General features: G+C 71.1%; 93 protein-coding genes, 1 pseudogene and 1 riboswitch (1 of these 95 running past the window's edge). Of the genes and pseudogenes, 50 read left to right on the top strand and 44 right to left on the bottom strand.

Annotated features, from left to right (window positions below):
• The 4 genes in view from ACIP6U_RS35160 to ACIP6U_RS35145 are tightly spaced (at most 10 nt apart) and all read right to left on the bottom strand, a layout consistent with a single transcriptional unit that may run on beyond the window.
• Positions 1-190, bottom strand: the 5' end (the start) of a protein-coding gene (locus tag ACIP6U_RS35160) for an FAD-dependent oxidoreductase (RefSeq protein WP_401726357.1). The gene continues 1,226 nt to the left of window position 1, outside the view; only the first 190 of its 1,416 coding nucleotides appear in the window; its start codon is at positions 188-190; the stop codon falls past the left edge of the window.
• Entirely contained in the window at positions 187-1,362 is a 1,176-nt protein-coding gene (locus ACIP6U_RS35155) for an MAB_1171c family putative transporter (RefSeq protein ID WP_401726355.1), read from the bottom strand. The genes ACIP6U_RS35160 and ACIP6U_RS35155 overlap by 4 nt, the downstream gene beginning before the upstream one ends.
• Before the next feature lie 10 nt (positions 1,363-1,372).
• The gene (locus ACIP6U_RS35150; protein ID WP_401726353.1) at positions 1,373-1,936 is read right to left on the bottom strand and encodes a toxin-antitoxin system, toxin component; all 564 of its coding nucleotides are present in this window, start codon (positions 1,934-1,936) and stop codon (positions 1,373-1,375) included.
• On the bottom strand, positions 1,933-2,562 hold the full coding sequence (locus ACIP6U_RS35145; protein WP_401726351.1) for a hypothetical protein: 630 nt from the start codon (positions 2,560-2,562) through the stop codon (positions 1,933-1,935). The genes ACIP6U_RS35150 and ACIP6U_RS35145 overlap by 4 nt, the downstream gene beginning before the upstream one ends.
• Positions 2,563-4,136: 1,574 nt before the next feature.
• Here ACIP6U_RS35145 and ACIP6U_RS35140 point away from each other — a divergent pair.
• Positions 4,137-4,463: a helix-turn-helix domain-containing protein gene (locus ACIP6U_RS35140; protein WP_401726349.1), complete on the top strand. Its 327-nt coding sequence runs from the start codon at positions 4,137-4,139 to the stop codon at positions 4,461-4,463.
• 108 nt (positions 4,464-4,571) lie between these two features.
• On the opposite strand, the gene ACIP6U_RS35135 is transcribed toward ACIP6U_RS35140, so the two are convergent.
• Together ACIP6U_RS35135 and eno are read right to left on the bottom strand one after the other, a co-directional pair.
• Positions 4,572-5,399 (bottom strand): alpha/beta fold hydrolase, encoded by an 828-nt coding sequence (locus ACIP6U_RS35135; protein ID WP_401726745.1) that lies wholly within the window; start codon positions 5,397-5,399, stop codon positions 4,572-4,574.
• A 90-nt stretch (positions 5,400-5,489) separates the two neighbouring features.
• Positions 5,490-6,779, bottom strand: coding sequence for a phosphopyruvate hydratase (gene eno, locus ACIP6U_RS35130; protein ID WP_401726347.1), 1,290 nt, complete (start codon positions 6,777-6,779; stop codon positions 5,490-5,492).
• 100 nt (positions 6,780-6,879) lie between these two features.
• Here eno and ACIP6U_RS35125 point away from each other — a divergent pair, with 100 nt between their 5' ends.
• Both ACIP6U_RS35125 and cynS read left to right on the top strand, forming a co-directional pair.
• Positions 6,880-7,764: a winged helix-turn-helix transcriptional regulator gene (locus ACIP6U_RS35125; protein ID WP_401726345.1), complete on the top strand. Its 885-nt coding sequence runs from the start codon at positions 6,880-6,882 to the stop codon at positions 7,762-7,764.
• Positions 7,765-8,033: 269 nt separating this feature from the next.
• A complete protein-coding gene (gene cynS / locus ACIP6U_RS35120) occupies positions 8,034-8,477 on the top strand; it encodes a cyanase (RefSeq protein ID WP_401726343.1) in 444 nt (147 codons plus the stop codon).
• A 33-nt stretch (positions 8,478-8,510) separates the two neighbouring features.
• Here cynS and ACIP6U_RS35115 read toward each other — a convergent pair whose 3' ends face one another.
• A complete protein-coding gene (locus tag ACIP6U_RS35115; RefSeq protein ID WP_401726341.1) occupies positions 8,511-9,437 on the bottom strand; it encodes a GNAT family N-acetyltransferase in 927 nt (308 codons plus the stop codon).
• Between the two features lie 120 nt (positions 9,438-9,557).
• Between ACIP6U_RS35115 and ACIP6U_RS35110 the strand changes: the two genes are divergently transcribed.
• Both ACIP6U_RS35110 and ACIP6U_RS35105 read left to right on the top strand, forming a co-directional pair.
• Complete coding sequence (locus ACIP6U_RS35110) at positions 9,558-10,568, top strand: ArsR/SmtB family transcription factor (RefSeq protein WP_401726339.1); 1,011 nt, start codon at positions 9,558-9,560, stop codon at positions 10,566-10,568.
• A gap of 98 nt (positions 10,569-10,666) precedes the next feature.
• Positions 10,667-11,071 (top strand): hypothetical protein, encoded by a 405-nt coding sequence (locus ACIP6U_RS35105; RefSeq protein ID WP_401726337.1) that lies wholly within the window; start codon positions 10,667-10,669, stop codon positions 11,069-11,071.
• A 33-nt stretch (positions 11,072-11,104) separates the two neighbouring features.
• On the opposite strand, the gene ACIP6U_RS35100 is transcribed toward ACIP6U_RS35105, so the two are convergent.
• The gene (locus tag ACIP6U_RS35100) at positions 11,105-11,575 is read right to left on the bottom strand and encodes a carboxymuconolactone decarboxylase family protein (RefSeq protein WP_401726744.1); all 471 of its coding nucleotides are present in this window, start codon (positions 11,573-11,575) and stop codon (positions 11,105-11,107) included.
• Positions 11,576-11,650: 75 nt separating this feature from the next.
• Positions 11,651-12,262, bottom strand: coding sequence for a TetR family transcriptional regulator (locus ACIP6U_RS35095; RefSeq protein ID WP_401726335.1), 612 nt, complete (start codon positions 12,260-12,262; stop codon positions 11,651-11,653).
• Between the two features lie 105 nt (positions 12,263-12,367).
• Between ACIP6U_RS35095 and ACIP6U_RS35090 the strand changes: the two genes are divergently transcribed.
• From ACIP6U_RS35090 to ACIP6U_RS35080, 3 genes are all read left to right on the top strand, one after another.
• Complete coding sequence (locus ACIP6U_RS35090) at positions 12,368-13,054, top strand: class II aldolase/adducin family protein (RefSeq protein ID WP_401726333.1); 687 nt, start codon at positions 12,368-12,370, stop codon at positions 13,052-13,054.
• Positions 13,051-13,977 carry a carbohydrate kinase family protein gene (locus ACIP6U_RS35085; protein WP_401726331.1) on the top strand — a complete coding sequence of 309 codons (927 nt, stop codon included), beginning with the start codon at positions 13,051-13,053 and terminating at the stop codon, positions 13,975-13,977. Before ACIP6U_RS35090 ends, ACIP6U_RS35085 begins: the two co-directional genes overlap by 4 nt.
• A 260-nt stretch (positions 13,978-14,237) precedes the next feature.
• Positions 14,238-15,722 carry an MFS transporter gene (locus ACIP6U_RS35080; protein ID WP_401726743.1) on the top strand — a complete coding sequence of 495 codons (1,485 nt, stop codon included), beginning with the start codon at positions 14,238-14,240 and terminating at the stop codon, positions 15,720-15,722.
• Positions 15,723-15,743: 21 nt separating this feature from the next.
• Here ACIP6U_RS35080 and ACIP6U_RS35075 read toward each other — a convergent pair whose 3' ends face one another.
• Complete coding sequence (locus ACIP6U_RS35075) at positions 15,744-16,643, bottom strand: EamA family transporter (RefSeq protein WP_401726329.1); 900 nt, start codon at positions 16,641-16,643, stop codon at positions 15,744-15,746.
• Positions 16,644-16,711: 68 nt separating this feature from the next.
• Between ACIP6U_RS35075 and ACIP6U_RS35070 the strand changes: the two genes are divergently transcribed.
• Positions 16,712-17,572, top strand: a complete 861-nt coding sequence (locus tag ACIP6U_RS35070) for a LysR family transcriptional regulator (RefSeq protein ID WP_401726327.1) — start codon at positions 16,712-16,714, stop codon at positions 17,570-17,572.
• 29 nt (positions 17,573-17,601) lie between these two features.
• Here ACIP6U_RS35070 and ACIP6U_RS35065 read toward each other — a convergent pair whose 3' ends face one another.
• The 5 genes from ACIP6U_RS35065 to ACIP6U_RS35045 form a co-directional block, all read right to left on the bottom strand.
• On the bottom strand, positions 17,602-18,405 hold the full coding sequence (locus ACIP6U_RS35065) for a LuxR C-terminal-related transcriptional regulator (RefSeq protein WP_401726325.1): 804 nt from the start codon (positions 18,403-18,405) through the stop codon (positions 17,602-17,604).
• 147 nt (positions 18,406-18,552) lie between these two features.
• Positions 18,553-19,737 (bottom strand): GDSL-type esterase/lipase family protein, encoded by a 1,185-nt coding sequence (locus tag ACIP6U_RS35060; protein ID WP_401726323.1) that lies wholly within the window; start codon positions 19,735-19,737, stop codon positions 18,553-18,555.
• Positions 19,738-19,770: 33 nt separating this feature from the next.
• Positions 19,771-20,340 (bottom strand): TetR/AcrR family transcriptional regulator, encoded by a 570-nt coding sequence (locus ACIP6U_RS35055; protein ID WP_401726321.1) that lies wholly within the window; start codon positions 20,338-20,340, stop codon positions 19,771-19,773.
• 119 nt (positions 20,341-20,459) lie between these two features.
• Positions 20,460-22,082 carry an NlpC/P60 family protein gene (locus ACIP6U_RS35050; protein ID WP_401726319.1) on the bottom strand — a complete coding sequence of 541 codons (1,623 nt, stop codon included), beginning with the start codon at positions 22,080-22,082 and terminating at the stop codon, positions 20,460-20,462.
• Between the two features lie 8 nt (positions 22,083-22,090).
• Positions 22,091-22,265, bottom strand: a riboswitch (cyclic di-AMP (ydaO/yuaA leader).
• A 198-nt stretch (positions 22,266-22,463) separates the two neighbouring features.
• A complete protein-coding gene (locus ACIP6U_RS35045) occupies positions 22,464-22,853 on the bottom strand; it encodes a DUF5997 family protein (protein WP_124000967.1) in 390 nt (129 codons plus the stop codon).
• Positions 22,854-22,911: 58 nt separating this feature from the next.
• Here ACIP6U_RS35045 and ACIP6U_RS35040 point away from each other — a divergent pair, with 58 nt between their 5' ends.
• Positions 22,912-23,721 carry a LysR family substrate-binding domain-containing protein gene (locus ACIP6U_RS35040; protein WP_401726317.1) on the top strand — a complete coding sequence of 270 codons (810 nt, stop codon included), beginning with the start codon at positions 22,912-22,914 and terminating at the stop codon, positions 23,719-23,721.
• Between the two features lie 44 nt (positions 23,722-23,765).
• Here the strand turns inward: ACIP6U_RS35040 and ACIP6U_RS35035 are convergent, their stop codons facing one another.
• Positions 23,766-26,579: a beta-L-arabinofuranosidase domain-containing protein gene (locus ACIP6U_RS35035; RefSeq protein ID WP_401726315.1), complete on the bottom strand. Its 2,814-nt coding sequence runs from the start codon at positions 26,577-26,579 to the stop codon at positions 23,766-23,768.
• Between the two features lie 181 nt (positions 26,580-26,760).
• Here ACIP6U_RS35035 and ACIP6U_RS35030 point away from each other — a divergent pair, with 181 nt between their 5' ends.
• A complete protein-coding gene (locus ACIP6U_RS35030; RefSeq protein ID WP_401726314.1) occupies positions 26,761-29,364 on the top strand; it encodes an ATP-binding protein in 2,604 nt (867 codons plus the stop codon).
• A gap of 140 nt (positions 29,365-29,504) precedes the next feature.
• On the top strand, positions 29,505-30,893 hold the full coding sequence (locus ACIP6U_RS35025; RefSeq protein WP_401726312.1) for an FAD-binding oxidoreductase: 1,389 nt from the start codon (positions 29,505-29,507) through the stop codon (positions 30,891-30,893).
• A gap of 187 nt (positions 30,894-31,080) precedes the next feature.
• On the opposite strand, the gene ACIP6U_RS35020 is transcribed toward ACIP6U_RS35025, so the two are convergent.
• A complete protein-coding gene (locus ACIP6U_RS35020; protein ID WP_401726310.1) occupies positions 31,081-31,557 on the bottom strand; it encodes an Lrp/AsnC family transcriptional regulator in 477 nt (158 codons plus the stop codon).
• 178 nt (positions 31,558-31,735) lie between these two features.
• Between ACIP6U_RS35020 and ACIP6U_RS35015 the strand changes: the two genes are divergently transcribed.
• Positions 31,736-33,232: an FUSC family protein gene (locus ACIP6U_RS35015; protein WP_401726308.1), complete on the top strand. Its 1,497-nt coding sequence runs from the start codon at positions 31,736-31,738 to the stop codon at positions 33,230-33,232.
• 176 nt (positions 33,233-33,408) lie between these two features.
• Entirely contained in the window at positions 33,409-34,443 is a 1,035-nt protein-coding gene (locus tag ACIP6U_RS35010; protein WP_401726306.1) for a lactonase family protein, read from the top strand.
• Between the two features lie 91 nt (positions 34,444-34,534).
• On the opposite strand, the gene ACIP6U_RS35005 is transcribed toward ACIP6U_RS35010, so the two are convergent.
• From ACIP6U_RS35005 to ACIP6U_RS34990, 4 genes are all read right to left on the bottom strand, one after another.
• Positions 34,535-35,458: a sirohydrochlorin chelatase gene (locus tag ACIP6U_RS35005; RefSeq protein ID WP_401726304.1), complete on the bottom strand. Its 924-nt coding sequence runs from the start codon at positions 35,456-35,458 to the stop codon at positions 34,535-34,537.
• Positions 35,459-35,577: 119 nt separating this feature from the next.
• A complete protein-coding gene (locus ACIP6U_RS35000; protein WP_401726302.1) occupies positions 35,578-36,591 on the bottom strand; it encodes an N-acetylglucosamine kinase in 1,014 nt (337 codons plus the stop codon).
• The gene (locus ACIP6U_RS34995) at positions 36,588-37,265 is read right to left on the bottom strand and encodes a uracil-DNA glycosylase (protein ID WP_401726300.1); all 678 of its coding nucleotides are present in this window, start codon (positions 37,263-37,265) and stop codon (positions 36,588-36,590) included. The genes ACIP6U_RS35000 and ACIP6U_RS34995 overlap by 4 nt, the downstream gene beginning before the upstream one ends.
• Positions 37,266-37,395: 130 nt before the next feature.
• Positions 37,396-38,481 (bottom strand): WD40/YVTN/BNR-like repeat-containing protein, encoded by a 1,086-nt coding sequence (locus ACIP6U_RS34990; RefSeq protein WP_401726299.1) that lies wholly within the window; start codon positions 38,479-38,481, stop codon positions 37,396-37,398.
• Between the two features lie 293 nt (positions 38,482-38,774).
• On the opposite strand from ACIP6U_RS34990, the gene ACIP6U_RS34985 reads away from it, so the two are divergent.
• Positions 38,775-39,374: a hypothetical protein gene (locus tag ACIP6U_RS34985; RefSeq protein ID WP_401726297.1), complete on the top strand. Its 600-nt coding sequence runs from the start codon at positions 38,775-38,777 to the stop codon at positions 39,372-39,374.
• 3 nt (positions 39,375-39,377) lie between these two features.
• Here ACIP6U_RS34985 and ACIP6U_RS34980 read toward each other — a convergent pair whose 3' ends face one another.
• Positions 39,378-41,390, bottom strand: coding sequence for a HEAT repeat domain-containing protein (locus ACIP6U_RS34980; RefSeq protein WP_401726296.1), 2,013 nt, complete (start codon positions 41,388-41,390; stop codon positions 39,378-39,380).
• 115 nt (positions 41,391-41,505) lie between these two features.
• Entirely contained in the window at positions 41,506-43,167 is a 1,662-nt protein-coding gene (locus ACIP6U_RS34975) for an acyl-CoA dehydrogenase family protein (protein ID WP_401726294.1), read from the bottom strand.
• A gap of 71 nt (positions 43,168-43,238) precedes the next feature.
• Between ACIP6U_RS34975 and ACIP6U_RS34970 the strand changes: the two genes are divergently transcribed.
• Positions 43,239-44,015 (top strand): PaaX family transcriptional regulator C-terminal domain-containing protein, encoded by a 777-nt coding sequence (locus tag ACIP6U_RS34970; protein ID WP_401726292.1) that lies wholly within the window; start codon positions 43,239-43,241, stop codon positions 44,013-44,015.
• Between the two features lie 9 nt (positions 44,016-44,024).
• Here ACIP6U_RS34970 and ACIP6U_RS34965 read toward each other — a convergent pair whose 3' ends face one another.
• Positions 44,025-44,819, bottom strand: coding sequence for a pectate lyase (locus ACIP6U_RS34965; protein WP_401726291.1), 795 nt, complete (start codon positions 44,817-44,819; stop codon positions 44,025-44,027).
• 32 nt (positions 44,820-44,851) lie between these two features.
• Complete coding sequence (locus ACIP6U_RS34960; protein WP_401726289.1) at positions 44,852-45,832, bottom strand: polysaccharide lyase family 1 protein; 981 nt, start codon at positions 45,830-45,832, stop codon at positions 44,852-44,854.
• Positions 45,833-46,136: 304 nt separating this feature from the next.
• Here ACIP6U_RS34960 and ACIP6U_RS34955 point away from each other — a divergent pair, with 304 nt between their 5' ends.
• Positions 46,137-47,474: a PHB depolymerase family esterase gene (locus tag ACIP6U_RS34955; protein WP_401726287.1), complete on the top strand. Its 1,338-nt coding sequence runs from the start codon at positions 46,137-46,139 to the stop codon at positions 47,472-47,474.
• 12 nt (positions 47,475-47,486) lie between these two features.
• Here the strand turns inward: ACIP6U_RS34955 and ACIP6U_RS34950 are convergent, their stop codons facing one another.
• On the bottom strand, positions 47,487-48,566 hold the full coding sequence (locus tag ACIP6U_RS34950; RefSeq protein WP_401726285.1) for an NADH:flavin oxidoreductase/NADH oxidase: 1,080 nt from the start codon (positions 48,564-48,566) through the stop codon (positions 47,487-47,489).
• Between the two features lie 92 nt (positions 48,567-48,658).
• On the opposite strand from ACIP6U_RS34950, the gene ACIP6U_RS34945 reads away from it, so the two are divergent.
• Entirely contained in the window at positions 48,659-49,027 is a 369-nt protein-coding gene (locus tag ACIP6U_RS34945; protein ID WP_401726283.1) for an ArsR/SmtB family transcription factor, read from the top strand.
• Here the strand turns inward: ACIP6U_RS34945 and ACIP6U_RS34940 are convergent.
• Positions 48,947-50,332, bottom strand: a complete 1,386-nt coding sequence (locus ACIP6U_RS34940) for a nucleobase:cation symporter-2 family protein (RefSeq protein WP_401726281.1) — start codon at positions 50,330-50,332, stop codon at positions 48,947-48,949. The two genes, ACIP6U_RS34945 and ACIP6U_RS34940, sit on opposite strands and share 81 nt — an antisense overlap.
• A gap of 175 nt (positions 50,333-50,507) precedes the next feature.
• The gene (locus ACIP6U_RS34935) at positions 50,508-51,851 is read right to left on the bottom strand and encodes an FAD-dependent oxidoreductase (RefSeq protein ID WP_401726279.1); all 1,344 of its coding nucleotides are present in this window, start codon (positions 51,849-51,851) and stop codon (positions 50,508-50,510) included.
• A 197-nt stretch (positions 51,852-52,048) separates the two neighbouring features.
• On the opposite strand from ACIP6U_RS34935, the gene ACIP6U_RS34930 reads away from it, so the two are divergent.
• Complete coding sequence (locus ACIP6U_RS34930) at positions 52,049-52,516, top strand: DUF6214 family protein (RefSeq protein ID WP_401726277.1); 468 nt, start codon at positions 52,049-52,051, stop codon at positions 52,514-52,516.
• A 66-nt stretch (positions 52,517-52,582) separates the two neighbouring features.
• On the opposite strand, the gene ACIP6U_RS34925 is transcribed toward ACIP6U_RS34930, so the two are convergent.
• On the bottom strand, positions 52,583-53,233 hold the full coding sequence (locus ACIP6U_RS34925) for a DUF305 domain-containing protein (RefSeq protein ID WP_401726275.1): 651 nt from the start codon (positions 53,231-53,233) through the stop codon (positions 52,583-52,585).
• A gap of 192 nt (positions 53,234-53,425) precedes the next feature.
• On the opposite strand from ACIP6U_RS34925, the gene ACIP6U_RS34920 reads away from it, so the two are divergent.
• Positions 53,426-54,928: an LVIVD repeat-containing protein gene (locus ACIP6U_RS34920; protein WP_401726273.1), complete on the top strand. Its 1,503-nt coding sequence runs from the start codon at positions 53,426-53,428 to the stop codon at positions 54,926-54,928.
• Here the strand turns inward: ACIP6U_RS34920 and ACIP6U_RS34915 are convergent.
• Positions 54,916-55,620 carry a TetR/AcrR family transcriptional regulator gene (locus ACIP6U_RS34915; protein WP_401726271.1) on the bottom strand — a complete coding sequence of 235 codons (705 nt, stop codon included), beginning with the start codon at positions 55,618-55,620 and terminating at the stop codon, positions 54,916-54,918. The two genes, ACIP6U_RS34920 and ACIP6U_RS34915, sit on opposite strands and share 13 nt — an antisense overlap.
• Before the next feature lie 254 nt (positions 55,621-55,874).
• On the opposite strand from ACIP6U_RS34915, the gene ACIP6U_RS34910 reads away from it, so the two are divergent.
• The gene (locus tag ACIP6U_RS34910) at positions 55,875-56,123 is read left to right on the top strand and encodes a DUF2630 family protein (protein WP_124000994.1); all 249 of its coding nucleotides are present in this window, start codon (positions 55,875-55,877) and stop codon (positions 56,121-56,123) included.
• 57 nt (positions 56,124-56,180) lie between these two features.
• Here ACIP6U_RS34910 and ACIP6U_RS34905 read toward each other — a convergent pair whose 3' ends face one another.
• The 4 genes from ACIP6U_RS34905 to ACIP6U_RS34890 form a co-directional block, all read right to left on the bottom strand.
• Positions 56,181-56,870 carry an HAD family hydrolase gene (locus ACIP6U_RS34905; RefSeq protein WP_401726269.1) on the bottom strand — a complete coding sequence of 230 codons (690 nt, stop codon included), beginning with the start codon at positions 56,868-56,870 and terminating at the stop codon, positions 56,181-56,183.
• 9 nt (positions 56,871-56,879) lie between these two features.
• Complete coding sequence (locus ACIP6U_RS34900; RefSeq protein ID WP_401726267.1) at positions 56,880-57,599, bottom strand: phosphatase PAP2 family protein; 720 nt, start codon at positions 57,597-57,599, stop codon at positions 56,880-56,882.
• Positions 57,600-57,692: 93 nt separating this feature from the next.
• Positions 57,693-58,628 (bottom strand): M56 family metallopeptidase, encoded by a 936-nt coding sequence (locus tag ACIP6U_RS34895; RefSeq protein ID WP_401726266.1) that lies wholly within the window; start codon positions 58,626-58,628, stop codon positions 57,693-57,695.
• A 95-nt stretch (positions 58,629-58,723) separates the two neighbouring features.
• The gene (locus ACIP6U_RS34890) at positions 58,724-59,266 is read right to left on the bottom strand and encodes a DUF5134 domain-containing protein (protein WP_401726264.1); all 543 of its coding nucleotides are present in this window, start codon (positions 59,264-59,266) and stop codon (positions 58,724-58,726) included.
• A gap of 144 nt (positions 59,267-59,410) precedes the next feature.
• Between ACIP6U_RS34890 and ACIP6U_RS34885 the strand changes: the two genes are divergently transcribed.
• From ACIP6U_RS34885 to ACIP6U_RS34870, 4 genes are all read left to right on the top strand, one after another.
• A complete protein-coding gene (locus ACIP6U_RS34885) occupies positions 59,411-61,069 on the top strand; it encodes an FUSC family protein (protein WP_401726262.1) in 1,659 nt (552 codons plus the stop codon).
• 27 nt (positions 61,070-61,096) lie between these two features.
• The gene (locus tag ACIP6U_RS34880) at positions 61,097-61,639 is read left to right on the top strand and encodes a MarR family winged helix-turn-helix transcriptional regulator (RefSeq protein WP_401726260.1); all 543 of its coding nucleotides are present in this window, start codon (positions 61,097-61,099) and stop codon (positions 61,637-61,639) included.
• A gap of 139 nt (positions 61,640-61,778) precedes the next feature.
• Complete coding sequence (locus tag ACIP6U_RS34875; RefSeq protein ID WP_401726258.1) at positions 61,779-64,340, top strand: cellulosome protein; 2,562 nt, start codon at positions 61,779-61,781, stop codon at positions 64,338-64,340.
• A gap of 63 nt (positions 64,341-64,403) precedes the next feature.
• Positions 64,404-65,318: a GNAT family N-acetyltransferase gene (locus ACIP6U_RS34870; protein ID WP_401726257.1), complete on the top strand. Its 915-nt coding sequence runs from the start codon at positions 64,404-64,406 to the stop codon at positions 65,316-65,318.
• Between the two features lie 2 nt (positions 65,319-65,320).
• Here the strand turns inward: ACIP6U_RS34870 and ACIP6U_RS34865 are convergent, their stop codons facing one another.
• Complete coding sequence (locus tag ACIP6U_RS34865) at positions 65,321-65,713, bottom strand: VOC family protein (protein ID WP_401726255.1); 393 nt, start codon at positions 65,711-65,713, stop codon at positions 65,321-65,323.
• A 70-nt stretch (positions 65,714-65,783) separates the two neighbouring features.
• On the opposite strand from ACIP6U_RS34865, the gene ACIP6U_RS34860 reads away from it, so the two are divergent.
• Positions 65,784-66,323: a GNAT family N-acetyltransferase gene (locus tag ACIP6U_RS34860; RefSeq protein ID WP_401726254.1), complete on the top strand. Its 540-nt coding sequence runs from the start codon at positions 65,784-65,786 to the stop codon at positions 66,321-66,323.
• A gap of 3 nt (positions 66,324-66,326) precedes the next feature.
• On the opposite strand, the gene ACIP6U_RS34855 is transcribed toward ACIP6U_RS34860, so the two are convergent.
• Positions 66,327-67,010 carry a glycerophosphodiester phosphodiesterase gene (locus tag ACIP6U_RS34855; protein WP_401726252.1) on the bottom strand — a complete coding sequence of 228 codons (684 nt, stop codon included), beginning with the start codon at positions 67,008-67,010 and terminating at the stop codon, positions 66,327-66,329.
• A 344-nt stretch (positions 67,011-67,354) separates the two neighbouring features.
• Here ACIP6U_RS34855 and ACIP6U_RS34850 point away from each other — a divergent pair, with 344 nt between their 5' ends.
• From ACIP6U_RS34850 to ACIP6U_RS34830, 5 genes are all read left to right on the top strand, one after another.
• Positions 67,355-68,752, top strand: coding sequence for a DUF6421 family protein (locus tag ACIP6U_RS34850; RefSeq protein ID WP_401726250.1), 1,398 nt, complete (start codon positions 67,355-67,357; stop codon positions 68,750-68,752).
• Between the two features lie 41 nt (positions 68,753-68,793).
• Positions 68,794-69,540 carry an SDR family NAD(P)-dependent oxidoreductase gene (locus ACIP6U_RS34845; RefSeq protein WP_401726741.1) on the top strand — a complete coding sequence of 249 codons (747 nt, stop codon included), beginning with the start codon at positions 68,794-68,796 and terminating at the stop codon, positions 69,538-69,540.
• Complete coding sequence (locus ACIP6U_RS34840) at positions 69,537-70,607, top strand: threonine aldolase family protein (RefSeq protein WP_401726248.1); 1,071 nt, start codon at positions 69,537-69,539, stop codon at positions 70,605-70,607. The genes ACIP6U_RS34845 and ACIP6U_RS34840 overlap by 4 nt, the downstream gene beginning before the upstream one ends.
• Before the next feature lie 86 nt (positions 70,608-70,693).
• Positions 70,694-71,266: a transglutaminase domain-containing protein gene (locus ACIP6U_RS34835; protein ID WP_401726247.1), complete on the top strand. Its 573-nt coding sequence runs from the start codon at positions 70,694-70,696 to the stop codon at positions 71,264-71,266.
• An 8-nt stretch (positions 71,267-71,274) separates the two neighbouring features.
• Complete coding sequence (locus ACIP6U_RS34830) at positions 71,275-71,973, top strand: B3/4 domain-containing protein (RefSeq protein ID WP_401726245.1); 699 nt, start codon at positions 71,275-71,277, stop codon at positions 71,971-71,973.
• A gap of 55 nt (positions 71,974-72,028) precedes the next feature.
• Here ACIP6U_RS34830 and ACIP6U_RS34825 read toward each other — a convergent pair whose 3' ends face one another.
• Positions 72,029-72,757, bottom strand: coding sequence for a lysophospholipid acyltransferase family protein (locus tag ACIP6U_RS34825; RefSeq protein WP_401726244.1), 729 nt, complete (start codon positions 72,755-72,757; stop codon positions 72,029-72,031).
• 201 nt (positions 72,758-72,958) lie between these two features.
• Positions 72,959-73,375 carry a DUF4395 domain-containing protein gene (locus tag ACIP6U_RS34820; RefSeq protein ID WP_401726242.1) on the bottom strand — a complete coding sequence of 139 codons (417 nt, stop codon included), beginning with the start codon at positions 73,373-73,375 and terminating at the stop codon, positions 72,959-72,961.
• Positions 73,376-73,450: 75 nt separating this feature from the next.
• Here ACIP6U_RS34820 and ACIP6U_RS34815 point away from each other — a divergent pair, with 75 nt between their 5' ends.
• The 4 genes from ACIP6U_RS34815 (at position 73,451) to ACIP6U_RS34800 (ending at position 76,643) form a co-directional block, all read left to right on the top strand.
• Positions 73,451-73,864, top strand: a complete 414-nt coding sequence (locus ACIP6U_RS34815; RefSeq protein WP_401726241.1) for a TlpA family protein disulfide reductase — start codon at positions 73,451-73,453, stop codon at positions 73,862-73,864.
• A 209-nt stretch (positions 73,865-74,073) separates the two neighbouring features.
• Entirely contained in the window at positions 74,074-74,589 is a 516-nt protein-coding gene (locus ACIP6U_RS34810) for a flavin reductase family protein (protein ID WP_401726239.1), read from the top strand.
• A gap of 240 nt (positions 74,590-74,829) precedes the next feature.
• Positions 74,830-75,618 carry an electron transfer flavoprotein subunit beta/FixA family protein gene (locus ACIP6U_RS34805; protein WP_401726237.1) on the top strand — a complete coding sequence of 263 codons (789 nt, stop codon included), beginning with the start codon at positions 74,830-74,832 and terminating at the stop codon, positions 75,616-75,618.
• A gap of 62 nt (positions 75,619-75,680) precedes the next feature.
• Entirely contained in the window at positions 75,681-76,643 is a 963-nt protein-coding gene (locus ACIP6U_RS34800) for an electron transfer flavoprotein subunit alpha/FixB family protein (protein ID WP_401726235.1), read from the top strand.
• 82 nt (positions 76,644-76,725) lie between these two features.
• Here the strand turns inward: ACIP6U_RS34800 and ACIP6U_RS34795 are convergent, their stop codons facing one another.
• On the bottom strand, positions 76,726-77,667 hold the full coding sequence (locus ACIP6U_RS34795) for an endonuclease/exonuclease/phosphatase family protein (RefSeq protein ID WP_401726233.1): 942 nt from the start codon (positions 77,665-77,667) through the stop codon (positions 76,726-76,728).
• Between the two features lie 272 nt (positions 77,668-77,939).
• Here ACIP6U_RS34795 and ACIP6U_RS34790 point away from each other — a divergent pair, with 272 nt between their 5' ends.
• Positions 77,940-79,244, top strand: a complete 1,305-nt coding sequence (locus ACIP6U_RS34790; protein WP_401726231.1) for a DUF6986 family protein — start codon at positions 77,940-77,942, stop codon at positions 79,242-79,244.
• 95 nt (positions 79,245-79,339) lie between these two features.
• On the top strand, positions 79,340-81,292 hold the full coding sequence (locus ACIP6U_RS34785) for a protein kinase (RefSeq protein ID WP_401726230.1): 1,953 nt from the start codon (positions 79,340-79,342) through the stop codon (positions 81,290-81,292).
• On the opposite strand, the gene ACIP6U_RS34780 is transcribed toward ACIP6U_RS34785, so the two are convergent.
• Both ACIP6U_RS34780 and ACIP6U_RS34775 read right to left on the bottom strand, forming a co-directional pair.
• The gene (locus ACIP6U_RS34780; RefSeq protein ID WP_401726228.1) at positions 81,289-82,056 is read right to left on the bottom strand and encodes a hypothetical protein; all 768 of its coding nucleotides are present in this window, start codon (positions 82,054-82,056) and stop codon (positions 81,289-81,291) included. The genes ACIP6U_RS34785 and ACIP6U_RS34780 overlap by 4 nt on opposite strands.
• Before the next feature lie 7 nt (positions 82,057-82,063).
• A complete protein-coding gene (locus ACIP6U_RS34775; RefSeq protein WP_401726226.1) occupies positions 82,064-83,143 on the bottom strand; it encodes a LacI family DNA-binding transcriptional regulator in 1,080 nt (359 codons plus the stop codon).
• Between the two features lie 207 nt (positions 83,144-83,350).
• Between ACIP6U_RS34775 and ACIP6U_RS34770 the strand changes: the two genes are divergently transcribed.
• Entirely contained in the window at positions 83,351-84,298 is a 948-nt protein-coding gene (locus tag ACIP6U_RS34770) for an ROK family protein (RefSeq protein ID WP_124001021.1), read from the top strand.
• A gap of 50 nt (positions 84,299-84,348) precedes the next feature.
• Here ACIP6U_RS34770 and ACIP6U_RS34765 read toward each other — a convergent pair whose 3' ends face one another.
• Positions 84,349-86,382, bottom strand: a complete 2,034-nt coding sequence (locus ACIP6U_RS34765) for an NPCBM/NEW2 domain-containing protein (RefSeq protein ID WP_401726224.1) — start codon at positions 86,380-86,382, stop codon at positions 84,349-84,351.
• 251 nt (positions 86,383-86,633) lie between these two features.
• Here ACIP6U_RS34765 and ACIP6U_RS34760 point away from each other — a divergent pair, with 251 nt between their 5' ends.
• Both ACIP6U_RS34760 and ACIP6U_RS34755 read left to right on the top strand, forming a co-directional pair.
• Positions 86,634-86,846 carry a hypothetical protein gene (locus ACIP6U_RS34760; protein WP_401726221.1) on the top strand — a complete coding sequence of 71 codons (213 nt, stop codon included), beginning with the start codon at positions 86,634-86,636 and terminating at the stop codon, positions 86,844-86,846.
• Positions 86,847-86,996: 150 nt separating this feature from the next.
• Positions 86,997-88,037 (top strand): NUDIX domain-containing protein, encoded by a 1,041-nt coding sequence (locus tag ACIP6U_RS34755; protein ID WP_401726220.1) that lies wholly within the window; start codon positions 86,997-86,999, stop codon positions 88,035-88,037.
• A 31-nt stretch (positions 88,038-88,068) separates the two neighbouring features.
• On the opposite strand, the gene ACIP6U_RS34750 is transcribed toward ACIP6U_RS34755, so the two are convergent.
• Entirely contained in the window at positions 88,069-89,424 is a 1,356-nt protein-coding gene (locus ACIP6U_RS34750; RefSeq protein ID WP_401726218.1) for a dipeptidase, read from the bottom strand.
• A 134-nt stretch (positions 89,425-89,558) separates the two neighbouring features.
• Here ACIP6U_RS34750 and ACIP6U_RS34745 point away from each other — a divergent pair, with 134 nt between their 5' ends.
• On the top strand, positions 89,559-90,887 hold the full coding sequence (locus ACIP6U_RS34745) for a geranylgeranyl reductase family protein (RefSeq protein WP_401726216.1): 1,329 nt from the start codon (positions 89,559-89,561) through the stop codon (positions 90,885-90,887).
• A 57-nt stretch (positions 90,888-90,944) separates the two neighbouring features.
• Here ACIP6U_RS34745 and ACIP6U_RS34740 read toward each other — a convergent pair whose 3' ends face one another.
• Positions 90,945-91,418 carry a nitroreductase/quinone reductase family protein gene (locus ACIP6U_RS34740; RefSeq protein WP_401726214.1) on the bottom strand — a complete coding sequence of 158 codons (474 nt, stop codon included), beginning with the start codon at positions 91,416-91,418 and terminating at the stop codon, positions 90,945-90,947.
• Between the two features lie 170 nt (positions 91,419-91,588).
• Between ACIP6U_RS34740 and ACIP6U_RS34735 the strand changes: the two genes are divergently transcribed.
• The 9 genes and pseudogenes from ACIP6U_RS34735 to ACIP6U_RS34695 form a co-directional block, all read left to right on the top strand.
• Complete coding sequence (locus tag ACIP6U_RS34735) at positions 91,589-92,290, top strand: TetR/AcrR family transcriptional regulator (protein WP_401726212.1); 702 nt, start codon at positions 91,589-91,591, stop codon at positions 92,288-92,290.
• A gap of 147 nt (positions 92,291-92,437) precedes the next feature.
• Positions 92,438-93,673 (top strand): histidine kinase, encoded by a 1,236-nt coding sequence (locus ACIP6U_RS34730; protein ID WP_401726210.1) that lies wholly within the window; start codon positions 92,438-92,440, stop codon positions 93,671-93,673.
• Entirely contained in the window at positions 93,670-94,335 is a 666-nt protein-coding gene (locus ACIP6U_RS34725; protein WP_401726208.1) for a response regulator, read from the top strand. The genes ACIP6U_RS34730 and ACIP6U_RS34725 overlap by 4 nt, the downstream gene beginning before the upstream one ends.
• Positions 94,336-94,574: 239 nt before the next feature.
• Positions 94,575-94,781, top strand: a pseudogene (locus ACIP6U_RS34720) (MbtH family protein); the annotation flags it as partial.
• Positions 94,782-94,896: 115 nt separating this feature from the next.
• The gene (locus ACIP6U_RS34715; protein ID WP_401726739.1) at positions 94,897-96,954 is read left to right on the top strand and encodes an ABC transporter ATP-binding protein; all 2,058 of its coding nucleotides are present in this window, start codon (positions 94,897-94,899) and stop codon (positions 96,952-96,954) included.
• Positions 96,955-97,342: 388 nt separating this feature from the next.
• Positions 97,343-97,996 carry a response regulator transcription factor gene (locus tag ACIP6U_RS34710; RefSeq protein ID WP_401726206.1) on the top strand — a complete coding sequence of 218 codons (654 nt, stop codon included), beginning with the start codon at positions 97,343-97,345 and terminating at the stop codon, positions 97,994-97,996.
• A 79-nt stretch (positions 97,997-98,075) separates the two neighbouring features.
• Positions 98,076-99,284 (top strand): sensor histidine kinase, encoded by a 1,209-nt coding sequence (locus ACIP6U_RS34705; RefSeq protein ID WP_401726204.1) that lies wholly within the window; start codon positions 98,076-98,078, stop codon positions 99,282-99,284.
• 263 nt (positions 99,285-99,547) lie between these two features.
• Positions 99,548-113,404 (top strand): amino acid adenylation domain-containing protein, encoded by a 13,857-nt coding sequence (locus ACIP6U_RS34700; protein ID WP_401726203.1) that lies wholly within the window; start codon positions 99,548-99,550, stop codon positions 113,402-113,404.
• Positions 113,401-115,343: condensation domain-containing protein (locus tag ACIP6U_RS34695; RefSeq protein ID WP_401726201.1), on the top strand; the 1,943-nt coding region annotated here is incomplete at its 3' end. The genes ACIP6U_RS34700 and ACIP6U_RS34695, both read left to right, overlap by 4 nt.

Here is a 115,343-nt window from a genome sequence, read left to right as displayed (position 1 = left end):
CATGTACGTGGTGGGCTTGGGGCAGGCCTTTGCGGTGCTCGGGTCTGTCCGGCAGCAAGTCGCGCTCGATGACGACGACGTCGGCATGTGAGGACAGAACTCGCGCCGCCAGCATGGCGGTGAGGCCCCCGCCGATGACGATGGCGCGGCGGGGGCGGGCGGTGGCGGCCGCGCTGGTGCGCGCGCTCATGAGGTCACGATTCCTTCTGGTGTCGCGTTCGGGCGGACCGTATGCACAGTGGACAGGTCGCGCAGGGCGCGGGAGAGGGAGACGATGTCGCTGCGCAGGTCCGTTCTCACCTGAGCCGGTTTCTCGGGAGCCTGGCCGGCGAGTGCCTTCGGGGTGGCGGCTGCGGCCACGATGGCGGTGGCCTCGGCAAGAAGTTGAGCTTCGGCGGGTGTCTTGCCAAGGGCGAGGTAGTGCTGTGCGGCTTTGTCCCGCCCGTCGCGGTCCAGGTGCGGCTGGAGCTGTCTCAAGGCGTCGCGGATGGTTGTCCGTCGGTGGATCAGGCGAAGGTCCAGAGAGGCGCGGAGTCCCATCGGCACGGGCGAGGCGGCGGACGGCACCTGCTGCAGGGCGCGGGCTAAGGGTTCGAGAGCCCGGTATTCACGGAGGGCCGATGTCCGGTGGGAGATCTGCTCGCCGGCGTGAGGCATGAGGAAGCCGAGAGCGATCAACAGGCCGACGACACCGGCCACGGGGGGTGCCACGTTGGTGCTCAGCCAGTCGAGATTGTGGCCGGTCCATCGCGCGACCACGGCGATCAGTTTGACGGCGTCGTAGACGAGGTTGAGGGCGTAGCCGACGCTGAGCAGCACGACGCCGGCGTGCAGCCAGCCGGTTCCTCGGACGCGGCTTTCCCAGGTCCACAGCAGGGCGGATGTGACCAGGACTGCCACGGTGTGACCGAGCAGGTAGAGCAGGATCATCTCCCGCATCCACGGGGTGGTGGCGTAGTAGGTGTCCAGGTCGCGCAGCCGCTCGACCTGATGGTCTCCGAGCGCGAAGCAAGCCCACAGGGCGACGATCACCGTGCCGTAGCTGCCGTAGACCCACCATGTCGTTCGCCGGACGCTGGTAGGGGTCCCGCCGCGCCACTTCACGATCAGCAACAGGCAAGAGGCGCAGAACCCCGTGATGAGGCTGTAGACGAACGGGGCTGCGAAGTTGGGGATGCCTGTGACGTCGTTGAGCCATGCGAGGGTGGATGGTGCCGCGAAGAAGAATACGGCGCACGCGGCCAGCAGCAGGCCGGCGACCTGTCGCGCGAGGGGGTTGCGTCCGCCCCGCAGGAAGGCTGGGAGCTTGTAGGCCAGGCCGACGCCCAGGACAGCGGCGATCACCCAGAAGGAGTTGGTCATTGTCACGTCGTCAGCCCTGCAGTCCGCGGTAGCCGAGTGAGGCGCTGATGCGTCGTGCTACGTCGTCAAGGTCCTGGAGTGTGTCCGGACCGGCCAGCCAGGCTTTCATTCGGGAGCCCATCAGCAGTCCGAATCCTTCGGCGGACAGTTCGTCCTCCGTGTGGGAGTGGGTTCGTGTGGCCACTCGGCGCGCCAGTTCCCAGTCGACTTCCTCGGTCAGTGCCGCCCGTGCGGCTACAGCTGTTCCGTCGAGGTCGTGGCCGCAGTGTCCTGCGCTCATATGCCAGAACTCGTGACCGAGAACGACAAGCTGGTGATCGGGATCCAGCTTCTCTTCGATGACGATGACGTCCTGGTCCTCGAGGTCCAGCCACAGACCGGTAGTGGTGTTGGCCAACTCCTCGGGGAAGCCCCGCAAGATCAGCAGGACCGGTCGGCCGCGGCGTTTACTCATCGCCTGGCAGAGCGTCTCGAAGATGATCTTCGGCTGAGCCGGGACAGCGATCGCCTGGGTGACGGCGTTGGTCAGCTCGGTTATGAGCCGCCTTTGCAGTTTCTCGACCGACTTCCTCACTCGCCGGCCTCCGGGTCCGCCAGATGGTGATCGACTACGCGCTTGACGTGATCAATATCGGTGGAAAGGGATGCAACCATCCTGGCAAGTGACTCCAAGTCCGGCTTGCTCATGAGCGGGCTCCGTCCGGACATGTGCACGACGCCCATTTCCCTGAGGGTCTTGGCCGGATCGACGTGCACCTCCAGGTCGAAGAGGACGCTCTGCAACTCCCGGTTCAAGGCGTCGTCCGGCGCGTCGGTGAGGAACGTCGGGGCCACGCCGTAGTACTTGGTCAGGCGGGACCCTGTCACCAGACTCGGCTTTGCTTTGCCTTCCGCCAGCTTCCTCGTCCAGGTTGTGGTCTGCGCGAGGGCAGCTGCGATGTCCCGGATGTCCCGGGGACCTCCGTCGGGTCCGGTGTGCCTCTCGTACAGGAAGCGCACGCGCTGCCGGACCATGTCGTCCGAGTCTTCCTCCTCAAGGGTGCCGCCGGCCAGGAGTAGTTCCACCTCGGACTCGTTCAGGCCGGTGGCGAGGGAAAGTCTTCGGAAGTTCAGAGCTTCCTGCCGCCGGCGACCGCTCCTGGCGATCAGTTCGTCAATGCGGGCGAGAGTCTCCCGCAACGAAGCGTTCGGCTCACTCACAGGCATTCCTTCCTTGAGGACACGTGAGTGTGGGCGGCGTAAACAGGTGGTGCCTCAGAGGCGTCCGCAACCCAAGAAACGGGTCGCGCAGCCTCCTTCTCTGCGGCTTGCGGCCCGGAGGCGGGTGGTCGGGAGCTGCCGTACTTCCGCACCCTGGCCGCGCACGGGCTTCGCGGATCGCGACGCCAAGGCGTGACCGACCATCAGGACACGCCCTAGCTGGGCTGTTGGGCTCGAGGAACGAGGCGGACACGCCTCGGATCTCCGACGCCGGATGGCGCCGAGAGGCAGGGTGAAACAGCTCCACAGACTCTGCTCCTGAGGGTCGAGTGACTGCGACCGAACAGTACGGTGCGGGCGGCCCATCTCTCAACGATCGATTCGCTGCAACGAACGTTCGTTGACGTCCTGTTCCGGATCGATGCAGTATCCAGTCTCGAAATCTGACTGTCCAACAACGCCGCTTAGCCGAAACGCGGATGGCGCCGTGGTGTGTTCCGATCCGCGATCCACCCGCGGAGACGGAGCTACATCGCTGCCTCCAACCCCTGTACAGCGTTCACTGCTGCCGACGGAACGGACCCCCACCCGTGTCGATCTCCGACGCCGCACCGCACAACTGGCCCTGGCGTCCTAGGACTTCCCCCTCCGGGACGAGCAGCGGTTCACGCCTCCTGCTGAGTGCCCTGAGGGGCTGCGGACAGCTGCCTGGGGCCTCCGTCCGGGGAGGACGTGTCTATCCGGTGCCCCGCCTTAGCGCCGCCGTGGAGCGGCACGTCACTCACCGCCGCCGCATCGTTGCGTGCGCCCCGGTCGTCACGGGCACGTGAGCGTGTCCTCCCCTGCCAGAGATCAGCAGATGGCACGCCCCCGACGACGATCCACAAATCGAAGGTCACGCGGATGGCTTGCGCTACCTGGGGCGTCTGCCCAGAAATCAGTGCGCTCGTACTGCTGGATATCCGGAGCTGTGACGGCACTGGGCGCGCGGTCCACCGTCCGGGAGTCTGAGCAACGTATCGACGGCCTGCTCGAGTTCCTGAATGAGCACGCAGATAGGACCGGTCAGCGGTGGGGGATCTCTACCTCGCCCGGACGACCTGGACCGTTCGGATACAGCCTGAACTGGCAGGCATCGCACCGTCTCGGAGGATCCAGGTCCCGCGGCGGCGCGAGCAAGTCGTCCATCGGGTCCAGAGACCTGAGGAGTGTGACCGCACGTATGACGTCGTCATTCCTACCCTGATGGACCGTCTTTTCGACGTAAGCGGAGATTCAGGCCATGAGAGAGACCAGAGAGACTCCGTGAGAAAGCGTGCACGTCGCCCAGCTCGTTTCACCATGATCGCCGACTCGGCCATTGATGGCGACAGCCTGGACATGACCCAGCTCGGCCTCCACACCTTCCTCGTGCCATGCAGAGATGGGTACGAGATCGAGATGGACACCCTGGCAGGCCGCCTGAGACTGCTCTCGCATGTGCTGCGCGGGGAGTTGGTGCGCGCCGCCGACGCGGCCGAGGCTTCGACGACCCGTCCCTCACCGGTGACGCCCTGCGCTTCGCCAGGGCTGCCATGCGCGGCGGCGGCGCGGGCAGTGGCAGCGTCACCGTCTTCGACGACTCCCCGGTCGCGACCGCCGGCGCGCCCGACGTGACGGTCCGCGTCGCCGCCACCGTCCTCGGCCCGATCGAGGCCCTGCCGGCCGCCGATCGCGACCTCCTGCTGGATACACCGGACGCATGGTTCGCCTGCGGCGGCTCGACTGAGGAGGCAGTGAAGCGTCTCTACGTCCACCCCAACACCGTGCGGCCGCGCCTGCGCCGCATCGCCGAGCGCACCGGCCGCTCCATCGTCGACCCCGCGGCATCACCGAACTCTCCCTCGCCCTGCTCGCGTTGAGGCAGACGCCGAGGCCCGCGCCGCCGAAGCCGACCGACTCCACGGAGAGGCCGGACAGTTGACCGCGTCGGGCGAGGGGCCGGCTCAGCCTTCGGGAGAGAGGTGGGCTCAGTCGCCGTACGCCCGCAGGTGTTCGAGCAGCAGCCGGTTCAGCGCCTCGGGCGCCTCCTCGGGGATCCAGTGGCTGATGCCCGGGAGGGTCTCGAAGCGGTACGGCCCGCCGACCCACTTCCCGCTCTCCTGCGCCGCCGCCGGCCCGAACGCGATGTCCTCCGGGCTCCAGACGTACAGCGTGGGTACGTCGATGACGCCGATCGCGTTCTCGGGGCGGCCGGACCGGTACCAGTTCAGGGCCGCGGTGAGAGCGCCCGGTTCGGACAGGTGCCGGACGTAGGCGTCGACACTGTCCTGCGGAATCCGGCCGGCGTAGAGGCTCCGCAGCTGCCGAGCGTCGTCGGCGAGCATCCGGTCCTCGGTCGCGGGCGTCTCGCGCCAGTCGCGCATGTAGGTGGACCGCGCGCGCTGGTCCTCGTCGGTGCGCATGGCCTCGGCGAGGGCACCGGGGTGCGGGGTCGAGACGACCGTCAGGGTGCGGAGGCGGTCGGGATGGGCATCGGCGGTCCACCAGGCCACCGCGCCGCCCCAGTCGTGGCCGACCAGGTCGAACGTCGCCCAGCCCAACTCCTCCGTGATCGCGACGACGTCGTCGACCAGGGCGCCGATGCCGTACTCCTCGGGCCGCTCGGGTCGGACCCCGGGGGAGTAGCCACGCTGGTCCGGCGCCACCACACGGTAGCCGTCCGCCGCCAACGCCTCGATCTGGCGCCGCCAAGCCCGTCCCGTCTCGGGAAAACCGTGCAGCAGCAGTACCGGGCGGCCCTCGGGTGGCCCCGCCACGAGGGCGTCGAACACGCCCGCGCGGGTGGGAATGCTCAGCTCGGGCACGTTCCGCTCCTTCATACCGACTGGTCGGTCACCTTGGATGCCAGCCTTCAGTTCGCCCGGCCGGATTGTCAAGACGGACGGTCAGGCCCGGTCGCGCAGCCCCAGCGCCTCCCGCCCCGCGTACCGGGCCTGCGTCCCCAACTCCTCCTCGATCCGCACGAGTTGGTTGTACTTGGCCGTCCGGTCGGAGCGCGAGAGCGAACCCGTCTTGATCTGCCCGCACCCGGTGGCCACCGCGAGGTCGGCGATCGTGGTGTCCTCGGTCTCGCCGGAGCGGTGGGACATGACGACGGTGTAGCCGGCGCGGTGGGCGGTGGCGACGGTGGCGAGCGTCTCGGTGAGGGTGCCGATCTGGTTCACCTTCACCAGCACCGAGTTGGCGATGCCGTCCCGGATCCCGGCGCGCAGCAGCGTCTCGTTGGTGCAGAAGACGTCGTCGCCGGTGAGCTGGCAGCGGTCGCCGAGCCGCGCGGTCAGCGCGCGCCAGCCGTCGTGGTCGTCCTCGGCCATCGGGTCCTCGATGGAGGCGACGGGGTAGCGGTCGACCAACTCGGCCAGGTAGTCGGCGTGTTGGGCGGGTGTGCGCCGGACGCCCTCGCCCGTGTAGTCGTAGACGCCGTCGCGGAAGAACTCCGAGGTGGCCGGGTCCATCACGAGCGTGATGTCCGTGCCGGGCTTGTAGCCGGTCTGCTCGACGGCGCGTACGACGAAGTCGAGGGCCTCGTCCGCGGTGCGCAGATCGGGCGCGAAACCGCCCTCGTCGCCGACGTTCACGCTGTGGCCGGCGGCGAGCAGGTTGCCGCGCAGGGTGTGGAAGACCTCGGAGCCCATCCGGACGGCCTCGGCGAAGGTGGCCGCGCCGATGGGGGCGATCATGAACTCCTGGAAGTCCAGCGGATTGTCGGCGTGGGCACCGCCGTTGACGATGTTCATCATCGGCACCGGCAGGACGCGGGCGTCCACCCCGCCGACATAGCGGTACAGCGGCAGCCGGTGAGCGGCCGCGGCGGCCTTGGCGGTGGCCAGGGAGACCCCGAGCAGGGCGTTCGCGCCGAGCCGCGCCTTGGTGTCCGTACCATCCAGTTCGGTCATGACGCGGTCCACGGTGGCCTGGTCCTCGGCGTCGAGGCCGGTCACGGCGTCCGCGATGCTCTCGTTCACGGCGTCGACGGCGCGCCGAACTCCCTTGCCGTGGAACCTCGTCGGGTCGCCGTCGCGCAGTTCCACCGCTTCCCTGGCTCCGGTGGAGGCGCCCGACGGTACGGCCGCGCGGCCGAGCGAGCCGTCCCTGAGCTCCACGTCCACCTCGACGGTCGGGTTGCCCCGGCTGTCGATGATCTCCCGTGCGACGACCCGGCTGATGGTGGTCACGATGCAACTCCTCACGCTGGGCCCGCGTCTCGGACATCGGCGGGCGGTAAGTTCCATTCGGAAACAAAGTGAGTCCCGAAAAGGAACCTACTATGGGTGCATGAGGATGCACAACGCCGACGAGAACTGCGGCATCGCGCAGGCCGCCATGGTCCTGGGGGACTGGTGGAACGTTCTGGTGCTGCGGGAGGTCGCCCGCGGCCATGTCCGCTTCGACGCGCTGGCGGCCGAGATCGGCCTGTCCCGCAAGGTCCTCACCGAGCGCCTCGGCCGCCTCGCCGCCCTCGGAGTCCTGCACCGCAGCCTCTATCAGCGGCGACCGGTGCGCTACGAGTACCTGCTGACGGACGCCGGATCCGCACTGCTGCCGCTGCTCGTCGCCATGCAGGACTGGGGCGACCGATGGGTGCTGGGCGACGGGAGCGTCACCGCGACCGCGACGGAGGACGGCGCCGAACATGCCCGGGTGCACGCCCTGACCGGCACCCGTCTGCCCGACGGCCTGGATCTGCCCGGCCCGCAGGGCGCCCAACTGCCCGTCGTCTCACCGGACTCCGCCGCGACCGTGCTGTTCACCTACCCGGGAACGGGAGTCGACTGGGGCGAGCCGCCGATCCCCGGCACCGCCGGCTGCACGCTGGAGAACCGCCTGTTCCGGGACGCCTGGCCGGACTTCCGCCGGGCGGGCGTGGACGTGCGCGGCATCAGCACGCAACTCCCGCACGAACAGACGGAGTTCGCGCGCGTAGAGGAGGTCCCGTACCCCCTCCTGTCCGACGCCCACCACCACCTGGCCGCGGCCCTGCGGCTGCCGACCTTCCGCGGCGCGGGCCGACTGCGGCACAAGCGCCTCATCCTGGTCGTCGACGCCGAACGGACCGTGCGGCACGCCCTGTTCCCGGTCGTCGACATCCCGCACGCCGTCACCGAGAGCCTGACACTGGCCGCGCGGGTCCAGGGCGAGTCCGGGGCCGGTCGCGCGTGAGCGGCAGGTGGTGATCCGCGCGTTCGCGGCCCGCCTCCCGTGACGCCGGGGCGAAGCGTTCGACGTGGACGTGCCGGGGCGGCCGGAAGCCTCATGGCGCGGGGGTCGAGAGCGACGCGGGTACCGGCACCGCTGCCGAGCCGGCTGTGAACAAGTGAACAAGGCCCAGCGGCCGAAGCCGAGTTGAAGTCGCTGGACCACCCGTCGGGCGCCGCTCCTACCCTGGTGTGGACGTGCCACGAGGGCCGCCGTCGTCGAGGGAGACGCACATGCTCAGCAAGCTGGAAGCCGCCGAAGCCGTCCGTCAGGCCAAGGTGAAGACCGGGGTCACGTGGGCCCAACTGGCCGAAGCCGTCGGCAAGCCGCTCGCCTGGACCACGGCGGCCCTGCTCGGCCAGCACCCGATGGGCAAGGACGAGGCGGCCACGGCGGCGGCCCTGCTCGAACTCGGCGACGACGCCGCGCTCGCCTTCCAACTCCAGCCGACCCGGGGCGCGTTGGACGCGGCCGTCCCCGTGGACCCCACGATCTACCGCCTCTACGAGGTCGTCCAGGTCTACGGCCCGACCATCAAGGAACTCATCCACGAGCAGTGCGGCGACGGCATCATGAGCGCGATCAACTTCCGGCTCGACGTCCGACGGGTCCCCGACCCCGCGGGCGACCGGGTCGTCGTCACTCTCGACGGGAAGTACCTGCCGTATCAGTGGTAGGGGTGGCGGTCGGTCGCCCGGGACCGTGACGGTTCAGCGCAGAACCGTCTCCCATGTGTCGACCGCGTAATGCACGCCCATGCCATGGCGCGCGTACAACTCGGGCGCGCCCGTGGCATTGGACGTGTCCACCCCGAGCCCCACCGTGTCCCTGCCCCGGGCCGCGAACGTCGCGAAGGCGTGGCGCAGGAGGAAGCCGCCGAGGCCACGCCCGCGGGCCTCGCGCAGGATGCCGATGCTGCGGATCCAGCCCATGGCCTCGCGGTCGTCGCGGGCCAGCAGGAAACCGGCGTCTCCCAGGTCGTCGGTGGCGACGATCCAGACCAGGGCCCAGTCGAGCGCCTCGGCGTCGATGTCGGACAGCCACTGGCCGTGATCGCGGGGCTGGAAGTCGAAGTGCTCGGCGAAGGTGGCCTGGTAGAGCTCGTACACCTGCAGCCGGTCGGCTTCGGTCGTGCACGGCCGTACCCGCACCCCGGCGGGCACCTTCGGAGCAGGGTCGCGTGCGGGGTCAACGTCCTTGCGCAGTACGTGATATCGGCGCACGACCTGCCAACCCCGCCCCCGGATCAGGTCGGTGTCGAGCGTGGGGGCCACGTTCAGGTGCAGATGGACCACGGCCCGCTCGGCCCCGTTCTCCCGCGCCTTCTCCCGCGCCCTGGCCTCCATCGCCTCCAGGACGCGGACGCCGGCCTGCTGGTGCTCGGGCAGCACGTAGTGGTCCACGTCGACCCGCTCACCGCCCGACTCGTCCCACAGCAGCCCGTAGGCCACCAGCCGGTCCCCCTCGAACGCCAGCCAGGAGTCACGTGCGAGGTCGGTCCCAGGGGCCTTCAGGTCCGCCTCGACCGTGTGCAGATCGGTCTCGGGCCTGCCGATCTCGATCCGGTCGATCTCGTTGAGGAGTTCGGTGACGGCGGGCGCGTCGGAGAGTTCGGCGGAGCGCTGGAGGGAGGACATGCTGCTCAGGGTCCGGGGGAGCGGGGACGGTCGCAACAGGTTTTCGGCTGACCGAATGTCCTCTGGTCGGCGACCACCCCGGCGGGTACACAGTGGCTCACGACGACCAGCGGAGAGGTCATGCTGCGAGTGCACTTCACCACCGAGGACGTCGCGCGTGTCCGCGTCGCCGCCGCGCCCGACCCGCTGTGGGAGATCACCAACAGCTTCCAGGCCCTGCTCGTCCGGGACTCGTCGTTGGCGTTCGGCGAGTGGCGGCGGCTGGTGGCACCCCGACTGCCCGCGGGCGGCGGCCAGTTGACCGGACTGCTGCCGCCGCGCGGCTACTCGCCCGACTTCCTCACCCCCGACCTGCGCGGCCACTACGACCTGAGGAGCGCGGTCGACACCGTGCTCGGCACCCCGCGCACCGTCCTGCGCGACGACCTCGTCACCCTCGCCCAGTCCAGGGACCGGTCCCGGCCGCTGCCGACCGGTATCCGCGAGCTCGCCGACGGCACCCCTTCGGCCCTGCGCCGGCTGGGCTCGACCCTGCACGGCTACCACCGGCACGCGCTCGACCCCTTCTGGCCGCAGATCCGCGGACAGGTCGACGCCGACCGTGCCCTGCGCGCCCGGGCGGTGCTGGCGGGCGGCACCGAGGGGCTGCTGCGAAGTTTCGAGCCGCTGCTGCGCTGGGAGCCGCCGGTGCTCGTGGCCGACTACCCGGTCGACCGCGAACTGCACCTGGACGGACGGGGGTTGCTGCTTCAGCCGTCCTTCTTCTGCCACCGCAGACCGGTCACGCTCGCCTCCCCCGACATGACCCCGATCCTCGTCTACCCGATCCAGCACACCCTCGGCTGGACCCGGCACCGCGCCCGCCTCGGCACGGGACCGCCCGCCGAGTTGGGCGCGCTGATCGGCCGTACCCGGGCCGCCGTACTGGAGGACGTCGTCACCGGCCGCACCACCGGCGAACTCGCCGAGCGGTTCGGCATCACCGGAGCGGCGGCGAGCTACCACACCGCCGTCCTGCGCCGGGCAGGACTGCTGCTGAGCGTGCGGCACGGCAAGCACGTGGTGCACAGCATCACCCCCGCCGGACAGGCACTGCTGGAGGGCCCGTCGGAGACTCCGTTCGACGTTTAAGGCACGCCTTCACTGTGTGGCGGCTGTGCAGTCCCTGAGGACAGCATGGGTGCGTACGGACCGGAGCACCAACACCACGCACGGCAGGGGGACTTCACATGGCACTGCGCCGACTCACATCCCTTCTGGCCTCGACCGTCATGGTCGCGGCCGTCACCGTCGGCCTGACCGGCACCGCACAGGCGTCCGCGAGCGCCGGCTGCGTGCCGAGGAGTGGTGGCAAGGTCAACTGCAATGTCTGGAAGACGGCCAACACCTGGGAGTGCACCACCACCGACCAGACCGACAGCTGCGACGGAACGCCGGCCGGCATCCTCCACGCGGGTACCAACTACTTCTACTGCGAGATCTGGGCCACCAAGTACACGTACGGCAGCTACTACAACCACTACTGGGCCCTGACCGACGACGACAGTGGCAACAAGCTCGTCTGGCTCCCCGTCGTCTACATCAGCGGCGGTAACAACGACGGGCCGATCCCGGGTCTTCCGACCTGCGCATAGAACCTGACTCGGGCCGCCTGATCCAGCGCGAGGTCAGCCGGCCGGACGCACCGGGTGCTTGCTCATGATCGACACCCGGTTGAAGGCGTTCATGGTGATCGCCACCCAGACCACCGCGGAGATCTCGTCGTCGGTGAGGGTCGCGCGGGCGGTGGCGTAGGCCACCTCCTGCGCGTCGGCGTCGGCGATGCGGGTGGTCGCCTCGGCGAGGGCGAGCGCCGCGCGCTCCCGCGCGGTGAACAGGTCGGCGTCGCGCCAGGCGGCCAGCACGCCCAGACGCTGGGTGCTGTCACCCGCCCGCAGCGCGGCCCGGGTGTGCACGTCGAGGCAGTAGGCGCAGCCGTTGAGCTGGGAGACCCGGAGATTGACCAGCTCGACGAGCCTGCGGTCCAGACCCGCCTCGGCGGCTACCGCACGCGTCGCCTCGGCCGTCTCGACCAGGGCGTGGTAGGCCTTCGGGCTCTGCTTGTCGACGAAGACCCGCCCCGCGGGACCCGCTGCCATGTCGCTCAACCTGGGCTCCTTCGAAGACGCGGTTCCGTGCACACGGTTCCTTGTCATGAAATCACCCCGTGTCCGTCACCGGTCGCGGCGGTCCCCGTAGCGCCCCTCCAGGGCCGCGAGATAGCCGCGCAGCATGACCTTGGCCTCCTCCAGCAGCTCCGCGTCCCCCTCCGGGTGCTGCCGGAAGGCCTCCTGCGCGAGGGCGTCGGCGGTCAGCACCGCCGCGTGGCAGGCGCGGGCGAGGGAGTCGTCGTCGCGGGCGACCCCGAGCGCGACCAGGACCCGGCCGATGCCGTCCGCCATACGGAGCTTGTGCTCACGGTCCGCGGCCCGCGTCCGCTCGGTCAGACCGCTGCCGAACCACAGCGCCCGGAAGCCGTGTTCGGTGCGGTAGAGCCCGGCGTACGCGTCCACGAGCACCCCGACCGGATCTTCCCAGCGCTGCTCCGCGGCCCCCTGGACGAACCCCTCCATGAGGGCCTCCAGCTTGCCGAAGTAGCCGCTCGCCAGGGCGTCGATGATCGCGTCCCGATCCGGCAGGTACTGGTACAGCGAGCCGATCGACACCTTCGCCTCGGCGGCGACCCGCGTGGTGGTCAGCGCCTCGACCCCCTCGTCGACCAGCAGCCGCTCGGCCGCCTCCAGCACCCGCGCCAACCGGGCTTTGCTGCGCGCCTGTTGGGGCATACGACGCAGGGGAGCGGACCCCACGGACTCCGCGGCCGGCTCGCCCACGCACTACCTCCGAATGTGAACGTGACTTTGTTTCACGTTTAGGTTACGGTCCCGCACATGACCGACTCAAGCGCGGTGCTGGGTCAGGAGCGGTCCGCCGTGGCGGACTCCTGCCGTCGGCTCGGGGCCGCGGGCCTGCTCATCGGCACGGCCGGGAACGTCAGCGTACGCGTGGAGGGGCTCGTCGCGATCACCGCGACCGGAGCGGTCCTCGCCGAACTGACCCCGGACCAGGTCACGGTGGTCGACCTCGACGGAAAGATCGTCGCCGGCACCCTGGAGCCGACCTCCGAACTCGACCTGCACCTCGGCGTGTACCGGCGTTACGGCACCGGCGCGGTCGTCCACACCCACGCCCCGATGGCCACCGCCCTCTCCTGCGTCCTGGACGAACTGCCCTGCATCCACTACCAGTTGCTCTCGGTGGGCGGCACGGTACGGGTCGCGCCCTACGCCACCTTCGGCACTCCCGAACTCGCCGAGTCGGTCATCACCGCCCTGGACGGCCGCAGCGCCGCGCTGATGGCCAACCACGGCGCGCTCACCCACGCGCAGACCCTCGAAAAGGCCGTCGAGCACGCCCTGTTGGTGGAGTGGGCGTGCGGTGTCTACCAGCACGCGGCCGCGCTCGGGCCACCGCGCGTCCTCGACGAACAGCAGCAACTCGCGGTCATCGAGGCCGCGATCGCCCGCAACTACGGCACCACTCACCCCGTACCACCCGCGCAGGAGGGAACCCCATGAACGTCGTCACGATGGGCGTGCACGTACTGGACGTGCTGGTACGGCCGGTGGAGGCCATACCCGAGGGACAGGGCGCCACCCTGGTCGACGACATCCGGATGACCGCCGCCGGGACGGCCGCCGGCACCGCGCTCACCCTGGCCAAGCTCGGCGCCTCGGTACGCACCGCGGGCGCCATCGGCACCGACCCGACCGGCGACCTGCTCGTCCAGCTCCTCGACCGCGCGGGCATCGACACCGGCCTGCTCGTCCGCCGCACCGACACCTCCACCTCGGCCACCGTCCTGCCGATCCGCCCCAACGGCGACCGCCCCTCCCTCCACCTGCTGGGCGCCAACATCACCTACGGCCTCGACGACGTTCCCTGGGACGCGGTCGCCGAAGCCACCCATCTGCACCTGGGCGGACCGGAGTTGATCGGCGCCGAGGTCGCCGCGCGCATCCTCGCGCACGCCAAGGAACACGGCGTGGTCACCTCCGTCGACCTCCTCGCCCCCGGCGAACTGGGCACCTTCGACCAGATCGAGCCGCTGCTCCCGCACGTCGACTTCCTGCTCCCCAACGACGACCAGGTCCTCGGCTTCAGCGAGGAGACGGACCTCCTGACCGGCGCGCGCAAGCTCCTCGCCGCCGGCGCCGGGCTCGTCGCGGTCACCCGCGGCGCCGACGGCGCTCTCCTTGTCACCGCCGAGGGCACCGAGACGGTCCCCGCCTACGCGATCGACGTCGTCGACACCACCGGCTGCGGCGACGCCTTCTCGGCCGGCTTCCTGCGCGCCGTGAGCCTGGGCCGCACGCCCCGCGAGGCCGCCGTGCTGGGCAGCGCCGCCGCGGCCTTGGTGGCGCAGGGCCTCGGCAGCGACCACGGGTACTTCGACCTGGCCGCCGCCGACGAGTTCGCGGCGACACACAAGACGCGCTGACGCACGGAGACACGCTGACGCGCTGTCGGTGGGGGCGTCATCGCCCGTTCCGGGCGAGATGCCCGTTCCGGTGGTGACGCCCACGGCACCGGCGTACGGTCGAACAGTGGACGGAACCGTTCACTGAACCGACTCCCCGCGGGGCTCGGAGCCTGGCACAGGCCCTGACCCCCGGGAGGGCGACGCACATGAGCAACAGCGCACAGCCGACCTCTTCGTCGCAGGCCACCGCCAAGGACACCGGCGGTGGCGGACACGGCATGGCGCTGCTGGTCATCGCGTCCTGCCAGCTGATGGTGGTCCTGGACATCACCATCGTGAACATCGCGCTGCCGGACATCCAGCGCTCCCTGGACTTCTCCACCACCAGCCTGTCGTGGGTGGTCAACGCCTACACCCTCACCTTCGGCGGCCTCCTGCTGCTGGGCGGCCGGGCCGGCGACATCCTCGGCAGGCGGCGCGTCTTCGTCTTCGGCGTCCTGCTCTTCGTCCTGGCCTCGCTGCTCGGCGGCCTGTCCCAGAACTCCGGCCAACTCCTCGCCGCCCGCGCCCTCCAGGGCGTCGGCGGCGCCATCGCGTCCCCCACCTCGCTGGCCCTGATCAGCACCACGTTCCGCGAAGGACCCGAGCGCAACCGGGCGTTCGGCGTGTTCGCCGCGGTCTCCTCGGGCGGCGGCGCGATCGGACTCCTCGCCGGCGGCATGCTCGTCGAGTGGCTCAACTGGCGCTGGGTGCTCTTCGTCAACGTCCCCATCGGCCTGCTGATCGTGCTCGCGACTCCCCGCTGGATCAAGGAGTCCGAACGCCACCCCGGCCGCTTCGACATCACCGGCGCGCTCACCTCCACCGTGGGCATGGTGCTGCTCGTGTACGGCTTCATCAGAGCCGCCCAGGAGGGCTGGCGCGACGCGTTCACGCTGGCCTCGTTCGCGGCGGCGGTCGTCGTGCTGGTGGCGTTCGTCCTGGTCGAACGGCGCTCCAGGCAGCCCATCACCCCGCTGCACATGTTCGCCGACCGCAACCGCGCGGGCACGTACGGCATCATGCTGAGCCTGTCCGCCGCGATCTTCGGCATGTTCTTCTTCCTGACCCTCTTCGTCCAGGACGTGCTGGGCTTCAGCCCGTTGGAGGCAGGGCTCGCCTTCCTGCCGGTCAGCGCGGTCATCGCGGTCGGCGCCGGACTGGCCTCCAAGTTCCTTCCCGTGTACGGCCCCAAGCCCTTCATGGTGATCGGCGCGGTCCTCGCGGCGGCAGGACTGGCCTGGCTGACCCTCACCGACGTGCACTCCACCTACGCGGGCAGCATCCTCGGCCCGATGCTCGTCTTCAGCCTGGGCATGGGCATGGAGTTCGTCGCGCTCACGCTGATGGCGCTCTCCGACGTGCCGGTCGCGGAGTCCGGCGCGGCCTCCGGACTCCTCAACGCCACCCAGCAGGTGGGCGGCGCGCTCGGACTCTCCATCCTGGTCACGATGTTCGGCACCGCGAGCAACAACGAGGCGAAGAAACAGGTCCGCCAGTTCCTGACCCAAGCGACCCCGGCCGAACGCCTTCAGTTCCGGCGCACCGGTCAACTGCCGTCCCCCTGGTCCGACGAGGTCCTCACCGCCGGCGTCTCCGCCGCGTTCGTGATGGCCGCGATCTTCACCCTGGTCGCCGCCCTCGTCGCCGTGATCGCCATCCAGGTCCGCCCGTCCGACCTCGAACGCCTCAAGGGCGGCCCGGCAACCCCAGGCCAAGGCTGAATGCGGTAGGCCGTACGACGGTCACGTCCGCCGCGTCGCGATGCTGAGCGCGTTCGCCATCACGACCGCCCCGATGCTCGCCCACTCCGCCCACCCGAGACGCTGCCCGAGCCCGACCAGTCCGACGACCGCCGCCAGCACCGGGTTGACGCTCATGAACAGCCCGAACGCCTGCGCCGGCACCTGCCGCAGAGTGACCAGATCGGCCAGGTACGGCACCGCGGAGGACAGCACACCGGCGGCCACCGCACAGCCGACGGCACCCACGGTCGGCGGCTCCCGCAGCACCACGACGACCCCGACCGGCAGGAACATCAGCGCCGACACCGCGGCGGCGGCCGCGGACCCCTGCGCCCCCGGCAGCCGCCGGCCCACGGTCCGGTTGAGCAGGATGTACGAGGCCCAGCAGACGGCGGCGAGCAGCCCCAGCGCCATCCCCACGTAGTCGGCCGAGGGCCGCGGCCGCATCAACGCCACCGCACCCACCGCCGCGATCACCGCACAGCAGGCGTCGACCCGGCGCCGCGCCGCGACGAGCGCCACGGTCAGCGGACCGAGGAACTCCAGGGTCACCGCGAGGCCGAGGCCCACACGGTCGATGGCGGTGTACAGGGACAGGTTCATCGTCCCGAAGACCAGCGCCAGCAGCAGCACCGGCCACCACTGCGCCCACGTGAAGGACCGCAGCCGGGGCCGCCCCACGGCCAGCAGCACGGCCGCGGCGACGTACTGCCGTACCGCGACCACACCGACCGGCCCGAGCACGGGGAACGCCAGGGAGCCGATCGCGGCACCGGTCTGGTTGGACAGCCCGCTGCCGACCATCGTGGCGACACCGACCAGGCGCAGCCGGTCGGGGGTGGTGGCCGGGGGTGCGGGGCGGTTGAGGACGGGAGTGGCGGGTGCGGATGCGTCCGGCATGCTCCGATCGTGCGCCTCGGTTGTCGATGCGCAAAATGTGTCCGTGCGGCGATCTATACGCTGGAGTCATGGATGCGGATGTGGAACTCCGGCAGCTGCGCTGTCTCGTCGCCATCGTCGACGAGGGCAGCTTCACCGACGCGGCCATCACCCTCGGCGTCTCCCAGGCCGCCGTCTCCCGAAGCCTGGCCTCGTTCGAACGGGCCCTGGGCGTACGGCTGTTGCGGCGCACCTCGCGCGAGGTCGCGCCGACCCCGACGGGACTGCGGGTGCTCGCACAGGCCCGCCGGGTGCTGGGCGAGGTGGACGACCTGGTGCACACGGCCACCTCCGGGCACACCAGCCTGCGCATCGGCTACGCCTGGTCGGCGCTCGGCCGGCACACGCCCGCCTTCCAGCGCCGCTGGGCCCAGGCCCACCCCGCCACCGACGTGCACTTCGTCCGGGTCAACTCCACCTCGGCCGGCCTGGTGGAAGGCGCCTGCGACCTGGCCGTCGTCCGCAGACCACTGGACGAGAAGCGCTTCGAGAGCGCCATCGTCGGCCTGGAGAGGCGCCTGTGCGCCCTCGCCGCCGACGATCCGCTGGCCCGGCGTCGTTCCGTCCGGCTCGCCGACCTGTCCGGGCGCGTCCTCCTGATCGACCGCCGTACCGGCACCACCACCGCCGACCTGTGGCCGCCGGACGCCCGCCCGGCCACCGAGGAGACGCACGACGTCGACGACTGGCTCACCACCATCGCCGGCGGCCGACGCGTCGGCATGACGGCCGAGTCGACCGCCAACCAGTACCCGCGCCCCGGCGTCGTCTACCGACCGGTGCGGGACGCCGAACCCATCGCCGTCCGCCTCGCCTGGTGGCGCGACGACCCGCATCCCGCCACCCCGGCGGCGATCGAGCTGATCACCGCCCTCTACCGAGGTGCCTGAGCCGTGCCCCGGTCCCGGGCAGGTCCCGCTCAGGCCCGGCCGCGGGACACGGCGGGGGCCGGGACGAGACCGAGCTGCTGGGCACGCAGGACCGTGCTGACGCGGTCGCGGGTGCCGAGCTTGCGGTAGATGTTCTCGACGTGCTTGTGGACCGTACGGTCCGAGATGCCGAGCCGACGGCCGATGGCGGTCGCGGTGAGGGCGTCGGTGAGCAGCAGTAGGACGGTCGTCTCCCGGGGCGTGAGGTCGCCCGCCGCGGCCGGGTCACCGACGACGCCCGGCCCGGCCGACTGCCGCCACTGCATCAGCAGTTGACGCTGCTGCTCGACGGCGGACAGCAACGGTTGCAGCAGCTGGGCCGTGCGGACGTGGTCCTCGGTGAAGTCCTCGCCGGAGCGGTAGACCATGCACCCGGTGATCGGGGTGGTGACCTGCGGCAGCGGGACCGCCAGCACATGGTCCACGTCCATGATCTCGTCGAGCAGCTGCGCGGTGGGGCTCGTGGACCACTCCCGGCCCGCCGCCCCGCGGGCGGTGTGCGGCGTCCGGTCCGGGCCGGTGGCGTAGTGGTCGGCGAACGGATAGCCCGAGCGCAGCAGGGCCAGGTCCTCGTCCCCGAGCGCGTCGAGCTGGGCGCCGACGCCGGGCGACATGCCGACCGTGCCCGCGCGCTCGCTCCATTCGTCCAGCTTGTAGACCAGCAGCTCACCACCGCACAGTTCGGGCAGGGCACCGGCCAGCAGCGGCCACAGCCGCTCCGGCTCCCTCTCGTGGAGCGCCGCGACGGCCACCGCCAGCATGCGTTCGTAGGCCTCGCCCGGCCCGTGTGCCACGTTCCTTCTCCGCTCGTTCGCCGCGTACGCAGTTGTACCCATACCGGCGACGTCCACTGATGCCCGAGACTTTCGTGGTCCGTGCGGGCCGCCTGTACGGGGGAATGGCGGCCCGCACGATCTCACATCATCGCCTGCGCCGCGGTCTCAGGACGCGGTACCGAAGACGCCCTCCGTCGCGAAGACGAGTCCCGCGAAGCGCTTGCCCATGGTGCGGTGCGTGGCGGCGTCCGGGTGGAGGTCGTCGGGCAGCGGCAGTTCCGCGGCGTCGGCCTCGCCGTACAGCTCGCGTCCGTCGAGATAGTGCAGGTTGGGGTCCTCGGGCCGGCGCCGCTCCACGATCCGCGCCAGTTCGTCCCGGATGACGTTCAACGTCAGCTTCCCCTCGGCCACTTCGGCCGGATCCCCCATCGCCTTGAACCGCAGCTGCCCGTCGGCCAGCGCGCCGAAGTCCGCCGCGCTGGGACCGGGCGTGTCCTCGTGGATGGGGCACAGGATGGGGGAGACGACCAGCAGCGGAGTGGTCGGGTGACCCTCGCGGACGGTGTCGAGGAAACCGTGCACGGCGGGCGTGAAGGCCCGCAGGCGCATCACGTCGGTGTTCACCAGGTTGATGCCGATCTTGACGCTGATCAGGTCGGCCGGGGTGTCGCGCAGGGCGCGCGCCGTGAACGGGTCGAGCAGGGCGCTGCCGCCGAGCCCGAGGTTGATCAGCTCCACCCCGCCGAGGGAGGCGGCGAGCGCGGGCCAGGTCGTGGTCGGCGTGGCGGCGAACGAGCCATGACTGATCGAACTGCCGTGGTGCAGCCACACCGGACGCCCCGGGTCCGGCGCGGGCTCGACGGGAGCATCCGTGCGCAGCGCGACGAGTTCCGTGGCCTCGTCGTGCGGGAGCCAGATCTCGACGACCTTCGAGTCGCCGGACAGACCGTCGAAACGGAGCGTGCCGATCTCTCCCTGCCGGACCTCGGCGGTCCCGTTGGCCATGTCGATGGTCAGGGTGTTGCCGCCGGGCACACTGCCCCGGCCGGCCGGGAGGCCGTCGACGAGCAGGTCGTACACGCCGTCCGGGCGGGGCGGGGCACCGACGTACACGCGCTTGGTGGGCAGCGTGTCCAGTTCGACGACGGTCGCACGGGTGCGGAACACCAGCCGTACGCCCGACGGTTGGGCCTCGACCATGGCCAACTGCGGGTCGTCGCACTGGGCGCGGGCCCGCGCGGGCAGCCGGTGCGGCAGCACGCCGTGCTCGGTGTGCTCGACGTCGAGGGCGCCGCGCAGCAGTTCCGCGGAGATGTACGTGGTGGTCCAGTCGCGCTGGGGGGTGTCCATGGTCTCAACCTGAGGCTAGAGGTGGGTGGTTGGTCAGGGCGCCGGCCAGTTCCGCAACAGTGCGTCGAGGGCGTCCAGCGTGCGGGTCCAGCTCTCCTGCGAGTCGGGGGCGCTGTGACTGAACCCGCCCGCCAGCTCCAGACTCACGTACCCGTGAAACACGCTGCCGAGCAGCCGGACGGCATGTGTCTCGTCCGGTTCGGTCAGGTCGTAGCCGCGCAGGATCGCTCGGGTCATCTGCGCGTGCCGGACACCGGCGCTCGCGGCCGCCTCCTCGGGGGCCAGCCGCAGCCGGGACGCGTCGTAACGGCCAGGGTGCGCGCGGGCGTAGTCGCGGTAGACGTTCGCCAGAGCGACCAGGGCGTCCTTGCCGGCCCGCCCCGCGAGCGCCGCGGCGGCCCGGTCGGCCATCTCCTCCAGGGCGAGCACCGCGATCCTGGTCTTGAGGTCCTGCGAACTCTTCACATGCGAGTACAGGCTCGCGACCTTGACGTCGAATCGCCGCGCGAGCGCCGAGACGGTCACGTGCTCGAAGCCGACCTCGTCGGCCAGCTCGGCACCCGCCCGTGCCAGCCGCTCCGCGGACAGTCCCGCACGCACCACAGCCACTCCTCCCGTTGGGGTTCGGCGCTGTCGAGTATGCGTTTACCTAAACCCTTTAGGCAAATGACTTCATGACGTAGCCGGACGGGGGAGTGGCCGAGTGGGACTGCCGGTGGAGGTCAGACGGGACGCACGGCGATGCGGACCGCGGCCTCCCCGGCGTAGTAGACGGACTCCTCGCGTACGCAGGTGCCGGGGCCCGGGGCGTGGACCATCATGCCGTCGCCGGTGTAGATGCCGACGTGGCTGAAGTTGTCGTTGTAGAAGATCAGGTCCCCGGGCCGGCTCTCGGCGAGGGGCACGACCGTCCCGGCGCTCGCCTGTTCCTGCGCGGCGCGCGGCAGGGCGACCCCCGCGGACTTCCAGGCGGTCTGGGTGAGCCCGGAGTCGTCGTACGAGCCCGGACCGATCGCGCCCCAGACGCACGGCCTGCCGATCTGCGCACGGGCGAAGGCGATCGCCCGCTCGGCCTTGCTGCCGACGGCGGGGGCGGCGGGGATACCGGTGTCGAGGACGCTGGGCTGCCAGTTCTGGGCGGGCACGGCGCCCGTGTCGAGAACGCTCGGCTGCCAGGTCTCGGCGGCGGGCACTCCGGTGTCCAGCACGCTGGGCTGCCAGCTCTGAGCGGGGATCGCGCCGGTGTCGAGAACGCTCGGCTGCCAGGACTGCGCGGGCATCGACCCGGTGTCGAGGACGCCGGGCTGCCAGTTCTGGGCCGGTACCGCGCCGGTGTCGTAGGCGTTCGGCTGCCAGGACTGGGCGGGAATCGTCCCGGTGTCGTAGGTGCCGGCCTGCCAGGTCTGGGCGGGTATCGCGCCGGTGTCGTAGGCGTTCGGTTGCTGCCAGGCCTGGGTGGCCGGTACCCCGGTGTCCAGGACGCTCGGCTGCCGCAGCCGCCACTCCTCCTCGGCCCTGCGCTGGGCCTCCTGAGCCGTGTCGGACCACGGGGCGGCGACCGGGGCGGGCGCGGCCTCGATCGCCAGGGCGGGCGCGCTCCGCTGCCCGGTGTACCGGGCGAAGAGGTCACGGGCCGCGGCGAGCTTGCGCTGGCTGCGCTCCTTGGCCGTCCGCAGCGCGACCTGACGCGTGGGCGTGGCCGGGGCCGCCGGGGGCAGTCCTCGCAGGACCGCGGGCTGGAGTTCCGGACGGGGCGTGGACGCGGAAGCGGCAGGCAGGGCGGGCATGGCGCGGCCCGTCAGCGCCGGGCCGGGACCCGCGGTCAGCTCCGCGACGGGGCCCGCCGTCAGTTCCGCCACCGGGCGGCCGGTGGGGCCCGCGGGCAGTCCGGGCACGTCACGCTTGCGCTCGATCAGGTCGTCGGCGGGGCGCGCGGGCCGGGGTACGGCCGGGCGGGCAGGCATCCGGTCGGCCGGCAGCACCGCCGGAATGGTCGGCCCCACCGAGTTGCGCGCCGCGTCGAACCAGCGCCGGGCGACGTTGTCGAGGTCGGGGTCCGAGGTCTGGCGCGGGATGCTGCCGGTGGAGGGGCCCCGGCCTCGGGTGCCCCCGGTCATCGCGCGGGTCGCGTTGAAGTTTCCGGTGTCGCTCTCGGCCCGGTCGTAGAGGGTGCTGATCCGTTGCTGGACCTCTTCGCGGCTCGGTCCCTCATCGGCGGCCTGGGGCGCGGCGTCGGCGGCCTGCGAGAACACGGCCACCGAGGTGAGGGCCGCCGTCGCCAAAGCGGAGTTGCGCATGCCGGGCTGGCCGAAGCCTCCCGCGCGCGGCATTCGTTCCGGCGCCATGGGAGCCGTACTCCTTCCGTACTCCGCCTACCGGGTTAGCTGTCGGGTTCGGGCGGTCACGATGTGGAAGGCATGCCCTACGGCCCGTGCCCCGAAGGGCGGTTGGGCCGATTCACCCCATGAATCGGTGGGTCCCCGGCTCCGACTGCCACAGGGGCGAGCCGGACTCAGCGGAGGTCGCCCGACCCGACGGGGTCCGCCGGAGAGAGTCACGCGACCTGAGAATCAACTTAACCAACTTGTGTGCCCTGTGTGAAGGTTGAAGCGCGATATGTCCGATACGCTTTTGTGACCTTCGTCTTAATGGACCGTCAGAACTGGTTTCCGTGTACACACGGGTTCCGGCCGACGACTCACCGTCGCCGAAACCGGACGGTGAGGTCAGGAACCGGCTTCGCGCTCCGCGTCCCGCTGCTTGAGGCGCGCCGCCTCCTTGCGGACCTCCGCCTGGGTGGCGCGCTCCTTCTCCAGCCACTCGGGCCCGTCCTGCTTGATGGCCTCGATCTGCTCGGTGGTGAGCGCCTCGGTGACACCGCCGCGGGCGAGACCCGAGATGGAGATCCCCAGTTTCGCGGCGACCACCGGACGCGGGTGCGGACCGTTGGCCCGCAGCTCGCGCAGCCACTCGGGCGGGTTCGCCTGGAGCTCGTCGAGTGTGGCGCGCGAGACGTCACCCTCGCGGAACTCTGCGGGGGTGGCTTCGAGGTACACACCCAGCTTCTTCGCCGCGGTGGCGGGCTTCATGGTCTGGGTGCTCTGGTGCGACGTCATGGTGTCAAGGGTATCGATCGTGTGAGAGGCCGCCGACCACGGACGGTAATCTGGCGGGGTGACAGGCTCCGCGGACTCCGCAACATCCCCGACATTCCGGCTGGCGTACGTCCCGGGGGTGACGCCCGCCAAGTGGGTGCGGGTCTGGAACGAGCGCCTGCCCGACGTCCCCCTCACGCTCAGCCAGGTCGAGGCCGCGGAGGCGTCCGAGCTGCTGCGCGCGGGTGAGGCCGACGCGGCGTTCGTGCGGCTGCCGGTCGACCGTACGTTCCTCAGCGCGATCCCCCTCTACACCGAGACGACGGTCGTCCTGGTCCCCAAGGATCACGTGATCACGGCTGTGGAGGAGGTGACCGTGGGCGATCTCGCCGACGAGGTCCTCTTCCATCCCCTGGACGACGTCTTCGACTGGGACCGGCCGCCCGGAGAGCCCGCCTTCGAGCGCCCCCCGACCACGGCCGACGCCGTCGAACTGGTGGCGGCGGGTGTGGGCCTGCTGATCGTGCCCCAGTCCCTGGCCCGGCTCCACCACCGCAAGGACCTCACCTACCGCACGGTCGTGGACGCCCCGGAGTCGAGCGTGGCCCTCTCCTGGCCCGAGGACGCCACCACCGACCTGGTCGAGGACTTCATCGGCATCGTCCGCGGACGCACGGCCAACAGCTCCCGGGGCCGCAGGACCGCCGACCCCGAACCGAAGACGAAGCGAGCCGAGCCGGCCACCGCCCGCCGCAAGCCCGCGACGCCCTCGAAGCCGACGGGTCGCGGCGGCCGGGGTGCCACGGGTGGCGGCGGCAGGAGTGGCGGCGCCAAGGGCGGCGGCGCCAAGGGAGGCGGCAAGCGGGGCAAGCCCCGCGGTCGGTCCTAGCCCTCTGACCGCCTCCGCTCAGGGCACGACACGGCTCTCTCCGCTCAGGACGCGAACACGGCCCGCTCCGCCGTACCGACGACCTTCGCCCCGTCACCCGCGCTGAGCAGTCCCTCCGACACCCACGCGTCCACCGTCGACCGCACGCGCGCGACGAGCGCGCCCTTGCTACCGAACGGCGCACCGGCCCAGACCTCGTCCAGCAACGTCGTGCCGTCGGCCTTCACCGGATTGGCCACGCCCGAGTCGGTGTTCCCGAGGACGACCACGGGCTCCGACCGCCTGAAGTAGGCATGGGTCGGGTCCTCCGTCCCCTCGAAGAAGGGGGCGAACTCGATGCCGTCCAGCGTGTAGTGGAGGGACTCGCCGGTCACCGGGGTGAGGGAGGGCAACAGATCACCGGAGAGCCCGGCATTGCGATACAGACCCAACTCCAGGTAGTCCGTGGCCGAGTTGCGGCCCACCAGATTGATCGGCCCGAGGAACAGGGTCTGGAGCGAGGAGTCGTCCAGCGCCTTCTCGAACCGGAGCCGGAACGGCACGGCAACCCGCACGGTGTCTCCGGCCCGCCACCTCCGGGACACGCCGAAGTAGCTCCCCGGCGTCGGACTCCCCGGCACCGCCCGCCCGTTGACCGTGACGCGAAAGCCGGCCGTCGCCCAGGAGGGCACCCGTATCCGCAGCTCGAAGGTGGCGGAGCCGCCCCCGACGGTGAGGGTGGTGCCCTGCTCCCGGGGATAGTCGGTGGTCTGGGTGACCGTGACTCCCTTGTCCGCCCAGGTCAGTCGGGACGGGCTGAACAGGTTGACGTACAGCGCGCTGCCGTCGGACGCGGCGAAGTACACCGAGTCCTGGTACTTGGTGGCGCTCTCCATGCCGGTGCCCTCGCAGCAGGTCGTGCCCTGCTTGGGCGTGTAGTCGCGCACATGCCCCGGCGTCAGCCCGATGAAGTAGGTGACGAGCGGCTTCTCGGCGTCCGCCGTGTCCTGCTTGGAGCCCAACACCTGGTTGTAGAGGGCCCGTTCGTAGTAGTCCAGGTACTTCGGGTCCTGCTCGTGGAAGAACAGCGTCCGGCTGAGCTTCAGCAGGTTGTACGCGCAGCACGTCTCGGCGGTCGTCGCACCGATCGTGCCCGCGATCACGTCCCGCGCCTTCCAGAACTCCCCGGTGCTGGTGCCGCCGATGCCGTACATGCGATGCGGTACGACCATGCCCCAGAAGTTCTTCGCCGCGGTCAGGTAGCGCTCCTCGCCCGTCGCGTCGTACAGGCGGACCAGGCCGGTGAAGATCGGGATGTGCTGGTTGGCGTGCAGTCCGTCGAGCGTGTCGGTGTTCGCGGCGCAGGCGTCGATCAGCCTGTCGAGGTCGAACAGGCGTGCCAGCGCGAGGTGTTGGGCGTTTCCGGTGAGCGCGTGCAGATCGCAGATCGCCTCGACGATGCCCCCGAACTCGCCGCTGGAGAAGATGCCCCACATCCGTTGCAGGGTGGCGGCGGGCAGCACGGACAGGCGCGCGTACATCCAGTCGCCCATGCCGGACGCGAGGTCGAGCGCCCGGTCGTCTCCCGTGGCGGTGTACGCGTCCAGCAGGCCGCGGAGGATCTTGTGCGCGGTGTAGTAGGGCGCCCACACCTTGGTGTAGTCGGAGCCGGTCATCGACTCCAGCAGGATGAACTGGGTCTCCGGGTACGCGGCCAGGAACCCGGGGTGGCTCGGACCGCCCCAGGTCCGGCGCAGGGTGGCGGTCAGGCCACGGCCCGAGGCGTCCGCGAAACTGCCGCCGGTGGTCTCGTCGAAGGCGTACGAGGCCAGGTCCCCGCGGCCCGACGAGGTGTCGGCGGACCGGCTGGCCTGCAACTCGGTGATCTCGGCGGCGGTCAGGGCGCGCGACCAGACGTCGAAACCGCCGAAGGCCCCCGCGAAGACGGGATCGGCGGGGTAGCCGGAGCGGCCGAGCCAGTGGTGGGCCAGGGTCCCGAGGGCGGCCGGGGTGAGGGTCATCGCCGTGTTCCGCGCCACGGCCGTGCCGTTGACGTAGAGCGTCCCGGTGCCGTCCGCGAGGGTCACGGCGAGATGGCTCCACGCGTTCGACGGCAAGGCGGACGTGCCGTTGAGCCCCTGTTCGCCACCGGCTCCACTGGTCGTGACGGCGAAGCGCGGGACGCCGTTCGCGTTGCGCGCGGCGAGGTAGAGGTAGCGGGTGGTGTCGTTGCCGAAGTCGAGGACGCGCGCCCAGTTGTCGTCGTGCGCGGGCTTCACCCATGCGGCGAGGGTGATCGCGGCGGCGCCGCCGAGCACGCCCTGCGGCAGCTCGACGTACTGGTAGGACCCGCGCTCGTTGAGGGCGGCGGACCCGAACCGGCCGGCCACGCTCAGCACGGCCGGATCCGCGCGCAGGGCGGCTCGTACGTCGGTCAGCGCGCCGACCATGGTGGCGATCCGGTCCGCGAACACGGGCTCCCCGGTGCCGGCGTAGGCCTGGGAGAGCATGGTCAGGAAGTGCCCGGTGTAGTGCCCGCGGAGATTCCCGTTCGCCTCGCCGTCGAGCCCCTCCCACCCGCCGGGCGCGACCGCGTCACCGGTGGCCAGCCCGGCGTTGGCGCGGAAGACCTGCAACAGCCGGTTCACGTCGTAGCCGCGGGCGTGGTCGAGCATCAACCGCCGCTTGTCGGCGAAGACACCTGTCCCGAGCGTCACGTCGTCGAGCGGGAACGGACGCACGGTCCAGGCGGCCGGGACGGCGGTGGCCGAGTCGGTGGCGGCGGTCGCGGGGCCGGTCGCCGCGTACGAGAGCGCGGGGGTGGCCGTGCCGAGGGCGGCGGCCTGCAGAAGGGATCGTCTGGAGAGGGGCGGTGCCATGGGTGCTCCTCAACGGGTCCGGTGGCTTCACTCGTTCCGTTCGTTCGATATCGCGAACGGTGTACGAACAGTCGACCAGACGATAGAGATGAGGCAGGTGGGGGTCAACGGGGCGGGAGGGTTCAGTTCCGGTCGGGCAGGACACCTCGCGGACCGACCCGGTGATGACAGAATCGGCGACGTGGACCGGGGGATCCTCGAACGCGAGCCCGAGCTGGCGCGTCTGGCCGCGGCCGCACGGCAGGCGGCGGGCGGTGCCGGTTCCGTGGCGCTCGTCTTCGGCGAGGCGGGGATCGGCAAGTCCAGCCTGGTGAAGGCCATGCCGGACCTGCTGCCGCCCCATGCCCGCGTCCTGGTCGGACAGTGCGACGACCTGGCCACCAGCAGGCCGCTCGGCCCGTTCCGCGACCTCGTCGGCAGCGTCGGCGCCGAACTCGCCCGCGCCGTCACCGACGGCGGCGACCGCCACCGCGTCTACGAGGCGCTGCACGCCGAACTGGCCGGCACCCCCCACCCCGCCGTACTCGTCGTCGAGGACGTGCACTGGGCCGACGAGGCCTCCCTGGACGCCCTGCGCTTCCTCGTCCGGCGCATGGAACGGCTGCCCGCGCTGCTCGTCCTCACCTACCGGGACGACGAGTTGAGCCGCGGCCACCCCCTGCGTCACCTCCTGGGCCAGGTGTCCCGCGCACCCCGCGTGCACCGCCTGCCACTGGCCCGGCTCTCGCTGAGCGCGGTGCGCACGCTCAGCTCGGCCGGCCGGCTCGATCCTGCGCAGGTGTACGAAGTGACCTCGGGCAACCCCTTCTTCGTCGCCGAGGTCGTGGCGGCCGGCGGTACCGGGGGAGTGCCCCCGACGGTCGTCGACGCCGTCCTGGCGCGGTTGCGCGGTCTCGAACCCGCCACCGTGGACGCGCTGGAGCAGCTCGCCGTCGTGCCCTCGGCGGTCGAACGCCCGCTGATTGACGCGCTGTTGACCGACGGAGTGGCCGCGCTGGTGGCGGCCGAACAGCGCGGACTGCTGACGGTCGAGCCGGAACGGGTCGCCTTCCGGCACGAGTTGATCCGGCGGGCGGTCGCCGACTCCCTGCCCGCCGCCCGGCGCATCGACCTCAACCGCAACGCCCTCGCGGCCCTGATCGCCCGGCCCGGCTCGGACGCGGCCCGCATCGTCCATCACGCCGCCCAGGCCGGCGACCAGGACGCCATCGCCCGCTACGGCCCCGACGCGGCCCGAGATGCCGCCGGAGCCGGCGCCCACCGCGAGGCCGCCGCCCAACTCCGGCTCGTCCTGCGCCGACGGCAGCGCTACGGCCCCGCCGAACTCGCCGACCTGCTCGAACGCTACGCCGTGGAGAGCTACACCATCGCCGACTCGGCCGCCGCCGTCGCCGCCCAGCGCGAGGCGGTCGCCCTGCGCCGCTCCCTCGGCGACACCCTCGCCCTCGGCGCCGACCTGCGCTGGCTGTCCCGGATCCACTGGTGGGCCGGCGACGCCGGCGAGGCACAGGAAGCCGCCCGCGAGGCCGTCGCCGTCCTTGAACAGGCGGGCGACGAGCGGCTGTTGGCCCTCGCCGTCAGCAACATCGCCCAACTGCGCATGCTGTCCGACCGCTACCCCGAGGCCGTCGCCCACGCCGAGCGCGCCATCGCCCTGGCCCGCCGGACCGAGGACACCGCGATCCTCTCGCACGCCCTCAACAACGTGGGCATGGCCCGCTGGCGGGGCGGCGACCCCGGCGGGCGCAAGCAGGTGGAGGAGAGCCTCGACGTCGCGCTCGCCGCCGGCGAGGTCGAGCACGCCTGCCGCTCCTACGCCAACCTCATCTGGACGCTGCTGGACAACCTCCAGTACGCGGAGGCCGACCGCCTGCTGCCCCCGGCCATGGAACTCGCCGAACGCGCCGAGCACTTCGGCTTCCTCACCTACCTGCACGTCGAACTCGCCATCCGCCGGCTCGCCGCCGCCGACTGGGAGGAGGCCGAGCGGCACGCCGAGTTCGGGATGCACGACTTCCTCCCCGCCCGCTGTCCCGCGCTGACCGTCCTCGCCCGCATCCGCACCCGCTGCGGCCGCCCCGGCGCCGACGAACTCCTCACCGAGGCCCAGGAGATCGCCGTACGCACCCGTGAACTCCAGCGCGCCGGACCCGTGGCGGCCGCGCTGGCGGAAGCGGCCTGGCTGCGCGGCGACCACGACGCCGTGGCCGAGGCCGCCGCCCCGGTCCACGCCGAGGCCCGCCACCTCACCGGCATCCCCTACGGCGCCGAACTCGCGTACTGGCTCGGCAAATCCGGGCACCCCGTACCGGTGGACGACGACTCGCAGCATCCGTACGCCCTTCAGGCCCGCGGGCGTTGGCGGGAGGCCGCGTCGATCTGGCAGGCGGCCGGCTGCCCCTACGAGCACGCCGCCGCCGTCGCCGAGAGCCCGCACCCCGCCGACAAGCTCACCGCCCTGGCCGAACTCGACGCCCTCGGCGCCGAACCGCTGGCCCGCCTCGTCCGCACCGAGCTCCGCCGCCTCGGCGTCCGCCGCATCCCGCGCGGTCCCCTCGCGGCGACCCGGGGCAACCCGGCGGGTCTCACCGACCGCCAGCTCCAGGTCATGCGGCTGCTCGCCGAGGGCCTGACCAACTCCGAGATCGCCGCCCGCCTGGTCGTGTCCGTCCGCACGGTCGACAACCACGTACGAGCCGTCCTCGACAAGCTGGACGCGCCGACCCGGCGCCACGCGGCCGTCCGTGCCGCGCAGCTCGGCCTCCTGTCCGAGCGCGAGACGTAGGTACCGCGAGGGACGAGGCCGCGGGCGAAACGTAGGTAGCCGAAGGGCCCGAGCTAGGTGACCCGTACGGATGCCCGGGGGTGCGCAACACGAGTAGAACGTGCAGATCGACCCGACACCGAACAAACGGGGGATATCGCATGTCCAGTACACCCGCTCAAGCGGCACGCAGGGAACTGGCCGGGTTCACAGGGGAGTTGATCGGGCCCGAGGACTCCGGCTACGAGCAGGCCCGCGCCGTCTACAACGCGATGATCGACCGCAGGCCCGCCCTGATCGCCCGCTGCGCGGACGCGGACGCCGTCGCCCGTGTGATCGGCTTCGCACGCGCCCAGTCCCTGCCGCTCGCGGTGCGCGGCGGCGGTCACCACGGCGCCGGACTCGGCACCGTCGACGGGGGAGTGGTGGCCGACCTGTCACCGTTGAAGGAGATCCACGTCGACCCCGAGGCCCGCACGGTCCGGGTCGGCGGCGGCTGCGTCTGGGGCGAGGTGGACCGCGCGACCAACGCGCACGGCCTGGCCACCCCCAGCGGCATCGTCTCCACCACCGGGGTCGGCGGCATCGCCACCGGCGGCGGGCTCGGCCACCTCACCCGCAGGTGCGGGCTGACCATCGACAACCTCCTCGCCGCCGACGTGGTCCTCGCCGACGGCCGGCAGGTCCGCGCGAGCGCCGACGAGAACACCGACCTGTTCTGGGCGGTCCGCGGCGGCGGGGGCAACTTCGGCGTCGTCACGTCCTTCGTCTTCCGGCTGCACGAGATCAGCACCGTCATCGCCGGGCCGACCTTCTGGCCGGTCGAGATCAGCGCCGAAGTTCTCACCGCCTACCGGGACTTCCTCCCGAACGCGCCCCGCGAGCTCAACGGCTTCTTCCTGCACGGCACCGTCCCGCCGGCCCCGCCGTTCCCCGAGGAGATCCAACTCCGCAAGACCGCGGGCGTCGTGTGGTGCTACACCGGCGACGACATGGAAGCGGCCGCCCGGGAGATGGCCCCGCTGCTCGACGCGCTCCCGGCACCGCTGCTGCACGCCGTCGGCCCGATGCCCCATCCCGACCTGCAGTCCATGTTCGACGGGCTCTACCCGCCCGGCCACCAGTGGTACTGGCGCGCCGACTTCGTCAACGAGATCCCCGACGAGGCCGTCGACCTGCACGCCAAGTTCGGCGCCGAGGTACCCACGGTCCAGTCGACCATGCACCTCTACCCGATCGACGGCGCCGCCCACGACGTCGGCCCCGACGACACGCCCTGGGCCTACCGCGGCGCGCGCTGGGCCTCCGTCTACGCCGGCGTCGACCCCGACCCGGCCAACGCCGACCTCGTCAAGCGCTGGACCGTCGACTACTTCGACGCCCTGCACCCGTACTCCGCGGGCGGCGCCTACGTGAACATGATGATGGACGAGGGCCAGGAGCGGGTCCGCGCCAGCTACCGCGGCAACTACGACCGACTGGCCCGCATCAAGGCCGACTACGACCCGGAGAACGTCTTCCGCCTCAACCAGAACATCCGCCCGAGCTGACGGACCCCGACCGATCGGCGACGCCTCCCCTCCGGCGCCGCCGGACGGTCGGACAGCCGCGGCCGCCGCGCCGGTCCCGCGCGGCGAACTGCGACCGGCCTCCCCGCAGGAGCAGCCCGCGGCGGCGACCTCCCGTACGTCGGCCCGCACGGCGGCGTACGGGACGACGTCCCCGGTCAGGGAGAGGTCACTTTCCGGCCGCGCGCCCGATCGACTCGACCAGCGGCAGCAGCCGATGCGGCACCCGCTCGCGCAGGGCCACCTCGGTACGGGTGCGGACGACACCCGGCATGCTGATCAGCTTCTGGATCACGTCCTCCAGGTGGGCGTTGTCCCGCGCCACGACCCGGGTCAGCAGATCCCCGCCACCCGTGATCGAGAAGGCCTCGACGATCTCGGGCACCGCGGCCAGCGCGTCCCCCACGTCGTCGAGATGCCCCTGCGTGACCTCGATGTGCACGAACGCGAGCACCGGGTGGCCCAGCGCGGCGGGGGACAGGAAGGGGCCCGTACCGGTGATCACCCCGTCCCGCTCCAGCCGGTCCAGGCGTGCCTGGAGCGTGCCGCGCGCGACGCCGAGCAGACGGGCGTACTCGCGCACGCTGGTGCGCGGCTGCTCCAGGAGCAGCCTCAGGATGCGGGTGTCGAGGTCGTCCACGCTCATGACGTGAGACTGTACCAATGGCCCATCCAAGGGAGACTGAGCCAATGGCCCAGCGGAACGAAGGTCACTTGAGCCACCCGCCTCATTGATGTTGTGATGGTCCCGTCGATGGCGCTGCGGACCTCCGCGGCGCCTTTTCCATGCCGGTGACCAGCCGGCGTCCAGGGGCGGGGTGGCCGTGCTGAAGAGGGTGTTCGTGGCGCCGGACCCGGGGCGCGCACGGTTGCGGTTCGCCGCCCGGGCCGTCCTCGGCATCGGGCTCGCGGTCCTCGTCTGCGGCCTCGCCGGGCACTCGCTCGTCGGCGCCGTCACCGGCGGCCTCGCCGCGCTGCTCGCCCTGTTCACCGTCACGGACGCCACGGTCCGCGCCCAGGCCCTCACCACCGCGCTGCTGCCGGCCGTCGGCCTGCCGGTGCTCGCCGTCGCGGCCGAACTGCACGACCGTCCCGTGGCCCGCGACCTCACCTTCCTCGCCGTCGTCGGCGCGGGCGTGTACGCGCGCCGCTGGGGCCCGCGCGGGCACAGCCTCGGCGTGTTCGCCTTCATGACATTCTTCGTGGCGCAGTTCCTGCACGCCACCACCGACCAACTGCCCCAGCTGTACGCGGCCGTCGTGCTGTCGGTGCTCACCGCGGCGGCGGTGCGCTTCGGCCTCTGGTGCTACGAACGCCGACTGCCCCCGGCCCCCGTACCCGCCCCGCCGTCCGGCACCGGCCTCGCGCGGGTGACGACCCGCCAGGCGGTGCAGGCGGCCACGGGCGCCGGCTTCGCCCTGGTCGTCGGGCAGTTGGTGTCCGGGCAGCGCTGGTACTGGGCCGTCGGCGCCACCTGGTGGATCTTCGTCAATACCGCCTCGCGCGGCGAGACCCTGGTCCGCGGCTTCCGCCGGGTCCTCGGCACGGTGATCGGCATCGGGCTCGGCCTGCTCGTAGCGGTCCCCGTCGGCGGAGCGCCCGTTCCCTCGGCCGCCCTCCTCGCGGTCTGTGTCTTCGGCATCTTCTACACGGCCGCCGTCTCGTACACCTGGATGATGCTCTGGGTGACCCTGCTGGCCGAGCTGCTCTACGGCCTGCTCGGTGTCCTGAACCCCGGCCTGCTGGCCCTCCGGTTCGCGGAGACCGGCGTCGGGGCGCTGGGCGCCGTACTCGCTGTGCTGTTCGTCCTGCCGGTCACCACGCACACCACGACCCACGCCTGGATCCAGCGGGCGCTGCGCTGCGTCCACGCCTGCACCGCCGAGGCCGCGGCCCGCCTGGCCGGCTCCCCGACCGCCGACCCGGCCCCGCGCGTGGCCGAACTGGAGCAACTGGTCGCTCGCGTACGCCTGTCCGTCGCGCCCCTCGTGCACCCGCTCAACCCGATGCTCGGCCGCAAGCGCCGGGCCCGCCGGGTGCTGGCCCTGCTCGACGACTGCGCCCGCGAGATCCGCGGCCTGGTCGCCGTCGCCGCCGACCCGGAGGCCTCCCACGACGCGCGCCTCGCCGCCGCGTGCCGGCGGGTGGAGACCGCGGTCGAGGCGCTCACCGCGGGTGGCACCGAGAAGACCACCGCGCACCACTCCCCGGCGAGTGCCGTGGAACCGGCCCTGGCCCACCTGCACGGCCTGGAGCGGGCCCTGGCGGAACTGGCCGCCCCGCTGCGGACGCCGTCGGGCTCACCGCTGGTCGGCGCCTGAGCCGTACCCGGCAGGCACCTGGGCCCCGTATGAGTCCCCTCGCTCCGACGGGCCCCGACGAGGGCCAGCCAGTGAGAGACGAGGACCGGCCAGTGAGATCGGCCGAACATGGTCTAGACCGCTCATGATCGACTGCTAACGTCGCCCCGACGGCACAGGACCGAGAGGGGACAGCGGTGACAGACGGCGGCGGGCGGCGGCGCAGGGCCTTCATCGGATCGTTCACGGCGGCCGGGGGGCCCGGGATCGTGACGGCGGCCGTGGCCGCGAGGGGCGGTGCGCTGATCGCCCTGAGCAGCGTCGACGGCGTGCCCGACCCGTCGTATCTGGCCCTGGCACCCGGCGGGAACACCCTCTACGCGGTCAGCGAGACGGCGCAGGGCGCGGTCGCCGCGTACCGGGTGAGCGGGCCGCGGCCCGAGCGGGTCGGACCTGCGGTGCCGGTCGGCGGGCAGGAGCCCACCCACCTCAGCGTCTTCGCCGGCCACGTCCTGACCGCCAACTACGGCTCGGGCAGCGTCACCGCCGTCCCCGTGCGCGCCGACGGCACCCTCGCACCGGCCCCCTCCGGCGTCCTGCGGCACACCGGCTCCGGTCCGCACACGCGCCGCCAACAGGGGCCGCACGCCCACCAGGTGCAGCCCGACCCGAGCGGGCGCTGGGCGGTCAGCGTCGACCTCGGCACGGACTCGCTACGGGTGTGCGCGCTGCGCGACGGCGCCCTCGAACTGCACCGCGAGATCGCCCTGCGCCCCGGCTCCGGACCCCGCCACCTGGCCTTCCACCCGGGCGGCGGCTACGCGTACGTCCTCAACGAACTCACCCCGACCGTCACCGTGTGCCGCTGGGACGCCGAGAACGGCTCCCTGAAGCCGCTCACCGAGGCCCAGGTGCTCCCCGGGGCCCCGGCCGGCGACGCCTATCCCTCCGGGATCGTCGCCGCACCCGACGGCCGCTTCGTCTGGACCGCCACCCGCGGCGAGGACGTCCTGTCCACCTTCGCCGTCGAGGGCGCGGAACTCCGGCTGATCGGCACGGTCCCCTGCGGCGGCCACTGGCCCCGCGCGCTCGCCGAGTCGGAGGGATTCCTGTACGTCGCCAACGAGCGCTCCGGCGATGTGTCCTGGTACGCCGTCGACCCGGCCACGGGCCTGCCGCGCCACGAGGGCTCGCTCCGGGTGCCGGCCGCGTCCTGCGTGATCTTCGACTGACACCGGCAGGCGAACCGCCCCCGGCATGCCGAGGGCCCGTCCCGGTGTTCGGGAGCGGGCCCTTCGGCGTTCCTGCGGCCGTGCCCGCGCGTCAGCGGACCGGCGCGCCCTGCGGCTGCGGCGGGACGATGCCCAGGGCCGACGTGTACTTGGACAGAGCGAGCTTGCCGATCGCCGGGTACGGACCGAGCGCCTCGGCGGCGGAGCAGCCCGCCTCCTTGGCCGCGGCCTCGATCAGACCCGGGTCGATCTCCGGCCCTATCAGGTACGGCGCGAGCGCCAGCTGCTGCGAACCCGAGGAGCGCAGCTGCTCGGCGATGGCCGCGATCGAGCCCTCCTGGTCCAGGGCCGCCGCCATCACCGGCACGGCCAGGCGCGCGGCGAGCAGCATGCCGGTGATCCCGGCCGCCTGCACGGCCTCGTCGCCGCCCACGGAGGCCAGGACGATGCCGTCCGCCGCGGTCGCCACGGTGAACAGCCGGGCGCGGTCGGCGCGGGCCAGACCGGCCTCCGACAGCCGCACGTGCAGCGCCTCGGCGAGCAGCGGGTGCGGGCCCAGCACATCGGTGAGGTCGGCCGCGACGCGGCTGTCCATCACGGCCTGGCGGACCTGGCGCAGCAGCGCGCTGTCCGGTCCTGCCAGCAGCGGTACGACGACGCCGACGGGGCCGTCGGGCTCCTTGACGTCCAGTCCGGCGGCCTTGGCCTGCTCGAACCGGGCGGAGCGCTCTTCGGCGGCGTGCACGAGCACGGCCTGCAGGGTGGGGAACTCCGCGTCGTCACCGTCCAGGTAACCGATGCGGGCGTCCAGGCCGGGCAGCTCGGAGCGCGCGATGCTCACGACCTCCTCGGCGAGGCTGCGCGTGCCGGCGCTGGGCGTGCCCGGCACGGCGAGCACGAGCGCGGGCGCGCCCTCGGGAGCAGCCAGCGGCTCGGGACGGCGGTGCCGCCCGGCCTGGCGAGGTCGCGGCATTCGTACTGGCAGGCCGGACGCGGGCCCAGTGGGGGAGCTCATGGCGTCGCATGTTACTGGCTTCCTGGGCTCCCCTGTTCGGGGAGGGTGCAGGTGAGCGGTATCCGTCCGGTTTTGTCTGATGAGTTACGTACGAATCGGAAGTGATCGGCCGCTGTCGATCACTCGCCCGGGGTGGTGACCACGGACAACATCGCCGCGTCACCCGGCAGGGTGAGCGTCCCCGCCGCCAGGTCGGCAGCGATCCGCACCGCCCCCGTCAGGGGGTCGCCGGCGGCCGTCACGCGCAGCGCGGACGGCAGCGCGCTCGCCAACTCCTCGGCCAGCGGTACGAGGAGCGGCTCGCCCATCCTGAACAGGCCCCCGGTGAAGGCGATCCGGGGCTCGCCCCCGGTCGGGCACACCGCGGCCGCGGACTCGACCATGTGCCGGGCCGCCGAACGCAGAATGCCCATGGCCACGGGGTCGTGCTGCTCGGCGCGGGCGGCGACCTCGGGCACGAAGGAGGCGAGGACGGCGGGCCGGTCCGAGCGGGGGTAGACCCGGCCCGGCAGCCCTGAAGCGGGGCCGAACAGCTTCTCGGCCCTTGCCAGCAGCCCCTCCGATCCACCGGGCCGTCCGTCGTAGGCGCGCAGTGCCGCCTCGAGACCGGCCCGCCCGATCCAGGCACCGCTGCCGCAGTCGCCCAGCAGATGCCCCCAGCCGTCCGCGCGACTCCAGCTGTTCAGATCGGTGCCGACGGCGATCAGACCCGTGCCGGCGGCGACCACGGCACCGGGGTGCGCGCCGAGTGCTCCCGTGTACGCGGTGACCGCGTCGGCGGCGAGCGCGACCGTCCGGACCCCGAACTCCCGCCACAGGGCGACCGGAAGCTCGGCGCGCAAGGCGTCGCCCAGGGTGGCGAGCCCGGCGGCACCGACGGCAGCCGTACACAGCTCGGTCACTCCGCTCTCGGCGAGCAACACCCGCACCATGGGCGCCAGTTGCTCCATCAGATGCCCGGGGTCGATCCCCCGTGCCCCCGTGCGCACAGGCTCCGGCGACTCGCGCCGGGCCAGGACCGTCCCGTCGCCGGTCGCGACCACGACCCGCAGGCCCGAGCCTCCGGAGTCGACGGCGAGGACACCGGCCCGGCCCGCTCCGGGACCCGGTCCGCCGCTCGCCCCGCCGGTCACGGCAGGCGCCAGTCCACCGGCTGTCCGCCCTGCCCGATCAGCAGGTCGTTGGCCCGGCTGAAGGGACGGGACCCGAAGAAGCCGCGGTCGGCCGACATGGGGGACGGGTGCGCGGACTCCACCGACGGCAGATTGCCGAGCAAGGGGCGCAGATTGCGCGCGTCACGCCCCCACAGGATGGACACCAGCGGCTTGCCGCGCGCCGCCAGGGCCCGTATCGCCTGCTCGGTGACCGCCTCCCAGCCCTTGTCACGGTGCGCGCCCGGCTTGCGCGGGGCCGTGGTGAGCGCCCTGTTGAGCAGCAGTACGCCCTGGCTGCTCCACGGCGTCAGATCGCCGTTGGCGGGCTGGGGCAGGCCCAGGTCGGTGTTCAGCTCCCGGTAGATGTTGATGAGGCTGCCGGGCAGCGGACGCACCTCGGGCGCCACCGAGAACGACAGCCCCACCGCATGCCCCGGTGTCGGGTACGGATCCTGTCCGACGATCAGGACCCTTACGTCGTCGAAGGGCTGCTGGAAGGCCCGCAGGACGTTCGGTCCGGCCGGTAGATAGGTGCGCCCGGCGGCGATCTCCGCGCGCAGGAAGTCCCCCATCTCGGCGATCTTTCCGGCGACGGGTTCGAGGGCCTGCGCCCAGCCCGCTTCGACGATTTCATGCAACGGTCGTGGTGCCACGGGCGTCACCCTACTGCCGTAACGACCGTGGAGATCAACCGATGGCCAACGCCCGGTGCCCGACCGGCAGTTCCCCTCGCCTGATTGACCCCCGGCTGACTGACCCCCGCCTGATTCACCCCCGTCTGGTTCATCCGACCACCGCGGCCCGCACGCACAGCACGTCCGGCAGATGGGAGGCCAACTGCCGCCAGCTGTCGCCGTCGTCGGACGAGGCGAACACCTCGCCGTTGCGATTGCCGAAGTACACGCCCGCCGGGTCGGCGTCGTCGGTGCACAGCGCGTCGCGCAGCACGGTGCCGTAGTGGTCCTCCTGGGGCAGCCCCGCCGTCAGGGGCTCCCAGCTCTTGCCGGCGTCGGCCGTGCGGAAGACCCGGCACCGGCGGTCGGCGGGCACCCGGTCCGCGTCGGCGGTGATCGGGAACACGTACGCCGTGTCGCCGCGGTGCGGGTGGGCGGCCGCCGCGAAGCCGAACGTGGAGGGCAGGCCCGCGCCGATGTCCTTCCACTGCGCGCCGGCGTCGTCGCTGCGGTAGACACCCCAGTGGTTCTGCAGATACAGCCGGTCCGGGTCGGCCGCGTCCTTGGCGATCTTGTGCACGCACTGCCCGAACTCCGGGTTCGGATCCGGCAGGAACACCGCCGCGACACCGGAGTTGGAGGGCGCCCAGCTCGCGCCGCCGTCGGCGGTGCGGAACACGCCGGCCGTCGAGACGGCGACCGTCACGGCCTGCGGATCGCGCTCGTCCGTGAGCACGGTGTGCAGACCCTCACCGCCGCCGCCGGGCACCCACTTGGAGCGGGTGGGGTGCTCCCACAGCGGCCGGACCAACTCGAACGTCTCCCCACGGTCCTCCGAGCGGTACAGCGCGGCCGGTTCCGTACCCGCGTACACCACGTCCGCCTCAGCGGCCGCCGGGTGCAACTGCCACACCCGCTCCAGGGAAGCGCCCGTGTCCTTGGGGAACTTCACGGCGGGCTGCGCCGGTTCGGTCCACGTGCGGCCCAGGTCGTCGGAGTGGAACACCGACGGGCCCCAGTGGGAGCTGTCCCCGCCGGCCAGCAGGCGCGGCCGGTCGCCGCGGGTGTCGACGGCGACCGAGTACACGGCCTGCGCGTTGAAGTACGGGCTCTCGTCGAACTCCCATGCGCCACCGCGCCGCCGCCCGATGAACAGACCTTTGCGCGTGCCCACGGCGAGTAGTACCTCGGTCATGCCGATCACCTCCGCGACGTCTTTGTCCCAGACACCTGCCAGTCTGCACCCCACCACTGACAGTCACCCCCGGACGTGTCATCACCACAGGTCAGAGGGGTCACGGCGGCTTGACGCGGCACCGCGGCCGATCCTTTTCGGCCAGTCGCGCGGGCGATTTCACGCAGACGCCTGCGCGAGCGGGACCTCTCGTGCGACCGTCGCCTGGGGGACTCGACCTGAGCATCCAGCGGCCTTCGCGCGTATGGGAGGACGGTCTGGATGGTCGTGCGCTCATGAGGAGGATGCCTTCGATGGCGTTCCGTGGTCCGAAGGTGTGGCTCTGGCGCTGGCGGCGCAATCCGCTCAAGCGCCGCGCCGACGCGGTGGAGGCCTGGGTGGTGCTCGGCACCTTCCTGTTCACCGTTCTCGCGGGGGTGCTGGCGGGCCTCGCGGCAACCCATTCCGTCGAGCAGGGTCTGGCGCGTGAGCGCGTCGAGTGGCATGCCGTCGAGGGACACCTCACCGAGAAGGCGCCCGGTACGGCAGCCGCGCGCTCCGGCGCGGCGAGCGGCGACAGAGTGTGGGGCAAGGTGCGCTGGACCGCCCCCGACGGCTCCCGGCACACCGGTCAGGTCAGGGTCCGCCCGGGCAGCACCGCCGGCACCGAGGTCACCGTGTGGACGGATCCGCAGGGCCGCCTGGTCACCAAGCCCGCCACCGCCGCCGAGGCCCAACTGAGAGCCTCGCTCATCGGCGTCCTGGTAGGGGCGGGCGCCGCCCTGGTCCCGTTCGTCGGCGGCCGCATGCTCTGTGGCCGTCTGGAGCGCCGCCGCATGGCCCAGTGGGACGCCGAATGGGCCGGCTTCGACCCCCTGTGGGGGCGCAAGACCAGGGCCGACGGGGACACCTGACCGCTACGCGTCCCGCAGCACTCCCCGGCAGATCCGCAACAACCGTTCGTCCTGGTACACCTCGCTGCCGTATCTGGCGGTCGGGTCCTGATGGCGACGTGTCTCCGCCAACTCCGTGCGCAGCAGGTCATGGAAGGGCGTGCCCGCCGGGCCCAGGTCGGCGACGCACGCGGCGATTGCGCAGCGCGTGTCGGGGTTCCGGGCCCAGGCCGCCCGGAGCAGCGGGACGGCCACGTCCGGGTCGCCGCTGATCCGCCACACGGCGCACGCGCCGTCCAGCCGCTCCCAGAAGTCGTCGGACCTGGTCATGGGGTACAGCTCGGGCAACGCGGCGTGAGCCGCCGGGCCCAGCAGCCCCAGCGCCCCGGCCGCCGCCCGTGGCCGGAACCCGCGACCGTCCGCCAACTCCCGCCTCAGCACGGGCAGTACGGCGGACGCGTCACCCTCCACCAGCCACAGGGCCTCCGCCGCGGCGATCGCGGACTCCGTGTCCAACAGCCTCCGCAGCGCGGGTATCGCCTCCCGCGCGGCCGGCCCGAACGCCCCGAGCGTCTCCACCGCGGTCTTCACCACCACGTCGCGGACCGGCAGTTCGTCGGGCATGCCCAGCAGCAGGCGCAGCACCTCGGGCACGCACCGCGTGTCGCGCAGCGCCGTGAGCGCGTGCAGCAGCGGCGCCCCCTGCTCGTAGGCCCGGCGCGAGTCGAGTGGCACGGCGCCGAGCCTGCGCCGCAGTTCGGGGGCGAGGGGAGCGGCGGCGGGGCCCAGATGGACGATCAGGTTCCCCAGCTCGTCCGGCACGACGGGCGCGTCCAGCATCTCCGCCAGGACGGACACGGCCCGCGGATCCCCGGTCCTGGCCAGGGACTTGACCGCCTCGCCCACGGTCGGCGCCCCGTGCTGCCACTGCCGTACCCGCAGCTCGGGGCGGGAGGTCACCAGCGCGAGGAGGTGGTCGGCGGCCGGGGCGGCCAGCGCGAAGAGATCACCGAGGACGGACTCCGCGGCCTCCCGCAACCGGTCGTCCGGAGTGGTCAGTTGGGCGCCGATGAGCGTCACGAGCTTCCGGTAGTCGGCACGCCAACCCCGCAGCAGCCCCGACGACATCCACACCGCGTTGCACCGGTCGGTCGTGGACGGACTGCTCAACTGGCCTGCCAGCAGGGCGATCCGGTCGGCCACCCGCCCGTCGAGCGCGGTGTGCAGGGTGCGCAGCAACTGCGCACCCTCCTCGTCCAAGGGCCGCAGCTTCCGCAGCTTGCCGATGAGGGTGTCGGTGTCGGGCCGGTCGGGCTCCTCCGACCGGCACGGCGGCCGCTCGGACCGGTCCCGCAGCAGTCGTACGACGGTGGGCACCAGGTCGGCCGGGAGCCGGTCGGGCGCACAGCCGGCGAGCTGTCCCAGCGCGGCCAGCCGCAGTCCCGGGCCGAACGGCGGCGCGCTCTGGACGGCCAGGAGGTCCACCGCGTCGGCCGCGTGCCCGGGGTGCCGGCGGGCGAGGACGCCCAGGCTCTCGGCGAGCGCGAGCAGCACCCGGTCGTCGCGCTCCACGGTGATCCGCTCGCGCAACAGGCCCAGTACGCGCGCCGGTTCGTCGTGGAACCGCGCGAGCGCGACCGCCGACGTCCGCCGGACCCCGGCGTCCCGATCCGCCGTCAGCCGGGCGAAGACCTCGGCGCCCGCGCGGACCGCGGTGCACGCCATCGCGTAGGCGTCGTCGGCGATCTCCTCCCGGGGCTCGCCCTCCTGCCCGATGCTGACGAGCAACTCCACGATGCCGGACCGCTCCCGCACCGCCTCGTTCGCCACGAGTTCGAGGAGAAACGGAATGCAGGCCAGCGTCGAGTCGTACACGTCACCCTGGTGGTGCACCCCGCCGTACATCGCGTCGAGCGCGGTCTCCCGCTCGGCGGGGTCGGCGGAGGCCAGCCCCCTCAGCAGTCCGGGCACGTCCTCGGCGCTGCCGTAGGCATGCCGCATCGAGGCCCAGTCGACCTCGTCGATCCCGCTGAACACGTAGTCCTCCCCCGAAGATGTGCCTCCTCTTCGTGAGTCTGCACCACCGCACTGACAACGAAGCGGAATCGGGAGATGACTCTGCGCCAACTGCGCTCAGGCAGCCGGAAATTACTCAGTCCGCGGGCCGCGCGCGGTCCAGGATCGCGCCCAGATCGGCGGTGTCGGGCAGGGTGCCGAAGGAGTGCCCCCAGTCGCCGCCCAGCCGGGTCGCGCAGAAGGCGTCGGCGACCGCGGGCGGGGCGTGCCGGACCAGGAGGGAGGCCTGGAGGGTGAGGGCCATGTGCTCCACCAGTCGGCGTGCGCCGGTCTCGGAACCGTTCACCAGCAGGTTCTCGAGGCGCGTCACGGCGGCGTCCAGCCGGGCGTCCGCGCCCTGGGCCAGGGCGAGTTCGTCGAAGAACGCCTGGGCCGTGCCGGGCTCGCGCCGGAGCGCCCGCAGCACGTCCAGCGCGTTGACGTTGCCCGAGCCCTCCCATATCGACAGCAGCGGAGCCTCGCGGTAGTGGCGGGGCATGCCCGACTCCTCCACGTAGCCGTTGCCGCCGAGGCACTCCAGGGCCTCCGCGGTGAAGGCCGGACCGCGCTTGGTGACCCAGTACTTGCCGACGGCGGTCGCGATCCGACGGAAGGCCGCCTCGCCCGCGTCCCCGCGCACCGCACGGTCGGCGGCCCCGGACAGCCGCAGGGTGAGCGTCGTGGCCGCCTCGGACTCCAGCGCGAGATCGGCCAGCACGTTGCGCATCAGCGGCTGGTCGAGCAGCCGCGCCCCGAACGCGCTGCGGTGGCGCGCGTGGTGCCCCGCCTCCACGAGCGTCTTGCGCATCAGGGTCGCGGACATCATCACGCAGTCGAGACGGGTGCAGTTGACCATCTCGATGATCGTCTTGACCCCGCGTCCCTCGGGTCCGACCAGCCAGGCGACGGTCCCGTCGAACTCCGGCTCGGAGGAGGCGTTGGAGCGGTTGCCCAGCTTGTCCTTGAGGCGCTGGATACGGAAGGTGTTGCGGCTGCCGTCGGGCAGGATCCGCGGCACCAGGAAGCACGAAAGACCCTCCGGCGCCTGCGCCAGGACCAGGAAGACGTCGCACATCGGCGCCGACGTGAACCACTTGTGCCCGCGCAGGGTGTACACGCCGGGCTCGGCCGTCGGCGTCGCCGCGGTCGTGTTCGTACGGACGTCGGAGCCGCCCTGCTTCTCCGTCATCCCCATGCCGGCCAGCAGCCCCGACTTCTGTGTCGGCACCCGCAGTTCGGGCTCGTACTCGCGGCCGGTCAGCAGGGGTTCGTAGACCTTGGCGAGCTCCGGCTGGGCGCGCAGGGCGGGGACGGCCGCGTACGTCATCGACGTAGGGCAGCCGTGTCCGGCGTCGGTGTGCCCCCACACCAACCCGCCCGCGCTGCGGGCCACATGGGCCCCGGGCCGCGCGTCCGCCCACGGTGCGCCGGCCAGGCCCTCGGCGATCGAGGCGCGCATCAGGTGGTGCCAGCTCGGGTGGAAGTCGACCTCGTCGATCCGGTTGCCGTACCGGTCGTGTGTGCGCAGCACCGGCTCGTGGGTGTTGGCCTGCTCGGCCCACTCCTGGGCCTCGGCGCTGCCGGCCCGCAGACCGAGCCGCCGGATGCCCTCCTCGGCCCAACCGGCGCCTTCCCGGCGCAGCCCTTCCAGCAGGGCGGTGTCCTCGGAGGCGTCGTAGGGCGCCAGGAGCGGGGGCTGGTTGGTGACGTCGTGCGTGGCGTTCAGCGGCTGCCATGTGGGTGCGGGTGTCGAGACCATACGGCCATGTTGCACCTTTTCTACGGTCGTAGCAATGATGCAACAAGAAGCCGCACGTAAGGTACGTGACCATGCGCATGAACGTCGACGAGCGGTCCGGCGAGGCCGGCCTGCGGCCCCTGTCCGCGCGGTCGGTCGTGCTGAGCCTGCTGCTGGGCACGCATCCGCCGCAGCTCGCGGTGAAGGACCTGGTCCGCGCGGTGGAGCCGTTCGGCGTCGGCGGCTCCACGCTCAGGGCCGCCCTCAGCCGCATGGTGGCCGCCGGCGACCTGCGCCGCACCGACGCCGTCTACCGGCTCAGCGACCGACTCCTCGCCCGCCAGCGCCGCCAGGACGAGGCCGTGCACCCCCGCACGCGCGCGTGGGACGGCGACTGGGAGATGCTGGTGATCACCGCGACGGGCCGCGAGCCGGCCGAACGCGCCGAACTGCGCGCCCGGTTGACCGCCCTGCGCCTCGCGGAACTGCGCGAGGGAGTATGGCTGCGCCCCGCCAACCTGAACCGCACCCTGCCGGCCGACCTGGAGTCCGTGGCCCAGTCCTACACGGCCCGCCCCGACCGCCCGGCGCCCGAACTGGCCGCATCTCTCTGGCCTTTGGACGCCTGGTCCGCCACCGCCCGCTTCCTGCTGACCCACCTTGCCGAGGCCGACCGCCCGGCCGACCGTTTCACGACCTTCGCCGCGGTCGTACGCCACCTGCTCGCCGACCCGGTCCTGCCCCCCGAACTCCTCCCCGCCGACTGGCCGGGGGAGCCCCTGCGCACCGCTTACGCGGAGTACCAACGCGAGATCACCGGGTCCCTCGGGACCGTCGGTTTCGACGGACCCGCTGGACCCGGTGATTGACCACCCGGCCTACTTGTAGGTGATGTCGCTGGTCGCGTACTTGCAGTACGTCGAGTCGGGGCCGGTGCCGTTCGTGGTCGGCTCGGCGCCGGTGTTGTTCCCGATGTACTTCTGGCAGGGGATGATCTTCTTGCTGGAGTCCCCGACGATGGTGATCTTCTTCAGGGTCGCGCTGTCGCCGTAGTTGGTGTTGATGCCGACGAGCCTGCTGCCCTTGTAGGTCGCCTCGATGGTGTTGAGGTTGATCGTGCGCTTGTACTGCGTCTTGCAGTTGCCGCACGAGCGGACGAACGTACCGAAGGTCTGTGCCGCGAAGTTGGAGACGTTCAGGGTCCCCGCGCCGTTGAACTGGAACACCTTGTCGCTGGCCTCCTTCGCGCCACCGCCGGAGACGGTGTACACGTTGGACGACGAGGAGCCCAGGAAGGTCGCCGCGTCCTCGCCGACGTCCTCCCACCACACGTTCTGGAGCGTGCAACTGCCCAGGCAGTGGATGCCGTCGGCGGCAGGCGCGCCGATGATGACGTTCTTGAGGGTGGCGCCGGCCGCGAGTTCCAGGATCGGCCCCTGGTCCTCGTCCTGGCCGCCGCTGCCGAGGTCGCCGCTGCCGTACAGGCGCAGCATCCCGTAGTCCTTGGTGCCGGACACGGAGATGGTCTTGGTCACCGCCTGACTGCCGCTCGCGGTGGGCCAGGTGGCGGCACTGGCGGGCGAAAATGTGCTGGATGCCATGAGCATGCCAACCGTGAGTCCGAAGGTCGCCACCGCGCCGGTGAGTGCGCGTGGCCGTATGGAAGAAGTCATGTCCCGATTCCTTCTCCGAGGTGGGGGAGTGGTCAGAGCTTTCCGGTGCCCGCGCCCGCGGTCACCGAGGCGACGACGGTCGAGGCGGGCTCGACGGTGTAGCCGTACGGCGGACTGGTGAAGGTGCCGACCTGCGAGACCTCGGTGGCGGCCCCGCCGAGGTCGTTCCCGGTGAGGTTGGCGTAGCCGTCGACGTCGCTGTCCCGGTTGGTGGTCACGGCGACCTCGGTGTCCCGGAACACGTTGTTCTGGACGAGCATCTGGGCGCCCATGCGCGAGTGCACGGCGGTCGAGGCGCCGACGACGTAGTTGTCGTAGAAATGCCCGGTGCCGAAACGCAGGCCGGGGATACGGGAGTTGACCCGGTCGAACCAGTTGTGGTGGTACGTCACCCGTAGATGCCCGGTGTCCTCGCTCGCGTTGTTGTCGCTGTGGCCCACGAGCGAACCCTTGTAGTGGTTCTTGAAGGTGTTCCAGGAGACGGTGACGTAGTCGGAGCCGTGATTGATGTCGAGCAGGCCGTCGTAGTAGTCCTTGCCGTGGTCGAGGTCGGACGAGAAGGCGTTGTGGTCGAGCCACACCTTCGTGGAGGCCTGCACGGTGATGCCGTCGGCGGGCGCGACCGGCTTGCTGATGTTCAGGTTGCGGACGACGACGTTGGTCACCTTCTTCAGCCGCAGCCCGCCACCGGTGAACCCGGACGCCGAACCGACGCCCAGCACCGTGGTGTTGGACCCGATGTCGACCTGACCGCTCAGCGAGATCAGGCCGTTCACCCTGACCACTTTCGAAGTGCTGCCGGCGACCGCCGACTTGAAGGCGTCCAGCGTCGACACCGTGACCGCCGTGGCACTGCCGCCACCGGTGGTCCCGGCACCGAACCCGACCGGCGAGGACTCGGCCGCGGCGGCCGGCTGAGGGGCGGCGAGGGCGGCGGACACGGCGAGGGCGGCCACGGCCGCCGTCGCCAGCGCGGATCTTTGCGGATGTGCACGTGGGGGGCGAGTACGCATGCGGGTGCGTCCCTTCGGGAGATGTGCCGAGTTCGTGTACGTGATCGATGTACGTCAATCTGAACGACATGCACGGGCATCGCGACCGATTGGCGGCGACTCGGCCTCGGTCGGTCACACTGCTGAACGGAACGTAGAGGGCAAGCGCTTTCTAGTCAACGCTTTGCGCAGCAGGTGTTCCGTCTGTGCTGGTGGATGGCAAGGGCTGTCTGAAACGGCCCTCGGCGCTGTCGTGGGAGCGCTTCCATGACGGACGTGTCCATGCCACCATGCCGAACGAACGCCTGTCTTCCGCGAGAGGAGCATGGACGTGCCCCCACCCACCCGCACCGCTACGAGGAGACCGCCGCGGCCGGTCCTCCTGGCACTCTTCGCCGCGCTCGTGCCGTTACTGGCGGCCGCACTCCTCGGCGCGGCCGCGCCACGGACCGCCGCCCGCACCCAGTCCCCGGCCGCCGTCCCCACCGCGACGCTCACCGAGGTCACGGACTTCGGCAGCAACCCCAGCAACCTGCAGATGTACGTGTACGTCCCGGGCAGCGTCACCGCGCACCCCGCGGTCCTGGTGGCCGTGCACTACTGCACGGGATCCGGCCCGGCGATGTACTCGGGCACCGAATTCGCCTCGCTGGCCGACCAGTTCGGGTTCGTCGTGGTCTATCCGTCGGTCACGCGAGCCAGTAAGTGCTTCGACGTCTCCTCGCCGCAGGCACTGCACCGGGACGGCGGCAGCGACCCGGTCGGCATCAAGTCGATGGTCGACTGGGTCACCCGGACCTACGCGGCCGACCCGACGAGGATCTTCGCGACGGGCATCTCCTCGGGCGCGATGATGACGAACGTCCTGCTCGGCGACTACCCGGACGTGTTCGCGGCCGGCGCCGCCTTCTCCGGGGTCCCGTTCGGCTGCTTCGCCACCACCGACGGTTCCGAGTGGAACAGTGCCTGCTCGGGCGGCACCGTGCTCCACACCCCGCAGGAGTGGGGCGACCTGGCCCGCGGCGCGTACCCCGGCTACGCCGGCCCGCGCCCCCGTATGCAGCTCTGGCACGGCACAGCGGACGACGTCCTGCGCTACCCCAACTTCGGGGAGGAGATCAAACAGTGGACGAACGTGCTCGGCGTCGGCCAGACCCCGGCCGCCACCGACACCCCCGCCACCGGCTGGACCCGCACCCGCTACGGCGGCACGGGTGACCGCGCTCCCGTCGAGGCGATCAGTCTCCAGGGCACCGGCCACAACCTCTACGCCTACGGCATGGCCGCCCGCGTCCTGACCTTCTTCGGCCTGGACGCCGACGGCCCGGCACCCCAACCCCCGCCGGGCGCCTGCAAGGTGACGGCCACCACCAACGCCTGGACCACCGGCCTGACGGCCTCCGTCACGATCACGAACACCGGCACGACACCGATCAACGGCTGGCACCTCGCCTTCACCCTGCCGACCGGCCAGACCATCACCAACGGCTGGAACGCCACGTACGCCCCGGCCTCCGGCTCGGTGACCGCGACGAATGCCTCGTACAACGCCACCATCGCGCCGAACGCGAGCGTGACGCTGGGGTATCAGGCGACGCACACCGGGAACAGTGCGCCGCCGGGCGCCTTCGCGCTCAATGGGACGGCCTGCACCGCAGGGTGACCCTGCGGCCGGTCAGACGGACCGGTGGTACTGATCCGGCACGTGCACCTCGCCGCCCAACTCTCGTGCCGCGTTCCGTGCCCAGGACGGTGAGCGCAGCAACTCGCGGCCGAGGAGCACCGCGTCGGCGTCGCCGTTCGCCAGGATCTTCTCGGCCTGTCCGGGCTCGGTGATGAGGCCGACCGCCGCGACCGGCATCGGGGTCTCGGAGCGGACGCGGGCCGCGAAGGGGACCTGATAGCCCGGCCCCGTCGGGATACGGGCCCCGGACGCGTTGCCGCCGGTGGAGACGTCGAGGAGGTCGACTCCGTGGGCGTGCAGGTCTGTGGCGAGGCGGACGGTGTCGTCGGGCGTCCAGCCGTCCGCCTCCAGCCAGTCGGTCGCCGAGACGCGGAAGAACAGCGGCTTGTCGTCCGGCCAGACCTCCCGTACGGCGTCCACGACTTCGAGGGCGAAGCGGGTGCGGTTCTCGTAGGAGCCGCCGTAGGCGTCGGTGCGGTGGTTGGAGTGCGGGGAGAGGAAGGAGTTGATCAGGTAGCCGTGGGCGCCGTGGATCTCGGCGATCTCGAAGTCGGCGGAGAGGGCGCGGCGGGCCGCGTCCGCGAACTGGCGGACGACGTCCTGGATTTGATCGACCGTCAGTTCCGTCGGCACCGGGTGGCCGTCGGCGAACGCGAGCGCGCTCGGGCCCAGTGGCTGCCAGCCGTGCGCCTCCGGCCCGACCGGCGCACCGCCCTTCCAGGGGCGCTCGGTCGAGGCCTTCCGGCCGCTGTGGGCGAGCTGGATGCCGGGGACCGTGCCCTGGGAGACGAGGAAGCGCGTGATCCGGCGGAACGCCTCGACCTGGGTGTCGTTCCAGATGCCCAGGTCGTACGGCGAGATCCGGCCCTCGGGCGACACCGCGGTGGCCTCGACGATGATCAGGCCCGTGCCGCCGGTCGCGCGGGCGGCGTAGTGCGCGAAGTGCCAGTCGGTGGGAGCGCCCGCCTCCGGGCCGTCCGGCGCCGCCGAGTACTGGCACATCGGGGGCATCCAGACCCGGTTCGGGATGGTGACATCGCGCAGGGTGAAGGGCTGGAAGAGGGAGCTCATGGTGAGCTGCTCCGTTCTCGCGGGACCGAGGGACGGTTCGTACGATAGACATCGTAGTACGGGAAGTGTCAAACTACGAGACCTCTCGTACAATGGCTGTCGTGAGTACCGCTACCCCCGCCGCCGGCAGTCGGGATCTGCCGCACCCCGTGCGCGACGACATCCGGCTCGAAGGCGTGCTGCACGCGTTCTCCGACCCGATGCGGCTGAGCATCGTGCGGGAGCTCGCCGCCGACGGCGACGAGCTCTCCTGTTCGCACTTCGACCTGCCCGTCACCAAGTCCACGACCACGCACCACTTCCGGGTGCTGCGCGAGGCTGGGGTGATCCGGCAGGTCTACCGGGGCACGGCCAAGATGAACGGCCTGCGCCGGGACGACCTAGACGACCTCTTCCCGGGACTTCTCGACGCCCTCCTCGCGGCCGCCGCCAGCCAGTCCCTCAGGCTCGGGGGCGACTGAACCACCCTTCGAGGGAAGGTGGTTGAAGAGCAGGTTCAGGACGATCGCCGTCACGCAGCCCGCGCTGATGCCGCTGTTCATCACCGTCTGGAACCAGTCGGGGAACTTCGCGTAGACCGTCGGCACCCCGACCGGCAGCACGCCCACGGCCACCGAGACCGCGACCACCGTGAGGTTGTGGTTGTCCTTGAAGTCGACCTGCGCCAGGGTCCGTACACCGCTCGCGGCGACCGTCCCGAACATGACCAGACCCGCGCCGCCCAGCACGGGTGCCGGTATCGCCGCGACCACCGCGCCCAGCTTGGGCAGCAGGCCGAGCAGGACCAGGATGGCGCCGGCGGTGGCCACCACCCAACGGCTGCGCACCCGGGTCATGCCGACGAGCCCGACGTTCTGCGCGTACGCCGTGTACGGGAAGGTGTTGAAGACGCCGCCGAGGACGGTCGACAGGCCGTCGGCGCGCAGACCGTCCGACAGCGAGCGCGGCTCGACCTTGCGCCCGGTCATCTCGCCGACCGCGATCAGGTCGCCGGTCGTCTCGGTCATCGTGACCAGTGCCACCACCAGCATCGAGATGATCGCCGACGCCTCGAACGTGGGTGCCCCGAAGTGGAACGGCGTGCTGATGCCCAGCCAGTCCGCGTCACCGACCCCGCCGAAGTCGGTGAAGTCGAAGGGGATCGCCACCGCGAGGCCCACGGCGATGCCGATCAGCACCGCGATCCGGCTCAGGAAGGCAGGCGCGAACCGCTGTACGCCGAGCACCACCGCCAGCACGAATCCGGCCAGGGCAAGGTTCTTCGGCTCCCCGAAGTCCGGTGAACCGGCCCCGCCCGCAGCCCAGTTGCCCGCGACCGGCAGCAGCGAGACACCGATGATCAGGATCACTGTGCCCGTGACCAGCGGCGGGAAGAAGCGCAGCAGCCTGCCGAAGACCGGCGCGAGCAGCACGATCGCGAGCCCCGCGACGATCACCGAACCGTAGATCGCGGGCAGTCCGCCGCCCGTCGTCCCGATCAGCACCATCGGCGACACCGCCGCGAACGTACAGCCCTGCATGATCGGCAGCCGCACGCCGAACCGCCAGAACCCCACGCACTGGATGAGCGTCGCGATGCCGCACACCAGCAGATCGGCGGTGATCAGATACGCCAGGTCCGCGGGCGACAGTTTCATCGCACCGCCCACGATCAGTGGCACGGCCACCGCTCCCGCGTACATCGCGAGCACATGCTGTAGACCGAAGGCGGCGAGCTGCCGCACAGGTGGGACCTCGTCGACGGGATGGACGGGGGAAGTCGTCATGGGTACTCCAGAGCGCCGGCAGGGGATTGCATCCCAACAGCACGAGACCGTAAGGGCCTTGAACAGTTTGTTGATGTCCGGGTCGTTGCCGATGTGTGTCTGCCCACCCGGCGCCGTCCCATCCCACCAGGAGGGGCGCCGAATCATCCCGCCAGGAGGGCGCCGTCCCGCGCCGCTAGGAGGACGGCGTACGTGCCGCGGCCAGCAGCGATTCCCAGTCGGCCAGCTTGACCACGCTCCGCCCCAGCGACGCCCCGAGCGCGGCCTCGGCCCGCTCGATCGCCAGCCACCCCGGCCACGGGACCGGGTCGACCCCCTCGGCCCGGAGCACGGCGACCGGATCCACCGACAGGCCATTCGGTACGAGCGTGGCGGCGTCCGCGAGCAGCGATGTCACCGTCTCCTTCGCGCACGGTCGGTTGGTGCCGATGACGCCCGTCGGGCCGCGCTTGATCCAGCCGGCCACGTACTCGCCGGGTGAGGGGACGCCGTCGCGTAGGACGCGGCCCGCGCTGTTCGGGACGGTCGCGCTGCCCGGGTCGAACGGCAGCCCCTCCAGGGGGACTCCGCGATAACCGACCGACCGCAGCACCAACTGGGCCTCGATGTCCACGAGTTCGCCGGTGCCCGTCACCCCGCCGTGTCCGTCCGGCTCCGTCCGCTCGAAGCGCACCGCACCCACGCGCCCGCCCTCGGCGAGGAGTTCGACCGGGCGGAGATAGAAACGCAGCCTGATCCGCCGGGCGGTTCCCTCGTCCGGCCGTGCCGCCCAGCCGCGCAGCACCTCGACGTTGCGGCGCTGCGTCGGAGGCAGCGCGGAAGGGTCGACGTAGGCTGGGTCAAGGGTCAACTCGCCCGGGTCCACGGTGACTTGGGTGTCGGGCAAGCCACCCAGCTCGCGCAGTTCCTTGGTGGTGAAGCGGCCTTGGGAGGGGCCGCGCCGGCCCACCATCTGGACGTCGGTCACCCGGCTCGCGGCCAGCGCGGTGAGCGCCGCCTGCGGTATGTCGGTCGGGCTGAGCTCCGCCGTCGCGCGGGCCAGCATCCGCGCCACGTCCACGGCGACATTGCCCATCCCGATGACCACGGCCGAGCGGGCGCCCCGGACGAAACCGTCGTCGGCCGCGTCGGGATGGGCGCTGTACCAGGACACGAACTCCGTCGCCGACCAGCTGCCCGGCAGGTCCTCGCCGGGGATCCCGAGATGCCGGTCGGTGGCGGCGCCGACGCAGTACACCACCGCGTGGTACAGCGCCCGCAGCCGGGCGACCGGCAGTCCGCCGGGGCCGACCTGGATGCCGCCGAGGAACCGCACCCGCTCGTGCTCCAGGACCGTACGCAGGTTGTTCTGAAGGGACTTGATCTTCTCGTGGTCCGGCGCGACCCCGTAGCGCACGAGGCCGTACGGGCAGGGGAGTCGGTCCAGGACGTCGACGAGCACCGCGGAGTCCTGCTGGACGAGACTCTGGGCGGTGTAGACCCCGCTCGGCCCGGAGCCGATGACGGCGACACGCAGCACGGCGGTACTCCTTACGTCTTACGACGGGAGTTCGCTGACGTCTCCAGGATCGCACCGGCGGTGCTCGGCTGACAGGGTGCAGGCGCGGGACGGGCGTGCGTGTCCGTTCGTATGGAATGTGATCATGCGGTTACGTTGCGTATGTGCTAGAAGCATCCTTTTTTAATCTTTCTGATCGTTGTCCGACGGATGGCGCGGTGTCCGTGTGGCCCGCGTGGGAAGTGCGGGAGGAGGAGGGCAGCACCTCGTGGTTCAACGTCCGGCTGGAGTTCGCGGACGGCGCCCGGGTCGACGCGCTCGCCGTGGTCGGCGAGGCGGGCGTCTCCGTGGAGGACGTCCGGGCCCAGCCGGCGCTGTCCCTGGACGACCTGGCGGTCCTCGCCGACTGGATCGAGGACCCGCTCTTCGAGGCGTGCGGCCTGCCCGCCGGACCGGCCGACGGATCCGAGGACGCGACCGCCTCCCGTCGCGCCCGTCCGGCCTGGCCGCGCGGCATCGAGGGCCGCTGGCTCATCGCGGAGGAGTACCGCGCGGCTCAGGAGGAGGGCGTCGACCCGGTCCTCGCCGTGATGTCCGCGACGGGCCACAGCCGCCGCAAGTCGCTCAGGCTGATCTCGCAGGCACGGGACGCGGGCTTCCTGACACCGAGTCACGCCCGCCGCTGACCTGAGGCACGGGCGACTCGGTCGTCGGTTCCTGCACTCCGGCCGTCAGGTCGTGCGCCCGGGCCGTCAGCCCATGTCCTGCATCCGCGCGATCTCGCTCGTCTGCTGGGCGATCACGTCGTCCGCCATCTCCTCGATCTGGATGTTGTTGCCCTGCGCCTTCACATCCGTGGCCATGGTGATCGCGCCCTGGTGATGGGTGATCATCAAGGTGAGGAAGAGCTGGTCGAACGCCTTGCCGCGGGCCGCGCGCAGGTTCTTCAACTGGGCCTCGGTGGCCATGCCCGGCATCGAGGCGTGATCGTGCGCGCCGCCCGTCCCGCTCTTGCCGTGCGTCTTGAGCCAGGCCCGCATGGTGGTGATCTCCGGGCCCTGGGACGCGGCGATCCGCGCGGCCAGCTTCTCGACCTGCGTCGACTCGGCCCGGTCGGCGACGAGTTCGGTCATCTCCAGGGCCTGGGAGTGGTGCTGGATCATCATCCGCGCGTAGTCGACGTCGGCCGAGTTGGGCGAGTCGTCCTCGACGCGCTCCTCGGCGGCGTCCGCGGCGGACAGGGTCCGGTTCTCCTCGCCCGGTTTGCCCGGCGCGATCACCGAAGGGCCGCTCGCCGCCGGTGACTTGGCGTCCGAGCCGGAGCCCGAGTCGCAGCCGGCGACCGCGAGCAGGGCCAGGGCGGCCAATGCGGCCGTGACGAGGGACGCTCGGCGGATGGGCACAACGACCTCCTGTGGCGGGTGTGTTGGGGGACACCTCGTGAGTGCTGATGAACGTCCTAGCACGCTTCCGCAGTCGGATGATCAAAAACCTTCATTACGAGTACGTTGCCCACTGTTGATATGTGCATGGTGAAGACGATACTTCGGAGGTGCGTGAACCGTTCCGACACGAACGGAACCAGGGAGGAAACAGTGATCCTGTTCAACGATTCCCGAACGCGGCTCAGACGCGTGGGAGTTGCCACAGCCGCCGCCGGACTGCTCGCGGCGCTGCTGACCGCGGTCCCGGCCGCCGCGACCCCCGACCCCGGGGACGGCACGGCTGCCGGGAAGGAGGTGTCCCGCAGCGCGCAGGCCGAGGCGCGAACCGCCATCGCGAGCGGTGAGATACCCGGCCAGGACGAGATCGTCCACTCGGACAACATCAAGCCTCTTGCGAACATCCCCAAGGAGGCCTTCACCGGCCTCAATTCGGACCTCGCCTTCCAGGGCAAGTACGCCTTCGCCGGCAACTACGACGGCTTCCGCATCTTCGACATCAGCAACCCGAAGGCCCCGAAGACCGTCGCCCAGGTGCTCTGCCCGGGCTCGCAGAACGACATCTCGGTCTCCGGCGACCTGCTCTTCCTCTCCACCGACTCCTCGCGCAGCGACAGCAGTTGCAACAGCACCACGCAGCCCGCGACCGAGAAGTCCTCCTGGGAGGGCATGAAGGTCTTCGACATCAGCGACAAGCGCAACCCGCGCTACGTCGCCGCCGTCGAGACCGCCTGCGGCTCGCACACCCACACGCTGGTGCCCGAGCGCAAGAACGTCTACGTGTACGTCTCCTCGTACTCGCCGAGCGCCACGTACCCCGACTGCCAGCCGCCGCACGACGGCATCTCGGTCATCAAGGTGCCGCGCAAGCACCCCGAGAAGGCGGCGGTCGTCGGCTTCCCGGTGCTCTTCCCCGGTGAGGGACCCGACGGCGGCGGCAACCCGGGCGGCCCCACCAACCCGGGCGTCTCCAAGACCACCGGCTGCCACGACATCACGGTCCTGCCCTCCAAGGACCTCGCCGCCGGCGCCTGCATGGGCGACGGCATCCTGTTCTCCATCAAGGACCCCGAGAACCCGAAGGTGATCGACCAGGTCCAGGACAACGTCAACTTCGCCTTCTGGCACTCGGCCACCTTCAACCAGAAGGCCAACAAGGTCGTCTTCACCGACGAGTTGGGCGGCGGCGGAGCGGCCACCTGCAACGCGGCCATCGGTCCCGACCGCGGCGCGGACGGCATCTACGACATCGTTGGCAAGGGCGACAAGCGCAAGCTGGTCTTCCGCAGCTACTACAAGATCCCGCGGGCCCAGGCCGACACCGAGAACTGCGTGGCCCACAACGGCTCGCTGATCCCGGTCAAGGGCAAGGACCTCATGGTCCAGGCCTGGTACCAGGGCGGCGTCTCAGTCTGGGACTTCACCGACTCGGCCAAGCCGAAGGAGATCGCCTACTTCGAGCGCGGCCCGCTGAGCACGACGACCCTCCAGGTCGGCGGCTCGTGGTCGGCGTACTACTACAACGGCTACATCTACTCCAACGACATCGCCAAGGGCTTCGACGTCCTCAAGCTCAGCGACCGGCGCACGGACCAGGCGGGCCGGGTCAGGCTGGACGAGCTCAACGTCCAGTCGCAGCCGGACTATTTCGACTGACCTGACCGTCCCGACGGGTCGGCCCGCTCGGCCGGCCCGTCGCCGGTAGCGAAGAAGCGTGAAAGATCGGTCTCGCACCTCTCGCCGGACGCCTCCTGGGCGTCCGGCGGGAACCCCATCTCCCAGTCCAGCCGATAGCGCTTGAACAACTCGGCGCGCAGCGTGGTGAGTTGCATCGGCACGTTCGGCAGCACCATCGCGTAGACGGACCCCATGAGCAGGGACCGCAGCATCGGATAGTCCCCCTCGACGTTCTGCGAACCGTGCCGGACGACGGTGTCCCGCAGCAGCTCGGCGAGCCGCTTCTGCTCCGGGCACTGCACGAAACCCTCCGACTGCAGCAGCCCCGCCATGTGCTGGCGCATCAGCACGGGCCGGTCCCGGGCGAGCATCAGCACGGCGTCGATGGCCCGCGCCATCCGCTCGCGCCCGTCCTCGGTGCGCGGCTCGCGCTCCAGCCCCTCCTGCACCGTGCGGTGCATCACCCGGTGCACGGCGGACTGCACGAGCTGGCGCTTGCCCGGGAAGTAGTACGACACCAGACCGCGCGCCGAGCCGGCTCTGTCCGCGATGTCGGCGAGCGTCGTCGCCTCGTACCCGCGCTCTCCCACCACCTCCAGGGCGGCTTGGAGGAGCCGCTCCCGGGAACGCCTCCGCAACTCTTGATTGACCGAGGCGCTGCGCGGAGACATGCTGTAACTCCTGTGTTGACTGGCTACCAGCCAACTATACTCAGCACGTCCCGTCCGGCGCCCCCCATAGGGCCTGGTCAGGGCTGCCGTCCGTCTGGGGCGACGCGGGGGATCGTCTCAGGCGGGCGGCCTCTTCGCTCCGATGGTGTCCTGAGGCGACTTCCGGGACCCGCGGCGACCTGCGGAACTTCTGTCGCAGGGCTGCGGAACCGTCCCTAGAGTGGGCACGAGTGCCGAGCTGAGGAGTGCGGGAAATGGAACAGGACCAGCAGATCCTGGCCAGGATCACGGCGATGGTCGAGGACGAGCACAAGCTCCGCGCCGCCCTGGCGTCCGGCGAGATCGACGACACGACGGAACACCAGCGGCTCGGCGAGCTGGAGCGCGAGCTCGACCGCTGCTGGGACCTGCTGCGGCAGCGGCGCGCGAAGACGGAGTACGGGGAGAACCCGGACGAGGCGAGTGCGCGCCCGGCCTCGCAGGTGGAGGGTTACCAGGGCTGACCGTGCGGTCGCGGCCGGGTCCCGCACGGTCCGTGACCGTGCCCGGCCGCGCCGGGCTCAGCCCACCAGCCCCAGCACCGGACGCAGCCCGTCCGGCCGCCGCTCCACGGGCAGGTGTTCCACCAGGTGCACCCGGCAGCCCAGCGCCGCCGCACCCCCGTCGGCCTCCGGGCTGTCGCCGACCATGAGGGTGTCCTCGGGAGCGACGTCGAGTTCGTCGCAGGCGAGGGCGAACAGCCGGGTGTCCGGCTTCTGGATGCCGTGCTCGTACGACAGGACGTACGCGCCCACGTACTGGTCGAGGCCGTGCGCCCGGAACACCGGGCGCAGGTCCCACCCGATGTTGCTGACCACACCGACGGCGATGTGACGCTCCCGCAGCACGCGCAGCACCTCGGCGGCGTCGGGATACGGCGACCAGGCGGCCGGCGCCATGTGCCGCTCGTACAGCGCGTCGTACAACCCGGGGGCGGGGAGCGGCACTTGGCGGGCGGCGGCGGTGTAGGCGGCCCGGTGCAACTCGGCGCTCTCGTCCCGGATCCGCCACAACTCGCGCAGTTCCGCGGGCAGTCGCTCCGGCTGAGCCCCGCCGGGCTGTGCCCCCGTCACCTCCAGCGCCTTCGCGGCCTGCGCCAACTCCCCTTCCGGGAGCGGGATCCCGGCCTCGTCCAGGACGGCACGCAGCCAGGCGTCGGTGGGTTCGATGCGGAAGAGGGTGCCGGAGAAGTCGAAGAGGACTGCGGTCATGAGTGGATCTTACGGGGCGGGATTCCGGCGCGCGGAAGGATCATCGCCGTAGGACTGGTCGGAAGGTGACGGCCCCCACCGCTCATGCGCCCCCACCGCGACCGCCACCACCATCGCCCCCAGCAACCACCCGCCCAGCACGTCCGACGGCCAGTGCACGCCGAGCCAGATCCGGGTCAGGCCGACGCCGAGGACGGAGACGAGGGCCGTCGCCAGGGCCGTACGCCACAGGGTGCGGCCGGGGCCGTGGAGGTGCAGGAGCCACAGGAGGAGGCCGCAGGTGATCGCGGCGGTCATGGCGTGGCCCGACGGGTAGGCCGCGTAGTGGGCCGAGTCGACGGGGTCGGGCCAGACGGGACGCGGGCGGTCGACGGCGGCCTTGAGGGACTGTTGCAGGACGGTGCCCAGCGCGCAGGTGACCGTGAGCCAGAGTGCCGTCCACCAGGCCGAGCGGCGCCAGACCAGCCACACCGCGACCGCCGCGCACGCGACGCGCATCGTCCAGGGGTCCCAGACCCAGTCCGTGAGGATGCGGAAGGCATGGGTCACGCCCCGTTCGTCGACCGCCCAGCGGTGGGTGGTGCGGGCGATGTCGTCGTCGAGGCCGGTCAGGGGGTGCCACTCGACCGCGACCAGGGCCAGCAGCAGCGCGGAGCACAGGGCCAGGGCGGTGGCGCTGCGGACGGCGGTGCTGTGCCGGGGCGGGGAGTCGACGGGCAGGGTGTGCATACAGCGATCCTCGCCGATGGGCGGGGCGGGAGGCCAACGCCGGGGCTGTCCCGGTGTCTGCTCTTGGCGGTGCCTCTGTGTCCGCTGTCGCGGCTATCCGAGCGCCCGCAGCCCCGGTACGAACGCCACCAGTACCGGCACCACAGGCACCAGCGCCGCCGTCGCCGTCAGGCCCAGGCGGCGGGCCGCGGTGAGGCGGTCGGGCGGTGCGAGGAGCCGGTTGACGCGGTGCGGGACGTGGGCCTGCGGGGTGGGGGAGGGGCCGAACACGCCCCGGTCCTCGTTGAGTTCGACGAGGGCGAGCGCGGTGGTGAGGCGGCCGTGGCGGCGGGAGGCCATGTCGTCGGCGGAGAGTTCGACCAGGCGGTGCATCTCGTCGCGGAACGCGGCGAACACCGGCACCTGCGGAAACCCGCCCGCCAGCGCCCCCGAACAGTGCAGCAGCCAGTCGTGCCGGGCCAGTTCGTGCCACCGCTCGTGCGCGAGGACGGCGTCCAACTGCCGCCCCTTGAGCCGACGCAGCGCCTCGGTGGTCACGACGAGCCCCGGTGTCGTACCCGGCAACCACCACGCGTCCGCGCGCTCGGCCTCCAGCACCACCAGCCGACCCCGCATCGGCTCCTCGCCCGGCAACAGCGGTGCCTGCACGAGGAGTTCGGCCCGGCGCCGCCGACGGCGCCCACGCGCCCGTACGACCTCGCGGACCAGCATCGCCCCGCTCCACGCCCCGGCACACGCCAGCGTGACCGCGGTCGCCGCCGCCCAGGGGCCGCCGGCCCGCAGTGCGTACGCCTCCGCCACACCATGCGGTGCGCCGGCGAAGACATGGCCGCGCACCGCCTGCCAGGCCGCCGCCGCGCTGAGTGTCATCGACAGCGCGCAGCAGAGCAGTACGGCCGCCACCACGCACTGCCACGCCCAGAGGGCGACCACGGGTTCACGGTCCGGCCAGTCGGCCCGGGCGAGCAGCCTCGGGGCGACCACGGCGGCGAGAGCGCCGAGCAGCAACAGTGCTGCGGGGACCATCATGACGATCACCCTATGAGCGCGGGGCCGCTCGGCACACGGTTCCGTACGCCGAAGTGACGCAGGCAACGGTTCCGCGTCCCGTGAGGTACCGCGCGTCAGAGGGTGAGCAGCATCGCCACCATCCCGATCCCCATCGACAGCCGGCACGCCCGCGCCAACTCCGGCCGGTCGCCCCAGCCGACGCTCCCGCCGCTGGCGGTCACGGGTATCAGACGGACGCCCGAGAGCAGGACGTACCCCGTGAAGTAGAGGAGCAACACCCCGGTCACCAAGGGGACTCCGGACGAGACGCCGTGCTCGGCGTGGTGTCCGGGGGAGACGGCCATCACGACCGCCATGTAGACCATGGCCGAGACGCCCACCAGATGGTGCAGATGGTGCGGACTCGTACGTGCCGCCCACAGCGCGCGCAAGGCGGCGGCGCCGAACAGGGCGGCGTAACCGGGCCAGGCCCAGGACGGCGGGCTGAACACGGCCGCCGGTACGGCCATCGCGGCCATCCCGAAGCCCATCAGCGCCTCGCCGCCGGCGGCCCTGCGCTGCTCCTCGACCCTGCTGCGCATCCGCAGCAGACAGTAGGCCCCGGTCGCCGCGCACAGCGCGACCAGCAGCCAGCCGGGCGAAGCCGGTCCGTGCACGCGCACCTCCCCGCTCGACGGTGTCGGACAGTCCGTCGATGCCCACGACACGCGGCGCGCACGCGAGCGCAAGGGTGTACACGGGGAGCATTCGACGGAGCACAGTTATCGTTTACGAGTAAAACACCTGCTAAAGTAATTTCCATGAGCAGTGCGACCCCCGCCCCCGCCACCCCGCGCGTCCGCCGTCTCCCGCTGGTCGGTGTGCTGCGCATGGGCCGTCCCTCGGACATCTGGTTCAAGCCCGCGCTGAGCGTCGTCGTCTCGACGGCCCCGCCCAACCTGACCCTGCTGGTGCTGGGCCGGCTCGATCTGGCGATGTACACGATGGCCGGCTCGATCTGCGCCCTGTACGCCCACAACCGCCCCTACGCCGCCCGGGCCCGCACCCTGGCCTGGGTCGTGGTCGGCATGGTCGCGGGCCTCGCCGTCGCCCTCACCACGGCCTCCCTCACCGACAGTGCCGTCGTGCTGGTCGCCGTCGGCGCCCTGCTGGCCGCCGCGCAGAAGGCGGTGTGCGACGCCACCCGCATCGGCCCGCCCGCCCATGTGATCTTCACCTTCATCACCTCGGCCGCCCTCTTCGCCCCGCAGACCCTCGGTCAGGTCCCCGGTCACCTGGCCCTGGCCGCCGCGGCCGGTGCCTGGGCCTGGCTCGTCGGCATGGCACCGGTCCTGCTGCGCCCGCACGGACCGGAACGCCGGGCCACGGCGCAGGCGCTCGACGCGGCCGCCGCGTACGTCGACGCCCGCGCCATCGGCGGCACGGGCGAAGGCCACGACCGCCCCCGAGCCGCAGCGGCCGCCGCCATCCAGGCCGCCTGGCAGTCCCTCCTCGCGACCGGCCCCCGCTCCGCCCGCACCCGGCGCGCCCTCGAACGCCTCCTCGTGCGCGCCGAGACCGCCCTCGCCGCGCCCGCCGACACCGACCCGGAGCGACTGCGCGCCTGGGCCCGCGAACTGTGCGGCAGCGGACCGGTGCCCACGGTCGCGAGCCCTGAAGCGGCCGACGAACTCCTCGGCGCCGAAGTCGAACTCGCCGTCCCTGCCCGCCCGTTGTGGCATCGCCTCGGCCCCCTCGCCCCGCTCGCGGTGCGCACCGCACTCGGCTGCGCCCTGGCCGGCTACGTCTCCCTCGCCCTCGGTGTCGGCCGCCCCTACTGGGCGCTGGTCACCGCCGCCTCCCTCTATCAGGCCAACATCGCGCTCACCTGGGCGCGCGGTGTCCAGCGGGTCGTCGGCAATCTCGCCGGTGTCCTCGTCTTCGCCGCGGTCGTCCCGCTCGCCCACCTCGCCCCGGCCGCCCTCGTCCTGTGCTGCCTGGCCTTCAACTTCGGCGCCGAGGCGCTGATGAGCCGCAACTACTGGCTCGGCAGCGTCTGCGTGACCCCCATGGCGCTGCTCGTCGCCGAGTTCGCCGGATTCCAGGAGCCCGGGCGGCTGATCACCGAGCGGGTCGTCGACACGCTCGTCGGCGCGCTGGTCGGCTTCGCCGCCGCCGTCGCCGTGACCAACCGGCGCGCGGGCGACCGGGTCGAAACGGCGTTGTCCGCAGTGGAGGGCGCCCGCGAACGCGCCGCCCGCCTTCTCGCGACGCCGAGCCCGGCCCCCGCGGCCGTGGCATCCGCCCGTCGCGGGCTCGCCGCCGCGCTGGTCGACCTGCGCGCCACGTTCGACGCCGCGTCCGGCGAGTGGTGGCAGCGCGCCCTTCCCCAGGAGCGGGTCGTGCGCGCCGAACAGGCCGGACACCGTACCCTCGCCGAGACGGCACGGCGCCCGGGGACGGCACCTGGACGCGCGTAGGGGCACGAGTGCGGAGGACGTACGACCATGACGGCAACCAACCGGGAGACGGACCCTCGCCCGCAGGGCGGCGACACCGTCTCCGCGGTCGTCCGGCAGTGGCAGACCGTCCATCCCGGCCTCGACACCGGGCCCATGGAGATCATCGGTCGAGTCAACCGGTGCGCCGCCCTCCTCCAGCAGGCCGAGGACGCACCGCTGCGCCGGGCGGGCCTCAGCCGCCCCGAGTTCGAACTGCTCGGCGCGCTGCGCCGCACCGGCCACGAGCTGACCCCCGGCGAACTGGCCCGCGAGACCTTCTCCTCGGGCGCCGCCGTCACCAAGCGCCTCAAGCGGCTGACCGAGCTCGGCCTGGTCGAGCGCCGCGGCGACAGCAGGGACCGGCGCGTCGCCCACCTCCGCCTCACCGACGCGGGCCGTGAACTCGTCGACGAGATCATGCCCGAGCAACTCGCGTACGAGACCGCCGTACTGTCCGTCCTCGACCCCCAGGGACAGAGCGAACTCGCCGGACTGCTGGGCGAGTTGCTGAGCCGGCTCGAGGGCACCCTCGGCGCGCTGCGGGTCTGAGCGCTCCCGGCAGACCTGGCTTTCGAGGCTTCGGCGAGCTGCCCCACCGTTGACGTGATCGACGCGCTGTCCTTACCTTCGACCAGGCCGGTTCGGAAAATCGACTGGCGTACGACATGTCGAACAAGGGAGGGGTGCCGTGGCAGTGGACCGGCTCACCGTCGACCTGGGCACGGAGACGGGCCCCTTCCACGGCGGCGCCGGCGGCACGCTGTACGGGCTGTACGGCGACGGAGTGCCGAGCCGCGCCGTCATCGAGGGCATGTACGTCCGCACGGTCACCACCAAGGCCCAGGACGGCGTCCAGCACCCCGGCGCCGACGCCCTGGAGATCCTGCCGTCCTTCGTCGCGGCGGGCGGCCGGGACGTCTACATCTACTGTCCCGACATCCACCGCGGCTTCCCCTACGAATGGCCGGGCGCCACCGGCGCGGAACGGCTCGCCACCTACCTGGCGAGCGTCCGCCGGCAGGTCGAACAGGTGCTGACGCTGGGCGCGCTCAAGTCCCATGTCGTGTACGTCCCGTTCAACGAGCCCGAGGGCAACATGTTCGGCACGGAGGAGTGGAGCTACGACCAGGTCTCCTGGCGGACCGAGCCGGGCCCCTACTTCGCCGCCTGGCAGCAGATCCACCACCTCATCAAGAGCCTGGACCCCGAGGCGCGCATCGCGGGACCCAACACCTGTGAGCTGTATCCCGAGATACGAGGCTTCCTGGAGTTTGCCAAGGAACAGGGCGTGCTCCCCGACGTGATGACCTGGCACGAGCTGTCCTCGCCGGACGAGGTCCGCACGAACGTCGCCAAGTACCGTCAGCTGGAACGGGAGTTGGGCATCGGCCCGCTGCCGGTCAACCTCAACGAGTACGCGCACAACTACCACTTGTCCGTCCCCGGGCAGATGATCCAGTGGATCGCCGCCGTCGAGGAGTCCAAGGTCGACGCCGACATGGCGTACTGGAACATTGCCGGCAACCTCAACGACTCGGCCGTCGAGGCGAACAAGGGCAACGGCCAGTGGTGGCTGTTCAACGCCTACGGGCAGTTGACCGGGAACACCGTGCGCGTGACCGCTCCGCATCCCAACGTGCAGTACACGCTCCAGGGTGTCGCCACGCTCGACCGGGAGAAGCGGCAGTCCAGGGTGGTCTTCGGCGGCGCGGCGGGCGCGGCCGACCTGGTCGTCGAGGGGGTCGACGTCGACGTCTTCGGGGCGACGGTCCACGCGCGGCTGCTGGAGATCCCCTGGAGCGGCCAAGTCGGCTCCTCCGAAGGACCGTTGCGCCTGCTGGACGGTGAACTGCCCGTCGTGGACGGCACGGTGACCCTGTTCCTGACCGACCTCGACGCGATGTCCGCCTACCAGCTGATCCTGGCACCCGGTGGCAACGGAGCCGAGCCGCTGCCGCCCTCACTGGTCTGGCGGCGGACGTACGAGGCCGAGGAGGCGACGTACACGGGCTCCGGCTACTCCAGGAACGGTCCCGAGGGATCCCCGTCCGACGTCGACAAGTTCGCCACGTCGGGAGGCTTCCACGTGGGCGGTCTGCGCACCGGCTCCGACGGCGTGCTGAACTTCGACGTCGAGGTCCCGCGGGACGGCACGTACGAGGTGCGCGTCTTCGCCAACTCCCACAACCTGGCCGACCTGGTCCGGGAGCACGGGCCCACCAACGTCTTCCTGCGCGTGGACGGCGAACGGCCGCGCGAACTGCTGCTGCCCCTCGGCTACAAGTGGGCGGTCTGGGGCCACACCGATACTCAGGTCGACCTCACGGCAGGCCCCCATCGCATCACGCTCGCGGCCCGGGACCCCGAACTCGGCACGACCGAGGGCGATGCCGTCATCGACAAACTCGACCTGATCCTGCGCGAGGACCAGGACTCGGAGGCGTACGACGTCGAGTACGCGGCGCTCGGCGCGGGCGCCCGCATCGACTACGGCCACCTCGGCGCCTCGGGCCCCGGTGCCGCCGTACTCCCGCGCGGCGGCACCGTCACCTTCTGGGTGCACGCGGCCGACGACGGCGAGGCGACCGTGACCGTCGACCTGCTCGGCCCCGGCGAGGGCCTGCTCACGGTCAACGGCGAGGAGCTGGGGTCGGTGGAGCGCGGCTCGGTCCCGCTCTTCCTGGCCGGAGGGATCAACAAGGTGACGGTCACCGGGAGTTCGGAGAACCTGGTCGTCGACCGGCTCCGGGTCGGCCCCTCGCGCGGGCTGCTGCCCACCTCTGCGTACGCGGCCGAGGAGGGCATCCTCACCGGCACCGCGAAGACGGCCGCACACTCCCGCGCGACCGGCGGCAAGGCGGTCGACGGCATCGGCGCAGGACCGGGCAACGCGCTCACGCTGACCGTGACGGCCGCGCGCGCCGGTCGGCACGCCCTCACGATCCGGTACTCCAACGGCGAACAGGCCCCCGCGACCCACTACAACCCGGACCCGATCTGCCGCCACGCCGACATCGCCGTCAACGGGGTGGCCGCGCACCGCGCCCTGTTCCCCACCACCTTCCACTTCAACGACTTCCGGCACCTCTCCGTCCCTGTCACCCTCGACGAAGGAACCAACACCGTCACCTTCACCGCCGACGAACTCCCGGACTTCGACGGCCGATCGACCAACCCGTACGGCCAACGCTCGGCCCACGCCCCGGTCATCGACCAGGTCACGGTGACACCGCTCGCCCGACCGGCGTAGCCTCGCTCCCGTACCGCATCGCATGGCGGCCTCCAGTCCAGCACCCCGCCCCGGAGGTCCCGCATGCCCGCGCCCACCGTGCGCCCGTTCCACCGCGCCGACCGCGACCAGCTCACCGATCTGGTCAACGCCCATGTCTCCGCCGTCCTGCCCGGTGTCTCCGTCTCGGTGAACACCGTGCTCAGCGGGCTGGAACGGCAGCCCGGCGAGTTCATCACCGATCCGTGGGTGAGCGAGCGGGCGACGCTCGTCGTCGAGTCGCGGCGCCATGTCGTGGGCGCCGCGCACCTGTTGCGCTACCGCGCCGACGACGAGGTCGGCGAGACCTACCGGGACGCCGGCGAGATCGACTGGTTCGTCTGCCATCCGCCGGCCTCCTTCCGGCCGGACGCCGAGCGGGCCGCCGACCAGCTGATGACCGCCTGCCTGGCCCAACTGGCCAGGTGGGGCGTGCGCGTTCGGTACGCCGACGGTTCCGTGCCCGCTCCCGCCGTCTACGGGCTGCCGCGCAACTGGCCGCACATCAGGGCCGTATACGAGCGGGCCGGCTTCCGGCACGTCGGCGACACGGAGGTCGTCCTGATCGCCCGCGTGGCCGACCTGCCGGCGTCCGCGCCCGAGCCCGGGACGACGTACGAGCGCACCCTGGGGGAGTGCGGCACCCGGATCACGGCGTACGCCGACGACCGCGCGCTCGGTTTCGTCGAGGTCGACACGGTCCTCGCCCGCCCCGAGCGGCACGCGCGCGTGGCGGGTCTCGGCGACATCGGCAATCTGTACGTCGTGCCGGGCGTGCAGGGCACGGGTCTGGAGCACCGACTGCTGGCCGAGGCCGCCGACTGGCTCCGGCTGAGCGGTGTGGACCGGCTTCTCGCCTATGAGGCGGCCACCGACGAGGTGGCGCTCGACCTGCTGCGTACCGCCGGATTCCGGGAGCTCACCCGCACCGACCGGCGCTGGGAGCACCGGCCCGGGTGAGGTCAGATCCCCGGGCGGGAACGGATCGGATGGTCGGCCGGTACCTCCACCAGCACGATCGGTGTCCCGTCCGGGTCCTCGATCCACATCTCGATCAGCCCCCACGGCTCCTTCACCGGCGGCCGTACGACGGCGACCCCCTTGGCTCGCAGCTCCTCGTGGGCCGCCGCGGCGTCCGCGACCTGGAGCCACAGCCGCACGGCAGGGGAGGGCGGGGTCTCGGAGCGGCCCGAGACCTCCAGGAAGCCGCCGCCGAGGAAGTAGACGGTGCCGCGCTCGGGGCCCGTGCCGAACTCGCGGTAGACGGCCAGGCCCAGCTGATCGCCGTAGAAGACCCGGGTGCGCTCGGGGTCGGTGGGGCGGAGGAGGATTCTGCTGCTCAGTACATGCACCATGCACCCTGACCCTAGCGGCGGAGTTAGGCTCGGCCTTGCTCGTGCCACGCCATTGATCGGAGCCGCCCCCATGGACACCGCCGCCACCGGACTGACCTTCCGTGATGCCACGGACAACGACGTCGACGCGTTGGTCGCGCTGATCGAGTCGGCGTACCGCGGCGACGAGAGCCGGGCCGGGTGGACCACCGAGGCGGACATCCTGGAGGGGCGACGCACCGACCCGGAGGGCGTGCTCGCGGTCATCAAGAAGCCCGACGGCCGGCTGCTCGCGGTCGAGCGCGACGGCGTGATCGTCGCGTGCTGCCAGCTCGAACACCGCGGTGACCACGCCTACTTCGGGATGTTCGCGGTCAGCCCGAAGCAGCAGGGCGGCGGTCTCGGCAAGGTGATCATCGCCGAGGCGGAGCGCGTGGCGCGCGAGACGTGGGGTGTCACGGAGATGCACATGACCGTGATCTCCGTACGCAACGACCTGATCGCCTGGTACGAGCGGCGCGGCTACCGCCGTACGGGACGGATGACGCCGTTCCCGTACGGCGACGAGCGCTTCGGTGTGCCGCAGCGTGCGGATCTTCAGTTCGAGCTGCTGGTCAAGGAGTTGGCGTGACGTTCATGCGGTGAAGCGGCCGGTGCGCTTGATCTCGGGGTAGTCGGTGGTCGCGCCGTCCAGCTCCAGGGCGCGCACCAGCCGCAGGTGATCCTGCGTGTTCACCACCCAGCCGATGATCCTCAGGTCCGCCTTGCGGGCCTCCTCGACGACCTCCAGGGTGACCCGGCGGATGTTGAGGCAGAGGGTCGTCGCCCCGGCGTCGACGGCCCGGGTGACGATGTCGGGTCCGAAGCGGCTGCCGATCAGGGCCGTGCGGACGCCCGGCACCAGCCGGCCGATCTCGGCGACGGCCTCGTCGTGGAACGAGGACACCTCGACGCGGCCGGCCAGATCCCGCGCCAGCAGCACCTCGGCCAGCGCCCGCGCCGCCGCCACGTCCTTGATCTCGGCCTGAAGCGGCGCCTTCACGGCGTCCAGGACTTCCTCGAAGACCGGTACGCGCTCGCCGCGGCCCGCGTCCAGGGTGCGCAGCTCGGCAAGGGTCTTCTCGGCGATCGGACCGGTGCCGTCGGTCGTGCGGTCGACATCGGTGTCGTGCATGACGACGAGGGCGCCGTCCTTGCTCAGGTGCAGGTCGAGTTCGATGACGTCGAGACCGCCCTGTTGGGCGGCGACGAAGGAACGAAGGGTGTTCTCGGGTTCCACACCCATGATCCCGCGGTGACCGATGGTAAGGAAGTTCAAGGTTCAACTCGCTTCCGTCGACGGCGGCTCGAAGCCCGCGCGGACCGGAGCGGACGGCCGCGCGGGCAGATCCGCAGCCTAATGGCCACGCCCCGCGATGTACCCGTGCGTACACAGGGGATCGGAGTGACGGCTTGAGGCGCGGATCGACCGATGGCCGGTTTCGGCACCCGGCTCCCCGGGTAGCGGCGCGATGTTCCTTTGGTGGCCTGCGAGGCTTCCGGCGGGAAAAAGTTTCGTTACGAACAGGTGCGGCAGGATAATCTCCCAAGATCCCCCTTGCTGGAAGGAAGCCCGTATGTATACGGTTTCCATACGCGAGGTTCTCCTGTGGAGGGTGGGACATGACGGAAATTCTTGTGCGGTCGGCTGAGGGAGAGCGGATCGCTCCCGCGACCAGGGTGGTCGAGCACCCGGCGTGGCCGGTGCTCAAGGATGCCGTGGAACGGATCCGGCCATGGCAGTCCAAGGACGGGTCGATCGACTTCGAGGCCGAGGGCGCGCCGGACCGCGCGGACGCGGAGGACGCCGTACGACGTGTCGTGGCCGCCGTGGACGAGCTGTCCCCGTTGCTTCCGCACGACCGCGCCTACCACGGGGCCCTCGCCGCCGACCTGCGCCGCTGGGCCGAGGGCGGCTTCCAGGTGCCCGACTTCCTCGACTCGCTGCTGGCCTTCCAGCCCGCCGCGAACCGCGCGGACGGCCTCCAGCACCTGGTCGTCTTCCCCATGTACACGCAGAACGGCAACCCGGACCGCAACCTGGAAGCGGTCGTGCTGCGCATGGTCTGGCCCGACTGGCTGGCCGAGCTGGAGGCGACCCGCTACGACAACCCGTTGTTCTGCGGCATCACCTTCGAGGACTTCACGGCCGGCTACGACACCAACTCCGCCGTCCTCTTCCCGGAGACGATCGCCGTGCGCCAGGCGCCGGAACGGTTCTCCTGGGGCGGCATCTTCTGCGACCGCGAGGCCGCCCGCTTCCGCCGGGTCACCGCGGCCGCCGTCGACATCCTGGGCGTCGAGCTGCCCGCCGACGTCGCCGCGATGGTCCACGACCAGAAGCGCTGCGAGGAGGCCTTCGTCCTGTGGGACATGGTCCACGACCGCACCCACAGCCACGGCGACCTGCCCTTCGACCCGTTCATGATCAAGCAGCGCCAGCCGTTCTGGATGTACGGCCTCGAAGAGCTGCGCTGCGACCTCACCGCCTTCAAGGAGGCCGTCAAGCTGTCGGCCGACGGCGTCCCGCAGGCCCGTGACGTGCAGTACGCCGTCCTCTTCGACCGCATGTTCCGCTTCCCCGTCACCGGTGAGCGCGTGCGCAACTACGACGGCCTCGGCGGCCAGCTCCTCTTCGCCTACCTGCACAAGCACGACGTCGTCCGCTGGACCGACAACAAGCTGCACATCGACTGGCAGCGCGCCCCCGAGGTCACCAACCAGCTGTGCGCCGAGATCGAGGACCTCTACCGCGCCGGCATCGACCGCCCCAAGCTCGTCCACTGGTTCAAGGCCTACGAACTGGTCGCGACCTATCTCGCCCCGCACCCGGGCTCCCGCTGGGCCAAGGGCCCCGACGCCCTGGACCTGAGCCTGCCGCCGCGGAAACTCGTGGATGACGTGCTTCCGGACGAGTTTCCCCTGAGCATGTTCTATGAGGCCCTCTCCAAGAAGCTGAAGAACGTGATCGCCGAGACCAAGGGCATCACGGCGGAGAGCGCCGAGCGGATCGCCGCGTGAGCGACCGCACCACCAGGACCACTGCTCAGGAGGCGAAGAACATGGGGAACGGCGCTCTCAGCGGTGCGGTGATCGCGGTGGCCGGCGCGGGCGGGCCCGCGGGCAGGGCGGCACTGCTGCGCCTGGCCGAGGCCGGCGCGACCGTCGTCGGCGCGGACAACGACCCGGAGCGGCTCGCGGAGGCCGTGGACGCGGCCCGCTACGCCTCGGGCGGCGCCACCGTCACCGGCGAGCCGGTCGACCTGCTGAACCTGGAGTCCACCCGCGACTGGGCCACCCACATCGAGAAGGAGTTCGGGCGGGTCGACGGCCTGGTCCACCTCGTCGGCGGCTGGCGCGGCAGCGAGACCTTCACCAAGACCAGCCTCGACGACTGGGACTTCCTCGAACTGCTGCTGATCCGCACGGTCCAGCACACCTCGCTGGCCTTCTACGAAGGCCTCCAGCGCAGCGACCGCGGCCGGTACGTGCTGATCAGCGCCGCCGGCGCGACCAACCCGACCGCGGGCAACGCCTCGTACGCCGCCGCCAAGGCCGCCGCCGAGGCCTGGACGCTCGCGCTCGCCGACGCCTTCCGCAAGGCGGGGGGCACCGACGGGCTGGACTCCGCGGCTGCGATCCTGGTGGTCAAGGCGTTGGTGCACGAGGCGATGCGCGCCGAGCGGCCCAACGCGAAGTTCGCGGGCTTCACGGACGTCAAGGACCTGGCCGACGCCATCGTCGGCGTCTGGCGCGAGCCCGCCGCCGAAGTGAACGGAAAGCGCCTGTGGCTGACCGAGCAGCCGTGAACCCTCCCCGGACCGACGCCCGTCGCCGTCACGACCCGGAGCTCCGCGGCTTCGCCAGCGACAACTACGCAGGCGCCCACCCGGAGGTGCTGGCCGCCCTGGCCCTGGCCAACGGCGGCCACCAGGTCGCGTACGGCGAGGACGACTACACCGACCACCTCCAGAGCATCGTCCGCAGCCACTTCGGTGCCACGGCGGAGGCCTTCCCGGTCTTCAACGGCACCGGCGCCAACGTCGTCGCGCTCCAGGCGGTCACCGACCGCTGGGGCGCGGTGATCTGCGCCGAGAGCGCGCACATCAACGTCGACGAGGGCGGCGCCCCCGAGCGCATGGGCGGACTGAAGCTGCTGACGGTGGCCACACCGGACGGCAAGCTCACGCCCGAACTCATCGACCGGCAGGCGTACGGCTGGGACGACGAGCACCGGGCGATGCCGCAGGTCGTCTCGATCACCCAGAGCACCGAACTCGGCACGCTCTACACGCCGGACGAGATCCGCGCCATCTGCGACCACGCCCACGCGCACGGCATGAAGGTGCACCTGGACGGCTCACGCATAGCCAACGCGGCGGCCTCCCTGGACGTCCCGATGCGGACGTTCACCAACGCGGTCGGCGTCGACATCCTCTCGCTCGGCGGGACGAAGAACGGCGCGATCTTCGGCGAGGCGGTCGTCGTCATCAACCAGGACGCCGTCAGCCACATGAAGCACCTGCGCAAGCTGTCCATGCAGCTCGCCTCCAAGATGCGCTTCGTGTCGGTGCAGTTGGAGGCCCTGCTCGCCAAGGACCTCTGGCTGCGCAACGCCCGCCACGCCAACGAGATGGCCCAGCGCCTCGCCGAGGGCGTCCGCTCGGTGCACGGCGTGGAGATCCTCTACCCGGTGCAGGCCAACGGCGTCTTCGCCCGGCTCCCGCACGACGTGAGCGAGCGGCTCCAGCAGCGGTTCCGGTTCTACTTCTGGGACGAGGCGGCGGGGGTCGTGCGCTGGATGTGCGCGTTCGACACGACGGAGGACGACGTGGACGCGTTCCTGGCGGCGCTCAAGGAGGAGATGGCCCGGTAGCCGTACCGAGGATCTCGACGCATAGATATGCGGTCATCTGAAAAGTCATTGACGTTCGGGTGATCGCATTTCTATGCTCTGTGCGCATGGAGCTGATCCAGAACACGCCCGACCTGTCCGCGTATCTGGCCCCTGGCGAGGCCATCGATCATGAGCACCCGCTGGTATGGGAGACGGCCGCGCGCCTGGCCCGAGATGCGGCGGACTCGTATGCCTATGCACGGCTCGCGTTCGAGTTCGTGCGCGACACCATTCCGCACTCGCAGGACTCCGGTGACCCGCGCGTCACCTGGCGCGCCTCCGACGTCCTGGAGCAGGGCACCGGCATCTGCTACGCCAAGGCGCACGCCCTGGCCGCGCTGCTGCGGGCCGAGGACATCCCGACGGCGTTGTGCTACCAGAAGTTCGACGTGGTCCACGGTCTGGTCGCCGTCCGCTTCAACGGCGCCTGGCACCGGCAGGACCCTCGGGGCAACAAGCCGGGCGTCGACGCGCAGTTCTCCCTCGACGGCGAACGGCTGGCCTTCGCGCCCGACCCCGAGTTCAATGAGCTGGACTATCCGGTACTGTACGCTGAACCACATCCGGTCGTGCTGAACGCCCTCAAGGCCGCACCCGACCGGCCCCACCTGTGGAAGACGCTCCCGACCGCACTCTGAGGCAAGCCATGACCCTCTCGCTGACCGTGTCCCCCGACGTCCGCGCCCTCGCCCCCGGCTTCACCCACGTCGCGATCGAGGCCCACGGGCTCGTCAACGGCTCCAGCACCGAGGACAGTTCGGCCCTCCTCGACGACGCGGCCCGCCGCCTCGCCGCCCGCCTGGACGGCCGCGCCCCGCACGAGGACCCGCACATGGCCGCCTGGCGCGAGGTCTACACGGCGTTCGGCTCGAAGCCCTCACGCACCCGCAACTCGGCGGAGGCGCTGGCCAAGCGGGCCCTCTCGGAGGCCGGCCTGCCCCGGATCAACGTGCTCGTCGACCTCTACAACGCCATCAGCGTCGCCCATCTGATCCCCGTCGGCGGCGAGGACCTCGACCGGATCCAGGGCGGCATGCACCTCGTACGGGCCACCGGCGACGAGGACTTCGTGACCGTGGCCGGGGGCGAGGAGACCGTCGAGCACCCGGACGCGGGCGAGGTGGTGTGGCGCGACGAGAAGGGCGTGACCTGCCGCCGCTGGAACTGGCGCCAGGGGCCCCGCACCCGCCTCACCGAGAACACGGTCTCGGCGCTCTTCCTGCTGGAGAGCCTGGCCCCCATGCCGGTCAAGGAAGTTGAGTCGGCGGGTGCCGAACTGGCCGAACTGTTGGGGAAGTTCAGCCCGGGGGCGCGGATCGACGTGCGTCCGGCGTCCGGGGCCTGACATCGGGCCGATCGGCGGAGGCGTGCCGACAGGGGGTGGGACCGACGGTCCTACGTCAGCGGGCCTCGGCCGCCTTGACCTCTTCCGGCGTAGGAGCCGTGCCGCCCAGGTGGGCCGGCATCCACCAGGTGTCGTTGGCGTCCTTCGGACGGACGGGGTAGGCGCGCTGGGCGGCCTCCAGGAGTTCCTGGACGCGCTCGCGCAGCTGGCGGGTGATGGCGCCCGCGTACTTGTCGCGGGACGCCTCGATCGCCTCGCCCACGCGGATCGTGATCGGGATGTGGCTGCGCTTGAAGTTGCGCGGCTGCCCCTTGGTCCACAGGCGCTGCGTGCCCCAGACCGCCATCGGGATCAGCGGTACGCCCGCTTCCTGCGCCATGCGCGCGGCACCCGACTTGAAGCTCTTGAGCGTGAACGACGGCGAGATCGTGGCCTCCGGGAAGACCCCGATGACCTCGCCGGACTTCAACGACTCCAGCGCGTGCGCGTAGGCCGTCTCACCCTGCTTGCGGTCCACCGGGATGTGCTTCATGCCGCGCATCAGCGGGCCGGAGATCTTGTGCCGGAAGACCGACTCCTTCGCCATGAAGCGAACAAGACGTTTTTGCGGGAGGGCCGCCAAGCCGTCGAAGACGAAGTCCAGGTAGCTGATGTGGTTGCTCACCAGCACGGCGCCGCCCGAGCGCGGGATGTTCTCCGAACCCTGGCAGTCGATCTTCAGGTCCCACGCCTTGAACAAGGCCTGGGCGAAACCAACGACGGGACGGTAGACAAGCTCTGCCATGGACGGAGTGGGCCCTTCCTTCTCGGCCAGGGAAGGGAGCTCCCGGCGGGAAAGCTACGCGGCCGTAGGTTTACGGCATCTCGCAGATCGTGCCCGAAGAACGGCCGGGGAGCCACCCCCAGTGCCTGTGAACGGCGAGATCCTCGTCACGTCGGCGCCCAGTGATCCACCTCGGGCTTTTAAGTGCCCTTTACTTCCCGATCACTCCGCGCCGGCGGTCACGCGGCGCAGGACCAGATACATCTCGCACCCCAGGCAGTATCCGAACGCGCTGTTGAGGAAAGCGGCCGCGAGCGCGGCCCCCGTCGCCGCCAGTCCGAGCCACTGCGGACCCACCGTGAAACCGACGAGTCCGACGACCGCGAAGGCCAGTCCGACCGCCTGCGCGAACCGCGGCGGCTCCGGCGGCTCGAACTCGGTCGGCGGCCCGATCCGGGGACGCACGGCCGCGCGGAACAGCCAGCCGTACGGCGACCGTCCCACCCCGCCCGCCGCACCCAGCGCGAACGCGAGCGTCTGCCAGGCGAGCAGCCAGACGTTCCCCGTGATCAGTACGACCGCCAGCACCACGGTCGTCAGGGCCGCTCCGAAGCGGGGGCCCCGCACATCGATGTCCATGAATCAAGCATTCCGTACGGGGAACGATTTCGGCCGACGGGAATCTTTGCAGTCTCGTGAATGCTTGGACCTGAGATGACTGGACTCGTGGTGTGCGTGGCGGTGCTCGCGATGGCGAGCGCCTACGGAGTGCTCCACCGGCGGCGGAGCGGGAGGGTACGGGTGCGCGGGCGCGACGACGGAAAGCGGCTCGGCGCGGGCGAGTTGGGCGCGGAACTCGGCGAGCGCGCCACGCTCGTACAGTTCTCCAGCGCCTTCTGCGCGCCCTGCCGCGCGACCCGACGGGTCCTCGGCGAGGTCGCCGGACTGGTCCCGGGCGTGACCCACGTCGAGATCGACGCCGAGGAGCACCTGGACCTCGTCCGTGAACTCGACATCCTCAAGACCCCGACCGTCCTGGTCCTGGACGCCGACGGCCGGGTCGTGCGGCGTGCCACCGGCCAGCCGCGCAGGGCCGACGTCATCGCGGCGCTGGGGGAGGCGGTTTGACGACTGTGTCGCGGACGGTGAGGCATCTCCCATATGCCGGAACGTACTTGACTGTGCGCACCACCTATCGTCAGCCTGACCGTATGCCTTCGGAACTCCTTCTCTTCGAGCGGGTCCACGTGGACCTCGCCCGCACCGCGAGTGCGCGCTGTCCGGGCTGCTGAGCAGCCACGGACCCGCTCGCCCCTCTTCCCAGAAGGAACAACTCCATGACGGCCACGCCCGACCTCGGCGCCCGTGCCCCTCAACTCGCCTCCCCCGACCTGCTGCGTTCCGTCTTCCGCCGGCACGCGGCGGGCGTCGCCGTGATCACCGCCGGGGGTGAGACCGGCCCGGTCGGCTTCACCGCCACCTCGCTCTCCTCCGTCTCCGCCGAGCCCCCGCTCCTCTCCTTCGGCATCAGCACCGGTGCCTCCAGCTGGCCGGCGATATCGGCCACCGAGCACATCGGCGTCCACATACTCGGGGAGCACCAGCAGGAGTTGGCGGCCACGTTCGCCAGAAGCGGTGCCGACCGTTTCGGCGCACCCACCGTCTGGCGCGAGGGTCCCGAAGGGGTTCCCGTCCTGGACGACGTCCTCGCCTGGATGGTGTGCCGGGTGCACGCGCGCGTGCCCGCGGGGGACCACCGGGTCGTCCTGGCCGAGGTCGTGCTCGGGGATCCCGCCGGTCCCGGCCGTCCGCTCCTCTACCACCAAGGGCGCTTCAGCGGTCTGCGGGACTGAGGTCCGCGCTGTCGCTCGGCCGTCGTTCCGCCGCTGTTCTGCGAAGCCGTCGAGTTCCGATTACGCTGCGTTGCACAGGTCACAGTTCAAAGCGCTTGCTTAGCGGGCAGGAACTGGGTGTACTGGCGAGTAATATTTCGTTCGGAGCGCAGCCCGCCCCGACCGGGATCGGCCGCTTGGGGCGCCTATGCTGCCTGCAAGAGGCAGCCGAAAAAAAGACGAAGCAGTAGGAGAGCCGGCGTGAGCTTGAGGATCGTTGTCACTGTGAAGTACGTGCCCGACGCCACTGGCGACCGGCACTTCGCCGATGACCTGACCGTCGACCGGGACGACGTGGACGGTCTGCTCTCCGAACTGGACGAGTACGCGGTCGAACAGGCGCTGCAGATCTCGGAGAACTCCGACGACGACGTGGAGATCACCGTCCTGACGGTGGGTCCCGAGGACGCCAAGGACGCGCTGCGCAAGGCGCTTTCCATGGGCGCGGACAAGGCGATCCACGTCGAGGACGACGACCTGCACGGCACGGACGCGATCGGTACCTCGCTGGTGCTGGCGAAGGCGATCGAGAAGGCCGGCTTCGACCTGGTCGTCTCGGGCATGGCCTCCACCGACGGCACCGCGGGCATCGTCCCGGCCCTCCTCGCCGAGCGCCTGGGCGTGCCGCAGGTGACCCTGCTGTCCGAGGTCACGGTCGAGGACGGCGTGGTCAAGGGCCGCCGTGACGGCGACACCGCCTCCGAGCAGCTGGAGGCCTCCCTCCCCGCGGTCGTGTCGGTCACCGACCAGTCGGGCGAGGCGCGTTACCCCTCCTTCAAGGGCATCATGGCCGCGAAGAAGAAGCCGGTCGTGGCCTGGGACCTGTCCGACCTGGAGATCGAGGCGGACGAGGTCGGCCTCGAAGGCGCCTGGACCGCCGTCAACTCCGCGGCCGAGCGCCCCGCGCGCACCGCCGGCACGATCGTCAAGGACGAGGGCGAGGGCGGCAAGCAGCTCGCCGAGTTCCTCGCGGGCCAGAAGTTCATCTAAGGCCCCAGGCCCGACTCGCTCACCTCCCCTCAGACTTCGCAAGCACGCAGGAGACCATTCCCATGGCTGAAGTTCTCGTCTACGTCGATCACGTGGACGGTGCCGTCCGCAAGCCCACCCTTGAGCTGCTGACCCTGGCCCGCCGTATCGGCGAGCCCGTCGCGGTCGCGCTCGGCGCGGGTGCCGCCGACACCGCCGCCACGCTCGCCGAGCACGGCGCGGTGAAGGTCCTCACCCACGACGCGTCGGAGTACGCCGACTACCTGGTCGTCCCGAAGGTGGACGCCCTCCAGGCCGCCGTCGCGGCCGTCTCCCCGGCCGCGGTGCTGGTGCCGTCCTCCGCGGAGGGCAAGGAGATCGCCGCCCGTCTCGCGCTGCGCATCAAGTCCGGCATCCTCACCGACGCCACCGACCTCGAAGCCGGTGACGAGGGCCCGGTGGCCACCCAGTCGGTGTTCGCCGCCTCCTTCACCACCAAGACCCGCGTCTCCCAGGGGATCCCGGTCATCACCGTCAAGCCCAACTCCGCCCCGGTGGAGCCCGCTTCGGCCGCGGGCGCGGTCGAGGCCCTGGACGTGACGTTCTCCGAGCAGGCGACCGGCACCAAGGTCACCGCCCGCACCCCGCGCGAGTCGACCGGGCGTCCGGAGCTGACCGAGGCCGCGATCGTGGTCTCCGGCGGCCGCGGCGTCAACGGCGCCGACAACTTCGCCGTCATCGAGGCCCTCGCCGACTCCCTCGGCGCGGCCGTGGGCGCCTCGCGCGCCGCGGTGGACGCGGGCTGGTACCCGCACACCAACCAGGTCGGCCAGACCGGCAAGTCCGTGTCCCCGCAGCTGTACATCGCCAACGGCATCTCGGGCGCGATCCAGCACCGGGCCGGCATGCAGACCTCGAAGACGATCGTGGCGGTCAACAAGGACGCCGAGGCCCCGATCTTCGACCTCGTCGACTACGGCGTCGTCGGCGACCTCTTCGACGTCGTCCCCCAGCTCACCGAAGAGATCAACACCCGCAAGGGCTGAGCCGGTCGGGGGCTGCCCCCTGATTCGTGCGAGGGCTGTACGAGGCCCCCGCGACCGTACCGACGGTCGCGGGGGCCTCTGTTCATCGCAGGGTGAGGGACGCCTGTACGGGCAGGTGGTCGCTGGGGAACTGGCCGTTCAGGGCGAAGGTGTCGATCGTCACCCGGCTCGTCCGTACCCCCGGCGAGGTCAGGATCCAGTCGATACGGTCGCCGTTCGGCGTCGGCGGCCGGTAACTGTGGAACGTCCCGTACAGAGCGCTGCGTTGTTCCGCCACGTCCCAGGTGTCGACGAGCCCCGAGCCCACCAGGGTGTCGTAGGCCGGGTTCTTGTGCGCGGCGACGTTGAAGTCGCCGGTCACCACGACGGGCAGGGTGCGGTCGAGCTGCGCGATCCGCTGGGTCATGAGCGTGGCGCTGCGCTCGCGCGCGTACTGGCTCACGTGGTCGAAGTGGGTGTTGAGGACGTAGAACTCCTGTCCGGCGTCGGCGAGATCGCGGAAGCGGATCCAGGTGACGATGCGGGGGAAGGCGGCGCCCCAGGTGTTGGAGCGGATGGTCTCCGGGGTGTCGGAGAGCCAGAAGGTGTAGTGCTCGATGGGGAGCAGGCGTCGCAGGTCGTAGTAGATCGCCGTGGACTCGTCGCGGCTGCCTCCCTCGCGGCCGGTGCCGACCCACTCGTAGTCCGGTCCGAGATCGGCGTCGATGTCGCGCAGTTGCTGGTAGAGGCCCTCCTGGGTGCCGATGATCTGGGGGCGTGCGCGGCGCAGCAGTTCGCGCATCACCGGTCGGCGGTCGTGCCAGCTGTTCGGTTCCGCGGTGCTGGCGAAGCGCAGGTTGAAGGTCATGACATCGAGGAGGGGTGCCGGGCCCGCTCGACCCAACTGCGGTCCCGCGGTGGAGGGTGACGCGGTCGACGAGGCCGATGACGGGGGGATCGCGGCGCTGGAGAGAGGCACGGTGACCGCCGCGGCCAGCACGGCTTTCAGGCCCAGACGGCGGGTGACTCGGCGGGGGCTCGGCACGGAGGCTCCTTCGGTGGCAAAAGCCGGACGAGTCGTGCGTACGGAGAGTCCTGCGGGTGGGGGGTCGCGTGTGCAGTAGGTCGTGCGTGCGGTGGGTCGTGCGTGCACAAGGGTGGTACCCGGGGGTGATACCCCCGGATGAGATCAGCGTGAACATGTCGGGATGACCGCGTGGCTCCCCGTGGACACGGTGTTGACCATCCCGAAGGTGCCCCGATAACTTCATTCAACGGATTGTTGATTCCGTACAGTGGAAAACAGGAGGGTGCGGGATGGGTCAGGGCCAGCAGGAGAACGTGTCGACGAGCCTCGCGGGCGCCGTCAGTGAGGAGATCAGCGCCTCCCTCGCCCCGGTCGACGCCGAACTGGAGCGCCGCTACCCCGGGGACCCCGGCACCCGCCAGCCCGTCCACACCGTGTACGTGCCCGGTGACGTCTTCGCCGCCGACACCGTCCGCTCCTGGGGCGACCGGGCGCTCGCCGCCCTCGACGAACACGCCCCCGACGCCGCCTCCTTCGCCGCCGTCCTCGGCCTGAGCGACGAGCTCGCCGAGCCCGTCCACGCGCGCGTGCGGGCCAAGCTGGAGCGCGAACCCATCGAGGACCTGCGCGTCGACTTCGAGGACGGCTACGGCCCCCGCCCGGACGCCGAGGAGGACGAGGCGGCGGCCCGCGCGGCGCGGCTGATCGCGGAGGCGTACGAGAAGGGGACCGCGGCGCCGTACATGGGCATCCGCATGAAGTGCATGGAGGCGCCGGTGCGGGACCGGGGCATCCGCACCCTCGACATCTTCCTCACCGGCCTGATCGAGGCCGGCGGACTGCCCGACGGGCTGGTGCTCACGCTGCCCAAAGTGACGTACCCGGAGCAGGTCACCGCCATGGTGCGGCTCCTGGAGGCCTTCGAGAAGGCGCGCGGTCTCGAACCCGGGCGGATCGGCTTCGAGATCCAGATCGAGACCAGCCAGTCCATCCTCGCCACCGACGGCACCGCCACCGTCGCCCGCATGATCCAGGCCGCCGAGGGCCGCGCCACCGGCCTGCACTACGGCACCTTCGACTACAGCGCCTGCCTCGGAGTCTCCGCCGCGTACCAGGCCAGCGACCACCCGGCCGCCGACCACGCCAAGGCGGTCATGCAGGTCGCGGCGGCCGGCACGGGCGTACGGGTGTCGGACGGATCGACCAACGTGCTGCCCGTGGGCTCGACCGAGAAGGTCCACGACGCCTGGCGGCTGCACTACGGGCTGACCCGGCGGGCGCTGGCCCGCGCGTACTACCAGGGCTGGGACATGCACCCCGGCCACATCCCGACCCGCTACGCCGCCGTCTTCGCCTTCTACCGCGAGGGCTTCGACCAGGCCGCCCTGCGCCTCACCCGGTACGTCAACCGGGCCGGCGGTGACGTCATGGACGAGCCCGCGACCGCCAAGGCCCTCGGCGGCTATCTGCTGCGCGGTCTGGACTGCGGCGCCCTCGACATCGCCGAGGTGTCCCGCGCCACCGGGCTGACCCGGGCCGACCTGGAGGGCTTCGCGGCGCCGCGCCGCGGCGACCTCACGGTCTCGGCGAAGTAGCGGCCCTGTCACAGCCGTCACCGGCGGCTGGTGTTGTCACCCGCGCCCCGTAGTCTGTACCGCACGCATTGACGTGTCACAGGAACGGGGCAGCGGTGTCTTCGGGGGACTCCTTCAACGGAAATGGCCAGGCGGACGGGATAGGCCGGCTGCTGGCCGGGCGCTATCGCGTCGTCGCCCAGCTCGGGCGTGGCGGCATGGGTGTCGTCTGGCGGGCGATCGACGAGGTCCTCGGCCGCGAGGTCGCGGTCAAGGAACTGCGCACGTACAGCGACGCGGACGCGCCCGAACTCGCCGATCTGCGGCTGCGGATGCAGCGCGAGGCCCGTGCGGCGGCCCGGATGCGGCATCCGGGAGTCATCGCGGTGCACGACGTGGCGGAGGTCGACGGCCGCCCGCTGATCGTCATGGAGCTGGTGGACGGCCCGTCCCTGGACGACGTACTGCGCGAGCGCGGCACCCTCGAGCCGCGCGAGGCGGCCGGGATCGGCGCCAAGGTGATGGACGCGCTGGCCGCCGCCCACCGCGCGGGCGTCCTGCACCGCGACGTGAAGCCCGGCAACATCCTGCTCGAGCGCTCGGGCCGCGTCGTGCTCACCGACTTCGGCATCGCGACCATGGACGACCCGGGCGACGGCTCGGCCACCCACCTCACCCGCAGCGGCGAACTCGTGGGTTCCCTCGACTACTTGGCCCCCGAGCGCGCCCAGGGCGCCGACCCGGGTCCGGCGTCCGACGTGTGGGCCCTGGGCGCCACGCTGTACGCCGCGGTCGAGGGCGCCTCGCCCTTCCGCCGGACGTCGACGTACTCGACGCTCACCGCCATAGTCGACGAGCCGCTTCCCGAGTCCCGTGCCGCGGGCCCGCTGAGGCCCGTGCTGCGACGGCTCATGGACAAGCGACCCGAGGACCGCCCGACCGCCGAGGCGGCCCGCGTCCTCCTCCAGGCGGTGGCGGACACCGTCCCCACGGACGTCCAGACCACGACCCTGCGGGGGAGCGACAAGCCCACGGCACCGCCGCGCGCGGAGACCGAGGTCAGTCTTCCCTCGGTGCCGCCTGGATTCGGGCCGGTCGAGCCGGTGGCGGGGCAGGACGTCGGCCCGGCCGCCGCGACGGACTCCGGGTCGCACGGCGAAGTGGGCCCGGAAGCAGGGCAGTTCGGCCCGGCCGCCGCGGGATTCGGCACCGGCGAGCAGCCGGCCCAGGGCTTCGGATCACCGGAGACGGGGTCGGGGCGGACTCCGGCGGTCGGCGGTGCGGCCGTGCACGGCTTTGGGCCCGCGGTTCCGGGATCCCCGGACTCCTCCCTCACCGGCCCCATGACCCCCGCTTCCAACAGGCGCCACAAGGGCAAGGTCCTGCTCGCGGCCGTCGCCGTCACGCTCGTCGTCGCGGCGGCCGGCACCTCCGTCGCCCTGTTGAACAACAAGGGCGACGACACGAAGCGGACCGGGTCCGGCGCGTCCGTCGACGCCGGGGGCACCCCCGCGTCGGCGGTGACCGGCAGCCCCGACGCCGCCCGCTCGGCCGACGACAAGCCCAGCGAGCAGGGCGACAAGGAGTCGCCGACCGCGTCCAAGGGACCCGGCAAGAAGACCGACGACACTCCCACCCACTCCGGCACTCCTTCCCCGGGCAAGACCTCCGGGAGCGGTGGCACCACGGGCGGCACCGGTGGTGGCGGGACCACGGGCGGCGGCTCCGGCGACGGCGGTACGACGGGCACGGGCGGCACGACCGGCGGGAGCGAGCCCTCCGAGGACCCGGCCTGCACCTCCATAGGCGGCGGCAAGTACAACTGCACGGTCTGGCGCACCGCCAAGTCCTACACGGCCTCCGGCACCGAGGTCGGCGTGCTGGGCTCGGGCACCAACTATTTCTTCTGCCAGGCGAACCTGGGCCGCCGCGAGACGTACGGCGAGTGGACCAACGTCTGGTGGGCGAAGACGGACGACGACAGCGGCAACGCGAACGTGTACGTGAGCGACGTCTACATCAAGGGCGGGGACAACGACGCTCCGGTCCCGGGGCTCCCGATCTGCTAGGCCCGGACGAACCTCTCCAGACCGGAAGCCGTCACCCGCTTCTCCCGCGCGAACAGGCGCGTGCCCCGCTCGCACAACCGGCGGTCGGCACGCGCCCGTTCGCAGAACTCCTCCGGCGTGACACCGAACAGCTCCCGCAACCGCGCTGATCCCACGAGGAGTTCGGTGAGCAGCTCCCGCTGGCCCGGGTGCGGGCGCGGCGCGCCGGTGCCGTCGTGCAGGACCCCGCGCCGGTTGACGTAGGCGTACGCACCGGCCAGTTCCGTTCCGTCCGGCTGCTCGATCCGTACCGTCGGCGAAGGCAGCCAGGCCCGGCGGTAGTTGCCGTCGATCAGCGGCACGCCCTCGCTGGCGTCGATGACCGAGAGCTGCTCGCCGTCGAGCCAGATCACGAACAACTCCCGTACCGTGCCCGGGGCTTCGACCGGTGACGCCGACACGTAGCCCATGCGGCTGACGTGCGCGGAGACGCCCACGTCGAGGCCCGTGACCAGGGTCTGCACCATCGGGATGGGCGAGGTGATCCCGTACGCGGCCATCTTGTGCCGGAGTTGACCCGGGCAGGCGTTGGAGCCGACGGCGAGGACGGGCGCGCGGTTCTCGTCCACCAGGCGGTGGAGGGGGAAGAAGCGGTCGTCCTCGATCGGCAGGAACCGGTCGCCGTCGAGCACGCCCGACTTCGTCGGCCACGCACCCGGGTAGAGCAGCGGATGGTCGCGCGGGGCCTGAGCCAGGCCCAGCGCCTCCAGTGTGCGGTCGGGCATGTGCGCCTCAGGCCGACGGGGGTACTTCGCCCGAGCCGCGGGCGATCAGGCGGGTCGGCAGTTCGATGCGCTCGGGGGCGATGAGGGTGCCGTCCAGTTGCCGGAAGAGGCGTTCCGCGGCCGTGCGGCCGAGGGCGGCCGCGTCCTGGGCGATGACGGTGACGCCTGGCTGGAGCAGGTCGGCGAGCTCGAAGTCGTCGAAGCCGACCAGGGCGACCGGACGGCTGTGCTCGGCGAGCACGCGGACCACGGTGACCGTCACTCGGTTGTTGCCCGCGAAGATCGCGGTGACGGGGTCGGGACCGGAGAGCATCTCCTCGGCCGCCCGGCGCACCCGCTGCGGGTCCGTGACGCCCAGGGACATCCACGCGTCCTCGACCTGGGTCCCGGCGTCCTCCAGGGCCGCCCGGTAGCCGCGCAGGCGCTCCGCGGCCGTGTGGATGCGGGGCATGTCGCCGATGAAGCCGATCCGGCGGTGGCCGTGGGCGATGAGGTGGGCGACGCCGTCGCGGGCGCCGCCGAAGTTGTCGGACAGGACCACGTCGGCGTCGATCCGCCCGGCCGGCCGGTCCACGAAGACCGTGGCGACGCCCGCCTTGAGCTCGGGCTCCAGATAGCGGTGGTCGTCACCGGCCGGGATCACCACCAGGCCGTCCACCCGCCGTGCGCACAGCGCGAGCGCCAACTCCTGCTCGCGGTCCGGGTCTTCGGCGCTGGAGCCGTTGATCAGCAGGGCGCCGTGCGCGCGGGCCACCTCCTCGACCGCGCGGCTGAGCGGGCCGTAGAACGGGTCCGCGAGGTCCTCCAGGACAAGACCGATGCTCGCGGTGCGGCCCTTGCGCAGCACGCGCGCGCTGTCGTTGCGCCGGAAGCCCAGCGCGTCGATGGCCTCCTGGACCCGGCGCTCGGTCTCCGGGGTGACGCCGGGCTCGCCGTTGACCACGCGGGACACGGTCTTCAGGCCGACGCCGGCCCGTGCGGCCACGTCCTTCATCGTGGGACGATTGCCGTAACGAGTGGCGTTGAGGTGGGCTGAGCGACGGGCGGTCTCTGGCACGATGCGCTGTCCTGTCCTGTCTCGTCCCATGGGGATGCGTCGGACCATGAGGTTGTATGAGGATGTGGCGTCGAGCATAGAGCCTGGACAACGTTGTCATATGCGAGAGAGACTGTCCACCGCAATCTCCGGCCTGCGCCCCCATCGCGAGACCGGCCCGCACTTCTCCGTGGTTGAAGGGGGAACCCCCTCCTTGCCGACGGGGACACTATTGGTTTACGGGGAGATCCGACACTGATGCACACCGACTTCGTGGCCGCGCTCGACATCGGCGGCACCAAGATCGCCGGGGCGCTGGTGGACGGCCACGGCCGGATCGCGGTGCGTGCCCAGCGCGCGACGCCCGCGCAGGACGACGGCGAGACCGTGATGGGAGCCGTGGCGGAGGTGCTCGGCGAACTCACCGCCGCACCCGAGTGGGGTCGCGCCACGGCGCTCGGCATCGGCAGCGCAGGGCCGGTGGACGCCAAGGCGGGGACGGTCAGTCCGGTGAACGTGCCGGGCTGGCGGGACTTCCCGCTCGTGCGGCGGGTCCAGGAGGCGGCCGGCGGGCTGCCGGTCGAGCTGATCGGCGACGGTGTGGCGATCACGGCGGCCGAGCACTGGCAGGGCGCGGCCCGCGGCCACGACAACGCGCTGTGCATGGTGGTCTCCACCGGCGTCGGCGGCGGCCTCGTCCTCAACGGCCAGTTGCACCCCGGCCCGACCGGCAACGCGGGCCACATCGGCCACATCAGCGTCGACCTCGACGGCGACCTGTGCCCGTGCGGCTCGCGCGGCTGCGTGGAGCGCATCGCGAGCGGGCCCAACATCGCGCGGCGGGCGCTGGAGAACGGCTGGCGGCCGGGCCCCGACGGCGACACCTCCGCTGCCGCGGTGGCCGCCGCCGCCCGCACCGGCGACCCGGTCGCGGTGGCCTCCTTCGACCGGGCCGCCCAGGCGCTGGCCGCCGGCATCGCGGCCACAGCGACCCTGGTGGAGATCGACATCGCGGTGATCGGCGGGGGCGTGGGCAAGGCGGGCGACGTGCTGTTCACGCCGCTGCGCAAGGCCCTGGGCGACTACGCGACGCTGTCCTTCGTGCAGGGCCTGGAGATCACGCCGGCCCAGATGGGCACGGACGCCGGTCTGGTAGGAGCGGCCGCGGCCGCGCTCGCCCGGCGGGCGGACGCGGCCACGGTCTGAAGGGGCTCTGAGCAGGAACGTTCCCCTGAGCTGCTGAGTCCCGAGCGGGCTCAGCAGCTCAGCTGCGCCCCCGCCCAGTCAGCGTGGTCCGAGTCGTACCCGTCCCCGCCGTTGGTGACGACCAGGTGGATCACCTCGGCGCCGGTCACGTCCGCGGTGATCGACTGGGCCGGCATCGCGTTGGTGAGCGTGCCGGTCGAGGCGACCTTGGTGCCGTCGGCCCAGATCTCGAAGGCGACGGAGCCGTTGGCGCCCTTCTCGTCGTCGACGCCGACGTCCGCGGTGACCTTCTCGCACGCCTTGCCGGTGTAGAACTCGACGTCGCTGTCGGCGTGCACACCAAGGCCCTTGGCGTACACGACACCGCCGATGGTGATCGGATTCCCGTCACCCGCGTCGCTCTCGCCGTTGCTGGTGTTGCGCTCCGCCGGTCCCCAGCCGCTGGTGGCCGACAGCCACGGCAGATCCCCGAGCCCGGAGACACCCGCGGGCGGCGCCACGACCACGGTCGTGGTCAGCGGCAGGACGCTGTCGACGCGTTTGCCGGTCGGTGAGCGGTAACTCGCCTTCAGTTTCAGGTCGTACGACCCTGTCGGCGTCCCCTTCGGCGCGGTGAGCGACCACTTGGTGCGCAGCGAGCGGCCCGTCCGGAGTTCCTTGGCCTTGGTCGACGAAGTCGCCTCGATCTGCCAGCCCTTGGGTCCGGTCAGTGCCACCGAGACGTGCTCGGCCGACGTGCGGCCGAGGTCGGTGACCGTGGAGGTCAGGGACACCTTCTTGCCGGCCTCGACCAACGGGCTGCCGTTCAGGCCGAGTTCGACGGCCGGCGGGTTGGTGGCCCACTTGCGGTCGGCGGAGATCCGCAGCAGGACCGTGCCGTGCGCCGGGACGGTCGCCGCGATGGTGCCCGCGGTGTTGAAGCTCTTGTGCTGCCACAGGTCGCGCTGCGTGTAGGCGTGGGCGCGGGGCAGGCCGACGGCGGTGGCGGTCGTGGCGATGCGCTGGGCGCTGCCCGACTCGTTGAAGAGCGCGACCGCGCGGCTGCCGTCCTTCATCTGCTTGCTGACGACCCAGCGTCCGCCCTCGGAGGAGACGACCGTGCCCTGCTTGCCCAGCGGGTCCTGGTCGACCGCGACGACCTCCTTGTTGTCGAGGATGTCGAAGGTCGCCTGGGTCGCCTTGCGCAGGTCGGAGCCGATGAGCAGCGGGGCCGCCATGATCGACCACATGGAGAAGTGCGAGCGGTACTCGGTGTCGGTCATGCCGCCGTTGCCGACCTCCAGCATGTCCGGGTCGTTCCAGTGCCCCGGTCCCGCGTACTGCGCGAGCGGCAGGTTCTGCTTGAGGATCGACACCATCGAGCCCCAGTTGTCGCTGATGTCACCGGTCGTGCGCCACAGATGGCCGACGTCCGCCGCCCACTCCCAGGGCTTGTTCTCGCCCCACTCGCAGAGGCTGTAGACGATGGGCCGGCCGGTCGCCTTCAGCGCGTCGCGCATGGTGTTGTAGCGCAACTTGGCGTCCACGCCCTGGTTGTTGCAGTTGTCGTACTTGAGGTAGTCCACGCCCCAGTCGGCGAACTGCTGGGCGTCGCTGTACTCATGGCCGAGCGCACCGGGGAATCCCGCGTCGTTGCACGTCTTCGTGCCCGCGCTGGTGTAGATCCCGAGCTTGAGGCCCTTGGAGTGGACATAGTCGGCAACGGCCTTGATCCCGTGGGGGAACCGCACCGGATCCGGTACGAGCTTGCCGTTCGCGTCCCTGCTCGGCAGCGCCCAGCAGTCGTCGAGGTTGATGTACTGGTAGCCGGCGTCCTTGAGACCCTTCGCGACGAAGAGGTCGGCGATTCCCTCCACCATGGCCTCGTTGAACTCCGGGCGGCAGTTCGTGGAGTTCCAGTTGTTGAAGCCCATCGGCGGGGTGAGGGCGAGACCGTCGGCGAGGGCCGGCGCGGCGGGCTGGGCGGGGGGCTCGGCGGTGGGTGCGGCCATGGCCGGCGCGGCGAGTCCGGCCGCGCACAGGAGGCCCGCCGTGAGTGTTCCGACCAGTCTTCGGCGGGTGGTGCGGGTGTCGAGGTGATGCATCGTTGCAGTCCTCCGAACGCACGAAAGATGGGATGACATCGCGTTCGTGTCATCCATGCGCGTTTACGGTAGGACCTGTCCGACTGTGTTGGAAGAGGTGCGGTAACGGTAGTTCAGGTGATGGTCCAGACCGGGAGCGCGTAGAACATCGGAGGTTCTCGGGGTTTTCTGTGAACTGGCGGTCACCAGGCAACGGCGGGTGCGTGATCCCGGTGCGTGACCCCTGCCCGGTCCGCGCAGTTGAACCGGGCATGAAGAAGCGCAGCATGCTCGCCATCGCCTCCCTCGCCACCGGGTTCGTCGTCGCCGCGATCAGCCCGACCCACGGAGGCGACCACCAGGTACTCGGTGACCAACAGGCACTGGGCGGCCTGAGCGTCGACGACACCCTCGGCGCGGTCACCGACACCATCAGCAAGGACAGCTTCGCCGACGCCGGCAAGACCCTGGGGCAGAACGGCTGACGTCACTCTCCGTCCCGACAGGGCGCCGGTGTCCCCGCCGTTGCGGTGGGCATCGGCGCCCCTCTTCGTGCGCCCTCAACTGGGGCTGGTTTCCGTGGCAGGGTGAAACGGGCAAGCCTCAGGGGGCCAATAGAAGAGGGGGAACTGTCCGTGATCGTCTGGATCAACGGAGCGTTCGGTGCCGGGAAGACCGCCACCGCACGGGAACTGATCGACCTGATCCCGAACAGCACGCTCTTCGACCCCGAGGTCATCGGCGCGGCGATGACGCATCTGCTGCCGCCCAAGCACCTCGCCGAGGTCGGCGACTTCCAGGACCTGCCGATCTGGCGACGCCTCGTGATCGACACGGCGGCCGCGATGCTCGCCGAACTCGGCGGCACCCTCGTGGTCCCGATGACCCTCCTGCGCCAGGAGTACCGCGACGAGATCTTCGGCGGTCTGGCCGCGCGCCGCATCGCCGTCCAGCACGTCCTGCTGGCTCCGGCGGAAACGATCCTGCGGGAGCGAATAGCCCGCCGGGAGGTCCCACCCGACCTCCCCGACGGCGAACTGCGGCAACGGCAGTGGGCCTACGACCACATCGAGCCGTACCGCGCCGCCCTCGCCTCCTGGCTCACCGCCGACGCCCACCCCGTCGACACCGGCGCCCTCACCCCGTACGAGAGCGCCGTACGGATCGCGGAGGCCTGCGGGCGGGGTGAGGTGCCGGTCTGCGACATCGTGCAGACGCCCGAGCCCACCGCCGAGACGCTTGCCGCCGGGGTGCTGCTCTTCGACGAACAGGACCGGGTGCTGCTCGTCGACCCCACCTACAAGGCCGGCTGGGAGTTCCCCGGCGGTGTCGTCGAACCCGGCGAGGCCCCCGCCCGCGCCGGCATGCGCGAGGTCACCGAGGAGACCGGCATCCGCCTCACCGACGTACCGCATCTGCTCGTCGTCGACTGGGAGGCCCCCGCGCCGCCCGGTTACGGCGGACTGCGGCTCCTCTACGACGGCGGCCGTCTCGACTCCAGCGAGGCCGCGCGGCTGTTGCTGCCCGGACCCGAACTGCGCGAGTGGCGCTTCGTCACCGAGGAGGAGGCGGCGGACCTGCTCCCGCCGGTCCGCTACGAGCGGCTGCGCTGGGCGCTGCGGGCCCGGGAGCGGGGCGCCGCGCTCTATCTGGAGCGCGGCATCCCCACGCCGTGACGTCCGCCGACCTGCCGCAGTCCGAAGGGAGTCAGCTCGCCGCGTAGTTCCGCAGGAACAGCGCCTCCGTCACCGACAGACGCTCCAACTCCTCCGGAGACACGCTCTCGTTGACCGCGTGGATCTGCGCCTCCGGCTCGCTCAGGCCGATCAGGAGGATCTCCGCGCTCGGGTAGAGCGAGGCGAGGGTGTTGCACAGCGGGATGGAGCCGCCCTGGCCGGCGTACTGCATCTCCTGGCCGGGGTAGGCGACCGCCATCGCCTCGGCCATCGCCGTGTACGCCGGGCTGGTCGTGTCGGCGCTGAACGGCTGGCCCTGGCCGGTCTGTTCGATGTGCACCCGGGCGCCCCACGGCGTGTGCGCCTCCAGGTGGGCCTCCAGCAGCTTGGTCGCCTCGGCGGCGTCCACGCCCGGCGGCACCCGCAGGCTCACCAGCGCACGCGCGCTCGCCTGCACCGACGGCGTGGCACCGACGACCGGCGGGCAGTCGATGCCGAGGACGGTGACGGCGGGGCGCGCCCAGATCCGGTCGGCGACCGTGCCCGAACCGATCAGCCGCACACCGTCCAGTACCTTGGCGTCCTGCCGGAACTGCTCCTCCTCGTACTGAAGACCCTCCCAACCGGCCGCCGGGGCAAGCCCGTCGACGGTCGTGGAGCCGTCCTCGGCGCGCAGCGAGTCCAGTACGCGGATCAGGGCGCTCAGCGCGTCGGGGGCGGCGCCGCCGAACTGGCCGGAGTGGAGGTTGCCTTCGAGGGTGTCGATCCGCAGGCGCAGGAGGGTCATGCCGCGCAGCGTGGAGGTGACCGTGGGCAGACCGACGCGGAAGTTGCCCGCGTCGCCGATGACGATGGTGTCGGCCGTCAGCAGCTCCGGGTGCTCTTCGGCGTACCGCTCCAGACCGCCGGTGCCCTGCTCCTCCGAGCCCTCGGCGATGAACTTGACGTGGACCGGGACACCGCCGTCCGCCTTCAGGGCGCGCAGCGCGAGCAGGTGCATGATGACCCCGCCCTTGCAGTCGGCCGCGCCGCGGCCGTACCAGCGGCCGTCGCGCTCGGTCAGCTCGAAGGGGGGAGTGGTCCAGTCGGTCTCGTCGAGCGGGGGCTGCACGTCGTAGTGGGCGTAGAGCAGGACCGTCTTCGCGCCCTCGGGCCCGGGCAGAAAGCCGTAGACCGACTGTGTGCCGTCCGGGGTGTCGAGCAGGGCCACGTCCTGGAAACCCTCGGCGCGCAGGGCGTCGGCGACCCAGTTCGCGGCGCCCTCGCTCTCGCTCCTGGGGAACTGCTCGAAGTCGGCCACCGATTTGAACGCCACCAGTTCGGCGAGTTCCGCCTGCGCCCTCGGCATGAGTGAGGCGACGGTCTCGGCGACCGGATTCGACGACATGGGCACGCTCCTTGTGGGTGCGACGTTGTACTGGTGAAGTGCTGTGATCCTCCCACAGCGGTCCGCGGCGACGCCCGCCGTAGGATGCGGGAGACAGGTGCGGCAGGCGGCGTGATCGGGAGTAACGGACCATCGTGAGCAGCGAGAACTCTTCGGCGGACGACGGACAGCGGGTGTGGGACGTCGTCGTGGTGGGTGCGGGGCCCGCGGGGGCCTCCGCCGCGTACGCGGCCGCGGTGGCGGGGCGGAGCGTGCTGTTGCTGGAGAAGGCGGAGCTGCCCCGGTACAAAACGTGCGGCGGGGGCATCATCGGACCCTCCCGCGACTCCCTGCCACCGGGCTTCGAACTCCCGCTGCGCGACCGCGTGCACGCGGTGACGTTCTCCAACAACGGGCGCTTCACGCGCACCCGCCGCTCCCGGCAGATGATGTTCGGGCTGATCAACCGGCCCGAGTTCGACCAGCAGTTGGTCGAGCACGCGCAGAAGGCGGGCGCCGAGCTGCGCACGGGCGCCACCGTGCAGCGCGTCGAGCAGCACGGCTCGTCCGTGCCCGACCGGCGCACGGTCGCCGTGGTGCTCCAGGGCGGCGAGACGCTCCTCGCCCGGGCCGTGGTCGGCGCGGACGGCAGCGCCAGCCGCATAGGAGCGCACGTCGGCGTGAAGCTCGACCAGGTGGACCTCGGCCTGGAGGCGGAGATCCCGGTGCCGGAGACCGTCGCCGAGGACTGGAAGGGGCGGGTGCTCATCGACTGGGGCCCGATGCCCGGCAGCTACGGCTGGGTCTTCCCCAAGGGCGACACCCTGACGGTCGGCGTGATCTCGGCGCGCGGTGAAGGCGCGGCCACCAAGCGGTACTTGGAGGACTTCGTGGCCCGGCTCGGTCTCGCCGGGTTCGAACCGAGCATCTCCTCCGGGCATTTGACGCGCTGCCGGGCCGACGACTCGCCGCTCTCGCGCGGACGGGTGCTGGTCTGCGGGGACGCGGCGGGGCTGCTGGAGCCGTGGACGCGCGAGGGCATCTCGTTCGCATTGCGCTCGGGGCGGCTCGCGGGGGAGTGGGCCGTGCGGATCGGCGAGGCGCACGACGCGGTGGACGCCCGGCGCCAGGCGCTGAACTACGCGTTCGCGATCAAGGCGGGTCTCGGGGTCGAGATGAGCGTCGGCAAACGGATGCTGGCCATCTTCGAGCGCCGGCCCGGCCTGTTCCACGCGGCGCTCACCGGCTTCCGGCCGGCGTGGAACGCGTTCCGGGAGATCACCCAGGGCAAGACCTCGCTCGCCGAGCTCATGCGCTCGCACCCCATGGCCCAGCGCGCCCTGACCGCGCTCGACCGGCGTCCTGTGGAGGGCGGCGCGGTCGACGCGGACGGGGAGGCGGGGGCGGTGGGAGAGGCCGGTGCGGCCGGCGGGACCGGTGCAGCCGGTGGGAGCGGTGCGGTCGGCGAGGGCGGTTCCTCCTGACCGTGCGGTGAGGTCATGGGCCGGCCGTGACGCCGGCCGGGCCGCCGAGGACCGGGGTCACTTCGTGACCGTGATGCGGAAGACGGGGTGGTCCGGCGCCGCCGCGATGATCTCCTCGTCGGTGGACTTCGCGGTGACGCCCTGGAAGTACTGGTTGACCTCCCAGCCCCACTTCTCCAGGTAGGTCCGCAGGATCGGGAGCTTCTCGGTGTCGGGAAGCTCCTGTGCGGTGAAGGTGCGGACCTTGCGTCCGACGCGGAGTTCGCCGCCGCCGGCGACCCGCATGTTGCGCACCCACTGGGAGTGGCCGCGGGCGGAGACGATGAACTGCGTGCCCTCGTAGGTGTGCGGGTTGACCGGGATGCGCTGCATCCGGCCGCTCTTGCGACCGCGCACCGACATCTCGGCGGAGCCCATGAGGCTGATGCCGTGCCGGGCCATCCAGCCCAGGACGCTGTTGAAGCGGACGGTCAGCGGGCTGCCCTTGAGGTAGTACGGCGCTGACCCGGACGGGGACGAGGACTCGGACATGCTGCTCTCCAACCAGTGAGAGAGAGCGTCGCTCACTTTTGTGAGCACTGCTCTCGCTTGCGTTGTCAGTCTGCATGAGATCGGCGATCCAAAGCAAGAGCAGTGCTCTCTTTTTAGTGCGGCGCTCATGTTTGTGTGCACTGCTCTCGTTTCGTGGCACACTCGCTCTCATGAGCACCGCACACGGCGCCCGTGCCCGGGCCAGGATCGAAGTCACCGCGGCCATCAAGGACGAGGCCCGCAGACAGCTCGCCGCCGAGGGCGCCGCCAAGCTGTCGTTGCGCGCCGTGGCCCGCGAGCTGGGCATGGTCTCGTCCGCGCTCTACCGCTACTTCCCCAGCCGCGACGACCTGCTCACCGCGCTCATCATCGACGCGTACGACTCCGTCGGGGAAGTGGCGGAGGCGGCGCGCGACGCGGCGGACAGGACGGGCGGCGAGGCGGCCGCTCCCGTGCGGCGATGGGTCGCGGCGTGCGAGGCCGTGCGCCGCTGGGCGCTCGCGCATCCGCACGAGTACGCGCTGATCTACGGTTCGCCGGTCCCCGGGTACGTCGCCCCCGACACCACCGTCCCGCCCGCCTCCCGGGTCGGCCTCGTCCTGATCGGCATCGTCCGCGACGCCATCCGCGGCCCCGGCGTCACCATGCCCCCGCTGCCCGCGGAACTGCGCCCCGAGGCCGAGCGGCTGACCGCCGACATCGCCCCCGACCTCCCGCCGGCCGTGGCGACGGCCCTGGTCGCGGCCTGGGCGCAGATGTTCGGGCTGATCGGGTTCGAGCTGTTCGGCCAGTTCCACCGGGTGGTGGAGGACCGGGAGGCGTTCTTCCGGCACGGGGCGGGCCGGCTCGCCGCGAGCGTGGGCCTGCGGTGACCTCGGACCGGGTCCTCGGCGACACCTCGGCTGCCGATGGCTGACGTGCTTCCCCTTCGCCGGGGCTGACGTACTTCCCCGGGAGTACGCGTGATCACCACGCCCGGCGGACGCCGGGCCGGCCCGGTGACGTCTAGCGTGGCGGTCATGGAAGAGCAGCGTGTGCGCGGGGGCGGCCCGCGCCAGTGGTGGCGGCACGGGCCGCCGTGGCCCAACCGCTGGAACGAGGAGGAGCGCGGCGCCCGCTGGCCGTGGCGCTCCACCCTGGTGCTCACCGTCTTCGTGCTGGCCGGCTCGAACTACGCGGCTCACCAGCAGGTGCACGAGCGGGCCGAACTCAACGCCTTCGCGCGCGTCCTGCTGATCGTCGGGTCGGGACTGCTGCTGTGGCGGCAGCGGCATCCCGTGGCCGTCGTCTTCGGCACGTCCGCCGCCGCCATGGTCTACCTGGGCGCCGGCTTCCCGTACGGGCCGGTCTTCCTCACCGTCGCCCTGGCCTGCTTCAGCGCTGTCGTCGCCGGGAATCGGCGGGCCGCCTGGGGCGCGGTCGGGATGCTGTGGGCGGGGCACGTGCTCATGACCCACTGGCTCTACCGCTGGCTCCCGCCGTCCGGAGACTCGGCGGCGCCCTGGAACCAGGAGGTCGTCATCGCCACCTGGGTGGTGGCGATCGTGGCGGTCGCCGAGCTGGCCAGGACCCGGCGCGAGCAGTGGGTCCGCGACCGCGCCGAGCGAGCGCAGGCGGCGAAGCGTCGGGCCGACGAGGAGCGGCTGAGGATGGCCCGGGAACTGCACGACGTCCTCGCGCACAGCATCTCCGTCATCAACGTCCAGGCGGGCGTGGGACTTGCCCTGCTCGACACCGACCCCGAGCAGGCGCGCACCGCGCTGACCACCATCAAGGCGGCGAGCAAGGAGGCGCTCGGCGAGGTCCGCCAGGTGCTCGACACGCTCCGCACGCCCGGGGACGCGCCGCGCACACCGGCGCCGGGCCTCAGCCGCCTGCCCGAACTGGTCGAGCAGGCCGGGAGCGCGGGCCTGACGGTCGACGTCGAGGGCGAACCGCCCCGCCTCGCCCCCGGCACGGACCTGGCCGCCTTCCGCATCATCCAGGAGGCGCTCACCAACGTCGTACGCCACTCGGGCTCGCGCCACGCGCGCGTGCACCTCACGTACGACACGCGGGAGCTACGGCTGCGGATCGACGACGACGGGCCCGCGACCGGCGCCGACGCGGGCGGCAGCGGCAACGGGCTGGCCGGAATGCGGGAGCGGGCCGGCGCTCTGGGTGGCACGATCGAGGCGGGCCCGCGCCCTGACGGAGGCTTCCGGGTGCTCGCCGTACTGCCGTTGAAGGTGAAGGCCAAGGAGGACGACCAGTGATCCGCGTACTGCTCGCCGACGACCAGTCACTCGTGCGGGCCGGCTTCCGGGCGTTGCTCGACGCGCAGCCGGACATCGAGGTGGCCGGGGAGGCCTCCGACGGCGAGGAGGCGGTGCGGAAGGTGCGCGAACTGCGCCCCGACGTCGTCCTGATGGACATCCGGATGCCGCTGCTCGACGGACTGGCGGCGACCCGCCGCATCACCGACGACGGCACTCTCGAAGGCGTGAAGGTGGTCATGCTGACCACCTTCGAACTCGACGAGTACGTCTTCGAGGCGATCCGCGCGGGCGCCTCCGGCTTTCTCGTGAAGGACACCGAGCCGGAGGAACTCCTGCGCGCGGTACGGGCGGTGGTCGAGGGCGACGCGCTCCTGTCGCCCGGCGTCACCCGCCGCCTGATCGCCGAGTTCGCGGCCCGCTCGAAGGAACCCGCCACCGCGGACGCGCTCGGTCAACTCACCGAGCGGGAGCGGGAGGTGATGGCCCTGGTCGGCATCGGCCTCTCCAACGAGGAGATCGCCCGCCGCCTGGTCGTCAGCCCTCTCACCGCGAAGACCCATGTCAGCCGCACGATGGTCAAGCTGGGTGCCCGAGACCGGGCCCAACTGGTCGTCCTGGCCTACGAGTCGGGGCTGGTGCGCCCGGGCTGGCTCGGCTGACCATTCTCCCGGAAACAGGCGCCGGCCGAAAGCCTTTGTCGGACTGTCCAAGTGTCCATGTCCGGCACTTGGACAGTGCTCCGGAAATCATTTCCCGCACCCTTTGACTGCGAGCCCAATGCCCTTTGCGTGCGCCGCAAATCGTGGCGCGCGACATCGGTTTGTCCAACCTTGTGTGCCCTGTGACCCGCGACTATCTTGAGCGAGTCCAGGCAGGCCCCAATTGATTGGGAGTGGTCATGGCAAACCCGTTCGACAATGAGGACGGATCGTTCTTCGTGCTGGTGAACGACGAGAACCAGCATTCCCTCTGGCCCGCCTTCGCCGAAGTGCCGAACGGCTGGCGGGTGGTGTTCGGTGAGAGTCCGCGGAAGGACTGCATCGATTACGTCGAGAAGAACTGGACGGACCTGCGTCCCCAAAGTCTCATCGACGCCATGAACAAGGACGCCGCGAACAAGCAGGACGTCGCGGACAAGCAGAGCACCGCGAACACCCAGGACGTCGAGTCCGCTCAAGCCGCCCGTTGACGGCGCGGAACAAGAGGAGATTCCCGTGGCCATGATCGGCGGCTCCGGGCCGGTGACTTTCGGCGGAGTGGGGCCGGACCCGTCCGGAGCCAAACAACGCGTCAAACCCGGCACGGCCAAACGCATTCTGCCCTACACTCGGCCGTACCGGTTCAGCATCGGTCTGCTCCTGGTCATCACGACCCTGAACGCCGCCATCACCGTGGCTCCCCCCGTGATGTTCAAGTACCTCATCGACGACGGCATCGCCAAGCGAGACACCTCTCTGGTGATGTGGCTCGCGGTCGCGATCGGGGCGCTCGCGGTGGTCGGACTGGTCGTGGGCTGGGCGGAGACCTGGTACTCGGCCCGGGTCAGCGAGGGCCTCATCTACGAACTGCGCACCGAGGTCTTCGACCATGTGCAGCGCCAGCCGCTGGCGTTCTTCACCCGGGCCCAGACCGGCGCCCTGGTCAGCCGGCTCAACACCGACGTCGTCGGAGCCCAACGAGCCCTGACCACCCTGCTGTCGACCGTCGTCTCCGCCGGACTGACCCTGGCGTTCGTCCTGGTGACGATGTTCCTGCTGTCCTGGAAGATCACCCTGATCGGCCTGGTGATCGTCCCGCTGTTCATCCTCCCCGGCAAGATCATCGGGCGCAGGCTGCAGCGCCTCATGCGAGCCCACATGCAGGTCAACGCCGAGATGGGCTCGTTGATGAACGAGCGGTTCAACGTGACCGGGGCCCTGCTGGCCAAGCTCTACGGCCGCCCCGCCACCGAGGCCGGCCTCTACGCGGAGCAGGCGGGGCGGGGCCGTGACCTCGGCATCCAGACCGCGGTCCACGGCAAGATGCTCTTCCTGTCGATGATGCTCCTGGGCTCACTGGCCACGGCAGCGGTCTACGGCGTAGGCGGAAAGCTCGTCATCGAAGGGTCCTTCTACATCGGCACCCTCGTGGCCCTCGCGACGCTACTCACCCGCCTGATGACCCCGATCACCCAACTCTCCAACGCCCAGGCCGACGTGATGACCGCTCTGGTCAGCTTCGACCGGCTGTTCGAGGTCCTCGACCTCGAGCCGCTCATCTCCGAGAAGCCGGGAGCCAAGGCACTGCCCGCCTTCGGCAGCGCCAGCGACAACGGCAATGGCGTCGGCACCGCACCGGACATCGAGTTCGAGGACGTCTCCTTCCGCTATCCCCGTGCCCGCGAGGTCTCCCTCGCCTCGCTGGAGTCGATCGCCCTGCCCTCGCCGGAACGCGTGGACGACTCCTGGACCCTGCGGAACCTCAGCTTCACCGTGCCCGCCGGCAAGCTCACCGCGCTGGTCGGACCCTCCGGCGCGGGCAAGACCACGATCACGCACCTGGTACCGCGCCTGTACGACCCCGTCGAAGGGACCGTCCGCATCGGCGGCCAGGACCTGCGCGACCTCACCCTGGCATCGCTGCACGAGACCGTCGCCATGGTCACCCAGGACGCGCACCTGTTCCACATGACCATCCGCCAGAACCTGCTCTACGCCCGCCCCGACGCCACCGAGGCGATGCTCGTCGAGGCATGCCGGGCCGCACAGATCTGGGAACTGATCCAGGCACTGCCCGACGGATTCGACACCGTCGTCGGCGACCGCGGATACCGCCTCTCCGGCGGCGAGAAGCAGCGCATGGCGATGGCCAGGCTGCTGCTCAAGGCCCCGCCGGTCGTCGTCCTGGACGAGGCCACCGCGCACCTCGACTCGGAGTCGGAGGCCGCCCTGCAACGGGCTCTGAAGACCGCGCTCATCGGCCGGACCTCCCTGGTCATCGCCCACCGGCTCTCCACGATCCGCGACGCCGACCAGATCCTCGTCATCGACAAGGGCCGGGTCCAGGAGCAGGGCAACCACGAGGAACTCCTGGAGCGCGGCGGACTCTACGCGGAGCTCTACCGCACCCAGTTCGCGGGCCACGGACGCACCAACGGGCACGCCAAGCCGGTCCCGCAGCCGGCGGTCGGGCCGCAGTCCTTCGGCGGCGGAGGCGGCGACCCCCTCCCGCCCCTCCCGCCCCCGGGGTCCGGCCCGGCCCCGATGATCCTCGGCGGGCCACCCCCGGCGCAGCGGTGACCCCAGCGGCACCGGCAACCCTGCCGCGCCCGCCCGCAGGAACCGTGTCCGGAACGCGCCCGTCGCGTTCCGGACACGGTGTCGTGACCCGGCCCTTGCTTCCCCTACGGTCCGTTCACGGCAGGAAAAGCCGGCCCACCGCACCGGCCCCGGCAGTACGCTGAACGACGTACGGGCCGGCCACACACACGGACGTGGCCACGCACACAGGACCACACAGGGACGACTGTGTGGGTACGACCGCGCAGACCACGTGGATACGACCACGCAGACACGACACGCGGACGCTGTGACCGGGGTGTGACCACGGTCCGGGCAGGCTGACCGGCATGAACAGCCTGTCCCGCCCGGCTCTCCGGTCATGAAGTGCCGCGCCGGGGGTGAAGAGTTGAGGGTTCTCGTCGTCGAAGACCATGCCGAACTCGCGGAATCGGTGGCACGCGTGCTGCGTCGCGAAGGGATGGCGGTCGACGTCTCCTACGACGGAGCCGACGCACTGGAGCGCGCGACGGTCGTCGACTACGACGTCGTCGTACTGGACCGGGACCTCCCGAAAGTCCACGGCGACGCGGTGTGCGGCGTGCTCGTGGAACAGGAGCACCGGGCCCGCGTCCTGATGCTGACGGCGTCCGCCACGATCGCCGACCGGGTGGAGGGCCTCACCCGCGGCGCGGACGACTACCTGCCCAAGCCCTTCGCCTACGCCGAGTTGGTCGCGCGGATCCGCGCCGTCGCCCGGCGCCCCGAGCAGGCACTGCCTCCCGTCCTGGTCCACGGCGACCTGCGGCTGGATCCGGCCCGCCGGGTGGCCACCCGCGCGGGCAGCCAACTGCGGCTCACGCCCAAGGAGTTCGCGGTGCTCGAATGCCTGCTGGCCGCACAGGGCCGACCCGTCTCGGCGGAGGAACTCCTCGAACGCGTCTGGGACGAAGCCGCGGACCCCTTCACCAACACCGTCAAGACCACCGTGAACCGGCTGCGGCCGAAGCTCGGGTCACCGCCCCTGATCGAGACCGTCCCCCGCGGCGGCTACCGGATCTGAGATGCCGATGCGCCTGCCCAGCCCACTCCGTCCGATCACCGCAGGCGTCCCGGCACGCCTCCTGCCCCGACGCGTCCGCATGCGTCTGACGGTGCTGTTCGGCCTGCTCTTCGTCGCTTCCGGCGCCGTCCTGCTCGCCATCACCTACTTCCTCGTCTCCCGCCGCAAGGGCAACATCACCATCTTCAACCAGGGCGTCGGCGGGCTGCCCATGCCCGACGGCGGCAGGGGCGGCATGGAGGTCATGCCCGGCCAGTCACCTCCCCCCTGGGCCGAGGGTGTCGCCCGGGAACTGCGCGAACAGGCGGTACGGCAGCACGCGTTGGAGATGCACCACCTCCTGGTGCAGTCCGGTATCTCCCTGGCGATGATGGTCGGCATCTCCATCGTGCTCAGCTGGCTCGTGGCCGGCCGTATCGTGCGGCCCCTGCGCACGATGACCTCCACGATCCGGCAGATCTCCGCGCGCAACGTCCACGAACGCCTCGACGCCAAGGGTCCCTCCGACGAACTCAAGGACCTCGCCGACACCGTCGACGGGCTCCTGGGCCGGCTCCAGACGGCTCTGGAGTCCCACAAACGCTTCGTCGCCAACGCGGCTCACGAACTGCGCACCCCGCTCACCCTGGAACACGCGCTGCTCGAAGAAGCCCTCATGGACGACGACACCGACACCTTCCGGACCACCTTCGACCGCCTGCTCGTCATCAGCAGGCAGCAGGCCCGGCTGCTGGAGTCACTGCTCACCCTCGCCAGCAGCGAACGCGGTGTGGAACACCCCGAACCACTGGACCTGGCCGCACTCGCCGAGGACGTCCTGCTGTCCTTCGACGCGGAGATCGACCGGCGCGGGCTGACACTGGAGACCGACATCCGGCCGACCGGCATCTCCGGGGACCCCGCCCTCATCCAGCGCCTGGTCGCCAACCTCCTCGACAACGCCATCGACTACAACGTGCCCGTCGGCCGCGTCGAGATCGCCACCGGCACCGACCCCACCGGCCGCCCCTTCGTCTCCGTCTCCAACTCCGGCAACGACATCCCGCCCGAACAGGTCGACCGGCTCCTGGAACCCTTCCAACGCCTCGCCCGCACCCCGGACGACGGCCATCACGGCCTCGGCCTCTCCATAGTCCGCGCCATCGTCGCCGCCCACGGAGCCGAACTCGTCGCCCGCGCCCGCCCCGGAGGCGGCCTGGTCATGGAGACGTACTTCCCGGGACGCGTACCAGCCCCGCCGACCGGCATCGGCCAACACCCGGTCCGCAAAGTGGTCGCCCGCCTCTAGGAGACCTGAACCGGAGAATCCCTTTCCGGCATACGCGCCCGGCCCGCGAACCCTCGCGGACCGGGCGCTTTCTCATGTGTCCAACTGAGTAAAACAGCTTGTTGGACACACTCCTCCGTCCCGAATCCGCACACACTGTCGCCAATCAAATGTCCGTGAGAGCATGAACGCGGGCTGGATCATGCCCGTTGTCGATACCCGATATCGATTGCTCATCCGCGAAACACGAATCGCGCCCTGCTCGGATTTTCAGGCCCGGGGGAATGATGAACGGTCAGGCTGATTACGAACTGCCTCTCTTCGATTCTCAAGAGGGAATTCTGCTGGCGCAGCGCATGGAAGAATCGCGCCGGCTCTACAACGTCGGCCAGTACGTCGAAATCGCCGGGGCCGTGGATCCGCATCTCTTCGAACGCTCCGTGCGGCAGGCCGTCGCCGAGGCGGAGATCCTGCGCGTGAAACTCGTGACGGACGGCGATCGGGTCACCCAACGGTTCAATGCCGAACCGCAAACACGGGCGGGACACGAGCCGCTGCACCAAGAGGCCCTGCGCCACGTGGATCTCAGTGCGGAAAGCGCCCCCGACGAAGCCGCCGAAGCGTGGATACGCGCCGAACTGCACCAGGTCGGCGACCCCACCGAGAGCCGGCTCTTCTCCCACACCCTCCTCCGCCTCGCCCCCGAGCGGTACGGCTGGTTCCAGCGCTACAACCACCTCCTCATGGACGCCTACGGCTGCTCCCTGATCGGCCGCCGCGTGGCGAAGATCTACACGGCCCTCCTGACCGGCCACACCTGCCCGCCCCCCAGCCACGCCCCCCTCCGCGAACTGCGCCGCCAGGAATCCGCGTACCGCGCCTCCGAGGAGTACCGCGGCGATCTCCGCTACTGGACCGACCACTTCGCCGACCGGCCCGAACCCGCGAGCATCCCCGGACGGCGCTCCGACGGCTCCGACGGAGTGCTGCGACAGACCGGCCACCTCCCTCCCGCCGCCGTCGAGGCGCTGCACCGGGCGGCCGCTCTCACCGACGTCAGCTGGCCACGCCTCGTCGTGGCGGCGGTGGCCGCCTTCACGAGCCGACTCGCCGACACCGACGAGGCGCTCCTCAGCCTCCCGGTGTCCGTCCGCACCACCGCGCAGGCCCGACGGACCCCGGTGACGACGGCCAACGTGCTCCCGTTGCGCCTGCCCGTGACCGCCGACACGACGTTCGCGGAACTCGCCCGCCGTGCCGAGCGGGAGGTCGACGGAGCCGTCGAGCACCAGCGCTTCCGCGGCGAGTGGCTCCGCCGCAGCGCCGGCTGGCCCACGGGCAGCCGTTGGCAGTTCGGCCCCTACGTCAACATCATGCCGATCGGCGAGACCCTCCGCTTCGGCGAGCACCGCGGTGTCGTGCACGAGCGGTCCAGCCGACGCGTGGAGGAGTTCGGCGTCCTGGTCAGCGGCTGGTCGGACGCCGAGGGAATGCGCGTCACCTTCGAGGCCAACTCGTCCCTCTACGACGCCCAGTGGCTCCGCTCCGCCCACGCCTCGTTCCTGCATTTCCTCGAGCGCGTCGTGGCGGACCCGTCATCGCCGGTGGGCCGGGTCGAGACGTTGGCGGAGCGTGAACGCGAGCTGGTGGTGGGGGAGTTCAACGACACGTGGCAATCCGTGGTCGGTGACTCGCTGCTGGATCTGTTTGGTTCTCGTGTGCGGGCGATGCCTGGGGCGGTGGCGGTTCGTTGCGGCAACGAGGTGTTGTCGTATGCGGAGTTGGATGAGCGGTCGGATCGGCTGGCGCGGTTCTTGGTGGGTGCGGGGGTGGGCCGTGAGCGGGTGGTGGGTCTGTGCCTGCCGCGTGGTGTGGACATGGTGGTTGGTGAGTTGGCGGTGTGGAAGGCGGGTGGTGCCTTCGTGCCGCTGGATGCTGGCTATCCCGCGGACCGGTTGCGGTTCATGGTGGAGGACAGTGGTGCGGGTGTGGTGCTGGCCACGGCCGAGATCCTCGCCCGGGTGCCGGCCGGGCCGGCCCGTGTTGTTCTGCTTGAAGAGGTGCCTGAGGCACCCCGTGCGAGTGCGCTGCCGGGTGTGACGGATCCGGGTCAACTGGCCTATGTCATCTATACGTCGGGCTCGATGGGTCGTCCCAAGGGTGTGGCGGTCGCTCATCGTGGTGTGGTGAACCTCGTCCAGGCGATGGCGCCCGCCCTGGGCGCGGGTCCTGGTGTGGTGACGTTGCAGTTCGCGTCGTTCAGTTTTGATGCGGCGATTCTGGATGTGGCCGTCGTGCTGGGTTCGGGTGGCACGCTGGCGATCGCCACCAGCGAGGAGCGGTCGGAGCCTGGTGCGTTGGCCGGGATGATCGCCGCGCACGGGGTGAGCACGGCCAGTGTCGTGCCGTCCCTGCTGGGAGTCCTCGACCCCGAGCAGGTCTCCGGCATGAAGACCTGGGTGCTGGGTGCGGAGCGCCTCAGTGCCGATCTGGCCGCCAAGTGGGCGCCCACGGCGAAGATTTGGAACACCTATGGCCCCACCGAGGCCACGGTCATGGTCACGGCCGGTGCAGTGGCCGGGACCCTCACGTCTTCCGCTGAGGCACCGGCTATCGGTCGTCCGTTGTCCAACTCCCGTGTGTTCGTGCTGGATTCCTTCCTGCGCCCGGTGCCGCCGGGGATCACGGGTGAGGTGTATGTGACGGGTGCGGGTCTGGCCCGCGGTTATATCGCGCGTGCCGATCTGACGTCGGAGCGGTTTGTGGCCTGCCCGTTCGCGGACGGCGGGCGCATGTATCGCTCGGGGGATCTGGCCCGCTGGAACGCCGACGGTGAGCTGTCGTTCATCGGCCGCGCGGATGCGCAGGTGAAGGTGCGGGGTTTCCGTATCGAACTCGGCGAGATCGAGGCCGTGTTGACCGCGCACCCGTCCGTTGCCCAAGCCGCGGTCGTCGCACGTGAGGACGGCCCCGGCGACAAACAACTCGTCGCGTATGTGGTCGAGGTCGGCGGTGCAGTGCCGTCCGGCGGGGATCTGCGGGCGTTCGCCGCCCAGCGGTTGCCCGACTACATGGTGCCGGCGGCCTTCGTGTCGTTGGACGCACTGCCCCTCACCGTCAACGGCAAGGTCGACCGGGCCGCCCTGCCCGCTCCCGATCGCGGTGAGGGAGGTGCCGTCGGTCGTGCGCCGCAGGGTGTGGTCGAGGAACTGCTCTGCGCGCTGTTCGCCGAGATCCTCGGGCTGGAGCGGGTGGGTGCGGACGACGGGTTCTTCGAGTTGGGTGGGGACTCGATCATGTCGATGATGCTGGTGTCGGCGGCTCAGCGGGCCGGGGTGGCCATCACCGCCCGGCAGGTGTTCGAGCGCCGTACGCCGACGTCTCTGGCCGCCATTGCCGTCCTCGCGCCGGACGTGCACGTGGGCGGCGGGGACCCCGGTGTGGGCGAGATACCGCTGACCCCGGTCATGCGGGAACTGATCGACCGGGTCGGCCTCGACCGGCTGAGCGGGGTCGTGCAGTCCGGCGCGGTGTCCACTCCGCCCGGCCTGCGGTACGACACGCTGGTCCGCGCGGTCCAGGCGATGGTGGACCACCACGACGTACTCCGTGCCCGGCTGGAGACCGATCCGCAGCGGCTGGTCGTGGTCGAACCGGGCGCGGTGTCGGCCGCTGAGTGGGTGCGCCGTGTCGAAGCGACACCTGCCGACCTGACGTACCTGATGGCAAGTCAGATACGAAAGGCCGTAAGCCGGTTGGACCCGCTCTCCGGAACCGTCGCGCAGGTGGTGTGGCTCGACTGCGGGCCGGATGCTCCCGGGCGCCTGCTGCTGACCGCGCACCATCTCGTGGTGGACTCCGTGTCCTGGCGTGTGCTGCTGCCCGATCTCGCCCATGCCTACGCGGAGTTGGCGGCCGGACGCGAGCCCGTGCCGACACCGGTGCCCACGTCGTTCCGGCACTGGGCGCGCCGGCTGACGGAACAGGCCGCTGGGGAGGCCCGGTCGGCGGAACTGTCGGAGTGGACGCGGCTGCTCGGCACGGCGGAGCCGCTCCTCACCGAGCGGCCCGTCGACCCCGGCCGCGATCTCGTCAACACCGTACGGCGGGTCTCCGCGACCGTGCCGGCCGAGGTGACGACCGCGCTGCTGACCGCCGTACCGACCGCCTTCCACACCGGCGTCGACGACGTGCTGCTGACCGCGTTGGGCGCGGCCGTCGCCGAGTGGCGTGGTGCGCCGGAGGACGGCGGACTGCTGGTGGACGTCGAGGGCCACGGGCGGGAGCCGCTGACCGAGGGGATGGATCTGTCGCGCACGGTCGGATGGTTCACCGGTGTGCATCCGATCCGGCTCGACCTCGGCACGACCGATCCGGCCGAGCTGCGGTCGGGCGGTCCGGCGGCCGGACGGGCGCTCAAGCGGGTCAAGGAGCAGCTGCGGGCGATACCCGGCGACGGCCTCGGCCACGGCCTGCTCCGGTACGTCAACCCCGAGACCGCGGCCGTACTGGCGGAGCTGCCGTCGGCCCAGATCGGCTTCAACTACCTGGGCCGTTCCACAGCAGCCACGCAGACCGACACGGGAACACCCGCACAGGCACAGGCGTCCTCCGTTGCGACCGCCTGGACGCCGACCGGTGAAATCGCGCTCACCGCGGGTTCCGACGGGGAGTTTCCCGTGATGCACGCGGTCGAGGCGCTCGGCGAGGTGCACGACCGCGCCGACGGGCCCGAACTCACTCTCACCGTCGCCGCGCCGGGACGGCTGCTCGACGAAGCGGCGGCACGCGCCCTGGCGGACGGCTGGGCGGCGATGCTGGCCGGTCTGGCCGCGCATGTGACCCGCTCCGGCGGCGGTGGCCGTACCCCGTCCGACTTCCCGCTGGTCGCACTCGGGCAGCATCAGGTCGAGGCGCTGGAGTCCGACGTCGAAGGGCTCACCGACGTCTGGCCGCTCGCGCCGCTTCAAGAGGGCCTGCTGTTCCATGCCCTGTACGACGAGCAGGCCGCGGACGTCTACGTCGAGCAGATGGTCCTCGGGCTCGACGGCCCACTGGACGCCGAGGTCCTGCGGGCCTCCTGGCAGGTCCTGCTGGGCCGGCACCCGAGCCTGCGGGCCGGATTCCGGCAGGTCGCCGGGTTGGAGCGCCCGGTGCGGGTCGTGGTGGACGAGGCCGTGCTGCCCTGGCGACAGGAGGACCTCTCCGGACGGGACGAGGCCGACGCCTGGGCGGAGTCGGAGCGTCTCGCGATCGAGGAACGTGCCCGCCGCTTCGACGTGACACGGCCGCCGCTGCTGAAGGTGCTCCTGGTCAGAACGGGACTCGACCGCCACCGCATGCTGGTGACGCTGCATCACCTGGTGCTCGACGGCTGGTCCCTGCCCGTGCTGCGCCGGGAGCTGTGGGCCTGCTACGCGGCGGGCGGCAGCGCGGCGGACCTGCCCGCGGTGACCTCCGAGCGGACCTATCTGTCCTGGCTGGCCGGGCAGGACGAGGAGGCGGCCCGGGAGGCATGGCGCGCGGAACTGGCCGGACTCGAGGAGCCCACCCGGATCGCACCCGCGGACCGCGACCCGGGTGCCACGTCCGAGACCGTGTCCCGCAAGGCCTCGTACCGCCTCGTCGCATCCCTCGGCGAGTTGACCCGTGGCCGGGGCGTGACGCTGAACACCGTCGTCCAGACCGCGTGGGCTCTGGTGGTCGGCCAGTTGACCGGCCGCGACGACGTGGTCTTCGGCGCCTCCGTGGCGGGCCGGCCCGCCGACCTGCCGGGCATGCAGACCATGCTCGGCCTGTTCATCAACACCGTCCCGGTACGCGTGCGCCTCGACCCGCGACACACCGTCGCCGACACCCTTGCCGCCCTCCAGGCGCACCAGTCGGCCCTGCTCGACCACCAGACTCTCCGCCTCAGCGAGATCCACCGCCTCGCCGGACCGGGCGCCGTCTTCGACACGCTGCTGGCCTTCGAGAACTACCCCTCCCGCATGAACCCCACCACGGCCACGGGCACCGACGGACAGGCCCCCGACGGCGTGTCCCTCACCGAGGCCTGGATGCGCGAGTCGGTCAACTACCCGCTCGGCCTGGTGGTGGACCCGCTCGACGGACTCCGCGCACGCCTCACCTACTGGACGGACGTCCTCGACCACCCCGGCGCGACCGCCCTGCTCGACCGCTTCCTGCACGCTCTGGAACAACTCGCCGCCCACCCGGACGCACCCGTCGGCCGCCTCACGCTCATGGACGACGACGAACGGCACACGCTCACCGGGGAGTTGAACACCACGGCCCGGCCGGTCCCCTCGGACTCCCTGCCGGAGCTGTTCCGCGCGCGAGCGGCGGAAACCCCGGACGCGGTGGCCGTGACCGGCACCGACCGCGACTGGACGTACGCGGAACTCGCCACGACGGCACAGCGGGTGGCCCGCGGACTCACCGCGCGAGGGGTGCGCCGCGGCGACCTGGTCGGGGTGGCACTGGAGCGCTCACCCGCCTTCATGGCCGTGGTGCTGGGCATCCTTGAGGCGGGGGCGGCCTACGTACCCGTGGACCCGGACTGGCCGGAGCAGCGCCTGCGGCTGATGCTCCGGGACACGGTCCTGACCGTGACGGAGACGGACCCGGCGGACGCGTACACCCACGCGGACGTGGACTTCGTACCGGCCGCAACGCTGCTCACGGAAACCGACACGATCACCCGAACCGGAACCGGTGACATACGCCTGACGGCTCAGGACGCGGCGTACGTGATGTACACGTCCGGATCGACCGGCGTTCCCAAGGGAGTTGTGGTCACGCACGGCGATGTGGTGGCCCTCGCACACGACCGCCGATTCGCCCACGGGCACGAGACCGTCCTGATCCATTCCGCGCAGACCTTCGACGCCTCCACATACGAACTGTGGATACCCGTCCTCAACGGCGGACGCGCGGTGATCGCCCCGCCCGGCGTCCTCACCCCGGCGCTCGCACGCGAGTGGATCGACCGGTACGGGATCACCGCGATGTGGCTCACCGCCGCCCTGTTCCACCTGTTCGCCCAGGACGATCCCGGCTGCTTGCGAGGGCTGCGCGAGGTGTGGACCGGAGGAGACGCCGTGCGGTCCGACGCGGTCCGACGGGTGCGCGAGGCCTGCCCCGATCTGGCCGTCGTGGACGGCTACGGCCCCACCGAGACCACGACCTTCGCCACCTCCCACCGCCTGGACCCGATGGCACCGGTGCCGCCGGCCATGCCCATCGGACGTCCGCTGGACAACATGCGCGCCTTCGTCCTGGACACCTTCCTGCGACCGGTTCCCGCCGGTGTGCCCGGGGAGTTGTACGTCGCCGGCGCGGGGGTCGCGCGCGGCTACCTGGGGCGCGGGGTGCTGACCGCGGAACGCTATGTGGCCTGCCCGTTCGTCCCCGGCGAGCGCATGTACCGCACCGGAGACCAGGTGCGCCGGACCACCGGCGGCGAGCTGGTCTTCGTCGGCCGGGCGGACGCGCAGGTGAAGGTGCGCGGCTTCCGGGTGGAACTCGGCGAGGTGGAAGCGGTGTTGACCGCTCATCCGTCCGTGGGCCAGGCCGTGGTCGTGGCCTGGGAGGACCGGCCCGGAGAGAAGCGGCTCGTCGGCTACCTGGTCCCCGAGGACCCGGACATCGAGCCGGCGGAGGTACGTGGATATGCGGCCCAAGCCCTGCCGGAGTACATGGTCCCGGCGCTGCTGGTCGTCCTGGACGCCTTGCCGCTGACCGTGAACGGGAAGGTGGACCGCGCGGCTCTGCCCGTGCCGGACTTCGCGAGCCAGGTGTCCGGGCGGACGCCGGTGGGCCCCGTCGAGGACCTGCTGTCCGGCCTGTTCGCCGAGATCCTCGGGCTGGAGCGGGTGGGCGCCGACGACGGGTTCTTCGAGTTGGGCGGCGACTCGATCATGTCGATGCAGCTGGCGTCGAGGGCACGCCGCGCGGGTCTGGTCATCACACCCCGGCAGGTCTTCGAGGAGAAGACCGTCGAGCGGCTGGCGACCGTCGCGGAGTCTCTCACCACTGGTGACGGTGAGCCCACGGGAGACGCAGGTGTGGGCGAGGTGCCCTGGACGCCTGTCATGCGCGCCCTGGGCGAACGGATCGTCGGACCGCACTTCACCCAGTGGGTGGTGGCCGGTGCACCGGCGGACCTGGACCTGTCGGTGCTGGGCCGGGCTGTGGGTGCGGTGGTCGACGGTCACGGCATGTTGCGGGCGCGGGTGGCCGGCGATGACTTGAAGCTGCTGGTAGGTGAGCCGGGTTCGGTGGATGCGGCGGGCTTGATCACTCGGGTTGATGCGGCTGCTGCTGAGGATCTGGACGCGGTGGCGGGGCGTGTCGCTCGTGAGGCGGTGGGGCGGCTGGATCCCGCGGCCGGGGTCATGGTTCAGGTGGTGTGGGTGGATGCCGGTGCTGGTCGGGTGGGTCGACTGGTGTTGGTGGTGCACCACTTGGCGGTGGACGGAGTCTCGTGGCGGATTCTGCTGCCGGATCTGGAGGGCGCGTACGAGGCTCTGGTGGCAGGGCGTGAGGTGGTGCTCGATCCGGTGGGGACGTCGTTCCGCCGCTGGGCCGGGGCACTCGCCGAGCAGGCCGTCAGCCCCGAGCGGGTCGCCGAACTCGACGGCTGGTTGCGGGTGTTGGGCGAAGAGCGCCCGGCACTGGGCCGTCGGTCGCTGGATCCGGTGGTGGATGTGGCCGGCACGTTGCGGCGCCGGGAGTGGGTGGTGCCCGCCGACACGGCGGCGACGTTGGTGGGCCGGACTCCAGTGGCGTTCCACTGCGGTGTGCACGAGGTGTTGCTGTCGACGCTGGCCGGGGCGGTGGGCCGGTGGCGACCGGAGGCCGCGGACCTGCTGGTGGATGTGGAAGGACATGGCCGCGAGCCGGTCGGGAGTCTCGATCTGTCGCGCACGGTGGGGTGGTTCACGAAGATCCATCCTGTACGGCTCGACGTCACAGGAGTCGATCTGGCGGACGCCGCCGCGGGAGGCCTCGCGGCCGGCAACCTGGTGAAGGCGGTCAAGGAGCAGTCTCGCGCCGTTCCCGGCGACGGACTCGGGTTCGGCCTGCTCCGTCACCTCAACCCGGAGACGGCGGCTGTCCTGGCCGACGCACCGGCTCCGCAGATCGGCTTCAACTACCTGGGCCGATTCACGGCCGGCACCGGCACCGACAGGGAGTCGGTGGGGGCGTGGGAGATGGCGGGAGAGACGGCTGTCGCCGGTTCCTCCAATCCCGACATGCCGGTCGCCCACGTACTGGAGGTACGGGCCGTCGTACGCGACACCGCCGATGGTCCCGAGCTGACCCTGACGCTGAGTTGGCCGGTAGGAGTCCTGTCCGACGTCGAGGCGGCGGCACTGGGTGAGACCTGGGTGCGGATGCTGACGGGCTTGGCCGCACACTCCGAGGCCGCCGGTGCGGGTGGTCATACGCCGTCGGACTTCCCGTTGGTGGAGGTTTCGCAGGTGGGTGTGGCGGAGCTTGAGGCTGCGGTTTCGGACTTGGTGGATGTGTGGCCGTTGTCGCCGTTGCAGGAGGGGCTGCTGTTCCACGCTGCTTTTGATCAGGACGGTCCTGATGTGTATGAGGGGCAGCGTTCGCTGATTGTTGAAGGGCCTCTGGATGTGGCCCGGTTGCGGTCGGCGTGGGGGGTGGTGGTTGAGCGGCATCCGGTGTTGAGGGCGAGTTTTCATTCGGGTGTGGCGGTGTCGGGCGGCGCTGTCCAAGCGGTGTCGGGCCTGGCGGTAGTCCCCTGGACCGAGGCCGACGTCTCCATGCTGACCGAAACCGAAGCGACGGCCGAGATACGACGCCTGGCCGCCTTCGAGCAAGCCGAACACTTCGATCTGACCAGGCCGCCGATGCTCAGGCTGCTGCTGATCCGGGTCGCCCATGACCAGCACCGCCTGGTGATCACGAGTCATCACATCGTGCTGGATGGGTGGTCGTTGCCGGTGTTGGTGGGTGAGGTGTCGGCGGCGTATGCGGCGGGTGGCAGTGGGCGTGGGCTGCCTGCGGTGGGGTCGTATCGGGAGTATCTGGCGTGGCTGGCGGTGCAGGACAAGGGGGCCGCGCGGGTGGCGTGGCAGGAGGAGTTGGCGGGTGTCGACGGGCCGACGTTGGTGGTGTCGGCGGAGTCGGTGCGGTCGGTGGTGGTGCCGGAGCGGGTGCGGTTCTCGCTGGAGGAGGAGCTGTCGCGGGGGCTGGTGGAGGTGGCTCGGGCGCATGGTCTGACGGTGAACACGGTGGTGCAGGGTGCGTGGGCGTTGGTGCTTGCGCGACTGGCCGGGCGGGAGGACGTCGTCTTCGGGGCGACGGTCGCTGGTCGGCCTCCGGAGTTGCCGGGGGTGGAGTCGATGATCGGTCTGTTCATCAACACGCTGCCGGTGCGGGTGCGTTTGGACGGCGCTCAGTCCTTGCTCGATCTGCTGGCGGATCTTCAGGAGCGTCAGTCTGCGTTGATGTCGCATCAGCATGTGGGGTTGCAGGAGATCAATCAGTGGGTGGGTGAGGGGGCGTCCTTCGACACGTTGGTGGTGTACGAGAACTACCCGCGCGCCACCAGCGAGCCCTCGACCGGGCCTGATGCCATCACCATGCGGTCCGCCGGCATCCCGCTCGACGCGGGTCACTACCCCCTGAGCCTTGTCGTGGATCCGGGCCACTCACGTCTTCACGCCGAACTCGTCTACCGGCCGGATGTGTTGGGTCGGGCGCGGGCGGGTGAGGTGTTGGCGTCGTTCGTTGGGGTGTTGGAGCAGTTCGTCGCGGACTCGTCCCGGTTGGTGGGGCGGGTGGGTGTGGTGGGTGCGGCTGGTCGTGAGCTGGTGGTGGATGGATGGAACCGTACGGCAGTGCCGTGGGTGCCTGGGGTGTTGCCGGAGTTGTTTGCTGCTCGGGTGGCGGTGTCGCGGGATGCGGTGGCTGTGGTGGGTGGTAACGAGGTGTTGTCGTATGGGGAGTTGGAGGTGGAGGCGGCTCGGTTGGGTCGTTTGTTGGTGGGGTTGGGTGTGGGGCCTGAGTCTCGGGTGGGGGTGGTGGTGGAGCGGTCGGTGGCGATGGTGGTGTCGTTGCTGGGTGTGTCGATGGCGGGTGGTTGTTTTGTTCCGGTGGATGTGGGTTATCCGGCGGAGCGGGTGTCCTTTGTGTTGGGGGATGCGGATCCGTCGGTGGTGGTGTGCACGTCGGGGACGCGGGGTGTGGTGCCGGCGGGGTTCGCGGGTCGGGTGGTGGTGCTGGATGATCCGGCGGTGCAGGCCCAGTTGGCTGGTCTGCCCGGTGCTCCGGTTACTGATGGGGAGCGGTTGGCTGGGTTGCGGCCGGATCATGCGGCGTATGTGATCTATACGTCCGGTTCCACGGGGACTCCCAAGGGCGTCGTCGTCCCCCACGCCGGGCTGAGCAACCTCGTCGCGGACCGCGTCCGCCGCTACCGGATCGGGGCGGACAGCGGGGTGTTCCAGCTCGTCTCACCGAGCTTCGACGTCTCCATGGCCGACATCTGGCCCGTTCTGTGCGCCGGGGGTCGGCTCGTGCTCGCCCCGGAACGACTGCACGACACCTCCGGCGACGAACTGACCGACCTGATGCGCCACCACCGCGTCACCCACGTCGCCGCGACCCCCACCGTGCTCGCGCAGTTGCAGACAGAGCTACTGCCCGAACTGCGCTCCGTCGTCATCGGCGGCGAGCCCGGATCCGAAGACCTGCGGCGCCGTCTGTCGCGGGGGCGTGAGCTGGTCAACGAGTACGGCCTCACCGAGGCGACGGTCGCCTCGACCGTGAGCCGTCCACTGAGCGGAGCCGGGACACCGCCGATCGGCCGGCCCATCGACAACACCCGCGTGTACGTCCTTGACTCCTTCCTCCAGCCCGTACCGCCTGGTGTGGCAGGAGAGTTGTACATCGCGGGCGCCGGCCTCGCGCGTGGCTACCTGGAGCGGGCGGGGCTCACGGCGAACCGCTTCGTCGCCTCCCCGTTCACGCCGGGCGAGCGGATGTACCGCACCGGGGACGTGGTCCGCTGGACCGACGACGGTCAGTTGCTCTTCGTCGGCCGCGTGGACCACCAGGTCAAGGTCCGCGGTCACCGCATCGAACTGGGTGAGATCGAAGCCGCGCTCACCGACAGCCCCGGGGTCGCGCAAGCCGTTGCTCTCGTCCAGGAGGAACGACCGGGCCCGCGCCGCCTCATCGGCTACGTGGCCCGGAGCGGTCCGGAGCTGAACGGTGGTGCGGTGCGCGAGCACGTCGCGAAGACGTTGCCGGAGTACATGGTGCCGGCGGTGGTGGTCGTCCTGGACACCCTGCCGTTGACGTCGAACGGCAAGGTGGACCGGGCCGCGTTGCCCGCTCCCGACTTCGCGGAACGGGCCGTGGGGCGTGCGCCTGTGGGTGAGTTGGAGGAGTTGCTGTGCGTGCTGTTCGCCGAGTCCCTGGGGCTTGAGCGGGTCGGCGCGGACGACAGCTTCTTCGAGTTGGGCGGGGACTCGATCATGTCGATGCAGTTGGCGTCGCGTGCTCGTAAGGCCGGTCTGGTGGTCACTCCCCGGCAGATCTTCGAGGAGAAGACCGTCGAGCGGCTCGCGGAGACGATTGCCGCAACAGGCGCTCCCAGTAGTGCACTTGCAGCCGACGTGGGTGTGGGCGAGGTGCCCTGGACCCCCGTCATGCGGGTGCTCGGCGAGCGTGTGGTGGGCCCGGCGTTCGCACAGTGGATGGCCGTCGGGGCCCCGGCGGATCTGGACCTGGCGGTGCTGGGCCGGGCTGTGGGTGCGCTGCTGGACGGTCACGACATGTTGCGGGCCCGGGTGGTCGGGGACGAGTTGAAGCTGGTGGTGGGCGAGCCGGGTTCGGTGGATGCGGCGGGCTTGATTACCCGGGTTGATGCGGCTGCCGCCGAGGATCTGGACGCGGTGACGGGGCGTGCGGCCCGTGAGGCGGTGGGGCGGCTGGATCCTGCGGCCGGGGTCATGGTTCAGGTGGTGTGGGTGGATGCCGGTGCTGGTCGGGTGGGTCGACTGGTGTTGGTGGTGCACCACTTGGCGGTGGACGGAGTCTCGTGGCGGATTCTGCTGCCGGATCTGGAGGGCGCGTACGAGGCTCTGGTGGCAGGGCGTGAGGTGGTGCTCGATCCGGTGGGCACGTCGTTCCGCCGCTGGGCCGAGGTTCTCGCCGAGCAGGCCGTCAGCCCCGAGCGGGTTGCTGAACTCGACGGCTGGCTAAGGGCGTTGGGGCAAGCAGATCCCACCTTGGGCCATCGCCCGTTGGATCCGGCTGTAGACGTGGCCCGTACGTTGCGGCGCCGTGAGTGGGTGGTACCCGCCGGGCAGGCGGCGACGCTCGCAGGGCGTACGCCTGCGGCGTTCCACTGCGGTGTGCACGAGGTGTTGTTGTCGACGTTGGCCGGGGCGGTAGGCCGGTGGCGGCCGGATGCGGCAAGCGTTCTGGTGGATGTAGAGGGTCACGGTCGCGAGCCGGTCGGTGACGTGGATCTGTCACGGACGGTGGGCTGGTTCACGAGTGTGCAGCCGATACGGGTCGACGTGACCGGCATCGATCTGGCGGACGCGGCCGGAGGAGGTGCCGCGGCCGGCGACCTGGTGAAGGTGGTCAAGGAGCAGGTCCGTGCCGTGCCCGGTGACGGGATGGGCTACGAACTGCTGCGCCACCTCAACCCGGAGACGGAAGCCGTCCTTGGCGCCGCACCGCGGGCGCAGATCGGCTTCAACTACCTGGGTCGGTTTGCCGCGGCTTCGGCGGACGCGGGTCCGGCTCGGCCCTGGCAACTGGCGGGGGAGAGCGCGGTGGGCGGTTCCGCCGACCCCGACATGCCGGCGGCGTACACGCTGGGTGCCGGTGCCGTCATCCGCGACACCGCCCGGGGGCCGGAGCTGACTCTGAGCCTGAGCTGGCCGGAACGGATGCTCACCGAAGCCGAAGTGGAGGCGCTGGGCCGGGCCTGGGTGGACCTGCTCTCCGGCCTCGCCGCGCGGACGGACGTTCCTGCCGCCGGCGGGCACACCCCCTCCGACTTCGGCCTCCTGGACCTCGCGCAGGACGAGGTCGACGAGTTCGAAGCGATCGCCGCACACCTCGAAGGAGGGCTGTCCCAGTGACATCAACCCGTGGCACCCAAGGGTCGGCGCTCGCCGAGGTGTGGCCTCTCTCGCCGTTGCAGGAGGGGCTGCTGTTCCACGCCGGCTACGACGACCGAGGGCTGGACATCTACGGTGTGCAGTTCGTGCTGGCCGTCGACGGCCCTCTCGACACGGCGCGGTTCCGGGCGTCATGGGAGGCGTTGGTCAGGCGTCACGCGACTCTGCGGGCCGGCTTCCACCGCCGGGCCTCGGGCGAGCCGGTGCAGCTCATCATGCGCGAGGCCGCCCTGCCCTGGCACGAGGCGGACCTCTCCGGCCTGTCCGAGTCCGAGGCCGCGGCAAGGCTTGAGGAGCTCGCCGCATCGGAACGGGCCCGGCGACTCGACCTCGCCGTGCCCCCGCTGCTGCGCCTGGTCCTGATCAAGCTGGCCGACGAACGCCACCGCCTGATCATGACGACCCATCACATCCTCATGGACGGCTGGTCGATGCCCGTCCTGATGAGCGAACTGTCCGCGATCTACGCCGCCGACGGTGCCACCACCGGACTCGGACGAGCGCATTCGTACGGCGAGTACCTGGCTTGGCTCGACCACCAGGACAAGGAAGCCGCGCGGGCGGCCTGGCGCACGGAACTGGCCGGCACCGACGAGTCGACCCTCGTCGCCCCCTCCGATGCCACCCGGATCGCCGTACTGCCGGACGAGGTGACGGTCGACGTCGGCGCTCAAACCAGTTCTGCTGTCGGCGAGTTGGCACGCGCGCATGGTCTGACGGTGAACACGGTGGTGCAGGGTGCGTGGGCGTTGGTGTTGGCGCGGTTGGCGGGGCGGGAGGACGTCGTCTTCGGGGCGACGGTGGCCGGTCGGCCTCCGGAGTTGCCGGGTGTGGAGTCGATGATCGGCTTGTTCATCAACACGCTTCCAGTGCGGGTGCGGTTGGACGGCGCACGGTCGGTCCTGGAGACGCTGACCGACCTCCAGGATCGACAGACGCGGCTCATGTCCCACCAGCACCTGGGCCTGGCCGAGATCCAGAAACTCACGGGCGTCGGAAGCGTCTTCGACACCCTTGTGGTCTTCGAGAGCTACCCCCATGTGTCCGTCGACGCGCCAGGTCCGGAGTCTCTCTCCATCACGATTCTTGATGGACACCAGTCGACCAACTACCCGCTCACTCTCGGTGTTCTGCCCGGCGACTCTCTCCAGTTCCATGTCACGTATCGGCCGGATCTGTTCTCCCGGGCGGAGGCGGGTGCTGTGGGGCGGCGGTTGGTGCGGGTGTTGGAGCAGGTCGTCGCTGATCCTTCGGCGCGGGTTGCCTCCGTCGGGGTGACGGAGGTGAGCGAACTGGCGTCTGTGGTGGGGGAGTTCAACGACACGCGGCGACCCGTGGTCGGGGGTTCGCTGCTGGATCTGTTTGGTTCTCGTGTGCGGGCGACGCCTGGGGCGGTGGCGGTTCGTTGCGGCAACGAGGTGTTGTCGTATGCGGAGTTGGATGAGCGGTCGGATCGGCTGGCGCGGTTCCTGGTGGGTGCCGGGGTGGGCCGTGAGCGGGTGGTGGGTCTGTGCCTGCCGCGTGGTGTGGACATGGTGGTTGGTGAGTTGGCGGTGTGGAAGGCGGGTGGTGCCTTCGTGCCGCTGGATGCTGGCTATCCCGCGGACCGGTTGCGGTTCATGGTGGAGGACAGTGGTGCGGGTGTGGTGCTGGCCACGGCGGAGACTCTTGCCCGGGTGCCGGCCGGACCGGCCCGTGTCGTTCTGCTTGAAGAGGTGCCGGCTGAGACCGGGGACGAGGATCTCCCTGGAGTCGCAGAAGCCGGTCAACTGGCCTATGTCATCTACACGTCGGGCTCGACGGGCCGTCCCAAGGGTGTCGCGGTCGCCCATCGCGGTGTGGTGAACCTCGTCCAGGCGATGGCGCCCGCCCTGGGCGCGGGTCCTGGTGTGGCGACGCT

This window comes from Streptomyces sp. NPDC088794 (assembly GCF_044750545.1).
GTDB lineage: Bacteria > Actinomycetota > Actinomycetes > Streptomycetales > Streptomycetaceae > Streptomyces.
Note: the sequence above shows the minus strand (reverse complement) of the source record. Positions and strands in the feature narration are given on the sequence as shown.

Excerpts from the sequence above, each read along its gene's own strand:
- ACIP6U_RS35155 (WP_401726355.1), bottom strand. The coding sequence starts at position 1,362 with ATGACCAACTCCTTCTGGGTGATCGCCGCTGTCCTGGGCGTCGGCCTG.
- ACIP6U_RS35140 (WP_401726349.1), top strand. The coding sequence starts at position 4,137 with ATGCGCGGCGGCGGCGCGGGCAGTGGCAGCGTCACCGTCTTCGACGAC.
- ACIP6U_RS35125 (WP_401726345.1), top strand. The coding sequence starts at position 6,880 with ATGAGGATGCACAACGCCGACGAGAACTGCGGCATCGCGCAGGCCGCC.
- cynS (WP_401726343.1), top strand. The coding sequence starts at position 8,034 with ATGCTCAGCAAGCTGGAAGCCGCCGAAGCCGTCCGTCAGGCCAAGGTG.
- ACIP6U_RS35115 (WP_401726341.1), bottom strand. The coding sequence starts at position 9,437 with ATGTCCTCCCTCCAGCGCTCCGCCGAACTCTCCGACGCGCCCGCCGTC.
- ACIP6U_RS35110 (WP_401726339.1), top strand. The coding sequence starts at position 9,558 with ATGCTGCGAGTGCACTTCACCACCGAGGACGTCGCGCGTGTCCGCGTC.
- ACIP6U_RS35105 (WP_401726337.1), top strand. The coding sequence starts at position 10,667 with ATGGCACTGCGCCGACTCACATCCCTTCTGGCCTCGACCGTCATGGTC.
- ACIP6U_RS35100 (WP_401726744.1), bottom strand. The coding sequence starts at position 11,575 with ATGGCAGCGGGTCCCGCGGGGCGGGTCTTCGTCGACAAGCAGAGCCCG.
- ACIP6U_RS35095 (WP_401726335.1), bottom strand. The coding sequence starts at position 12,262 with ATGCCCCAACAGGCGCGCAGCAAAGCCCGGTTGGCGCGGGTGCTGGAG.
- ACIP6U_RS35090 (WP_401726333.1), top strand. The coding sequence starts at position 12,368 with ATGACCGACTCAAGCGCGGTGCTGGGTCAGGAGCGGTCCGCCGTGGCG.
- ACIP6U_RS35085 (WP_401726331.1), top strand. The coding sequence starts at position 13,051 with ATGAACGTCGTCACGATGGGCGTGCACGTACTGGACGTGCTGGTACGG.
- ACIP6U_RS35080 (WP_401726743.1), top strand. The coding sequence starts at position 14,238 with ATGGCGCTGCTGGTCATCGCGTCCTGCCAGCTGATGGTGGTCCTGGAC.
- ACIP6U_RS35075 (WP_401726329.1), bottom strand. The coding sequence starts at position 16,643 with ATGCCGGACGCATCCGCACCCGCCACTCCCGTCCTCAACCGCCCCGCA.
- ACIP6U_RS35070 (WP_401726327.1), top strand. The coding sequence starts at position 16,712 with ATGGATGCGGATGTGGAACTCCGGCAGCTGCGCTGTCTCGTCGCCATC.
- ACIP6U_RS35060 (WP_401726323.1), bottom strand. The coding sequence starts at position 19,737 with ATGGACACCCCCCAGCGCGACTGGACCACCACGTACATCTCCGCGGAA.
- ACIP6U_RS35050 (WP_401726319.1), bottom strand. The coding sequence starts at position 22,082 with ATGGCGCCGGAACGAATGCCGCGCGCGGGAGGCTTCGGCCAGCCCGGC.
- ACIP6U_RS35045 (WP_124000967.1), bottom strand. The coding sequence starts at position 22,853 with ATGACGTCGCACCAGAGCACCCAGACCATGAAGCCCGCCACCGCGGCG.
- ACIP6U_RS35035 (WP_401726315.1), bottom strand. The coding sequence starts at position 26,579 with ATGGCACCGCCCCTCTCCAGACGATCCCTTCTGCAGGCCGCCGCCCTC.
- ACIP6U_RS35025 (WP_401726312.1), top strand. The coding sequence starts at position 29,505 with ATGTCCAGTACACCCGCTCAAGCGGCACGCAGGGAACTGGCCGGGTTC.
- ACIP6U_RS35020 (WP_401726310.1), bottom strand. The coding sequence starts at position 31,557 with ATGAGCGTGGACGACCTCGACACCCGCATCCTGAGGCTGCTCCTGGAG.
- ACIP6U_RS35005 (WP_401726304.1), bottom strand. The coding sequence starts at position 35,458 with ATGAGCTCCCCCACTGGGCCCGCGTCCGGCCTGCCAGTACGAATGCCG.
- ACIP6U_RS34990 (WP_401726299.1), bottom strand. The coding sequence starts at position 38,481 with ATGACCGAGGTACTACTCGCCGTGGGCACGCGCAAAGGTCTGTTCATC.
- ACIP6U_RS34985 (WP_401726297.1), top strand. The coding sequence starts at position 38,775 with ATGGCGTTCCGTGGTCCGAAGGTGTGGCTCTGGCGCTGGCGGCGCAAT.
- ACIP6U_RS34975 (WP_401726294.1), bottom strand. The coding sequence starts at position 43,167 with ATGGTCTCGACACCCGCACCCACATGGCAGCCGCTGAACGCCACGCAC.
- ACIP6U_RS34970 (WP_401726292.1), top strand. The coding sequence starts at position 43,239 with ATGCGCATGAACGTCGACGAGCGGTCCGGCGAGGCCGGCCTGCGGCCC.
- ACIP6U_RS34965 (WP_401726291.1), bottom strand. The coding sequence starts at position 44,819 with ATGACTTCTTCCATACGGCCACGCGCACTCACCGGCGCGGTGGCGACC.
- ACIP6U_RS34960 (WP_401726289.1), bottom strand. The coding sequence starts at position 45,832 with ATGCGTACTCGCCCCCCACGTGCACATCCGCAAAGATCCGCGCTGGCG.
- ACIP6U_RS34955 (WP_401726287.1), top strand. The coding sequence starts at position 46,137 with ATGGACGTGCCCCCACCCACCCGCACCGCTACGAGGAGACCGCCGCGG.
- ACIP6U_RS34950 (WP_401726285.1), bottom strand. The coding sequence starts at position 48,566 with ATGAGCTCCCTCTTCCAGCCCTTCACCCTGCGCGATGTCACCATCCCG.
- ACIP6U_RS34945 (WP_401726283.1), top strand. The coding sequence starts at position 48,659 with ATGGCTGTCGTGAGTACCGCTACCCCCGCCGCCGGCAGTCGGGATCTG.
- ACIP6U_RS34940 (WP_401726281.1), bottom strand. The coding sequence starts at position 50,332 with ATGACGACTTCCCCCGTCCATCCCGTCGACGAGGTCCCACCTGTGCGG.
- ACIP6U_RS34915 (WP_401726271.1), bottom strand. The coding sequence starts at position 55,620 with ATGTCTCCGCGCAGCGCCTCGGTCAATCAAGAGTTGCGGAGGCGTTCC.
- ACIP6U_RS34910 (WP_124000994.1), top strand. The coding sequence starts at position 55,875 with ATGGAACAGGACCAGCAGATCCTGGCCAGGATCACGGCGATGGTCGAG.
- ACIP6U_RS34905 (WP_401726269.1), bottom strand. The coding sequence starts at position 56,870 with ATGACCGCAGTCCTCTTCGACTTCTCCGGCACCCTCTTCCGCATCGAA.
- ACIP6U_RS34900 (WP_401726267.1), bottom strand. The coding sequence starts at position 57,599 with ATGCACACCCTGCCCGTCGACTCCCCGCCCCGGCACAGCACCGCCGTC.
- ACIP6U_RS34895 (WP_401726266.1), bottom strand. The coding sequence starts at position 58,628 with ATGATGGTCCCCGCAGCACTGTTGCTGCTCGGCGCTCTCGCCGCCGTG.
- ACIP6U_RS34885 (WP_401726262.1), top strand. The coding sequence starts at position 59,411 with ATGAGCAGTGCGACCCCCGCCCCCGCCACCCCGCGCGTCCGCCGTCTC.
- ACIP6U_RS34880 (WP_401726260.1), top strand. The coding sequence starts at position 61,097 with ATGACGGCAACCAACCGGGAGACGGACCCTCGCCCGCAGGGCGGCGAC.
- ACIP6U_RS34870 (WP_401726257.1), top strand. The coding sequence starts at position 64,404 with ATGCCCGCGCCCACCGTGCGCCCGTTCCACCGCGCCGACCGCGACCAG.
- ACIP6U_RS34865 (WP_401726255.1), bottom strand. The coding sequence starts at position 65,713 with ATGGTGCATGTACTGAGCAGCAGAATCCTCCTCCGCCCCACCGACCCC.
- ACIP6U_RS34860 (WP_401726254.1), top strand. The coding sequence starts at position 65,784 with ATGGACACCGCCGCCACCGGACTGACCTTCCGTGATGCCACGGACAAC.
- ACIP6U_RS34850 (WP_401726250.1), top strand. The coding sequence starts at position 67,355 with ATGACGGAAATTCTTGTGCGGTCGGCTGAGGGAGAGCGGATCGCTCCC.
- ACIP6U_RS34845 (WP_401726741.1), top strand. The coding sequence starts at position 68,794 with ATGGGGAACGGCGCTCTCAGCGGTGCGGTGATCGCGGTGGCCGGCGCG.
- ACIP6U_RS34835 (WP_401726247.1), top strand. The coding sequence starts at position 70,694 with ATGGAGCTGATCCAGAACACGCCCGACCTGTCCGCGTATCTGGCCCCT.
- ACIP6U_RS34830 (WP_401726245.1), top strand. The coding sequence starts at position 71,275 with ATGACCCTCTCGCTGACCGTGTCCCCCGACGTCCGCGCCCTCGCCCCC.
- ACIP6U_RS34825 (WP_401726244.1), bottom strand. The coding sequence starts at position 72,757 with ATGGCAGAGCTTGTCTACCGTCCCGTCGTTGGTTTCGCCCAGGCCTTG.
- ACIP6U_RS34820 (WP_401726242.1), bottom strand. The coding sequence starts at position 73,375 with ATGGACATCGATGTGCGGGGCCCCCGCTTCGGAGCGGCCCTGACGACC.
- ACIP6U_RS34815 (WP_401726241.1), top strand. The coding sequence starts at position 73,451 with ATGACTGGACTCGTGGTGTGCGTGGCGGTGCTCGCGATGGCGAGCGCC.
- ACIP6U_RS34810 (WP_401726239.1), top strand. The coding sequence starts at position 74,074 with ATGACGGCCACGCCCGACCTCGGCGCCCGTGCCCCTCAACTCGCCTCC.
- ACIP6U_RS34800 (WP_401726235.1), top strand. The coding sequence starts at position 75,681 with ATGGCTGAAGTTCTCGTCTACGTCGATCACGTGGACGGTGCCGTCCGC.
- ACIP6U_RS34790 (WP_401726231.1), top strand. The coding sequence starts at position 77,940 with ATGGGTCAGGGCCAGCAGGAGAACGTGTCGACGAGCCTCGCGGGCGCC.
- ACIP6U_RS34780 (WP_401726228.1), bottom strand. The coding sequence starts at position 82,056 with ATGCCCGACCGCACACTGGAGGCGCTGGGCCTGGCTCAGGCCCCGCGC.
- ACIP6U_RS34775 (WP_401726226.1), bottom strand. The coding sequence starts at position 83,143 with ATGGGACGAGACAGGACAGGACAGCGCATCGTGCCAGAGACCGCCCGT.
- ACIP6U_RS34770 (WP_124001021.1), top strand. The coding sequence starts at position 83,351 with ATGCACACCGACTTCGTGGCCGCGCTCGACATCGGCGGCACCAAGATC.
- ACIP6U_RS34765 (WP_401726224.1), bottom strand. The coding sequence starts at position 86,382 with ATGCATCACCTCGACACCCGCACCACCCGCCGAAGACTGGTCGGAACA.
- ACIP6U_RS34760 (WP_401726221.1), top strand. The coding sequence starts at position 86,634 with ATGAAGAAGCGCAGCATGCTCGCCATCGCCTCCCTCGCCACCGGGTTC.
- ACIP6U_RS34750 (WP_401726218.1), bottom strand. The coding sequence starts at position 89,424 with ATGTCGTCGAATCCGGTCGCCGAGACCGTCGCCTCACTCATGCCGAGG.
- ACIP6U_RS34740 (WP_401726214.1), bottom strand. The coding sequence starts at position 91,418 with ATGTCCGAGTCCTCGTCCCCGTCCGGGTCAGCGCCGTACTACCTCAAG.
- ACIP6U_RS34735 (WP_401726212.1), top strand. The coding sequence starts at position 91,589 with ATGAGCACCGCACACGGCGCCCGTGCCCGGGCCAGGATCGAAGTCACC.
- ACIP6U_RS34730 (WP_401726210.1), top strand. The coding sequence starts at position 92,438 with ATGGAAGAGCAGCGTGTGCGCGGGGGCGGCCCGCGCCAGTGGTGGCGG.
- ACIP6U_RS34715 (WP_401726739.1), top strand. The coding sequence starts at position 94,897 with ATGATCGGCGGCTCCGGGCCGGTGACTTTCGGCGGAGTGGGGCCGGAC.
- ACIP6U_RS34705 (WP_401726204.1), top strand. The coding sequence starts at position 98,076 with ATGCGTCTGACGGTGCTGTTCGGCCTGCTCTTCGTCGCTTCCGGCGCC.
- ACIP6U_RS34700 (WP_401726203.1), top strand. The coding sequence starts at position 99,548 with ATGATGAACGGTCAGGCTGATTACGAACTGCCTCTCTTCGATTCTCAA.